Origin of the sequence: Flavobacterium aestuarii (assembly GCF_040049115.1) — a bacterium.
Lineage (GTDB): Bacteria > Bacteroidota > Bacteroidia > Flavobacteriales > Flavobacteriaceae > Flavobacterium > Flavobacterium aestuarii.
Genome location: NZ_JBDLZZ010000018.1, coordinates 1 through 92,446, shown reverse-complemented (window position 1 = coordinate 92,446; position 92,446 = coordinate 1). Strand labels below are relative to the sequence as shown.

At 33.1% G+C, this 92,446-nt stretch carries 89 protein-coding genes, 1 pseudogene and 1 CRISPR repeat array; of the genes and pseudogenes, 40 read left to right on the top strand and 50 right to left on the bottom strand.

All coding sequences use genetic code 11. The features are described 5' to 3' along the window. Nucleotides 1-78: 78 nt before the first annotated feature. Nucleotides 79-519 (top strand): annotated as a pseudogene (locus ABEG11_RS16525) (hypothetical protein); the annotation flags it as partial. 14 nt (nucleotides 520-533) lie between these two features. Here the strand turns inward: ABEG11_RS16525 and ABEG11_RS19135 are convergent. The 9 genes from ABEG11_RS19135 to ABEG11_RS16485 form a co-directional block, all read right to left on the bottom strand. Then, nucleotides 534-758 (bottom strand): DUF1660 family phage protein, encoded by a 225-nt coding sequence (locus tag ABEG11_RS19135; protein ID WP_492764713.1) that lies wholly within the window; start codon nucleotides 756-758, stop codon nucleotides 534-536. A 227-nt stretch (nucleotides 759-985) separates the two neighbouring features. After that, on the bottom strand, nucleotides 986-2,044 hold the full coding sequence (locus ABEG11_RS16520) for a nucleoid-associated protein (RefSeq protein ID WP_348825287.1): 1,059 nt from the start codon (nucleotides 2,042-2,044) through the stop codon (nucleotides 986-988). Nucleotides 2,045-2,133: 89 nt separating this feature from the next. Beyond that, entirely contained in the window at nucleotides 2,134-2,679 is a 546-nt protein-coding gene (locus ABEG11_RS16515; protein WP_348825286.1) for an IS1096 element passenger TnpR family protein, read from the bottom strand. A 97-nt stretch (nucleotides 2,680-2,776) separates the two neighbouring features. Then, nucleotides 2,777-4,420 (bottom strand): S41 family peptidase, encoded by a 1,644-nt coding sequence (locus tag ABEG11_RS16510; protein WP_348825285.1) that lies wholly within the window; start codon nucleotides 4,418-4,420, stop codon nucleotides 2,777-2,779. Nucleotides 4,421-4,578: 158 nt separating this feature from the next. Further along, nucleotides 4,579-5,175: an HPP family protein gene (locus ABEG11_RS16505; RefSeq protein ID WP_348825284.1), complete on the bottom strand. Its 597-nt coding sequence runs from the start codon at nucleotides 5,173-5,175 to the stop codon at nucleotides 4,579-4,581. Nucleotides 5,176-5,178: 3 nt separating this feature from the next. Then, on the bottom strand, nucleotides 5,179-6,459 hold the full coding sequence (locus ABEG11_RS16500) for a chloride channel protein (protein ID WP_348825283.1): 1,281 nt from the start codon (nucleotides 6,457-6,459) through the stop codon (nucleotides 5,179-5,181). Between the two features lie 159 nt (nucleotides 6,460-6,618). After that, nucleotides 6,619-7,008: an SMU1112c/YaeR family gloxylase I-like metalloprotein gene (gene gloA2, locus ABEG11_RS16495; protein ID WP_348825282.1), complete on the bottom strand. Its 390-nt coding sequence runs from the start codon at nucleotides 7,006-7,008 to the stop codon at nucleotides 6,619-6,621. 198 nt (nucleotides 7,009-7,206) lie between these two features. Then, nucleotides 7,207-7,665 carry a YciI family protein gene (locus tag ABEG11_RS16490; RefSeq protein WP_348825281.1) on the bottom strand — a complete coding sequence of 153 codons (459 nt, stop codon included), beginning with the start codon at nucleotides 7,663-7,665 and terminating at the stop codon, nucleotides 7,207-7,209. Between the two features lie 47 nt (nucleotides 7,666-7,712). Further along, the gene (locus tag ABEG11_RS16485) at nucleotides 7,713-8,171 is read right to left on the bottom strand and encodes a DinB family protein (protein WP_348825280.1); all 459 of its coding nucleotides are present in this window, start codon (nucleotides 8,169-8,171) and stop codon (nucleotides 7,713-7,715) included. 138 nt (nucleotides 8,172-8,309) lie between these two features. Here ABEG11_RS16485 and ABEG11_RS16480 point away from each other — a divergent pair, with 138 nt between their 5' ends. From ABEG11_RS16480 to ABEG11_RS16440, 9 genes are all read left to right on the top strand, one after another. Then, nucleotides 8,310-10,469 carry a TonB-dependent receptor gene (locus tag ABEG11_RS16480; protein ID WP_348825279.1) on the top strand — a complete coding sequence of 720 codons (2,160 nt, stop codon included), beginning with the start codon at nucleotides 8,310-8,312 and terminating at the stop codon, nucleotides 10,467-10,469. 286 nt (nucleotides 10,470-10,755) lie between these two features. Next, nucleotides 10,756-11,379, top strand: a complete 624-nt coding sequence (locus tag ABEG11_RS16475; protein ID WP_348825278.1) for a hypothetical protein — start codon at nucleotides 10,756-10,758, stop codon at nucleotides 11,377-11,379. A 26-nt stretch (nucleotides 11,380-11,405) separates the two neighbouring features. Next, the gene (locus ABEG11_RS16470) at nucleotides 11,406-11,828 is read left to right on the top strand and encodes a VOC family protein (protein ID WP_348825277.1); all 423 of its coding nucleotides are present in this window, start codon (nucleotides 11,406-11,408) and stop codon (nucleotides 11,826-11,828) included. 69 nt (nucleotides 11,829-11,897) lie between these two features. After that, a complete protein-coding gene (locus ABEG11_RS16465) occupies nucleotides 11,898-13,256 on the top strand; it encodes a 2TM domain-containing protein (protein WP_348825276.1) in 1,359 nt (452 codons plus the stop codon). Nucleotide 13,257: 1 nt separating this feature from the next. Then, the gene (locus ABEG11_RS16460; protein WP_348825275.1) at nucleotides 13,258-13,560 is read left to right on the top strand and encodes a 2TM domain-containing protein; all 303 of its coding nucleotides are present in this window, start codon (nucleotides 13,258-13,260) and stop codon (nucleotides 13,558-13,560) included. Between the two features lie 2 nt (nucleotides 13,561-13,562). Continuing rightward, nucleotides 13,563-13,868, top strand: coding sequence for a 2TM domain-containing protein (locus ABEG11_RS16455; protein ID WP_348825274.1), 306 nt, complete (start codon nucleotides 13,563-13,565; stop codon nucleotides 13,866-13,868). A 15-nt stretch (nucleotides 13,869-13,883) separates the two neighbouring features. Beyond that, entirely contained in the window at nucleotides 13,884-14,237 is a 354-nt protein-coding gene (locus ABEG11_RS16450) for a 2TM domain-containing protein (protein WP_348825273.1), read from the top strand. Between the two features lie 15 nt (nucleotides 14,238-14,252). Beyond that, a complete protein-coding gene (locus ABEG11_RS16445) occupies nucleotides 14,253-14,609 on the top strand; it encodes a 2TM domain-containing protein (RefSeq protein WP_348825272.1) in 357 nt (118 codons plus the stop codon). Between the two features lie 63 nt (nucleotides 14,610-14,672). Then, entirely contained in the window at nucleotides 14,673-15,443 is a 771-nt protein-coding gene (locus ABEG11_RS16440) for a LytR/AlgR family response regulator transcription factor (RefSeq protein WP_348825271.1), read from the top strand. Between the two features lie 93 nt (nucleotides 15,444-15,536). On the opposite strand, the gene ABEG11_RS16435 is transcribed toward ABEG11_RS16440, so the two are convergent. The 13 genes from ABEG11_RS16435 to ABEG11_RS16375 form a co-directional block, all read right to left on the bottom strand. Continuing rightward, nucleotides 15,537-16,310 carry a CDP-alcohol phosphatidyltransferase family protein gene (locus ABEG11_RS16435; RefSeq protein WP_348825270.1) on the bottom strand — a complete coding sequence of 258 codons (774 nt, stop codon included), beginning with the start codon at nucleotides 16,308-16,310 and terminating at the stop codon, nucleotides 15,537-15,539. Nucleotides 16,311-16,491: 181 nt separating this feature from the next. Further along, nucleotides 16,492-17,511: a COX15/CtaA family protein gene (locus ABEG11_RS16430; protein WP_348825269.1), complete on the bottom strand. Its 1,020-nt coding sequence runs from the start codon at nucleotides 17,509-17,511 to the stop codon at nucleotides 16,492-16,494. Between the two features lie 35 nt (nucleotides 17,512-17,546). Further along, a complete protein-coding gene (locus ABEG11_RS16425) occupies nucleotides 17,547-17,906 on the bottom strand; it encodes a four helix bundle protein (RefSeq protein ID WP_348825268.1) in 360 nt (119 codons plus the stop codon). Nucleotides 17,907-18,006: 100 nt separating this feature from the next. After that, on the bottom strand, nucleotides 18,007-19,428 hold the full coding sequence (locus tag ABEG11_RS16420; RefSeq protein WP_348825267.1) for a CCA tRNA nucleotidyltransferase: 1,422 nt from the start codon (nucleotides 19,426-19,428) through the stop codon (nucleotides 18,007-18,009). Nucleotides 19,429-19,493: 65 nt separating this feature from the next. Beyond that, nucleotides 19,494-20,060 (bottom strand): L-threonylcarbamoyladenylate synthase, encoded by a 567-nt coding sequence (locus tag ABEG11_RS16415; protein ID WP_348825266.1) that lies wholly within the window; start codon nucleotides 20,058-20,060, stop codon nucleotides 19,494-19,496. A gap of 140 nt (nucleotides 20,061-20,200) precedes the next feature. Next, nucleotides 20,201-21,187, bottom strand: a complete 987-nt coding sequence (locus tag ABEG11_RS16410; RefSeq protein ID WP_348825265.1) for a glycosyltransferase family 92 protein — start codon at nucleotides 21,185-21,187, stop codon at nucleotides 20,201-20,203. A 114-nt stretch (nucleotides 21,188-21,301) separates the two neighbouring features. Continuing rightward, nucleotides 21,302-22,294 carry a hypothetical protein gene (locus ABEG11_RS16405; protein WP_348825264.1) on the bottom strand — a complete coding sequence of 331 codons (993 nt, stop codon included), beginning with the start codon at nucleotides 22,292-22,294 and terminating at the stop codon, nucleotides 21,302-21,304. Further along, on the bottom strand, nucleotides 22,281-23,399 hold the full coding sequence (gene glf, locus ABEG11_RS16400) for a UDP-galactopyranose mutase (RefSeq protein ID WP_348825263.1): 1,119 nt from the start codon (nucleotides 23,397-23,399) through the stop codon (nucleotides 22,281-22,283). Before glf ends, ABEG11_RS16405 begins: the two co-directional genes overlap by 14 nt. Nucleotides 23,400-23,483: 84 nt before the next feature. Continuing rightward, nucleotides 23,484-24,461 (bottom strand): glycosyltransferase family 2 protein, encoded by a 978-nt coding sequence (locus ABEG11_RS16395; protein WP_348825262.1) that lies wholly within the window; start codon nucleotides 24,459-24,461, stop codon nucleotides 23,484-23,486. A gap of 87 nt (nucleotides 24,462-24,548) precedes the next feature. Next, nucleotides 24,549-26,135, bottom strand: a complete 1,587-nt coding sequence (locus tag ABEG11_RS16390; protein ID WP_348825261.1) for a capsule assembly Wzi family protein — start codon at nucleotides 26,133-26,135, stop codon at nucleotides 24,549-24,551. A gap of 123 nt (nucleotides 26,136-26,258) precedes the next feature. After that, a complete protein-coding gene (locus tag ABEG11_RS16385; RefSeq protein ID WP_348825260.1) occupies nucleotides 26,259-27,203 on the bottom strand; it encodes a WaaS/CpsH family glycosyltransferase in 945 nt (314 codons plus the stop codon). A 90-nt stretch (nucleotides 27,204-27,293) separates the two neighbouring features. Beyond that, on the bottom strand, nucleotides 27,294-28,379 hold the full coding sequence (locus tag ABEG11_RS16380; RefSeq protein ID WP_348825259.1) for a glycosyltransferase WbsX family protein: 1,086 nt from the start codon (nucleotides 28,377-28,379) through the stop codon (nucleotides 27,294-27,296). A 28-nt stretch (nucleotides 28,380-28,407) separates the two neighbouring features. Further along, nucleotides 28,408-29,415, bottom strand: coding sequence for a glycosyltransferase family 2 protein (locus tag ABEG11_RS16375; RefSeq protein ID WP_348825258.1), 1,008 nt, complete (start codon nucleotides 29,413-29,415; stop codon nucleotides 28,408-28,410). Between the two features lie 255 nt (nucleotides 29,416-29,670). Here ABEG11_RS16375 and ABEG11_RS16370 point away from each other — a divergent pair, with 255 nt between their 5' ends. The 5 genes from ABEG11_RS16370 to ABEG11_RS16350 all read left to right on the top strand — a co-directional run bounded on the left by ABEG11_RS16370 (nucleotide 29,671) and on the right by ABEG11_RS16350 (nucleotide 35,014). Then, nucleotides 29,671-30,828: a glycosyltransferase gene (locus ABEG11_RS16370; RefSeq protein WP_348825257.1), complete on the top strand. Its 1,158-nt coding sequence runs from the start codon at nucleotides 29,671-29,673 to the stop codon at nucleotides 30,826-30,828. Between the two features lie 146 nt (nucleotides 30,829-30,974). Further along, nucleotides 30,975-32,063, top strand: coding sequence for a GDP-mannose 4,6-dehydratase (gene gmd / locus ABEG11_RS16365; protein WP_348825256.1), 1,089 nt, complete (start codon nucleotides 30,975-30,977; stop codon nucleotides 32,061-32,063). A 6-nt stretch (nucleotides 32,064-32,069) separates the two neighbouring features. Beyond that, a complete protein-coding gene (locus ABEG11_RS16360) occupies nucleotides 32,070-32,996 on the top strand; it encodes a GDP-L-fucose synthase family protein (protein ID WP_348825255.1) in 927 nt (308 codons plus the stop codon). 265 nt (nucleotides 32,997-33,261) lie between these two features. Next, nucleotides 33,262-34,077, top strand: a complete 816-nt coding sequence (locus ABEG11_RS16355; RefSeq protein WP_348825254.1) for a glycosyltransferase family 2 protein — start codon at nucleotides 33,262-33,264, stop codon at nucleotides 34,075-34,077. A 40-nt stretch (nucleotides 34,078-34,117) separates the two neighbouring features. After that, the gene (locus ABEG11_RS16350) at nucleotides 34,118-35,014 is read left to right on the top strand and encodes a hypothetical protein (protein WP_348825253.1); all 897 of its coding nucleotides are present in this window, start codon (nucleotides 34,118-34,120) and stop codon (nucleotides 35,012-35,014) included. Between the two features lie 36 nt (nucleotides 35,015-35,050). Here the strand turns inward: ABEG11_RS16350 and ABEG11_RS16345 are convergent, their stop codons facing one another. Further along, nucleotides 35,051-36,124, bottom strand: coding sequence for a glycosyltransferase family 4 protein (locus ABEG11_RS16345; protein ID WP_348825252.1), 1,074 nt, complete (start codon nucleotides 36,122-36,124; stop codon nucleotides 35,051-35,053). 80 nt (nucleotides 36,125-36,204) lie between these two features. On the opposite strand from ABEG11_RS16345, the gene ABEG11_RS16340 reads away from it, so the two are divergent. Next, nucleotides 36,205-36,966: a lipopolysaccharide kinase InaA family protein gene (locus ABEG11_RS16340; protein WP_348825251.1), complete on the top strand. Its 762-nt coding sequence runs from the start codon at nucleotides 36,205-36,207 to the stop codon at nucleotides 36,964-36,966. On the opposite strand, the gene ABEG11_RS16335 is transcribed toward ABEG11_RS16340, so the two are convergent. From ABEG11_RS16335 to ABEG11_RS16325, 3 genes are all read right to left on the bottom strand, one after another. Further along, nucleotides 36,950-37,741: a glycosyltransferase family 2 protein gene (locus ABEG11_RS16335; protein ID WP_348825250.1), complete on the bottom strand. Its 792-nt coding sequence runs from the start codon at nucleotides 37,739-37,741 to the stop codon at nucleotides 36,950-36,952. The genes ABEG11_RS16340 and ABEG11_RS16335 overlap by 17 nt on opposite strands. Beyond that, a complete protein-coding gene (locus ABEG11_RS16330) occupies nucleotides 37,731-38,717 on the bottom strand; it encodes a glycosyltransferase family 2 protein (protein ID WP_348825249.1) in 987 nt (328 codons plus the stop codon). Before ABEG11_RS16330 ends, ABEG11_RS16335 begins: the two co-directional genes overlap by 11 nt. 70 nt (nucleotides 38,718-38,787) lie before the next feature. Beyond that, nucleotides 38,788-39,855, bottom strand: a complete 1,068-nt coding sequence (locus ABEG11_RS16325) for a glycosyltransferase family 9 protein (protein WP_348825248.1) — start codon at nucleotides 39,853-39,855, stop codon at nucleotides 38,788-38,790. A gap of 126 nt (nucleotides 39,856-39,981) precedes the next feature. Between ABEG11_RS16325 and ABEG11_RS16320 the strand changes: the two genes are divergently transcribed. Further along, nucleotides 39,982-40,734: a glycosyltransferase family 2 protein gene (locus tag ABEG11_RS16320; protein WP_348825247.1), complete on the top strand. Its 753-nt coding sequence runs from the start codon at nucleotides 39,982-39,984 to the stop codon at nucleotides 40,732-40,734. A gap of 98 nt (nucleotides 40,735-40,832) precedes the next feature. On the opposite strand, the gene ABEG11_RS16315 is transcribed toward ABEG11_RS16320, so the two are convergent. Together ABEG11_RS16315 and ABEG11_RS16310 are read right to left on the bottom strand one after the other, a co-directional pair. After that, nucleotides 40,833-42,701: an LTA synthase family protein gene (locus ABEG11_RS16315; protein WP_348825246.1), complete on the bottom strand. Its 1,869-nt coding sequence runs from the start codon at nucleotides 42,699-42,701 to the stop codon at nucleotides 40,833-40,835. Between the two features lie 184 nt (nucleotides 42,702-42,885). After that, nucleotides 42,886-43,701: a 2,3,4,5-tetrahydropyridine-2,6-dicarboxylate N-succinyltransferase gene (locus tag ABEG11_RS16310; protein WP_348825245.1), complete on the bottom strand. Its 816-nt coding sequence runs from the start codon at nucleotides 43,699-43,701 to the stop codon at nucleotides 42,886-42,888. 99 nt (nucleotides 43,702-43,800) lie between these two features. On the opposite strand from ABEG11_RS16310, the gene ABEG11_RS16305 reads away from it, so the two are divergent. The 4 genes from ABEG11_RS16305 to ABEG11_RS16290 all read left to right on the top strand — a co-directional run bounded on the left by ABEG11_RS16305 (nucleotide 43,801) and on the right by ABEG11_RS16290 (nucleotide 46,321). Beyond that, nucleotides 43,801-44,034, top strand: a complete 234-nt coding sequence (locus ABEG11_RS16305; protein WP_348825244.1) for a hypothetical protein — start codon at nucleotides 43,801-43,803, stop codon at nucleotides 44,032-44,034. Next, a complete protein-coding gene (locus tag ABEG11_RS16300; protein ID WP_348825243.1) occupies nucleotides 44,024-44,305 on the top strand; it encodes a type II toxin-antitoxin system RelE/ParE family toxin in 282 nt (93 codons plus the stop codon). The genes ABEG11_RS16305 and ABEG11_RS16300 overlap by 11 nt, the downstream gene beginning before the upstream one ends. Nucleotide 44,306: 1 nt before the next feature. Further along, on the top strand, nucleotides 44,307-44,717 hold the full coding sequence (gene ruvX / locus ABEG11_RS16295; protein WP_348825242.1) for a Holliday junction resolvase RuvX: 411 nt from the start codon (nucleotides 44,307-44,309) through the stop codon (nucleotides 44,715-44,717). A 110-nt stretch (nucleotides 44,718-44,827) separates the two neighbouring features. Next, entirely contained in the window at nucleotides 44,828-46,321 is a 1,494-nt protein-coding gene (locus ABEG11_RS16290; protein WP_348825241.1) for a malate:quinone oxidoreductase, read from the top strand. A gap of 83 nt (nucleotides 46,322-46,404) precedes the next feature. On the opposite strand, the gene ABEG11_RS16285 is transcribed toward ABEG11_RS16290, so the two are convergent. After that, entirely contained in the window at nucleotides 46,405-48,621 is a 2,217-nt protein-coding gene (locus ABEG11_RS16285) for an FUSC family protein (protein ID WP_348825240.1), read from the bottom strand. A 196-nt stretch (nucleotides 48,622-48,817) separates the two neighbouring features. Between ABEG11_RS16285 and def the strand changes: the two genes are divergently transcribed. The 3 genes from def (at nucleotide 48,818) to mazG (ending at nucleotide 50,867) form a co-directional block, all read left to right on the top strand. Further along, complete coding sequence (def, locus tag ABEG11_RS16280) at nucleotides 48,818-49,405, top strand: peptide deformylase (RefSeq protein ID WP_348825239.1); 588 nt, start codon at nucleotides 48,818-48,820, stop codon at nucleotides 49,403-49,405. A gap of 57 nt (nucleotides 49,406-49,462) precedes the next feature. Further along, complete coding sequence (locus ABEG11_RS16275; RefSeq protein WP_348825238.1) at nucleotides 49,463-49,963, top strand: DUF5606 family protein; 501 nt, start codon at nucleotides 49,463-49,465, stop codon at nucleotides 49,961-49,963. Nucleotides 49,964-50,093: 130 nt separating this feature from the next. Continuing rightward, nucleotides 50,094-50,867 carry a nucleoside triphosphate pyrophosphohydrolase gene (mazG, locus tag ABEG11_RS16270; protein WP_348825237.1) on the top strand — a complete coding sequence of 258 codons (774 nt, stop codon included), beginning with the start codon at nucleotides 50,094-50,096 and terminating at the stop codon, nucleotides 50,865-50,867. A 126-nt stretch (nucleotides 50,868-50,993) separates the two neighbouring features. Here mazG and ABEG11_RS16265 read toward each other — a convergent pair whose 3' ends face one another. Beyond that, on the bottom strand, nucleotides 50,994-51,674 hold the full coding sequence (locus tag ABEG11_RS16265; protein ID WP_348825236.1) for a Crp/Fnr family transcriptional regulator: 681 nt from the start codon (nucleotides 51,672-51,674) through the stop codon (nucleotides 50,994-50,996). A gap of 107 nt (nucleotides 51,675-51,781) precedes the next feature. Between ABEG11_RS16265 and ABEG11_RS16260 the strand changes: the two genes are divergently transcribed. The 8 genes from ABEG11_RS16260 to ABEG11_RS16225 all read left to right on the top strand — a co-directional run bounded on the left by ABEG11_RS16260 (nucleotide 51,782) and on the right by ABEG11_RS16225 (nucleotide 60,713). Continuing rightward, nucleotides 51,782-54,160 (top strand): heavy metal translocating P-type ATPase, encoded by a 2,379-nt coding sequence (locus tag ABEG11_RS16260; RefSeq protein ID WP_348825235.1) that lies wholly within the window; start codon nucleotides 51,782-51,784, stop codon nucleotides 54,158-54,160. A 120-nt stretch (nucleotides 54,161-54,280) separates the two neighbouring features. Beyond that, entirely contained in the window at nucleotides 54,281-54,460 is a 180-nt protein-coding gene (gene ccoS / locus ABEG11_RS16255; RefSeq protein WP_348825234.1) for a cbb3-type cytochrome oxidase assembly protein CcoS, read from the top strand. Nucleotides 54,461-54,526: 66 nt separating this feature from the next. After that, a complete protein-coding gene (ccoN, locus tag ABEG11_RS16250; protein WP_348825233.1) occupies nucleotides 54,527-56,704 on the top strand; it encodes a cytochrome-c oxidase, cbb3-type subunit I in 2,178 nt (725 codons plus the stop codon). 16 nt (nucleotides 56,705-56,720) lie between these two features. Then, the gene (locus ABEG11_RS16245) at nucleotides 56,721-56,888 is read left to right on the top strand and encodes a CcoQ/FixQ family Cbb3-type cytochrome c oxidase assembly chaperone (RefSeq protein ID WP_348825232.1); all 168 of its coding nucleotides are present in this window, start codon (nucleotides 56,721-56,723) and stop codon (nucleotides 56,886-56,888) included. Between the two features lie 111 nt (nucleotides 56,889-56,999). Further along, nucleotides 57,000-57,914 carry a cbb3-type cytochrome c oxidase N-terminal domain-containing protein gene (locus tag ABEG11_RS16240; RefSeq protein ID WP_348825231.1) on the top strand — a complete coding sequence of 305 codons (915 nt, stop codon included), beginning with the start codon at nucleotides 57,000-57,002 and terminating at the stop codon, nucleotides 57,912-57,914. Nucleotides 57,915-57,999: 85 nt separating this feature from the next. Continuing rightward, nucleotides 58,000-59,418, top strand: coding sequence for a cytochrome c oxidase accessory protein CcoG (gene ccoG / locus ABEG11_RS16235; protein ID WP_348825230.1), 1,419 nt, complete (start codon nucleotides 58,000-58,002; stop codon nucleotides 59,416-59,418). Between the two features lie 51 nt (nucleotides 59,419-59,469). Continuing rightward, nucleotides 59,470-59,922 carry a FixH family protein gene (locus ABEG11_RS16230; protein WP_348825229.1) on the top strand — a complete coding sequence of 151 codons (453 nt, stop codon included), beginning with the start codon at nucleotides 59,470-59,472 and terminating at the stop codon, nucleotides 59,920-59,922. Between the two features lie 89 nt (nucleotides 59,923-60,011). After that, nucleotides 60,012-60,713 carry a sulfite exporter TauE/SafE family protein gene (locus ABEG11_RS16225; protein ID WP_348825228.1) on the top strand — a complete coding sequence of 234 codons (702 nt, stop codon included), beginning with the start codon at nucleotides 60,012-60,014 and terminating at the stop codon, nucleotides 60,711-60,713. Between the two features lie 232 nt (nucleotides 60,714-60,945). Here the strand turns inward: ABEG11_RS16225 and hemN are convergent, their stop codons facing one another. The 4 genes from hemN to ABEG11_RS16205 form a co-directional block, all read right to left on the bottom strand. Further along, entirely contained in the window at nucleotides 60,946-62,310 is a 1,365-nt protein-coding gene (hemN, locus tag ABEG11_RS16220) for an oxygen-independent coproporphyrinogen III oxidase (protein ID WP_348825227.1), read from the bottom strand. 128 nt (nucleotides 62,311-62,438) lie between these two features. Then, nucleotides 62,439-62,915: a hypothetical protein gene (locus ABEG11_RS16215; RefSeq protein ID WP_348825226.1), complete on the bottom strand. Its 477-nt coding sequence runs from the start codon at nucleotides 62,913-62,915 to the stop codon at nucleotides 62,439-62,441. Between the two features lie 105 nt (nucleotides 62,916-63,020). After that, nucleotides 63,021-63,374, bottom strand: coding sequence for a hypothetical protein (locus ABEG11_RS16210; protein WP_348825225.1), 354 nt, complete (start codon nucleotides 63,372-63,374; stop codon nucleotides 63,021-63,023). Nucleotides 63,375-63,550: 176 nt separating this feature from the next. Then, nucleotides 63,551-65,560, bottom strand: a complete 2,010-nt coding sequence (locus ABEG11_RS16205) for a DUF349 domain-containing protein (RefSeq protein WP_348825224.1) — start codon at nucleotides 65,558-65,560, stop codon at nucleotides 63,551-63,553. Nucleotides 65,561-65,887: 327 nt separating this feature from the next. On the opposite strand from ABEG11_RS16205, the gene ABEG11_RS16200 reads away from it, so the two are divergent. From ABEG11_RS16200 to ABEG11_RS16180, 5 genes are all read left to right on the top strand, one after another. Continuing rightward, the gene (locus ABEG11_RS16200) at nucleotides 65,888-66,829 is read left to right on the top strand and encodes a hypothetical protein (protein WP_348825223.1); all 942 of its coding nucleotides are present in this window, start codon (nucleotides 65,888-65,890) and stop codon (nucleotides 66,827-66,829) included. A gap of 200 nt (nucleotides 66,830-67,029) precedes the next feature. Beyond that, nucleotides 67,030-71,646, top strand: a complete 4,617-nt coding sequence (gene cas9 / locus ABEG11_RS16195; RefSeq protein WP_348825222.1) for a type II CRISPR RNA-guided endonuclease Cas9 — start codon at nucleotides 67,030-67,032, stop codon at nucleotides 71,644-71,646. 12 nt (nucleotides 71,647-71,658) lie between these two features. Then, nucleotides 71,659-71,793: a hypothetical protein gene (locus ABEG11_RS16190; RefSeq protein ID WP_348825221.1), complete on the top strand. Its 135-nt coding sequence runs from the start codon at nucleotides 71,659-71,661 to the stop codon at nucleotides 71,791-71,793. A 122-nt stretch (nucleotides 71,794-71,915) separates the two neighbouring features. Further along, nucleotides 71,916-73,529: direct repeats of the CRISPR family, unit length 36 nt; unit sequence GTTGTGGTTTGATTAAAGATTAGAAAACACGATATT. 248 nt (nucleotides 73,530-73,777) lie between these two features. After that, the gene (locus tag ABEG11_RS16185; RefSeq protein ID WP_348825220.1) at nucleotides 73,778-74,143 is read left to right on the top strand and encodes a hypothetical protein; all 366 of its coding nucleotides are present in this window, start codon (nucleotides 73,778-73,780) and stop codon (nucleotides 74,141-74,143) included. 104 nt (nucleotides 74,144-74,247) lie between these two features. Further along, on the top strand, nucleotides 74,248-74,400 hold the full coding sequence (locus ABEG11_RS16180) for a hypothetical protein (RefSeq protein ID WP_348825219.1): 153 nt from the start codon (nucleotides 74,248-74,250) through the stop codon (nucleotides 74,398-74,400). Here ABEG11_RS16180 and cas2 read toward each other — a convergent pair. From cas2 to ABEG11_RS16145, 7 genes are all read right to left on the bottom strand, one after another. Beyond that, entirely contained in the window at nucleotides 74,397-74,726 is a 330-nt protein-coding gene (gene cas2 / locus ABEG11_RS16175) for a CRISPR-associated endonuclease Cas2 (RefSeq protein ID WP_194642201.1), read from the bottom strand. The two genes, ABEG11_RS16180 and cas2, sit on opposite strands and share 4 nt — an antisense overlap. Next, nucleotides 74,702-75,616, bottom strand: a complete 915-nt coding sequence (gene cas1 / locus ABEG11_RS16170) for a type II CRISPR-associated endonuclease Cas1 (RefSeq protein WP_348825218.1) — start codon at nucleotides 75,614-75,616, stop codon at nucleotides 74,702-74,704. The genes cas2 and cas1 overlap by 25 nt, the downstream gene beginning before the upstream one ends. A 181-nt stretch (nucleotides 75,617-75,797) precedes the next feature. After that, the gene (locus tag ABEG11_RS16165) at nucleotides 75,798-76,547 is read right to left on the bottom strand and encodes a shikimate dehydrogenase family protein (RefSeq protein ID WP_348825217.1); all 750 of its coding nucleotides are present in this window, start codon (nucleotides 76,545-76,547) and stop codon (nucleotides 75,798-75,800) included. Beyond that, nucleotides 76,547-77,944 (bottom strand): tetratricopeptide repeat protein, encoded by a 1,398-nt coding sequence (locus tag ABEG11_RS16160; RefSeq protein ID WP_348825216.1) that lies wholly within the window; start codon nucleotides 77,942-77,944, stop codon nucleotides 76,547-76,549. The genes ABEG11_RS16165 and ABEG11_RS16160 overlap by 1 nt, the downstream gene beginning before the upstream one ends. A gap of 226 nt (nucleotides 77,945-78,170) precedes the next feature. Further along, entirely contained in the window at nucleotides 78,171-79,352 is a 1,182-nt protein-coding gene (locus tag ABEG11_RS16155; protein WP_348825215.1) for an aspartate aminotransferase family protein, read from the bottom strand. A 24-nt stretch (nucleotides 79,353-79,376) separates the two neighbouring features. Further along, nucleotides 79,377-80,213, bottom strand: a complete 837-nt coding sequence (gene lgt / locus ABEG11_RS16150; RefSeq protein WP_348825214.1) for a prolipoprotein diacylglyceryl transferase — start codon at nucleotides 80,211-80,213, stop codon at nucleotides 79,377-79,379. Between the two features lie 58 nt (nucleotides 80,214-80,271). After that, the gene (locus tag ABEG11_RS16145) at nucleotides 80,272-81,924 is read right to left on the bottom strand and encodes an OstA-like protein (RefSeq protein ID WP_348825213.1); all 1,653 of its coding nucleotides are present in this window, start codon (nucleotides 81,922-81,924) and stop codon (nucleotides 80,272-80,274) included. A 287-nt stretch (nucleotides 81,925-82,211) separates the two neighbouring features. On the opposite strand from ABEG11_RS16145, the gene ABEG11_RS16140 reads away from it, so the two are divergent. Beyond that, nucleotides 82,212-84,080: an alpha-amylase family protein gene (locus ABEG11_RS16140; RefSeq protein WP_348825212.1), complete on the top strand. Its 1,869-nt coding sequence runs from the start codon at nucleotides 82,212-82,214 to the stop codon at nucleotides 84,078-84,080. Between the two features lie 59 nt (nucleotides 84,081-84,139). Here the strand turns inward: ABEG11_RS16140 and ABEG11_RS16135 are convergent, their stop codons facing one another. The 7 genes from ABEG11_RS16135 to rsfS form a co-directional block, all read right to left on the bottom strand. Beyond that, nucleotides 84,140-84,916, bottom strand: coding sequence for a superoxide dismutase (locus tag ABEG11_RS16135; protein WP_348825211.1), 777 nt, complete (start codon nucleotides 84,914-84,916; stop codon nucleotides 84,140-84,142). Nucleotides 84,917-85,027: 111 nt separating this feature from the next. Further along, nucleotides 85,028-85,294, bottom strand: a complete 267-nt coding sequence (locus ABEG11_RS16130; RefSeq protein WP_348825210.1) for an acyl-CoA-binding protein — start codon at nucleotides 85,292-85,294, stop codon at nucleotides 85,028-85,030. Next, nucleotides 85,294-85,947 carry a phosphatidylserine decarboxylase family protein gene (locus ABEG11_RS16125; RefSeq protein WP_348825209.1) on the bottom strand — a complete coding sequence of 218 codons (654 nt, stop codon included), beginning with the start codon at nucleotides 85,945-85,947 and terminating at the stop codon, nucleotides 85,294-85,296. The genes ABEG11_RS16130 and ABEG11_RS16125 overlap by 1 nt, the downstream gene beginning before the upstream one ends. After that, nucleotides 85,937-86,788, bottom strand: a complete 852-nt coding sequence (locus ABEG11_RS16120) for a phosphatidate cytidylyltransferase (RefSeq protein WP_348825208.1) — start codon at nucleotides 86,786-86,788, stop codon at nucleotides 85,937-85,939. The genes ABEG11_RS16125 and ABEG11_RS16120 overlap by 11 nt, the downstream gene beginning before the upstream one ends. A gap of 1 nt (nucleotide 86,789) precedes the next feature. Continuing rightward, a complete protein-coding gene (locus tag ABEG11_RS16115) occupies nucleotides 86,790-87,392 on the bottom strand; it encodes an LUD domain-containing protein (RefSeq protein WP_348825207.1) in 603 nt (200 codons plus the stop codon). A 109-nt stretch (nucleotides 87,393-87,501) separates the two neighbouring features. After that, on the bottom strand, nucleotides 87,502-89,427 hold the full coding sequence (gene ftsH / locus ABEG11_RS16110) for an ATP-dependent zinc metalloprotease FtsH (RefSeq protein WP_348825206.1): 1,926 nt from the start codon (nucleotides 89,425-89,427) through the stop codon (nucleotides 87,502-87,504). A 15-nt stretch (nucleotides 89,428-89,442) separates the two neighbouring features. Next, a complete protein-coding gene (rsfS, locus tag ABEG11_RS16105; RefSeq protein WP_348825205.1) occupies nucleotides 89,443-89,814 on the bottom strand; it encodes a ribosome silencing factor in 372 nt (123 codons plus the stop codon). 96 nt (nucleotides 89,815-89,910) lie between these two features. Between rsfS and ABEG11_RS16100 the strand changes: the two genes are divergently transcribed. Continuing rightward, entirely contained in the window at nucleotides 89,911-90,639 is a 729-nt protein-coding gene (locus tag ABEG11_RS16100; protein WP_348825204.1) for a biotin--[acetyl-CoA-carboxylase] ligase, read from the top strand. 55 nt (nucleotides 90,640-90,694) lie between these two features. Here ABEG11_RS16100 and ABEG11_RS16095 read toward each other — a convergent pair whose 3' ends face one another. Together ABEG11_RS16095 and pyrE are read right to left on the bottom strand one after the other, a co-directional pair. Continuing rightward, nucleotides 90,695-91,087 carry an SRPBCC family protein gene (locus tag ABEG11_RS16095; protein ID WP_348825203.1) on the bottom strand — a complete coding sequence of 131 codons (393 nt, stop codon included), beginning with the start codon at nucleotides 91,085-91,087 and terminating at the stop codon, nucleotides 90,695-90,697. A 36-nt stretch (nucleotides 91,088-91,123) separates the two neighbouring features. After that, the gene (pyrE, locus tag ABEG11_RS16090) at nucleotides 91,124-91,765 is read right to left on the bottom strand and encodes an orotate phosphoribosyltransferase (RefSeq protein ID WP_348825202.1); all 642 of its coding nucleotides are present in this window, start codon (nucleotides 91,763-91,765) and stop codon (nucleotides 91,124-91,126) included. A 7-nt stretch (nucleotides 91,766-91,772) separates the two neighbouring features. Between pyrE and ABEG11_RS16085 the strand changes: the two genes are divergently transcribed. Continuing rightward, entirely contained in the window at nucleotides 91,773-92,372 is a 600-nt protein-coding gene (locus ABEG11_RS16085) for an NUDIX hydrolase (RefSeq protein ID WP_348825201.1), read from the top strand. Nucleotides 92,373-92,446 lie beyond the last annotated feature (74 nt).

The window sequence follows — 92,446 nt, the reverse complement described above, 5'->3', positions numbered from 1 at the left end:
GGAGTCATATATAATTCTTAGACTACAAATTTCTGATTTTATTTTGACATTCCTCCCCAGGTTTTGTTCTTGATCCCGTATAATTATGTAGTAATCCCGATTCACGATTTTGATCAGGTGGTTTTTAAAATCAGGCCAATTGATTTTGACCAGCAGTGTTTTGAAGGTAATTTTAAAGTGTATCGTCCGCAGTTTTTCAAGGAAAATTATCCTATGATTAAAAATGTTAAGGAAAAGCTTCAGGACAGATCTATAGAGCAATATAAAAATGAAGAGCGGTCTGCTCTTGCCAAAAGAATCAATACGGCCGAAAACAGGATTAAGATTCTGATGAAAATTATGGGCAACGATTTTATTTCTAACGAAGAAAACCTTAGTCAGCTAAAGCAGGAATTGTACCGTTATACAAACGATGTCAATTTTAAAAATGCCAAATCTATGGGCAATGTGTTAAGTGCCGCATTTGAGTTTGTTACCAGGAACTTCAATAATGTCAATTTATTCAAGCCAGGATTTTAGCTGTTACTGAAAAATTAAAGAGATGAAAGATTTTTTCTGTGAAAATGACTAGACAAAGTCTCATTTATTTCTTTTAACTGTGGCGTTAAAAATGTTTTTTTATCCTGCAGATCGTTTGTTAATTCTACTTGGCAAACGGTGCATTTGTATTCTTTAAAGTGGTTTGTTACGTTTCTGACAGTCACTATTTTATGTCCAAAAATGGAACATGCGGTTTTTTTGTCAACAAATTTTGACATAAATTCTAATAAGCTCATAATGTGGGGGATATAAATTTTAACAAACATATATTAAAATTTATGTTTTTTCAAATAAAATCGATGAAATACACTTTTTTTGCATTAAAGAAGTTTAAATCTTACAAATTTGTTGTTTTTGCTGTTGCTGAATAATTTATTGTTATAAAAAAAATAATCCCCAACTGCCTAAGCTGTTGAGGATTGTAAAACTTATCATTTTATTGTTTTTAAGACTTTTGTTCTTTGTTGAAATAAACCAGATAATAGTACATCTGTTTTTCTTCGTCCCAGCCTTTTTCAACAAATTTCTCTGCACTTTCTGGATTGATAAAATCCATCTTGATCTGAATGTTGGTATCCAGATTGATTACATTTTTTATAGATTTCCTTGCATCACTTACAGCGGCATTGGCAATAGGGAATGAAGTTACATCTTCGATGCTGTATTTCTCTCCTTTATCCATTTTGTAATTTTTGAATTCGGGAATCAAATCCGGATTGTCAATTACTTCATTAAGGAAATTAGACTCTTCAAATTGATCGTTCTTAGCAAAATAATTTACAGAACGGTTCATGAACATTACTTCTTCTTTTTTGTCTTCGGCTGGGAAAACAACATCTTTGGCAAAGTTCTGACAAAATTTTAAGTATTTTTTGGTGATGAAATTTTCATCTTCAAAAGCATCTACAGATAAGAAATGTTCTAACCAGTATCTCGCGTCATAGCGGTTACTGTCCACAGACAGAATTTTGTAGCCTTCTTCTTTTTTGTAATTAAAAATCAGACAGCCTTTGTCCAGTTTGTTAAGGCTCACACCATGCTGTAAAATCATTTCCAATTGCGTTCCTTTTTCCTCAAACTGCAAAAAATCAGACTGGATTTCACTTTTGAAAATACCGATAGCATCAACCGCATTATTGTCGATACTTAAGTTGGTCAGATACGTCACATATACTTCTCCGTTTTTGATATGCGGATGATTGGACTGCTCAAAAAGATGTTTGGTTATCTTTTTGGAAACTTCATGGAGAGAACCTGGATTACTAAAGATTTCGGTGGCATACTTGAACATATCGTTGTAATCCAAATCAACTTCGTGCGCAAACTGGAAATAGTTCTCTTCTTTTTCCTTGAATGATTTAAAGAAAAACTCCTTCATCAAAGGCACAATTTCGTCATTCAGTTTAAATGGCTCTTCCGATAAAAAAAGAGGTTCGTTCCTGCTCATGTTACCCACACGGTGTATGGATAGGGTTTCTATGTGTGTGTTGTATAAGTTTATCATATTTTTTTAGTTTTATAGATGAAAGAGCCAAGAACAAAGATTGTATTTAAAGTCTTTACTCTTGGCTCTTGATTCTTATTTTCGCTATTTTAGTTCCAATTCTCCTCAAACCCGTAATCTTCAAAGCTGTCGTCTCCTTCGAACATGTCGAGGTCGTCTTCGTCTAAGTCATCTTCAAATTCACCGTAGATATCATTATGCATGTTGTCATCGGCTTCGAAGTTTTTTTCTAGAGCTTCGGCAGGCATTTCGCCATGTGAAAATAAAGTTTCCGGATAGGTCGCTCCCACATGTTCCTCTTCAATAGCAGCTAGTTCAACCAGAAAAGTCCACATATTGATAAAATCATAAACATATATAATCTTGGTGTTTTCCTTGTCTAATATGTCTGACAATTGATAATCACTCATGATTTTTTGCTCTCCCTGAACATCTCCTGTGTCAAAAAGCGAAATTTCATCTTCCTGATTCCAGGTTTCGTCGCAGGTATAGAAAGAAGCCACTTCCATTCCGTCAAAACCAAATGAATTGAAAATAGCATTGTGTAAATCTTCTAAAGTATCCTCTGCAAGTATTGCTATGTCTCTAAAAATGTCTTCCTCGGCATCTAGAATGACTCTGAATTTATAAACCATAATCGTTGTTTTTATTGAAAGAGCAAATGTAAAGTTTAATTTTAGATTTCAGATTTCTGAATTGGGATTTGTTGAAAAGATTTTTGCTTATGGTAATTTACTTTCCAGTTTCAATAAATTGCAAAGCCCTATCTAGAACCTCGTCTCTTCCTTCCTGAATTCCTTTTATAGTTGGTTTGATTTCAATGTCTGGGATAATGCCGATTCTTTGTGTTTCGCGCCTGTCTGGGTAATAAACACCAATTCCTGTAAATTGAGTGTAAAATTTTTCTATCAATTGAAAATCACTTGCATTTCCATCGGCGCCAGCGGTTTGGCTGCCGATAATTGTCGTATTGCCAGCTGTTTGGAAACTCATAGCTATCCACTCTGATTGGCTTATAGATTCTTCATTAAGCAATACAATAACTTTGCCTTTGTAATTAGTATTGTTCTCACTTCCTGTTGTGTATGGCTCACTCCATTTGAATCTTCCAGGATAAGTATAATCCGGAATAGTATAGATTACAAATTCTTTTTCTTTTGCGTTTAAGAAGCTTGAAATTACTTCCATAGTCCCTTGCGGATAATTTCGCATATCAAAAATTATGGCTTTGGTCGATTGTAAAGTTTCAATCATGTCAGGAACATTTTTTACTTGTAAAACTCCCATATTTACATAACCAATATTATTGTCTAAAAGTTTAAATTTTTCTTTTTTGACTTTAGCTCCTTTTTTATATTCATTTCTATGAGAATCATGATAATCATACAGGTTTATAGTTTTTGTTAAATATTTTCCATCTTGTAAAAATTCAAGTTTTACCGTTTCTGAACGTCCTGATAATACGGATGCAGGTAAATTGTTTAAATAAAAAGCTTTGTTTGAGGCGGGAATTAAATCTCTATTTTCGGCTATAATTTCTTTTACTGTTTTATCATTTACTTTTGTAATAACAGTTCCTATTTTTATATTTTGAGCTTCTGCCAGGCTGTCTGCTAAAATTTCTGTAACAACAATTTTTTCATCTATGATTTTGCAATTGGCAGGAAAATGGTTTGTGATTTTGTTTGGATAAAAATAAAAAACATGTGAGTCATTGAGTTTAACTGTCACTTTCCCCATTGCTGTGTAAAAATCATCTTCATTTTTGGCATCAATAAAGAGAGGAATCATTTTCTCTAAAGTAATATCCCATTTCTGATCCATAATATATTTATAAGGATAAAAATACTCTATTAGATTCCAATACATAAACAATGCTAGAATCCTGTTTTTTTTTTCATTGAAGTTCAGGCCTGAAAATTTTTCGTTTATTGGTTTAACATTTTCCGCGGCATAGCCTTCAACATAATATTGCTGTCCTTGAAATCTATTATTCTCAATAAACTTTAATTTCTCGGAAAGCTTTTTAGAAAATAATTTATTATTGAACCAGCTTAAATCAAAGTTTTTATCAAAATATTCGATGTCTTTTGGAGGCATGATTGGTGCGATCGTTTTTATTTCTCCTAAGGAAACAATCCAGTTTTCGAGAACCAGTGAAAATTCCTCTTTAGTTTGGGCTTTCTCAACTTCGGGTAAAATTGTAAAAAGCTGTTCGTCCCAGCTTTTACTGCCATCGGCGACATTTGGATGATAATACTTAAGGAATCCCCAGACTTTGCAGGTTGTGGCAAGTTTTTGGATTTCAGTTATTTTGGTGTGACAAAATGCAGTCTGTGCAAAAATTAATAGAAATAGCAGGCAGTTTTTTTTCATTTGGAGGTTTTTAAAAAAAGTGAGATTACTTTTATCAAAAATAGGATTATAATCGTCAAATGCAAACTATATTTCTAAGAAAACTGCCCAAAGATTTTACTATGTAATCAGTAAAACCTTTGGGCAGTTCTGTTTCGTGGACTTGGCAGTTTAGCCAATCAATTTTTTATAGCTTTTGCAATCCTCTTTCTTAGTTTGTGATACTTTTTATGGGTTGGGTAATACCTGTTTGGGGTCATGTTGTTAAAAACCAAAGCCGTGATAAGCAATATCAAAACACCAATAAATACTGGAGACAGGACATACATATATCCCAAAGCTTTTATTTTATCTGAACCAATAATTGCTATCAATGCAGTTGCTCCTCCGGGCGGATGGAGGGTTTTGGTAATCTGCATCAAAATGATGGCTAGTGAAACTGCCAGAGGCGCTGCAATCCAGATAATATCCGGGGCAAATTTATGAACGGTAACTCCTATTATAGCTGAAATTATGTGTCCTCCAACTAAGTTCCTTGGCTGCGAAAAAGGGCTCTGAATAATTCCGTAAATAAGTACGCTCGATGCTCCAAATGATCCAATTAAATAAACGGCATCGTTTCCTTTAAAATGGATGGACTGGATGTAAGCCAGAATTCCGATACCAACAAATGAACCAATAAACGACCAGAAATGTTCCTTATAATCGATTAGAGTTTCTTTATAAAGGATATATTTGGTTTTGCGATAGCCTCGCTTTATTTTTTGAATCGGCATTCTTTATTTTATTAAGCTTGTAGAATATGAGTAAACTGTAAAGGGATAAATCATTTTTGCTGTATATTTTGAAATCAAGCTGACCACTAAAATTGGCAAAAACAAAGTATAGTCGTTGACTAGTCCGCAAACTAAAAATATAGCGGTAAAAGGTGCGTGGATGCTGGCACTCAATACGGCAGCCATTCCGATAATCATAAAATTTAAAGGAATTACCTGTGTATCGAAATAGGTGTTTAGGATTGATGAAACCAATAATCCTAAAAAAGCACCAATAAAGAGACTAGGTGCAAAAACACCGCCATCACCGCCAGAAGCCAACGTAATTGAAGTCACGACTGGTTTCAGGATTAGTATTCCGAAGAATGTTAACGTCAAAGTTATGTTTAATGGAACCTGGCCTGAATTGCCAAAAATCATTTTTATAGAATGATAGCCTTCACCATATAATTGCGGAAATATAAATAATGAAATACTCAATATAACAGAACCTAATATGATTTTGTAATAATGAGTATCAATTTTTCCAAATTGTGATTTAAAAAATAAAACACAACGGGTAAGATAAACCGAATTCATTCCTGCCAAAATTCCTAAAAGAATAAAATACGGAATCGCTTTGATATGCCAAGTCGTAATTGCAACTGCAAATAATGGCTCTTCTTTTAATATCGAAAGCAATGCAAAGGCGATAGAAACTGCAATAAGATTTGAAACAACATACGCTCTGGTAATTTTTCTTGAAATTACTTCGATGGCAAATAAAATTCCGGCAATGGGACTGCTGAATAAAGCTGTGATTCCGGCAGCAACTCCAGCACAGATTAATTCGGTTTTGTATTTGCGGAAAATATTTTCTTTTTGCTGCGCTACCGATCCAATTGTAGCTGTAGCAACTACTGTTGAAATTTCGATTCCGGTTGAACCTCCAAAAATAACAGTTAATAATCCGTTTATAAAATGAGACGGAATTTTGTATGACGGCAAATTTTTTGAACTTGATTCAGTACTTTCAAAAACTTCCTTGATGCCTTTGTTTTCTTTCTTCTTAAAAAGATACTGCCTCAAAATATAAATAACAGATAATCCGAAAATTGGAAAGATTAAAAGATATATTGGATTTAGATGTGCTTCTCGAAGGAAAATTTCTTCATAATGTTCAGTTGCTTTTTTTAGTAAAATCCCTAAAAAGGCAGAAAGAAATCCGATTAAAGTAGAAACTATTATTAATTTCCGAAGGACAATAAATTGATGATTTTTTTTGATTTTCGCCGTTTTGTTCATCAGAGGTAATTTTGTAAAAGCTGTATTTTTTGCAAAATTATGAAAAATAAAAGCAAACCTGCGTTTTCGCAGTAAAATTTACAATTTTTTTCACTATTGAAACGTTCGAAAAAGTTGTTTTAGATTTAATATTGAATGTTAAAATTGTCAAAACAAGATTTATTGCTCGTAAAATTCGATAGGCAGTAAATCTGGATCAGCGATAAAAGTAAAGCGTTTTTGCGTTAACTCATCTACACGAATAGGTTCTGAATCTACATTTTTGGTATTCAAGTAAGCAATAGTTTCCTCCAGATTAATGACTTCAAAAGCCAAGTGTCTTAATCCTGCAGCTTCTGGTCTAGAGGGACGTTGTGGCGGATTTGGAAAAGAAAATAATTCGATGATATATTTGCCGTTGAGTGCTAAATCTAGTTTATACGATTCCCGTTCTTCACGATAGATTTCCTGTACAATAGTAAGTCCTAATATTTGAGTATAAAAATGCTTTGACTTTTCGTAATCAGAACAAAGAATAGCGATGTGATGTATTTTGTTTATGTTTATCATTGCAGAAAGAAATTTATTTTGTTTGGGCAGGTACAAGAGTCCTTTTTATCCTCCGCCCAGTAAAATAGGGAATCCGATGAGAAGATATTACCGTCAAACGAATTTCGGATTACGGTCAATACTCTTCGGACAAGCGACTGCCTGCTTCGGAAGAATTTTATGGTATTCGGAAAGGTTTTTTTGTATTTTGAAAAAAAACTACAACTGTTTTTTGGTTATTTTTTCATGAATCTTCAGTGTTTCCTGCAATGCTGCAGTGCCGTACCAAGGAGTCAATTCGGCTTCAAGTAAGTTGGATTGTATGGCGGGATCGGTAGCAACAAGTGCTTTTGCTTCTTCGACTGTTTCTACATTCAAAATATAAATACCTCTATAATCCCTGTCATTTTTCATAAAAGGTCCTGCTACGGACAGTTTTCCCTCTTTGGCTAATTTACCAATGTTTGCCATGTGGCCTTCAAATAATTTCTGGCTTTCTTCCTTTGTGGCGGTTGTGTTACTGCCGGTTTTTAAAAGACAAAATACATATTTCTTCATGCCACGCTCATCGGCATTTAGGGACTTGGCGAGGTTTTCATCATACTTTGATTCGGTTTTCTGCGAAAATCCAATGATGCTTACCAATAAAAAAGCGGCTGAAAGGATACTGTTTTTCATAAACTATATTTTTAGGTATAAATACTGCCATGCTGTTTTTGCAATGGTTAAAGCATTTTTTTCAAAATGACAATCTGCCCCAAATGATACACATCATGCTGAATGATTCCGTGTATATGCTCGTAAAAAGTGTGATTATTGGCTGGATATACTTTTGCCAGATCCAAGTCATCAAAATCTTCAAAAAAAGCATTCCATGATTCCTGCGATTTTGCAAGGGTTTGAAGTGATTGTGCCCAGGCAGCTTCTGATGGATCTATAACGGGAACAAAATAATTATGGTCGGGCGTTATAACCGTTTCACCTTGTACCCGGCTCAGGATATTTCTTCTCCATTGAATAAGATGATTGACAATTTCCCAAATCGTATTTAAATCGGGATTGATTTTCCTGTAAGCCTCTTCTGCACTTATATCTTTTAAGGTATTTGCCAAAGTGACCTCAAGCCACGGATTGCCATTGTATATGGACTGATATAAATTTGAAATTCTTCTGCTTTCTGACATGACAAAAAGATTTTAGGTTCAAAAGCTAAGATACAAATAAAGTGATTGACAATTCATCCTTGAATTTCTACAATTAGGTTTTTAAATATTTTTTAACAGAAACTGCCCAAGTACATTTGCCTCATCAAAATCAATATTATGAAAACCATTTTTTTAACAGCATCATTTTTATTTAGTATCGCGGTGTTTTCGCAAAATACTATTTCGGGCAAAGTTACCAACGAAAAGGGGAAGCCCGTTGCAGGAGCGAATATCTACATTGACGGAACATATGACGGAGCAACAAGTACAGAAACAGGAGAATTTTCTTTTGAAACAACAGCAGCAGGAAATCAGTTTTTGATTGTGAGCTTTTTGATTTATGATAATTATAAACAAGAGATTGATGTTACTAATTTTAAAAATCAGACTATAAAACTACGAGAAAACGTAAACGCCCTTGATGCCGTAGTTATAACCGCAGGGTCATTGGAGGCAGGAAGTAAAGCCAGAGTTTCGGTACTTAAGCCATTAGATATTGTAACAACAGCTGGTTCTGCAGGAAATATTGTTGCCGCTTTGCAAACCCTGCCTGGAACACAGACTGTGGGCGAAGATGGACGTTTGTTTGTCCGTGGGGGAGAAGCAAGCGAAACGCAGACTTTTGTAGATGGAATCAGAGTAGCACAGCCGTATGGGGCAACTACTAATAATGTTCCTACACGTGGCCGTTTTTCTCCTTTTCTGTTTAGCGGTATTGCTTTCTCTACTGGAGGATATTCAGCCGAATATGGCGAAGCTCTATCAAGTGTACTGCTTTTAAATACCCAGGATGAACCCGATCAAAACAAAACCGAAATTGCCTTGATGACGGTTGGCTTAGGAGTTGGCAATACGCAAAAATGGAAAAAAAGCTCGTTTAGCGTTAATACATATTACATGAATTTAGCGCCTTATCAGGCAGTGATTCCGCAGAATGTAGACTGGAACAATCCTTATCAGTCATTATCTGGTGAAACCGTTTACCGCTATCATTTTAACAGTGGTATCTTCAAATTGTATGCTGCGTTCGATTCATCTAAATTCGATCTGAATCAGGAAAACATAAACTTCGATCACAAAATCCGTACAGATTTGAATAATAATAACTTTTATCTAAATTCTTCTTACACAGGAACTATTGGGACTGGCTGGAATTTAACATCCGGAATAAGCTATGGTTACAACAGCAATAAAGTTAAATATGATAACAGCGATGTTGATAGTGATGAAAACGCTGCGCAGCTAAAGCTCAAGCTAAGAAAACATTTTTCCAATTATTTTAATTTGTCTTTTGGAGCAGATTATTTTATTACAAAATTTAATGAGGATTTTGATAATAATGCCACCATTAAAGTTTCGAATGGATATGACTCAAACATAGCGGCTTTTTATACCGAAGGCGATGTTTTGTTTTCTAAAAGCCTGGCATTAAAAGTAGGACTTCGGCTTTCTAACAATAGCCTGCTAAATGAAACGAACCTTGCCCCGAGAGCTTCGGTTGCCTATAAAGTTTCTAAAACCAGCCAGTTTTCATTCGCTTATGGAGATTTTAGCCAAACGCCAGTTGCTGATTATATCAAGTATTCAAAATATCATCAGTTTGAAAGCGAGAAAGCAAGACATTATATTTTGAATTATCAGTTTACAAAACCTGGCCAGACTTTTAGAGCCGAGGCATATTATAAAGATTACAGCAATTTAGTTCAATATGATACAAGGGATATTCAGTACAATTCATTTTTCAGTAATAACGGTTCTGGTTATGCAAAAGGACTGGATTTGTTCTGGAGAGACAGTAATTTATATAAAAATTTAGAATACTGGATTTCGTATTCGTACATTGATTCTGAAAGAGATTATAAAAACTTTCCAACTATGGCCACACCCAATTTTATTGCCGATCATAGTCTGTCTGTGGTAACTAAATATTTTATAACCGACTGGAAATCACAAATCGGATTCACAAACAGCTTCAGCACCGCAAGGCCATACAATAATCCAAATGAGACAAAATTCATGAACGGAAAAACAAAATCATACAACAGCTTGAGTTTTAACTGGGCTTATTTGCTGACAACGCAAAAGATTCTTTACTTCTCAGTTTCGAATGTTTTAGGAGCCAAAAATATTTACGGATATGATTACGCAAGGGTTCCAGATGCCAATGGAGTTTATAACCGACAAGCTGTAACACCAACCGCCGATAGATTTTTCTTTGTTGGTTTTTTCTGGACCATCAGCCAGAATAAAAATGATAATCAGCTGAAGAATTTATGATTTTATCCGTGGAGACGTTGCAGTGCAACGTCTCGGCAAAGTGACCGCAACGCCTCCGCAATATTTGACGCAAAATAATTAAAAATATTCTTTGTGTTAGACGTTGCACTGCAACGTCTCTACCGCAATTCATCCTCAAAAATCTACAATTGGGTACTTTAAAATTTTAAAAACGTTATAACTGAAATACATTTGGACTATAAATTAATAATCGTTTCAATCATCAAAAATCTTAGAGATTAGTATCTCAAAATTTAATAACTAATTAAAAAAAAAACTAGAAATTATGACAAAAATTATCACTACAATCGCTTTTTTTATCTGCAGTTTATTGTCTGCGCAAACACAGTTTGAACAAGGAATGGGCAAAGCCTTTGCGCTTTGGGGAGAAGGCAAAAACACAGAAGCTTCGGCAATGTTTGAAAGAATTGCAGCTGCTGAAAAAAACAGTTATCTGCCAAATTATTATGTAGCCTTGATAAATACGACTTCGGCTTTTACCGAAAAAGACAAAACAAAACTCGATTTGATGCTGACAAAAGCACAGGATGCATTAGATGCTGAAATGATAAAAGACCAGAATAATGCTGAGCTGTATGTAATGCAGGCTTTGATTTACACGGCTTATGTAGTAGCTGACCCAATGACCAACGGACAGAAATATTCGGCTAAGGTAATGGAAGCTTACGCAAAAGCCAAGGCTATAGATCCTAATAATCCGAGAGCCGTTTTTGGTGAAGCAGATTATCAGCTGGGAGGTGCAAAATGGACAGGCGTTGATACTAAACCTTTATGTGCTCAGGTTGATAAAGCTGTCGAACTTTTTGGTACTTTTAAACCCGAAACAGTTTTCTCTCCAAAATGGGGAATAGAAAGAGCTTTGGAAGCTCAGAAAAACTGCAAACAATAAAAACTGATTTTAAGTACGCATAATTTATGATAACAATAAATCCTTACCTGTATTTTAATGGCAACTGCGAAGAAGCTTTTGAATTTTACAAGTCTGTTTTTGAAGCCGAATTTAAGTATATAGGAAGATATAAAGATGTGCAGCAATCAGATAAGCACATTTTTCGGGAACAGGGCGATAAAATTATGCATGTTTCACTTCCAATCAGCAAGGAAACAATATTGATGGGAGCAGATAATACCCAATTATATCATGAAGCTGTCTCGAATAACACTTTTTCTTTATCAATTAATACCGATGAAAAAGAACTTGCCGAAAAACTGTTTCAAAAACTTGCTAAAGGAGGCAGAATCAAATTAGCCATGAAAGAGACATTCTGGGGATCGTATTATGGAATTGTTCATGATAAATTTGGGATTAACTGGAAGATCAGCTTTGAAGCAAGTTAATAAGCGGAGATGGAATTATGGAACCAAAAAGGTTTTAAATATCACAATAACAGAAAAAAGACAAACTGAATGAAAGACCATGTAAATACATTTGGAAGTTTAAAAAACGGGACAATTATGTGTTTTAAGATTTCTATGGTCTTCACCATAATATTCTCTGCATTTTTAGGAGCTGATCTAAATGTGAAAAATGTATTATTAACGTTCTTATTAAGCTGTCTTTATTCTTTTGGGCTTGGTTTTGGCAATGGCTATCTGAATATTCTTCTGGATAGAAAATGGGACTGGCTCGAGCAGACTAACTTGCGGGTGTATTATGGGATTCTGGTTACGGTTTTATATACTGTTCCGGCTGTTCTTGGGATAAACTATATCATTTTTGTGATCATGCAGGATTTGCCATTAGATAAGTTTTTTAGCGAAAGAATGATTTGGATACATCTTTTCTACATCATTTTATCATTAGGAGTTTCTACTTTTATGCAGGCCCGAAGCTTTATGGTAAAATGGAAACTGGCATCCAAATTTGAAATAACACAGCAGAAGATTATAGCCGGAACGGCAAATGCACAATTCGAGAGCTTAAAAAATCAGATTGATCCGCACTTCCTTTTTAACAGCTTAAATGTGCTTAGTTCTTTGATTGAGGAAAATCCAGATAATGCACAGCGTTTTACGACTTCATTGTCTAAAATCTATCGCTATGTGCTGGAGCAGAAAGATAAAGAACTGGTTTCTGTCGAAGATGAATTGTCATTTGCAAAAACTTATATGAATCTGCTGAAAATGCGTTTTGAAAACAGTCTGTTCTACGAATTGCCAGCAGCAGACAGTATTCCTGATGCCAAAGTCGTTCCATTGTCACTGCAGCTTCTGCTCGAAAATACAGTAAAGCACAATGTAGTAAGCGAACAGAAACCATTGCACATCCGAATCTTTGTTGATGGAGATTATTTAGCTATCCAAAATGATTTACAGAAAAAAGAGGTGCTGCAGGATAGGCAGGGAGTGGGTTTGCAGAACATTGTAAATCGATACGGAATTGTAACCAACAGAAAAGTGGTAATCGAACAAAATGAACAAAATTTTACCGTAAAAATTCCAATTTTAACTAAACAGATTTCAGTTATGGAAACAAATGCAGAATATAGCGATGAAAATAGAGCGTATTTCAGAGCTAAAAAAAGAGTGGAAGAATTAAAAGGATTTTATGGAAATATAATTTCTTATTGCTGTGTGATTCCTTTTTTGGTTTTTATAAATTTAAAATATTCACCTGGTTTTCAGTGGTTCTGGTTTTCGGCTATAGGCTGGGGGTTTGGGATTATAATGCATGCTTTCAAAGTTTTTGGCTACAGTAGTGATTGGGAAGAGCGAAAAATAAAAGAATACATGGAAAAAGACAGCAATAAACAATCCTGGAAATAATATGGAAACAAATTATAAGGAAGCAGAACGTTATTATCGGGCTCATAAAAAAGTTGAAGAAATAAAGAAGTTTTACCAGCACTTAACGGTGTATCTTCTTTGCAATCCAATTGTAATAGTTGTAAATCTTATGACTTCACCTGAGTTTTTGTATTTCTGGTGGTGTATACTTGGCTGGGGAATTCCAATTGTTTTACATGGATTGAAAGCTTTTGAGTGTGCTCCTCTTTTTAATAAAAAATGGGAGGATCAAAAAATAAAAGAGATTCTGAAAAAAGAAAATAACATACAAAAATGGGAGTAATCATGGAAATTAAATATAACGAAGAGGATAAATACAACATGGCCAAAAAGAAAGTCGAGAATATTAAAGGTTTTTACGGAAATCTTACGGCTTTTATCATTGTAAATATAATTTTGATCATTATAAATCTGTTGACATCGCCAAACAGCTTATGGTTCTATTGGCCAATGATGTGGTGGGGATTGGGAGTTCTTTTTCATGGATTGAAAGTTTTTGATGTATTCCCGACACTAGGAAAAGATTGGGAAGAACGAAAAATTAAAGAGTTGATGGAAAAGGAAAAAGAGAATAAAAACAAGTGGCAATAATTAATTCAATATAAAATGGATCATTTTACAAAAAACATGTTCGGGTTCGGAGAAGATAAAAAGTATAATGAAGATGAAAACTACAATATAGCATACAAAAGAGTACAGGCAATAAAAGGATTTTATACACATCTTTTTGTTTATGTCCTGGTTAATATTGTTTTGACTCTTTTCAGTTTAAACTGGCCAGCTTTTGGAACTGCAGATTTTTATGAATTTTGGATTTTTTATCGACCTTTTTTTTGGGGAATTGGGTTGTTGTTTCATTGGTTTTCGGTCTTTGGGCGTAATCTTATATTCAGTAAACATTGGGAACAGCAAAAAATAAAACAGTTTCTGGAAAAAGAAAATAAAAACAAGTGGCAATAATTAATTCAATATAAAATGGGACGATTTACAAGACGCATGTTCGATGAAGATACAAAAGAATATAGTGCAGATGAAAACTATAATATAGCATACAAAAAAGTAAAAAGGATAAAAGCATTTTATTCTCATTTAATAGTTTATATGATTGTAAACGTGATTATTATCATATCCAGTTATAACAGGGATTTTATTGGTGACTCAGGATTCTGGAATTGGCAGACTTTTTCAACAGCTCTGTTTTGGGGAATTGGATTAATGATTCATGGAATATCAGTTTTTGGACCCGATTTGTTTTTCAATAGCAATTGGGAGCAAAAGAAAATTCAGAAATATTTGGATAAAGAAAAAGCTAAAGCCAATAAATGGGAATGAGTTCTGGTGTTTGCTGAATCCTTCAACAAGTTATATTTAATCTCTAATTTTTAACCTCAAAAAATGACCACATTAATCATTGAAGACGAAAAACCTGCAGCGAGACTGTTACAAAGAAAACTTGAAAAATTAGATATTTCGGTTGAGACAATGCTGCATTCTGTTGAAGAGTCTATTGAATGGTTTTCTAGAAATGAGCATCCGGATCTGATATTTCTGGATATACAACTATCAGATGGATTATCGTTTGAAATCTTCGAAAAAGTAAACATAAAAAGTGCTGTAATTTTTACAACTGCTTATGATGAATATGCATTAAAAGCATTCAAATTAAACAGCATTGATTACCTGTTGAAACCCATTGATGAGGATGAATTAGAAATGGCTGTTTTGAAATTTAAAGACCGATTTGGCTCAACAGGTTTTGTAGGAAATAAATCGATGCAATTGGATTTTGAACAAATCAGAAAAATGTTTTCAAACCCTTTTGAAAAAACATTTAAAAAAAGATTTACCGTAAAAATAGGGCAGCATCTCAAAGTGATTTCTACCGATGAGATTGAATGTTTTTTTAGCGAAAACAAAGGCACATATATTCATACTTTTGATAACAGAAATTATTTACTAGACTCCACATTGGAAGTTTTGGAGCAGGAAATTGATACGTCAGAATTTTATAGAATCAGCCGGAAGTTTATAATTTCGCTCAAGTCAATAAAGGAAATAGTGGTGTACAGTAACTCGAGATTGAAAATAATTTTGCCTAGTTATAAAGACGATGAGGTAATTGTCAGCAGGGAAAAGGTTTCAGATTTCAAAAACTGGATAGGCTGAAAATTACATGTATTTATTGTTTAGGTGTTTTTAGTTAAAAAACTGAATTACTGCAATTTAAACAACTACTATAGATTTTTATTATGATAGTTTTTAAACTCGAATTAATGTTTTTCTAACGGCTATTAATACCAAAATCAGCAGAGTATAAATGATAAAAAAGGGAATTATGTATTCTATCCAATGCATGGACAGCATCACTGCAATTATTAACAATTGAAAACCCAATCCGTAGATTGAAAGTAAAGTCATGAACCAATTTGGAAATGCTTTTACCTTATATGCATCTCTATCCAGTGTGTGGACAATTTTGTCAAAAATACCATAAGCAACCGTGTATACTGCGAACAAGATATCTACCGTTTTTTGGCTTTCCCCCGCCAATGCCCGAGGTGATTTATCTTCAAAAATTTTACTGGTTGTATCTCCCCCTTCTAATTTGTGCCTTAAAATTACATAATAATAATTGTACAAAGTGCCTTGCAGCTGGATTCCAATAAAGGCTAAAATTGTAGTCCATAATGCAGTTTGGGATACGTAACAGATAGCCATTAAAAGAAGAAAATTCAGGACAATATCGAATAGGCTGTCCAGGTATCTGCCAGTATAAGAGGGCTTTTTTTTTGCGCGAGCAAGTTCTCCGTCGACGGCATCAATTATTGATTTCAGAATGATGAAAAACGAGGCTAAAAAGTTATGATTTTGTACTATACAATAAACTGCAACAAGACCCGAAACACCAAAAAGAAGGGTTACGTGAATGGGGGTAAAACGAGTGCTTTTTAATTGATTTGCAAAATATCTTGCAAACGGTCTACCATAATCGGATAAATCAAGAAATTGGTTTTGAGCGGCAAGTTTTGGCATTTGTAGCGTTGAAACAATAAGATGTGACAATATAGTCGGACTACAAAAATAAAGCTATTTTAACTATTTGTTTACTAAATGATGATTTAAAAATAACAAAAAAGCTTTTGGAATAATTTTCTCATTGATGGGATGGCTATTCCAGAAGCTTTTTTAATTAGCCCTTAATGGGTATAAAAACTTATTTGCTCAATCGGTGTAAGGTATAAGTCATCGCGGTTAATAAAAAGAAAGCGACAACTTGATGTGTAAGCCCCAGCCAAAGCGGTACACTATACAAGAGTGTGAAAACACCTAACGCAAATTGTAAAAAGACTATGATGACCAATGCATTTAGCCCTTTTTGTTGTTGTGTGTCAATATTGTATTTTTTGCTTTTGAAATGAAGAAATAAAATGAGCCCGACTACAACATAGGCCAATGTTCTGTGAACTAATTGAACACCGCTCTTTCCTTCGGTAAGATTAAGAAGCAGTGTTTTTTGTTCGATAAATACACTGTCGTGAATGAGCTGTCCATCGCTCATTAAGGGCCAGTGATTGTGGATTAAGCCGGCATTTAATCCAGCAACAAAACCTCCGTAGATAATTTGCAGAAGCAAAAAGGCCAAAGCGTATCGTGCTATTTTTCGGAGTGGAATGATGGCATCTTTTTTGTCTTGATAGATTAAATCCAATGCGACCCAAAGGGTATATGCGAATGTCACAAAAGCAAAGGTAAGGTGCAGTGAAAGACGGAAATGACTCACGTCTGGATTATCAACCAAACCGCTTTTTACCATGAACCAGCCGAAAAATCCCTGTAAAGCTCCCATTCCAAGAAGCACAAAACATTTGTTTAAAGTGGCTCTGTCAATTTTTTTCTTCCACAGAAAATAAAAGAAAGGAACGATAAATACAAGGCCGATTATTCTTCCGATGAAACGGTGGAACCACTCCCAGAAATAGATGAACTTATAGTCGGATAGGGTAAAATCGTTGTGGATGTTGATTTTTTGGTACTCGGGAAACTGTTTGTATCGGTCGAAAGCTTCCTGCCATTTGGCTTCAGTAAGGGGAGGGAGTGTATCGGTAACCAAATGCCAGTCGGTCATGGATAAACCGGAATTTGTTAATCGGGTGATACCACCCACGACAACCATTACAAACACTAAAAAGCATCCAGAAAGGAGCCAGATAATTACGGATTTGTTATTTTTCATTTTATATTAAGTTTCAAAGTAGCTAAGTTGCAGAGTTACAAAGTTGATTTAACTTTGTTCATAAAGGAACTTAACATTCGTTCCAATTCTCTACTGTCTTCGTAAAGTATGTTAAAATCAGATTCAGGAATATATTTCAAGTTAAAGGCAATCTCAATTTGAGTTTGAAATTCAAACAACGAACCAAGTGCAATTGTTAAAAATTGATGGTAATCTTTATTTGTTCCTCTTCCAAATCCTTCAGCGATATTACTTGGAATTGAAATGGAACATCTTCTAATTTGAGAAGTTAAACCAAATAGTTCATCTTTTGGGAAGTTTGAAGATGCAGAATAACAATTTGTTACTAAAGCCATTGCTTTTTGCCAAATTAATAAATCTCTAAATGTTTTCATACTTCTTTTTTTGGTTAAAAAGATTTAAATTTAATATTTTGAGACAGAAAGCAAAGACTTTTTTTTGAAAGCCCTCTTACTTTGTAACTCTGCAACTTAGCTACTTTGCAACTTTCTTTAATCCCATTTTTTCTCCTTTTTTCAATACAAAAGCATAAGCAGATTCATAATCATTGGGGATTTCTCCTTCCAAAATAGCTTCTTTCACGGCATCTTTAAGCTGTCCGATTTCACGAGAAGGTTTTAAGTTGAAAATCTCCATGATTTCCTCCCCCGAAATAGGCGGTTGGAAGTTGCGTACATGGTCTCGTTCTTCGACTTCCACGATTTTTTGACGGACGATTTCAAAATTTTTATGGTATTTTTTGAATTTATTCGGGTTTTTGGTTGTGATATCCGCTTCGCAGAGAGTCATTAAATTTTCTACGTCTTCACCGGCATCAAAAACCAAACGGCGTACGGCCGAGTCAGTTACTATATCCTGCGCCAAAACGATTGGACGGGAACTCATTATAACCATTTTTTGAACAAATTTCATTTTGTGATTCAATGGCATGTGTAGGCGTTCGAATATCTTTTTTGCCATTTTTCCGCCAAGGAATTCATGTCCGTGAAATGTCCAGCCTTGTTTTTTGTTGAAACGTTTGGTAGGCGCTTTCCCGATATCGTGAAGCAAAGCTGACCAGCGCAGCCAAACATCGTCAGTATTTGGGCAAATATTGTCGACTACCTCAAGGGTATGGTAAAAGTTGTTTTTGTGAGTGTGACCTTCTATTTCTTCAACTTGGTTCAAAGCAGTTAATTCGGGAAGGATAATGTCCAAAAGTCCGGTTTTATACAATAGTAAAAAACCAACCGAAGGTTTGTCTGTTGAAAGAATTTTATTCAATTCCTCAACGATTCGTTCACCGGAGATTATTTTGATTCGCTCGGCATTTTTGGTAATCGAGTCCAATGAATTTTGTTCTATTTCGAATCCCAATTGAGTGGCAAATCGTATTCCTCTAAGCATCCGCAAAGGGTCATCTGAAAAAGTGATATCAGGGTCTAGTGGGGTTTTTATGATTTTGTTTTCCAAATCGGCAATACCACCGAAAGGATCGGAAAGATCTCCGAAAGTATTTGGATTTAAGGATAAAGCCAAAGCATTTATGGTAAAATCGCGTCTGTTTTGGTCGTCTTCCAGCGTTCCGTTTTCTACAATAGGATTTCGGCTGTCTAGATTATAGGATTCTTTTCGTGCGCCTACGAATTCAATTTCGGTATCTTCAAAACGCAGCATTGCGGTTCCATACGTTTTGAAAATTTGAACTTTAGGTTTTTTAGGTAGTAATTCGGATACTTTTAAAGCTAGTTCGATTCCGCTTCCAACGGCGACTACATCAATATCTTTTTTGAAATCCCTCTTTAAAAGTAAGTCACGTACAAATCCTCCAATGACATAACTTTCTACGTTAAGTTCTTGGGAAGCCTGTGAAATGACTTCGAATATATTATTATTAAGTGCTTTTTTGTAATTCATTATTTTTGTTTAGAGTTTAAAGTTTAAAGTTGTTTAACTGAAAACTGAAAACTGAATACTGCAAACTATTTGCGAATCACTTTTACCTGTGAATCATTAGTCAGTTTAATGATTGTAGATGCTTTTTCGGTGATTTTATCGTGGTGCAAATTTACAACATAGTCCACGCCATTTATAATTTCAGGGCTAATTTCTTTGAAACTTTTTGGGGTTGGCTGACCTGAAATATTAGCCGAAGTGGAAACTAATGGTTTCTTCATGCGTTCCATCAGTTTGTAGCAAAAAGGTTCTTTAACAATGCGCATTCCCAGTGTATTATCAGGGGCAATAATATTTGGTGCCACGTTTCTCGGCTGATCAAGTATTAATGTAGTTGGTTTTTCGGATAAATCGATAATCTGCCAAGCAACTTCCGGAATTTCCTTGAAAACATTATAGATCATTTTTTCGCCATTCATAAGGCAGATCATGCTTTGCGTTTCAGCGCGTTGTTTGAGTTTGTATATTTTAGCAATCGCTTCAGGGTTAGTTGCGTCACAGCCAATTCCCCAAACAGTATCGGTAGGGTAGAGTATGATTCCGCCTTCTTTTATGACTTCAAATGCGTTGTGTACTTCTTTATTGATATCCATTTTTTGTTTTTAATAAGTTGCAAAGATATTTATTTGAAGTTATTAAAATGGTTGTTTTAGGTAAAATGAGGGTTTTTTAGGGATTTGATCTGAAAGCTTTTTTTGAACCTAATACTATTAATCTTGATGTCGAAATACTGTTACACTTCATTTTTTAATTTTGTCAATAATAAAAAACGCTGGATTGTATAATCCCGATCCGTACACATTGCCTCATGGGATTTTAGCAGATTTTTGCGTTTTTGTCCCATTTCAATATTATTTTCATGATACACATCGCTTTTGTTGATTTTATTTTCAACAAAAGAATCGTATGCTTTTCCCCAATAATGATTTATTTGAATTGCCGAATTGCCGAAAATAGAACTGCGATGTATTCCTAATGTTATGATTTTTTTATATTGGTTAACAGGAGGCACTTTTATTCCATATATTTTTGAGTTAAAAATATGTGGGTTCTTAAATTTTGCAATTGGAAAATCCATGTTGCAAAACATTTTTGAGTAGGTACTAGGTTTAGGCCAGCATTGTGTATACTGTTCAATTACGAACTTGTCATTATCATGATACAATTTACCGCTTGATCCAAATTGCTTCCAATAAACTGCTACTCCGGGATAATTTTTATAAGACGCTAACCATGATTTTATGTCATTAGTTGCAATAGGACAAATAAATTCGTCAATATCAATAAATGTCAGCCAGTTTGTATCATTCCGATGTTTATTATAGCAGTCCTGATAGGCATCCATTTGGGAATGATTAAATGGCCAGTCAATCAAATCAACAATTCCTTTTTCAATATAAGGTTTCAGGATTTCAAGATAATTGTCATTCGAATTGTTATTGTACAGATAGAAATGGTCAATACCAATAACGATATGAAACTGAATCCATTCATCAAGAAATCTGGCTTCATCTTTAAATATGCCACAAAGACTTATGGTATGTTTGTAATTTTTTGTATTTCTGTTAAATAATCTATTTGCAAAAATTAAAAGAGGGATGAAAAGTGATATGAAAAAATACTGTATGCTGTTAATTATATCATTCTTCAAAAGTGTTTGTTTGAGGTGTCCCCGTTTTATAAAATCTCCTTTTACATAATAATTTTGATTATCCTTCATAATAATTATTCTTTGTGATTTTTGTCTAGTAAAATGCAAAAAGATACAAATCGTAATTTTATTAGAATTTGTATCTTTTTAAAAAAGAAATTGAAAGGTAATGAAATTAGCTGATTAAAAATCTTTTAAGATTTCTTTCAAATCATTGTCAAACTTTAATTCTTCGTTAATAATTTTGTTTTTATAAAATTCAAAATCCTTTAATTTATTATCAAAATCGGAAAGACTTGTTTCTAATAAAGTTATAATTTCTTTTTCTTTTTTGGGAGAATAGTCAATTTTATATTGCTCTGGTATTGAAACATCTTCAAAAAACTTAGCGCTTCCTTCTTTATTTGTAATTACGATACATCCACATATAGCGGCTTCTCTTGGTATTCTGTCTTTTCCTGGGTGATGGCCAAAATCGATATAGATTTTAGATTTCAACAGAAGTTCTTTTACTTCTGAGGGTGTCATATTTTCTATAGCTGCCCATTTTAGATGAGGAGTTTTTTCAATTAATTTTTTTGTTATTTCGTAACCCTTTTTTGGGTTATATGCAATAATATCTTCTTTGTTTGTTGAGTCGAATTGAATGTTTTTTACTTCATCAATAAAAATATCATTCAGGTAGTCTGATAGATATTTTATGTTAATTACTCCTTTGGATTTTAAAAAGTGCTCCGCATACAAGCTTTGAACCCAATGAAAATGTAGTGGATTCTTTTGAAATTTATAGTAATAACGTTTTTCTTTTAATCCTAAAAATCTTTTGATTGAAAAACTTGGCTTTTTATTTTCAGATGTAAAAAAACTGTCAACACTCAGCCACCAGATTACTTTTTTAATAGTATCATATTTAAATATTAAATTTGTATGAATTTCTGGCATAATAAAAAGATTCTCGGAATTATTTTCGATTTCTGATGAATACGGAATTTTCATATTCTCATAAAATTCATGTACAGGTTTTTTGCCTATAGTTTCATACGTATAAAACATTTTGGCATTATACCCCATCTGGATTAATTTTTGAGCTAACTGATGTAATAAAAAGGGACCTCCTGTTGCAAGGTTTGCTGGACATGCGATGTAAATAATACTATTGTTTTTATCTATTTTCATTATATTTTTTAAAACTTGTTAATGCAGAAGCTATTATTTGATGCATATCATAATACTTGTATTCTGTTAATCTTCCGCCAAAAATCACTTTTGTTTTATCGGCTTTCTTTTTATAGTTTTCGTACTTGTTTTGATTTTCTGCATTATTTATGGGGTAAAAAGCTTCTTTTTCTGAAGTCCAGTTGTCTGGATATTCTTTAGTTATAACAGTCTTTTTTTGTTTTCCAAATTCAAAATGTTTGTGCTCAATTATTCTTGTAAAAGGAACTTTTGTATCATTATAGTTTACCACTGCATTTCCCTGAAAGTTTTCCTTGTCTATGATTTCGTTTTCAAACCGTAAGGAACGGTATTCAAGCTGACCAAATTCATAATTAAAATATTCATCGATTTTACCGGTATAGACAATATCCGCTGCTAAAGATTCAAAATAAGGGCGGTTTTCAAAAAAGTCTGTGTTTAAAAGAATATCAGTATCTTTTAATAATCCATCAATAATTTTATTATAACCGCCTATAGGAATGCCCTGATATTTATCATTGAAATAATTGTTGTCATAGGTAAATCGAACAGGAAGCCTTTTTATAATAAATGCGGGGAGTTCTGATGCTTTTCTTCCCCATTGTTTTTCAGTATATTCTTTTATTAAAGTTTCGTATATATCTTTTCCTACCAGTGAAATTGCCTGCTCTTCTAAGTTTTTTGGGTCTTTTGCTCCATATAGTTTAATTTGTGCATCAATCTTTTCTTTGGCTTCATCAGGTGTAATACATCCCCAAATTTGATAAAAAGTATTCATATTAAAAGGGAGATTATATAATTTTCCTTTTGAAATAGCAATTGGTGAATTGATATAATTGTTAAAAGGTGTAAATTGATTGACGTAATCCCATATTTTTTTATCATTAGTATGAAAAATATGAGCACCGTATTTATGAACATTTATGCCTTCAATTTCTTCGCAATATACGTTTCCTCCTTGATGTTTACGTTTATCAATGACCAGGCATTTTTTGCCCGACTTAGTAGCTTCATGTGCAAAAACAGCACCAAATAGGCCAGATCCGACAATTAGGATGTCATATTTTTTATTTAATTCTAACATTTTGTTATTTATGGTTTTGTTGTCAGATAAAAAAGATAATCATACTCTGATTTGATTTATCAAATCTTCCTTCATATTGACAGATTAATTTAATTGCCTTTTTCCTCTTATTTTATCGGTTAAAGTTCTAAAAAAATAAAATACTGGATTGGATTTTTTTAGAGATTTATTACTTTTTTTGAATAAATCTAAATTAGATTCCGCTATTTCTTTAAAATCAACAGATGAATTATCTTTTATGCTGTTATACACCTTTTTAAATTTTAAATAATTACGATAATATATTCTAGTCAATCGTGCATAATCCAGATATTTTTCGGGAGCAGTATGATTAAAAATATGCTGGGCAGTGGTTAGATGATTTTTTAATCTGTTTTTATTTAGATTTCCTTTAGCACCAATCTGTTGTTCTTCGTGTATTCTATAGGATATTAATTCGTCGGTCAGATATTCTAATTTTTTTCTTGATGCAGTAATAATGGCTATCCACTCATCATGATGAAATTTGTGAATATCTGGAATAGGTAATATTAAAGATTTGATTTCCTTTTTTATACACAGCGTTGCTCCAGTAACCGTATTGGATTTAAATTTGATATGATGGTATAAATCAATGGGTTTTGGTAATTTATTTTCTATAAAACCTATAGAATTCCAAAGATTATTATCTGTAAATTTTTTATTATTGTCATTAATTAATTCGGCGTTTGAAAATACTGCTTCTGCTGTTTCATTTTCTGAAAAAAACTGAATTATTTTCTCGGCTTTATTCTTTTTCCAAATATCATCCTGATCACTTAAAAAAATATAATCACCCTTACAGATAGAAATGGCTTTTTCAAAATTTTTATTGCTTCCTAAATTTATTGGGTTTTGGTGCAAAAAGATTTTATTAGGATAGTCTACTTGAAACTGCTGTATAATTTCAATTGTTTTATCATTGGATCCATCGTCACAAATAACTATTTCATCAATTGGCAATGATTGCTGTAAGATACTTTCGATCTGGTATTTAATGAATTTTTCACCGTTATGGGTACACATCGCAACAGATGTTTTCATATTGTGTAGTGTTATATTTTGTGAATTATTTTAAATTATAATGTCAAATGGAAAAATTAAATACTATCAAAAGTATTTGGTAAGAGTTTATAAGTGATATTGTAAACTAAGCTGAAACTGCATATTTATATTTCTGTCCTCGTATTGATATTGGTAATTATTGGTTACGGCGGTGTTTAATTTGGCCTGAACATCAAGTTTTCCAAATTTTTGATATGCGTATGCATTAAACATCAAATCAACCCATTTGTTATTGTAGTCTTTATATGCATCATAAAAGAAGTCCATGTTATGTGCATATCGTTCTATTTGAATCCCCCATACTTTGTCTTTTTGCCATAGGCTAAAATCGATAGTCTGCAAGTTACTTCCAGAGCCAATACCTGCTCCAAGAACCTCTCCTTTATTGGTATAGCCATGTAAAATTGTATAATGTCGATACCATGAACCGCCAGATCTTACAATTCGATCAGCACTTTGTTCTAAATGTGTGGTTTCAAAACTTGCTTTCAAATAATTATTTTTGGTCTTGTTTAGTACAAAAAGCTTATTAAAACCAAATAGATAGGCCTTAGAATGTTCAGGCGAATGAAATAAATCAGTAATATCTTGGGAATGATCATTCCAGCCGGTTTCTCCATAAAACTCAAATTTAGATTCCTTCATTACCCATCTAAAAAAAAGGGAAGCCAATTGATCCCTGTTTTTGGCATCTTCGCCATTCAGCTTTTTTTTCTGGAAAGGTGCAAAAATAGGCATATAGTCAGAGAACCCATGCCCTAAATCATCATGATAGACCTGAATGGTTCGGTTCAATCCTAAAAATAAACCGGGAATCCATTTAGGATTATAATTTATGGATAACCCATTGATATAGCGCCAATCATTGCTTTTAGGAATTTCATAATCTTCCCCATCAATTATAAATTGTGATTTTGGACTTGTTAAACCAGAGCCTTCTAATTTGCCAGATATAATTTGTCCTTCAAAACTCCCTATAAAAGTTTCTACAGGTTGTCTGGTATTTAAGGTGAAATGAATGAAGCCAGCAGCATTATTACTCATTAACAGAGAATTTCTGGTTCCAGGACCCCACCACAAGTTTTCCGTAGATAAGCCAATGGAAAATTTATTGATATTAAGTTTGATATTACTTTGTCCCCAATTTAATTTACTATAAGATTTATTTCCAAAAAGCAACGGCAAGTCTGTATGATTTAAATTTAAGATATTGAATTCTCGAGCACGATCAGTTTCCGTTGTTGGAAAAATATCATATTCGGGATTGGAAGCATAAACATTTTCTGGTTTCAGCTGAATGCTTAAGATTCCATATTCGGCAAAAACGCCGGCACTGAGAAGCGATTGATACCCTTTGGCAGGAATCATAGCACCGTCATTCCAGCCATAAGGTGCGAAAGTATTATATTGTTGAGTCAGTGTTATTGGAAGTATTTTTATATTTAGTTTTTCATTGGTTTTTGTTTGAGTTGTGTCTACTAGATTTAAAGCCAATGGGCGCAGAGTATAAGACACAAGTGGATTTGCATTGCCTAATAATTGTTCATTTCTGCTTCTTTGTTCTATCATGTCGATAGATCCTACAGTTATATTTTGTGCTTTTAAAGATAAAAACGTCAGGATTGTGACCAATAATGAGAAATATATTTTCATAAATTTATTGTTAATATGCATGATTTCTTATAAAACATTTTAAAAATGATTTATTATAAAAAACGCAAAGATACTTTATTATTGTAGGTTTTGTTAGTTATATTTTGATATAACTGGAGAAAATCAATAAAAAACATCATTAATCCATTGATCCAAAGTATATTTTTGGAATATCACTTCTGGAATTTTTTTATATGCAGTGCTGAAAAAATCTAAAGTGATTTCAGGTTTTTTTTCATCTATGATCAAGATATTATTCGGATTATAGAAATCATAATTTTTGATGTCAGTATTTGTTGTGATAAGTTTTTTTTCTAAAAAAATACTTTCAAATACCCTGAAACTAAGCCCGTTCTGGCCTTTTCGGTTAATGTCTAATAAAATTTGAGAATTATATAAATTGTCGTTGACTTCTGATAATGGAATTGGTACCGACGTAAATTCAAGGTTAGAATCTTTGATTTTGTTCTTTTTGTGAAAAATAATGATTCTATAGTTGATTTTTTTTTCTTTTAAGTGGATTGCTATTTTTGAAAGGACTGCAGTACGCTTATCTTTGGAGCTGATGTTGTATACTTGGTACTTTTCAGGACTGGTATTATTTGCCTGCATGGGATAAATCCAATTGGTTATAAATTTTAAGTTGTTTTTTCTGCAGTCATTTTTCTCAAAAGAATATACTTCATCAAAGCAATGTAATACCTCTTTTATTTTTGGATAACGAGAGATGCTGTCATTAAAATAAGCTATTGATTTTTTTGTGTATTTCTTAAACTTGCGAATAGCCCTTGGATCGATAAAATCTCCTTTCAGAGTTAGAATTGCATCTTGCATTTCAGGATTCTCTCCCAGTTTTTTAAGTACTTGATTACCGTAATAAATATTTTTGATGTTTTTATTAAAAAATGTTTTTAAAATGAAATTATAAAGCTTAGTTCTAAAATTGGGATACTTATACTTGAATTCATAGAAATTTATATGACGAACGATATGGCCTTTTTGTTCTAAGGAGTTTTTGAGATGTTCATTAAGACCCCAATTGTCGTAACTTACTATTGTTATTTTCATTTGAAAATGATTTTAAATATACCGTGTAAAACCATGACAGATATAATTTGTAATGATTTAGTTTATTTTTGAAACTAATAAAATTGTTTTTTATTTTTGTATTTGCCTTTTTAAGGCTTCAAGAAATTTAGTACCCCAGCGTAAATCGGGTTCCATATAATTGCCTTCAGCCCATTCATTCCATGACTTTATAAAAATAATTTTATGTTCGTCGCTTTTGTTTTTAATAATTTCAACAGCTTCTTTAACATGTTCTTCAAATAATTCAGGATTAGAGCCGGTTAGGATTAGACCTTCTCGACCGCTGCGCGGGCTGTGATCCCACCCGGGAATAATACTTGGGTAGACATTCTCTTTTTTATCAATTGTATGATTAATAAAACTTTTTGAAGCTATTTCATAAGGGTATATTTTTATATTTTTTCGAAAAAACTTATTGTATCTTTTATAAAATTTTCTGTAGAATGATTTTTTTTCTGATAAAAAGTCATTTAACCGAACTGTATTTATCGCATCAATTCCGGTTTTCAGCAGTTCCTGGTCACTAATCCTAAAATCCATATTGTGGCCAATGAAATAAATACCCTCTAAACCGTTTTCTTCAGCAAGTCTGCGCCAGGTTTTTATAAATATTGGAATTTCAGAATCAGCCAATGCTTTGTAAATCATAAAAACCGGCTTGTTTTCGATTGTAATATATCTTTTGTCTTTGAAAGCTGGCAATACTTCATGAAAGTGCGCAGTATAATCTTCTATGCCAGGATATAGCTGTTCAATTAGAATGTTTCGATTTTGCAATCCATGATCAAAACCTTTCCATGTTTCGTTTGCCCACGCTAAGCAAAATGGAAAATCAGGTTCGCCAGAAGCAACGACTTCATTAAAAGGTCTTTCAATTAATCTTTTGCCATTGCCAAACCAATAATGCCAATAGCAGAATCCTTCAATTCCATACTCTCTGGCCATATCTGCTTGTGCTTTTCTGGTTTCAGGCACACGTAAATCATAGTAGCCTAAATCAGCAGGAATTCTGGGCTGGTAATGTTTTTTGAATAAAGCTTTTGCTTTGCCTACATTTGTCCACTCAGTAAATCCTTTGCCCCACCAGCTATCGTTTTCTGGAATTGGATGGAATTGTGGTAAATAAAATGCTATTATTCGGGCTTTTGTGTCCATTATTGTTTTTTGTTGGGTTGAAATAGATTTATAGGTTTTGTCTAGGTAATTGATCTTCGATGTCAATTTGCATTCTGTTTTTCTTTTTATTTTTTCTTTTCCTGAAAAAATACCGAACAGGATGTTTTTGTTTCATTTCGTGTTCGAAATTGTAATATAATTGGATAACAATATCTATCAATTCATCTATGATGGGCGTATTCGGATTGTGAACTTTCAGATTTTTAAATCTTTCATATTGCGAAAAATACCGGCAAGTTAAAAATTTGAAATCTCTGAATGATTTTGCTTCTTCAAATTTTAAAATTAGATTTTGCTCTCTGATTGATTTTTTGTCTGGATTAATAATTTTGCTGATATTCTCAATCCCTAACTGCTGTGAATTGTGCAGGCGGTAAGAAATCAGTTTATCTTTTGAGTAATATAGTGTTTTTCTTTTGGATAAAATTAAAGCAAACCATTCGTCGTGTAAAAAGTTATTGGCTGTCCTGAATGGAAAACAAAAATCTTTGACTTCTTTTTTTAGGCATAATGTGGCACCAGTCAAAAAATTGCCATTGGATATCAGGAAATCAAATAAATCAATGGGTTTGTTCATTTTAGATTCATAAAACAAAAATGAATCCCATAACGAGATGTTTTCGAAAGCAGCATTTCCTTCATTGTTTATCAATACAGCATCCGAAAAAACACCTTCAGCTTCTGGATTTTGTTCGAAAACTAATAATGTTTTTTCAGCCTTGTCATTTCGCCATATATCATCTTGGTCTGATAAAAAAATATAGTCCCCAGTGCAAAGCGCAATTGTTTTTTCGAAATTCCTATTGCTTCTTATATTGACTTCGTTTTTATAGATCTGAAAAATTTCAGGATTGTTTTTTTTATAACCTTCTAATATTGACCAAGTGCTATCTGTTGAACAGTCATCACAAACTACTATTTCATCAACTTTTAATGTTTGGTTCAGTATTGAATCAATCTGTTCTGGAAGAAATTTTTCACCATTAAAAGTGCATAGCGCAACTGATATTTTCATTTTTTGTATTGAGTATTAATGTCAAAGTTATTTTGGGCTTTGTGGTTTTTCTTATTTTTTTACAAAATTAGCTTTTTAATATAATTTTTTACAGTTTTTGATACAAAATGAAGGTTAAATTGTCTGTTTTAGTTCTTTGTAATACAATATTTTATTACGAATTATTTTGGTAAAAAATCTGTTAATTTTATTGGATCATTTTTTTTTGACGCATTAATCAATTAATAAATATACTTTTGTAAAAAATATATTTTAATGCGAGTGCTATACTTTTACCCCGAAAATCCTCTGCTTTTGACACAAGGCAGTAATACAAGAGCTAATGCGCTGTTACATTATTTTAAAAGCCGCTCTATTGAAGTTGATTTTGTGGGAGTAGAGTCTGATTCTTTTTCAGCAGATTCTATAAAGGAGCTTGAATCTAGTAACTTAATTCAAAAAGGTTATTTGTTGAAAGAATTTAAAAGAAAGAAGAATAAAATAAAATATTTTTTTTGTTATTCTCTTCCTAATTTAATTTTTGGAAGAATAAAGCATTTCAATAGAATCCGGTTTACGCACCAGTCTCAGTTTAATAATATTTTAAAATCAAGAGAATATGATTATATCATAATTTCTTATGCATATTGGTCTGGATTGGTTATAAATAATCAATATGTTAAAAATGCAAAACTTTGTATTGACACTCACGATTTTTTGACTTCACAGTTCCAAAATGTAAAAAATTTTAATCTTGGCAGATATTTTCAAAAAGAAATAGAATTGCTTAATGAATTTGATAAAATATTAGTCATTTCTTCCGAAGAGAATTACCTTTTTTCCCAATTTGTCAAAAAAGAAGTGATTGCACTTTCGCATATAATAGAGAATAATTTCGATAAAACTACTGATAAAAAAGAATATGATTTAATTTATGTTGCGGGTAGTAATCCTCATAATATCATAGGTGCTGATTGGTTTTTTAATAAGGTTTATCCTTTGTTGAAGGAAGAGATAAGCATTCTTGTAATAGGTAAAATATCGGGGTATATTGCAGATTTTGAAAATGTCGAAAAGTTGTTTTTTGTGGATAATATCGAGAATTATTATTCAAAAGCAAAGGTTGCTATTTGTCCCATGTTTTCGGGCACTGGTTTAAAAATTAAAGTTATTGAAGCTATGTCATTTGGTTTGCCGATTGTGTGTAATCATAGAGGGGTAGATGGATTATACAATAAAATTAATAATGGATGTCTAGTGACAAATACACCTCAAAAATTTGCTGATAATATAGAATTATTGCTTAATGACAAAGAAAAATACGCAGAAATATCCAATTATAGCAAAGAATATTTTGTTGGAAATAACGATAAACAAAGCTGTTATGAAAAAATTGATGTCATTTTTGAAAGTATTGCTTTTAACAGTAAATAATTACTGAATTTAAGTTAATTACGTTCGATTTATCCATCATTTTAACCGACAGGATGTGATATAAACTTAAAATTTTTGGAAGAGATATATTAGTCATATAGAATTTATATCTCAAAACTTAATGTAAAATATACAGTCAAATAAAAATGAAAGTAGCGTTAGTAACGGGAATTACGGGACAAGACGGAGCTTATTTAGCCGAATTATTATTGTCCAAAGGATATATGGTTCATGGAATCAAAAGAAGAAGCTCTTTGTTTAACACGGAGCGTATCGATCATATTTATGAAGATCCGCATGTCAATAACCAGCATTTTAGATTGCATTATGGTGATTTAAGTGATTCGACTAACCTGATCAGGATTATCCAGGAAACACAGCCAGATGAAATCTATAATCTTGGAGCAATGAGCCACGTGAAGGTAAGTTTTGATATTCCGGAATATACTGCAAATGCTGATGGAATTGGAACTCTACGAATTCTTGATGCCGTGCGGTTATTGGGACTGACTAAAAAAACTAAAATTTATCAGGCATCAACTTCAGAATTGTATGGTTTAGTGCAAGAGGTTCCCCAAAAGGAAACAACACCTTTTTATCCCCGTTCACCTTATGCAGTTGCAAAAATGTATGCATATTGGATTACAGTAAATTATCGCGAGGCATACGATATGTTTGCTTGTAATGGTATTTTATTTAACCATGAAAGCCCAAGAAGAGGAGAAACGTTTGTTACCAGAAAGATAACGCGTGCAGTTGCACAAATGGCTTTAGGAATGCAGGATATCCTGTTTATGGGAAATATTGATTCCCAAAGAGATTGGGGACATGCAAAAGATTATGTCGAAGCGATGTGGTTAATCCTGCAGCAGGATGTTCCAGAAGATTTTGTAATATCCACAGGGGTAACAACTTCGGTCAGGGATTTTATCAGGCTGTCATTTAGAGAAGCTGGTGTTGAGTTAGAATTTAAAGGAGAAGGAATAGAAGAAAAGGCTATTGTCGTTTCAACTTCGAATCCTGATTTTGCTTTTAAAGCTGGCCAGACCGTCGTTAGAATTGATCCAGCTTATTTCAGGCCAACTGAAGTAGACCTTTTGATTGGTGATAACACAAAAGCAAAAACGAAATTAGGCTGGAGCCCTAAATATACTTTAGAAATGTTAGTTAAGGAAATGGTGGAAGCGGACATAGAAATTTTCAGAAAAGAAAAATATTTTAAGAATAATCAATAGTAGAATATGGAATTTAATTCAAAAATATTTGTTGCAGGCCATCGAGGTATGGTGGGCAGTGCTATACTGAAAGACCTTGAGAAAAGTGGATTTAAGAATATAGTTGTAAGGACTTCAAGTGAATTAAATTTGATTGATCAATTAGCTGTGGCTGAATTTTTTGAATCTGAGAAACCAGAATATGTTTTTCTCGCTGCTGCAAAAGTTGGTGGTATCGTAGCAAATAATAGAGACAGAGCTGATTTTTTATATGAAAATATCCTGATTCAAAGTAATGTAATTCATCAATCCTATAAAACAGGTGTGAAGAAATTACTTTTTTTAGGCTCCACATGTATTTATCCTAAATTAGCCCCGCAGCCCTTAAAAGAAGAATATCTTTTGACAGGATTGCTTGAAGAAACTAACGAACCGTATGCTATTGCAAAAATTGCAGGCATTAAAATGTGCGATGCTTATAGAAAGCAGTATAATTGCAATTTTATATCAGTGATGCCAACCAATTTATATGGACTTAACGATAATTATGATTTAGAAAATTCACATGTTCTTCCTGCTTTGCTGCGAAAATTTCATGAAGCAAAATTGAATCAGGATGAAGAGGTTGTGGTTTGGGGTTCTGGAACTCCGCTGAGAGAATTTTTACATGCGACCGATATGGCAAATGCATGTGTTTATTTAATGCAGAATTATAATGAGGAAGGTTTTGTTAACATTGGTACTGGCAAGGAAATTTCGATAGCAGCGTTAGCTTTACTTGTTAAAGAAATTGTTGGTTTTGAGGGTAATATTGTTTTTGATACAACAAAACCAGATGGTACACCACGTAAACTAACAGATACTGCTAAATTAAATAATCTGGGCTGGAAATATTCCATAGAACTAGAAGATGGAATTAAAGAAGTGTATCAACGAAAGTTTTTGTCACTTTAAGGCAGCACTTTTGAAAAACAATTGAAATTGGCATAGGTTTCAATATTTGATATGAAAATTTAAAGAAATTAAGCAATATAAAGAGTATGTTAGATGTTATAGGTTAATATAACAGATCAGTAGCGCCATAAATTATAAATTAATTTTTGCTGGGATATAGCATCAATTGTTTTCATTCAAAAATGGGTACGATTTAAGTAAAATTTAATAGGATTTCTATTTTTAATATTAGTAGGTTTGTATTTTGAAATTTAATACAATTAAGATGCCGAAAATATCTGTTATTACAGTTAACTATAATGACAAAAAAGGCCTTTCTAAAACATTAGAGAGTGTTGTAAACCAGACTGACAAAAAATTTGAATATATTATAATTGATGGTGGCAGTTCTGATGGAAGTAAAGAGCTGATTGAACAATATTCAAAGCACATTGATTATTGGGTTAGTGAGCCGGATAAAGGCGTTTTTAATGCAATGAACAAAGGCATAAAAGCTGCAACAGGAGACTTTGTTATTTTTATGAATGGAGGAGACTGTTTTTGTAATAATACAGTCCTGCAGGAAATAGAACCGTTATTAGATGAAAATTTTGATATTTATTATGGAAACAATTATAAACAGACACCTAATTCTAAAAGATTAAAAACGTATTCTGAAAAACTGAATTTTTCTTTTTTTTATACTAGTTCAATAAATCACCAATCTACATTTATCAGAAAATCACTTTTTGAGAAGTATTTTTATTATAACGAAGAGTATAAAATTGCTTCTGACTGGGAATTTTTTATTTATACAATATGCCATGTAAATGTTCCATATAAGTATATTAACAAAACGATAGCTGTTTATGATTTTACTGGAATTTCGTCAAATCCAAAATTTTCCAGTATATATAAGGAAGAAAAGAACATAACTTATAAAAAATACTTTCCAGCATTTTATGAAGATTATGAAGATGTAAGTGAGTTGAATTCAAAAAGATTTTTGCAGTTTCAGCATATTAAAAAGTATAAAATTGCATGGAAAATTCAAAAAGGATTTATGAATCTGTTATTACTCTTTTTACCAAAAAGATATTAAAGAGCGTTATAAATCAATTGTAAAAACATTATATAATAAAATGAAAAAAATACATGTTGGGTTTTTATTGTCTTATGATTATGAAAAATTGAAGCTCTCAATACCTTCAGTATATCGCTCAGCAGATAGAATTTTTATTGCAGAGGATATAAATAAAAACACATGGACAGGCAATAAATTTAGTGTAGATGAGGAATTTTATAAATGGTTAGAAAAATTCGATACTGATAATAAGATTGAAATATATAGAGATAATTTTTATATACCTCATTTGACAGGTATTCAGAACGATACAAGAGAACGGCACTTATTGTCTCAAAAAATGGGTATTGGGAATTGGCTGATACAAGTTGATAGTGACGAGTATTTTTTAGATTTCGACAGCTTTGTAACTCAGCTTCGAAAGTATGATTCATACTTAGATAATCCGAAAAAAACACCGATTCAGATTTCTGGTTTTCATGTTGATATATATAAATATTTAGACGAAGGACTGCTTTATGTAAAAGATACCTGCAAAGTTCTGGTTGCAACCAATTATCCAAATTATAAATTGGCAAGACAATCAAGAGAAAGAGTTATTTATGTGAATTCATTGATATTTCATGAATCATTAGCGAGAACCGAAAAAGAACTTGAGTTTAAGTTAAAAAATTGGGGGCATAGTCATGAGCTAAATGATGAGTTTATGAGTAAATGGAAAAAAGCTAATAAAGATAATTATAATGAAATAAAGGATGTTTTCTATTTAAATCCAAAACAATGGAGCAGTATTGGATATATTAAAACAAAAAACATCGATGAGTTAAAAAATCATCTTAACGAAATTGAAATACAAAAAATAACAGCATTTTTTATTTTTTCAAAAAACTTTGGGCAATGGTTTAAGCATTTGTTTAAAAAGAAAAAATCGGCTGAATTTGAAAAATATTTTTAAATATTGCTTTTATAAAATAGATTCAAAATTCTGTATTTAAAACAATAGTGATCTGTATATTTCCAGATATTCCTTGGAGGATTTATCCCAATTAAAGTAATCCGCTCTATCGTATAACTTTGATTCCATTAAGCTTTTATTATTTTCAAAATGGTTTAATCCTTCGATTAATGTATTTTTCATGTAATCTGGGTCAAAATTGTCCCAATAGTATGCAGCATCAGAACCTATTTCGGGCAAAGAGCTGAGAGTCGATAAAAATACAGGTTTTTTAAATTTCATTGCCTCAATAGGAGGCAGCCCAAAACCTTCTCGTATGGAAGGAAACAGAAAAGCTGAACAGTTTTTCAGATAATATTGTTTCTGCTCATTGCTTACTTTTCCAGTTAAAAAAACCTGATTTTCCAGTTTAAGAGAAACAATTAATTTTTTGATTTTTTCACCGTATGCTTTATTATTGTTTCCAGAAATAATCAGGTTGAAATCTTTTAAATTTACCATCATTGCTATAATGGCTTCAAAGTTTTTTCTTTCAATAAAATCGCCAATTGAATAAAAGAAAGGCTTGTCTGTATGAAACGGATTTGTACAGGACGAGATATCTAAGAAATTAAATATTGGATTGCCATTATAAATTACCCTTTCTTCAATATCGGGGATGTCAAAATACTGGTGTGTCTGTTTTTTTGCATACTCCGAAATATAAGTGATTTTATCCGCACGTTTCAGTTTTTCTGTAAACAGTTTGTTTCTTTTGTGGTTATATTCAGACGATATTTCTTCAAAAAAATTAACATCGTGAATGGTTAAAACGTATTTTGATGGATAATATGGCTCAATTTTGGTGTTTTGATTCAAAGAATGCCATAAGTCATATTTATTTCGGGTATAAAATGTTTTATATCTTTGAATGGAAAGATATTGTTTGTATTTGAACTTTTCTCCAAATATTTTTTTAAACTTTAAAACATTTCCAGCTAGTAAATTTATTTCTAAATCATCTGTATTTTGATGTGATAATGCACTTATTAAATCAAAATTGAATGTGCCTAAACCCGTTGCAAGATTATTGAGATTATGTGATTCCAGAAAAATTTTTTTTGCTTGCATGTTTTATTATTTAGGTGTAAAGTTAAATCATTTTTTAACCTTAAAAAGTATATTTTTGTAGAAATATAAATTTAAAATATATGATTTCAAAATTTGAAGCTTCTTTTTTGAATAAACCGCAAGAAATTAAAAATCTTATAAATAAATTCTCTAATTCAGGTTCCATTTTTATAGAGGGCAAAAGAAATGTCATCAAATTATTTGAGTTTGAGGGGATGACCATAAATGTAAAATCATTCAAGATTCCAAATTTGATTAATAAGATTGCATATAGATATTTTAGAAAGTCTAAAGCAAGGCGTTCTTTTGAATATGCAACTCGTTTATTGGAAAATGGAATAGGAACCCCACAGCCCATTGCATATCTTGAAAATTACAGCTGGCTGGGATTAAATGACAGTTATTATGCCTGTGAGCATCTTCAGTGTGATTTAACTTTCAGGGAATTATTAGAAAGGGCAGATTATCCAGATCATGAAAATATATTGAGACAGTTTACCCGTTTTTCGTATGGACTGCATCAAAAAGGAATTGAATTTAAGGATCATTCTCCAGGAAATACATTAATTAAAAAGAATGCTGACGGTCATTATGATTTCTTTTTGGTTGATTTAAACAGAATGAATTTTCATGAAAAAATGTCATTTGATTTGAGGATGAAAAATCTCTGCAGATTAACACCTGTAAAAGATATGGTAAAAGTAATGAGTAATGAATATGCAAAAATATCAGGTGAGCCAGAGGATTTGATATTTGAAACTCTTTGGGAAAAAACTGCTAAATTTCAAGAAAAATTCTATAGAAAGAAAAGATTGAAAAAGAAACTTAAGTTTTGGAAATAAGATCCTGATCTTGTTTCCATAGTTTTTTTAATTCTCTGTAACGGATTACAATACAATAAGCATTCAGATAGCAAATAAAGATTCCTTTTTTGCCATCAAGAAACCCCAGCCTGATAAAATAATTGTATAAAAAATTATAGCTTGGATGCAGTAATTGAAGTATAAAACTGGGTTTTGCTTTTTTTAGAAATTTTTCCTGAGCTTTAAATTTGCCATAGAAAATAATTTTTTCTTTATAATCATGGTAACTGGAATAGGAGTAGTGAATCAGTTTGTTTTTTAATGAACCAATTTTGCCATCGACGATTAGTTTCTCGTGTACCAGTCTTTTTTCATCATATCGCGCTGATTTTTTGTCAAAAAGCCGAAATATTTTGTCTGTCTGGTTACCACTGTATTTTAAAACAGAATTCTCAAACATAAAAATTCTTTCAAAGAAATAGGCTGAATAGGTTTTGTTATTTTGTAAAGTTTCAATGATTTCCTGTTTTAATTCAGGTGTCAGAACTTCATCTGCATCCAGAAAAAGTATCCAGTCATTTTTTGCCTGCGAAATGGCGAAATTTCTTTGTACTGAAAAATTTTCGAATTTGTTTTGTATAAACTTTACTTTCGGGAAAGATTTTGCAATAATTTCTGTTCGATCAGTACTAAACGAATCTACAATCACTATTTCATCAGCAAAACTCAAATCGGATAATAAGGCTTTTAAATGTTTTTCTTCATTTAAAGTTATAATCAATACTGACAATTTTTGGGCATTGCTATTTGTCATAAGTTAATCTTTGATAGTTTGCAGCTCTTCGGCTTAGCCAGGTTTGTTCTTTTATAGCGTTAAAATAATAGAAACAAAGATTTTTGAGGATGTATCTGTTTGTTCTTAATTTTAAACTAGAAAACAAAAATAAACTTAAAAGCGATAGAAATGTTTTTTCTGCAATGATAAAGATTATCAAAAGTATATGCGCAAATGTTTTTGATAATGGTTTAAAATTATTGTTTACGTATACATGTTTTGAAATGATAACTTCAGTTTTACTGATATGTTCTGTTTCAAAATCGTGTCTTGAGGAACCACCATGTTCATGTAAAATAGTTGTGTTTCTAGTCACGGCAATTTTGCCTTTTTTCTGGCTTATTTTTCTGCAGATTTCGACATCTTCAAAGTAGAGCCAATAGTCTTCGTTCCAGCCATTCACTCTATTGAACCAATCTTTGCTTATAAAAATCACGGCTCCTGTTACCCAGTCAGGATAAAATAATTCTTCTTTGGCGTTGAAAATTATCTCTATTCTTTTTTTTATTATTTTCCTGTGAAAGAACCGGCTTGTTCCAAAAATCTGTACAAGTGATGGGAAAATATTTTTTTGATTAAAGAAACGGTTTTTTTTATCAACCTGTAAGCAGGATAATATCCCGATATCGGAATGATTATGATATGTTGTATAAAGTGTGTTAAGCGTTTCGGGCGAAATTATAGTGTCAGGATTCAGAAATAAAAAATAATTCCCTTTTGCTTCTTTAGCACCTAAATTACATCCATTTGCAAAACCGGAATTAGTTGTGTTTCTGATGAAAATAAAATCTTTAAATTCATTTTGAAACAAATCGAATTTTCCGTCATTCGAAAAATTATCGACAATGATTACTTCAAAATTTATTTTTGTTTTATCTATTGATAATAAGGATTCGAGACAGTTATGTAATGGCTTCCAACTTCGGTAGTTGACTATTATAATTGAAACGTCCATTAATATAATGAGATAAGTTTTTGATGAATTTGATTATGTAAATTACAATGCTGATATGCTGACGGTATTGTTAATTGTTATTTATGAAAAAGTCAATTTTGTCCTTGAACAATTCAGGCGGAAGCAGCTGATACAAGGAGGCTGAATTTTTCTTTATTTCGCTATGATTAATTTCGTCACTAAAGAGCTCAGGCCTGAAATCTTTTAAATGTACTGATATATATCTTAATCCATCTTCAAAAGTTGCCCAGATTTTCTTTTCAACAAAAGGTGAAAAAATGGTGAATGCAGGCTTGTTTAATGCTTTTGCCATATTGATTGCTCCTCCATCATTTCCAATAATCAAATCGCATTGATTCATTATGGCTATGAATGATCTTAAATCTTTGCCAAATAAATCAAAATGTATTTTTTCCTGAGTTTCTTTGGAGCAGGAGTTATAAATTATTTTAGCGTCTTCAATTTGACTTTCAAAGTAATTAAAAAGTATGTTTACGTCTTTATGGCTGGCAGCATATTCAACAATTTTTGTCATGTATTCCAAGGGATATGTTTTGTTTTTTTCACTTCCCAGCAAACTGATCATTATTGTTTTTCTGTCCCTGTTTATATTGTGTTTTTCAAAAAGAGAAATGGTTTTTTCATTTTCTTCAGCACTTATGAATAATTTAGGATAGGGATCTATTTTGTTTTTATCTAATTTTAATGGTTCCAGTAATAAAAGCCTATTGTCAATAGCAAATCCATATTTTGGAGTTTCGGTATTTTCAAAGCGCTTTAAATTGTGGGTGTAAAATAATGAGGTGTACCATTTGTGATATGCTATTTTGATATTGGAACCTGCAAACATTGTAATTAAATTTGTTTCTAATTTATTGTAAACATCAATTACAACATCGTATTTTTTTGCTCTGATTTTAAAAATAAACTTAAAAAGAGAAAAATAATTTTTTCTGGTTTTATGAGATAATGGAATTACGTTATCAATATATGGATTTCCTATCAGTACATCAACACTATTGGTATAACACATGTAATCAATTGTATACAGCGGAAATTGTTTTTTTAAATTATTACATATTATTGTGCTTGTAAGTACGTCACCAATTCTTTTTTGTTGAATAACTAAAATTCTCATATTTAATAAACTTAATTTGAGTGCTAAAATACAAAGTATTTATAGATATTTGCGGAAGCTGGATTATAAATGGAGCAATCTAGCAGAAAAAACTATATTTTTGTGTAAGCAAAATAAAAGATTACAATGGCAATAAGTGGTTTAGTTATTACTTTCAATGAGGAAAAAATGATAGGAAAGTGTATTGATGCACTTTTCAGGGTTTGTGATGAAGTAATTATAGTCGATTCATTAAGTAAAGACCGAACGGTTGAAATAGCTAAAGCAAAAGGAGCTATTGTCATTGAACAGCCTTTTCTGGGCGATGGTCCACAGCGCTCTCATGGATTGCCTTTCTGTAAAAATGACTGGATTCTCAATTTGGATGCCGATGAATTTTTAGACAAGGATGCTGAGGATTATATTTTAAAAAAAGAATATTTAAAAGGTAATTTTGACGGATTAAGTTTTAGGGTCAAGAATTTTCTGGGAGATAAATTAATAGACTTTTCGGGCTGGTATCCAGATCATAAAGTGCGTTTTTTTAATAAAAAAACAGCCAGGCCATCAGATTCTATGGTGCATCAGACTATTGTAACTACCAATGAAAAAAATGTTCCAGTTCATATTCTGCATTATGGCTGGGATTCATTTGATCAGATTATAGCAAAGAAAAATCAATACTCAGGCTGGCATGCACAACAGCTTTTTGATGAAGGAGTAAGGATAAGTGCCTATAAGCCATTGCTTAATGGAACTGTAGCATTTGTTCGCTGTTATTTCTTCAAAAAAGGTTTTTTAAATGGATTGGACGGATTGACAATTGCTATGATTCAAGCTTTTTTTTCGTATATGAAATATGCCAAGCTGATTAAAATACAAAAGAAAAACCGTTCTTGATTATTCGAAGATTCTCACCAGCATTAATCGAAATAAAAAAGCCATTTAAATTGAATGAAATCAATCTAAATGGCTTTTTTGTTTATTATTCTGTGTGTTTAAAGAGTTAAAGCATTATTTGTTACTCTTTCATAGAAAGTCTGTATGTATGCTTTTATAAAGTTTGACATTTGATCCGTTCTTTTGGGATCTTTGTTTAACAGATTGTCTTTTAGATAAACATCTTTTTTCCAGTTGTATAAACCAATTGGCTGATTATTGGCAAAAGCCAGATAATAATCATCCCGAATATAATGGTAAGTACCTTGAAGATAATAGACCACAAAATTTTCTTTTGATTTATAACTTTTGCCAAAACTTACCATCTCTGTTTTGATGTTCAGGTAGTCCAAAATACTTGGCATAATATCAATCTGCTGGAAATTATTTTCATTAACGCCAACAAATTTAGGATCCGACGGGTCAAAAAATAAGATTGGAATACTGAATAACCCAATGTTTGTTCTGTCGAGCTCTCGGTCTCCTTCAGAAGAGGTGTGATCTGAGGATATAACAAAAAGTGTATTCTTGTACCAGCTTTGTCTGGAAGCTGTTTTAAAAAATTGACGCAGCGAAAAATCAGTATAGCCAATGCATTCCTGTATAACTGTAGTGCCTTTAGGAAATTTTCCAGTATATTTTTCTGGTATTTTATAAGGGTTATGAGAGGAGATTGTAAATATTGAACTGAAAAAAGGCTGTTTGAAACTGGTTAGTTTATTGCAGAAAAACTGCATAAAATCTTCGTCATAAATGCCCCATTTCCCATCAAAAGCTTCCTTTCCTACATATTCATCTTTGCCATAATAATTGTCAAAACCAGCTATTTTTGCATATTGGTCAAAATTTTGACTGCCGTTAAAAGCGCCATGAAAAAATGATGTATTGTAACCTTCCTTTTTTAAAATTACTGGAAGACCATGTATTTTGTTTAAAGAAAAACTAGAAGAAATAAAAGAGTTATTCATTAAGCTTGGTATACTTGACAGTATCGAAGGAACTGCATCTATAGAAGCTTTTCCGTTAGCAAATCCATTTTTAAAATAATACGATTTTGTTATCAATGAGTCCAAAAAAGGAGTACAGCCTCTGCCAACATTTTCGTCACCAAAACTTTCTAAAATGATAACCACTACATTTTTTTTTATTTTTGGCTGACTTGGATTCAAGCTTATTTTCGGAGAATATATTGAGGCAAGTTCATTTTCTTTAAAATAATTTACTTTGTCGATATCTTCTTTTTTTGCAATTGTTTTCAGGATACAGAATGGTGTATTTAGTATCAATGCCGAATTTCCTAGTTCTCCATAAACGACTGCATCAACAATTTTGATTGGTTTTTTTCGGAATCCTCCTCGAGATGTAAGCAGTCCAGCGGCAATTGCAAGAATGAGTATAGTGTATTGTTTTATTAAAATATTTTTTGTCAGATTTTCAATTGGGCTTTTTTGTTTAAAATCAGCAAGCAATTTCCAAAACAGGAAGCTAAATATTAGAAATGCCACGCCAATGTACCAGAACTCTCTCAGAAAAGAAGGAATCAGCCCTATGGCTTCCCGTTCCATTCCCTTGGCAGTAATCATGCTGAAAGTACTTCTTTTGCCTGTAAACTTATAATAGATTGTATCAATAAAATTGGTTGCAATGAATAGAAGGTTTACTGTGTAAAAAGATATTTTTAGCCATTTTTGATAGCTGTCTTTGTATTTGAAATTACCAGGGAGCAAATGAGCAATTACAAATATGATATTCAAATAGGCAATTGCTGCAAAATCAAATAAAAGACCGCCTTTAAAAGTTTTTAGATTAAAAGTATGGAAAGCAGAAGTGTTCATGTAGAAAAAGAATACTCTGGATGCCTGGTATATTAATACAACTAATAATAAGCGTTTTAGCAGAACGATGCTAATGTTTTTGTAATTGTTCATTTATAATTGTCTTTAGATTTAGAGCTGGGCTAAGGCTTTGTGTCTGGCAGTAAATGACCAGTGGAAATGGTTTTGTAAATTAATGTCAGATCTGGATGATTTTTGTATTATAACAGATAATATTTAACGACAAATTCCAATTGACAATTCAATTGGAATTTGGTTTTATTTATTTTTTTAAAATTTAAACCGCTACATCATATTCGCGAAGAGCATTGTTTAATGATGTTTTCAAATCAGTTGAAGGTTTACGCGTACCAATGATTAAGGCACAAGGAACTTGAAATTCGCCAGCAGCAAACTTTTTAGTATAACTTCCAGGAATTACCACCGAGCGAGCAGGTACAAAACCTTTCATTTCAACAGGAGTTTCTCCGGTAACATCAATGATTTTAGTTGAAGCAGTCAAACATACATTCGCTCCAAGAACAGCTTCTTTGCCTACGTGAACGCCTTCAACAACGATACATCTAGATCCAACGAATACACCGTCTTCAATGATAACCGGTGCAGCCTGCAATGGCTCTAAAACACCGCCGATTCCAACACCGCCGCTCAAGTGAACGTCTTTACCAATCTGAGCACAGCTTCCAACAGTTGCCCAAGTATCAACCATTGTTCCAGCATCAACATAAGCACCAATGTTTACATAACTTGGCATCATAATTACACCGCTTGAAATGTAAGCGCCGTAACGGGCAGAAGCTCCAGGAACTACACGAACTCCTTTTGCAGCATAGTCTCTTTTCAATAACATTTTGTCATTGTATTCGAAGATTCCAGCTTCCCACGTTTCCATTTTTTGAATAGGGAAGTACATTACAACAGCTTTCTTAACCCATTCGTTTACCTGCCATCCGTTACCTTTTGGTTCGGCAACACGTAATTTTCCTGAGTCCAATAATTCAATAACTTCTCTGATAGCATCAGTAGTTTTTGTTTCCTGAAGTAAAGCACGGTTTTCCCAAGCTTGTTCTATAATTGATTGTAATTCGTTCATTTTTGATAAAATTTTTGGCAAATATACCATTTTTAACCAATAGCAAAAAAGGGAAATGGAGTGAAAATGTTATATATTTGTAGTTCAAATAATAGTATTATGGAAACGATTCGATTAGAATTTCAGCCCAAAATTAAAGCGAAAATCTTGGAGTTATTGAGTTCATTCTCTTCTGATGAATTGAACATAATTCAGGAAGATGAAAATTTTGATGAAAACAAGAAAAAACTTAATACTGCTTACGCTAAACTCAAAAGCGGTACAACAAAATTTTATTCTATAGATGAAGTAGATGCAATACTTGAAGAAACAATTTCTAAGTATGAGGATTAGACTTCAAGAAGATTTTTTGTTTGAATTAAATAACCAAGTTCATTATATTTCTAAAGATAAGCCGATTGCTGCGAGAAAGTTTAAAACTGACTTGTTGAAAAATATCAAGAAAGATTTAGTAAGACCATTTCATTTTAAAAAATCAATTTATTTTGACGATGAAAATATAAGAGATTATATTTTTAAAGGTTATGTAGTTGTTTATGAGGTGGATATTGAGAAGAAGATAGTTTCTGTTTTCGGTTTCATAAAATACAAAGAGACATTATAAAATGCCAAGAATACTATCCATAGATTACGGACAAAAACGAACAGGAATCGCTGTTACCGATGAATTTCAGATTATTGCGTCTGGACTTACAACCATTCCTTCTGAAACTGCAATTGCTTTTTTGAAAGACTATTTTTCCAAGGAAAAGGTAGAAGCAGTTCTTATCGGTGAGCCCAAGCAGATGAACGGTGACCCTTCGCAGAGTGCTTCAATAATAAAGGGGTTTGTAACTCATTTTACCAATCATTTTCCTGATATGAAAGTCATCCGGGTTGATGAGCGTTTTACTTCAAAAATGGCTTTTCAGACAATGATAGACAGCGGACTTAATAAAAAACAGCGCCAAAATAAGGCACTTATTGATGAGATTTCGGCAACTATTATGCTTCAGGATTATTTAAACCAAAAATAATACAATTAATATAACAAACGGCTGTTTCGTTTTGGTGTTTTGTAACTGAAAAATAATTTTTTTTTGTGATTTTTAGAGCTAATTTTGCAACTTCTTAAAAAAATACAAAAATGTCCGATACAACAATACGATCCAATTCAGATGTAGTTTTAATTGGAGCAGGAATTATGAGTGCTACACTAGGTGTGATTTTAAAAGAGCTGCAGCCTGATTTAAAGATTGATATTTACGAAAGATTGGATGTCGCAGCAGCCGAAAGTTCGGATGCATGGAATAATGCAGGAACTGGCCATTCGGCTTTTTGTGAACTCAATTATACTCCAGAAGGTCCTGACGGAAAAATAAATCCCAACAAAGCAATCAGTATTGCTGAACAATATGAAGTTTCCAGACAGTTTTGGTCTTATTTAGTTCAGAAAGGAAAATTGACTGCTCCAGAAGACTTTATAAAAAGTATTCCTCATATCAGTTTTGTCTGGGGTGATGCTAATGTTGCTTTTCTAAAAAATAGATTTGAAGTTTTGCAGTCCAATCCTCTTTTTGCCGAAATGATTTTTAGTACTGATGCTTCCGAATTGCAAAAATGGATGCCTTTAGTAATGGAGGGCAGAAATCCAGATGAAAAAGTAGCTGCAACTTCAATGAAAATTGGTACCGATGTAAATTTTGGAACTTTGACACGCAACATGCTGGCTTATTTGACAAAACTCGATAATGTTACGATACATTATAGTCATGAGGTTAAGAAGCTAAAGCAGAGAGATGACAAAACCTGGAGAATAAAAATTACAGATCTGGTTTCTAATGAAAAGAAAAAAGTATATACTAAATTCGTATTTATTGGCGCTGGCGGAGGTTCATTGCCTTTGTTAGAAAAAGCAAATGTACCCGAAGGAAAAGGATATGGAGGTTTCCCAGTCAGCGGTCAATGGCTAAAATGTACCAATCCCGAAGTAATAGCAAAACATCAGGCAAAAGTATATGGAAAAGCGAGTGTTGGTGCACCGCCAATGTCTGTTCCTCATGTTGATACCCGAATGATTGATGGAGAAAGAGCATTGCTTTTTGGTCCGTTTGCAGGATTTTCAACCCGATTTTTAAAAAATGGATCCTACTCTGACTTGCCGTTGTCTATAAAACCAGATAATGTAATCCCTATGATTGTTGCTGGGTATAAAAATATTCCGCTTACTAAATATCTGATTGAACAGGTTCGTCAGTCTCCAAAAGACCGAATTAAGGCACTGCGTGAATATGTTCCTGGTGCAAGAACCAAAGACTGGAAACTGGAAAGAGCCGGACAGCGCGTTCAGGTTATCAAAAGAGACGAGGAGTTAATTGGGAAATTAGAATTTGGTACCGAAATTATCAATACAAATGATGGAACTCTAGCAGTTTTATTAGGAGCTTCGCCTGGAGCTTCTACAGCAGTTTCTATTATGGTTGAGCTGGTAAGCAAATGTTTCCCGGAGCAGTTTAATTCTCCAGAATGGCAGGAAAAAGTGAAAGCGATGATTCCTTCTTTTGGGCAGGCTTTAAATGAAAACCCGGAATTATTGGCAAGCCTAAGAAATAAAACGGCAGAAGTTTTAAAATTGAATTAAAATCTGCGGGCTTTTTATAGTACATTGCATAAAACAATCAATGACAGCTGTTGGATTCAAATGAAACTAAAGCTGTCATTTCTTTATAGATCCTCCATTAGTTTTTTGGTATTTTTTAGAATTCCTTCGGATAAATTGGTGAGCCAGATTAATTGTTCTATAACCAATTGGGCTTCCTGCATTTTTAACGCAAAAGCTTTTTCGTCTATTTCATTTCTTTCTTTTAATTCATTCTTGCGGATATTTTTCAATTCGGTAAATCGATTGGCCAGTTCTTCTTTGGTAATTTCATTGGGGTCAACAACTGTTTCTTTTTTTAAATAAGTAATTGACTGATCTAGATTTTTAAGGACTTTTTCTACCACAATTGTCAATGCTCGTGAGGATGGAGTAGTTTTGTGTGATTGGGTATAAGTTCCTAATGAAGCTGTCGATGAAAGCAGGGAATGATTAAGTTCGGTCAATTTATAAAGCAATAGCATATTCTTTTGTTTTGACTTCGGTTCCTGCGACATCCTTTGGAATGAAGCCATAAGATTGCCAATTTCGATAAAAGCATTTTTTCTTGCCAGCCGATAGGAAGTAGGAACTTCGCCTTTTTTGGTGTAATAAGTAAAAATTTCTTTTAAATAATCTCTATTTGCAATAATCGATTTTTCCAAGTATTGCGGTGCTTTAATATATTCCCAAGACGGCCATAAAAAATGATTGGCAAAATAAGCAATAGAGGCTCCCGTTAATGTGTCAATTACCCTGAACTGAATTACATAAAGGTAATCTGTTGTTAATATACCGTAGATGCATACAATATACATGGTTACAAAAGTGGCACTCACTGTATAATTGGTCTGAGCAAACGCAAAACCAAGAAACATGCAAAGGATTGCTAAGATACTTAATAACAGATGGTTTGGTAATAGTGATAAAATACTGAATGCTATTATACCACCCACGACCGTTCCTATAGCTCGCTGTATGGATCGCTGTTTAGTAAGTCCATAACCAGGTCTCATAATAATGATGATTGTCATCAAAATCCAATACACATTTTGAAAAGGAAGAATTTTGCCTGCTATTCCTCCCAGAATAATCGCAACAGTCAATCGGAGGGAATGCCTGAAAATTGTCGATGAAAAACTGATATTCTGAATCAGGGTACTTATTGGATAGTATTGGGGAGTCAAAAATTTCTCTAAATCCTTGTCTTTTCCTTTAAAGTCATAATTATTTGCTACTGATGTAAAAGCGCGCTCAATGATTTTGATTTTTTCGATCTGTTTCTCGGCATATTCCAGCATAGTCTTTAGCATTAAAACACCTTCCGAAGCTTCAGCTTTTCCCAATTCATTTTCATATACAGTTATAGCATTTTCCAAAGCCGATAAATGTTCACGCAATGTGTGTTCAGGAATATAGTTTGTTCTTTTTACAATGTTTTTGGATAACTGTTTTAATGTTGAAGCCAAATTATAAGCAAGGCTTTGATAAGTAGCAAGGGTTTTTGGATGTTTTTCAAATTTCTGATGTAATTTATTGTGGTCAAAAGAGGTCGATAGTGCAAGCTCTAATATTTCTAACAATGAAATAAATACAATCAGCATTTTTCTATTTTGATGGGAAGAAACGGCGCTGATTTGTTTCCCAATAAGCACTCTTCGGATGTTATGATGTATGTCGTTGAGCTCCACCTGAAGATGCAGTTGTTTTTCGAGGATTGCTTTTCTGTTGGCTGTGCTATTCCATAAATCTCCCCTCAATTTAAGATATTTGGCTGTTAATTTGATGCAATCTGCGACTTGCAATTCGGCATAGCGATACGGTTTTATATAGTGAAACAATAATGAAATAAGCAGATAAAACAATCCGCCCGCAAGTATTAAGCCAGAGTATTGGATCATTTCCCATCCGGTATGCATGTGTGCAAAAGATAATGATGCCGATAGTAATGCCGAAAACGAAGTGAATGTAGCCCTTTGGCCATATACTGAAAGCATTGCCAAAATGAATATCAGCATAGGGAAAAGAGGATAAAAAACAAAAGGCAGCGGATAAGTCAGATTGATTAATAAATTGACCCCGGCAACCAAAAACGCAGTGACAATGATTCCGTTTATTTTATGTTTTAAACTGCTTGGAATATCAGATGGATAAGTCAGGAAAGTTCCCAGTGCAATAGTGAAACCTATTTCAAAATGATTGAGATAAGTACAGATTAATACTGGAATCACTGCCGATATAGTTGCTTTTAGAGCATTGGTAAAATAAGTGCTGTCAGTGAATTTTTCTATTTTGTCAATCATCTAATTTGATTTTATACAAAGCTGAGCGGCAAAGGCTTTGTACTGTTTTATTTAATCTATCTAATGTGATAATACAAAAATATGCTAATTATTATAGAGAGATAAGTCATTATCTATTTTTTTACTACTTTTGCGACCTTAATTATATGGTTTTTTTCCCTTTATTTAAGCTAGACATTAACAAAAAACAAATCAAATGATATTACCAATTATAGGATATGGTGATCCTGTTTTACGAAAAGTAGGAGAGGAATTGACTCCAGATTATCCAAATTTGAAAGAGATAATTGCAAACATGTACGAAACCATGTATAATGCAAGTGGTGTTGGCCTCGCAGCTGAGCAAGTTGGTTTGTCATTGCGATTGTTTGTTATCGATACGACTCCGTTTAGTGATGATGATGACCTGGAAGATAAGGAGCAAAAAAAGTTAAATGGATTCAAAAAGACTTTTATCAATGCCAAAATAATAAAAGAAGAAGGTGAAGAATGGGCTTTTAATGAAGGCTGTTTGAGTATTCCTGATGTTCGCGAAGATGTTTACAGAAAGCCAACCGTTACTATTGAATACTGCGAAGAAGATTTTGTTATGAAGACAGAAGTTTTTGATGGTTTAATTGCAAGGGTTATTCAGCACGAATACGATCATATAGAGGGAATTTTATTTACCGATAAAATTTCATCTTTGAAGAAACGTTTGATTCAAAAGAAATTAAAAAATATTACCGAAGGGAAAACATTTCAGGATTACAGAATGAAGTTTTTTGCCAAAAAAGGGAGATAATTTTAGGTAAGCAGTGTTCAGTTTTTAGTATTCAGTTAAAAAATAAATAAAATAAAAATGAGTTTAGAGAAAATATTATCGATTTCAGGAAAGCCGGGTTTATATGTTTTAAAAATACAGACACGTACAGGCTTTGTTGCTGAATCATTATTGGACGGAAAAAAAATCACGGTAAGTTTAAAAAGCAATGTAAGTTTATTGTCTGAAATTTCTATTTATACTTACGATGCCGAAAAACCTTTGGCAGAAATCATGCAGAATATTGCTAAAAAAGAAAACGGTGGACAGACAATTTCTCATAAAGAAGACAATGCAGCCTTGTTGGCTTATTTTAGAGAAGTATTACCAGAGTATGATGAAGAAAGAGTGTACGCATCTGATGTAAAAAAAATCGTAAGCTGGTACAATACACTTCAGGCAAAAGGATTATTGGTTGATGAAGCTCCAGCTGCGGCAGCCGAAGAAACTCCTCCAGCAGCTGCAGAAGCAGTTGAGGAAAAACCAAAAACTCCCGCCAAAAAAGCCCCAGCAAAGAAAGCTTCAGCTAAGAAGGAATAATAAAAGTCCTTGGTAAATAGCAATTGGCTTTTAGTCAATGCTAATTGTAAATTACTAATCACTAAAATATAATCCTGTCAAGATGATTTCCTGACAGGATTTCTTATTTTTACAAAAAAACAAAAGCCTGATGAATACTAGACAAAAGCAGCTGCAAGCCTTCGAACGATTATTAGATATTATGGATGATCTGCGTGAAAAATGTCCTTGGGACAAGAAACAGACCATGCAGACCCTTCGTCATTTGACTATCGAAGAAACTTACGAATTGGGTGATGCAATCTTGGATAATGATTTAGGTGAAGTAAAAAAGGAACTTGGAGATTTATTGCTGCATATTGTTTTTTATGCCAAAATAGGCAGTGAAACAAACGATTTTGATATGGCTGATGTGTGTAATGATATCTGCGAAAAACTCATTCACAGACATCCGCATATTTACAGTGATGCTGTGGTTAAAGATGAGGAAGAAGTAAAGCAGAATTGGGAAAAATTAAAGCTGAAAGAAGGCAAAAAATCAGTTCTTGAAGGTGTTCCAAGAAGCTTGCCGGCACTTGTAAAAGCCAGCCGGATTCAGGATAAAGTAAAAGGTGTGGGGTTTGATTGGGATGAACCGCATCAGGTTTGGGACAAGGTACAGGAGGAATTACAAGAATTGCAAGACGAGGTTGCTGTTGGAGATCAAGATAAAATGGAATCCGAGTTTGGAGATGTTTTATTCTCGATGATCAATTATGCACGATTTTTAAAGATAAATCCCGAAGATGCCCTGGAACGAACCAATAAAAAATTCATCAAGCGTTTTCAATATTTAGAAAGCAAAGCTGATGAATCAGGAAAACCTTTAATGGATATGTCACTTGCCGAAATGGATGTTTTCTGGAATGAAGCGAAGAAGCTTTAATATAATATTCAGTATTCAGATTGCAGATTTTGTAATTGGAAAGCAGAATTTTCAGATGTTCAGTCATATCTGCATCGCACAATCTTTGTCAGCTGAACACTGAAATCTGACTACTGTTAACTTTCTTTAATCGGCAATTTTTTTCAGCTTATTGATGTCTTTCAGAACAATTTTTTTCCCAACAAGTTCAATTAAATCCAATTTTTTAAAATCAGATAATAATCGGATACAGCTTTCGGTTGCGGTGCCGATCATGCTGGCTAATTCATCTCTGGAGAGTTGAATTTTCAAGGTTTTGTCGGTATTGGTTCCAAAAGTTTCATGCAGATAAATCAGGGTTTCGGCTAATCTTTCCTTTACCGATTTCTGAGCCATATTGACCATATGATCATCTGCTGATCTTAAATCGCCACAAATTGTTTTCATAACATTCATTGAAAACTGATTGTTTTTGTCGAAGAAATTCAATATTTCATTTTTGGGGATGAAACAAACCTGCATATCTTCTAATGCTATGGCACTCAAATTAGCGGGTTCATCACTAATCATAGAACGCTGACCTAGTAATTCTCCTTTTGCAACTAATTTTACAATATGATCTTTTCCGTTGGGACTTAATTTTGTTAGTTTACAAACTCCGTCTTTAATACAGAATATACCATTTACATTATCTCCTTCTTCAAAAATATTTTCTCCTTTTTTGATGGTTTTAGAGGTTTTACATTCAGAGATTCTTATAAGCTCATCTTTGTTTAGCGCTTTCAAAGAACTAAATTCCCTAACGATACATTGTTCACATTTACTCATAATGAAATAGGATTTTCGTTTGCAAAGTTATACATTTATATGATAATTATCATTGTTTTTAACATAATGAATTGACTATTTTTGCATGCTCAAATTAAAGCCTGTTTATGAGTAATAATAACTGTTTCCATTGTGGTTTAGATATCGTAAAAGAGGATAAAATTGTCTTCGATCAAAAAGATTTTTGCTGCAATGGATGTAAAACTGTTTACGAAATTTTCAGCCTTAATGACATGACCTGTTATTATGATTTCGAAAAATCTCCTGGTGCCACTCCACAGGATATTAATGGCAAGTATGATTTTTTAGACAATGAAAGTATAGTTTCAAAACTATTGGAATTTCAGGAAGATTCAACTGCAATTATTTCGCTTAGTATTCCGCATATACATTGCAGTTCCTGTATTTGGATTTTAGAAAATTTACAGCGTCTTCAAAAAGGAATAAATACTTCTCAGGTCAATTTTCCCGAAAAGAAAGTCCGAATCAATTACAATCCAGAGATTGTTACACTAAAAAGTATCGTTCATTTATTAAGTTCTATCGGGTATGAACCTTATATCAGTTTAGAAAATTATGAAACCGGCAAGAACAATGTTGATAGAAGCCTGACCTATAAACTGGGTGTTGCATTCTTTTGTTTTGGAAATATAATGCTGCTTTCTTTCCCTGAATATTTTGAGGTAAAGGAATATTGGCTGGATAATTACAAGCCATTTTTCCGATGGTTAATTTTTGCTTTATCGCTGCCATCTTTCTTCTATTCGGCAAGCGGTTATTATGTTTCGGCATATAAAAGCATAAAATCCAAAATGCTGAATATTGATATTCCAATTGCCTTGGGTATTGTCGTGATGTTTATCCGTAGTACATTTGATATAGTAATGGATTACGGTTCGGGTTTTTTCGACAGTCTTACAAGTTTGATATTTTTTATGTTATTGGGGAAAATGTTTCAAATCAAAACCTACAGTTTTTTGAGTTTTGAAAGAGATTTTAAATCTTATTTTCCAATTGCCATTACCAAAATAAATAGTGACAGCAGCGAGGAAAGCATTCCTGTTTATGAAATTGAAAAAGGAAATCGTTTACTGATTCGCAATCAGGAGTTAATCCCTGTGGATGGAATTTTAATATCGGATAAAGCCGAAATTGATTATAGTTTTGTAACAGGCGAAGCCATTCCGATCACCAAAAAATCGGGTGATAAGGTTTTTGCCGGAGGAAAGCAAATTGGGAAAGTGATCGAAATGGAAGTTTTGCACACTGTTTCTCAAAGTTACCTGACCCAATTGTGGAGCAACGATGTTTTTCAGAAAAGAGTGGAGCAAAAACATAAAACTATTACCGACAGTATCAGCCGTTATTTTACGCCAATTCTTTTATTGATTGCATTTGCTGGATTTGGTTATTGGATATTTATTGATGCCAATACTGCTTTCAATGTTTTTACAGCTGTTTTAATAGTGGCGTGTCCCTGTGCATTGGCACTGACCGCTCCTTTTACCATGGGCAACATGTTGCGGATTTTTGGCAATAAATATTTTTATCTCAAAAATGCTTTGGTAATTGAACAATTGGCCAAAGTAGATACAATTGTTTTTGATAAAACAGGAACAATAACTACCAATATGAAATCGAATATTTCGTACCAAGGCAAAGAGTTTAATGAAGATAATGCTATGATTATTAAAAGTGTTCTTCGTGCTTCCAACCATCCTTTGAGCCGTATGCTGTATGATTTTTTGCCTGAAACCAAGAGATTAAAGCTGGATTCATTCGAAGAAATTACAGGAAAAGGTATTCTGGCAGAAATAAACGGAGTTTCTGTACAAATGGGTTCAGCAGATTTTGTTAATGAGGCTGTGAAGGATCAGGCCCAGCAGACAGCTATTCATATAAAAATAGGTGGGAAATATTTTGGAAAATATATTTTCAATAATGAGTACAGAGAAGGCCTTTCTGAATTATTCGGCAAATTGAGTACTCAATATCAGGTAAAAGTTTTATCTGGAGATAATGAAGGTGAACGTAGTTTATTGGAATCTATTTTACCAAGTGGTACCGAAATGATTTTCAATCAAAAACCCGAACAGAAACTTGAATTTATAAAAGCTTTGCAAGTGCAGGGAAAAAATGTAATGATGGTAGGTGATGGACTTAATGATGCTGGTGCTTTGGCGCAAAGCAACGTTGGGATATCTATTTCTGAGAATGTAAATGTTTTTTCGCCAGCATGTGATGCGATTTTGGATGCAAGAGAATTTAAAAAACTGCACTATTTTTTAAAATTGTCCAAAAAAGCTATTACTACAATAAAAATCAGCTTTGGTCTGTCGCTTTTATATAATGTCGTAGGATTGTCTTTTGCAGTTACAGGAAACCTTTTGCCATTAGTAGCGGCCATCATTATGCCTTTGAGTACAATTACGATAGTTAGTTTTGTGACTGTAATGAGTAATTTTTACGCTAAAAAAATTGTATAGCACGTTACATAAATTATTTATTTTTTTTTCATAATTTTAACATATTAGATTAAATATGATAATTGTCATTTTTTGTAAAAAGTGATACATATAAATTTGTTCAACTAAATATTTAGGATTATGAGCGTTATCTATTTATTGATTGCCATCAGCATTTTTGTAGCCATCGGATTTTTTATAGCATTTGTTTTTGCTGTAAAATCGGGGCAGTATGATGACGATTATACTCCATCGGTCAGAATTCTCTTTGATGATGAATTAATTAAGTCTTCCTCAAATAAATCTAAAATTAAGAGCTAAATTACTCTTTAATCTTTTGTTCATCACTAATACTTTTTTTAAACAATTTTAAAAACAATTATAAATATGGAAATGGAACAATTTTATTATGACAACAAAATTGTAAAGAAGTTCATTTATGCTACCATACTATTTGGAGTAGTCGGAATGCTGGTTGGCCTTATACTGGCCGTTATGTTTCTTTTTCCAAACATGACCGATGGTATTTCGTGGCTTAGTTTTGGCAGGTTGAGACCTTTGCATACCAATGCTGTTATTTTTGCGTTTGTAGGTAATGCAATGTTTGCGGGTGTTTATTACTCGCTGCAGCGTTTGCTGAAAGCCAGAATGTACAGTGATTTTTTAAGTAATCTGAATTTTTGGGGTTGGCAGTTAATAATTGTTGCGGCAGCTGTTTCACTTCCATTGGGATATACTTCTTCAAAAGAGTATGCCGAATTGGAATGGCCTATAGATATTGCCATTGCCTTGATATGGGTCGCTTTCGGAATCAATATGATTGGTACGATGCTAAAAAGAAGAGAGCGCCACTTGTATGTTGCCATCTGGTTTTATTTAGCCACATTTATAACTGTTGCGGTATTGCATATTTTCAATAGTCTGGAATTACCAATTTCTGGAATGAAAAGTTATTCTGTTTATGCAGGAGTTCAGGATGCATTGGTGCAATGGTGGTATGGTCACAATGCGGTAGCTTTTTTCCTGACCACACCTTATTTGGGATTAATGTATTATTTTGTGCCTAAAGTGGCAAACCGTCCTGTATATTCTTATAGATTGTCTATTATTCACTTCTGGTCACTAATATTTTTATACATCTGGGCAGGTCCACACCATTTATTATATTCTGCTTTGCCAAACTGGGCTCAAAATTTAGGAGTTGTATTCTCTGTAATGCTGATCGCTCCATCTTGGGGAGGTATGATTAACGGACTATTGACTTTAAGAGGTGTTTGGGACAAAGTACGTGTAGAACCAGTATTGAAGTTTTTTGTCGTTGCTATGACAGGTTATGGTATGGCAACTTTTGAAGGGCCGATGCTTTCTCTTAAAAATGTAAATGCTATTGCGCATTATACTGACTGGATTATTGCACACGTACACGTTGGAGCGTTGGCGTGGAATGGTTTTATGGCTTTTGGTATTATTTATTGGTTAGTTCCAAGAATGACTAAGACTACCTTATTTTCAACCAAATTGGCTAATTTCCATTTCTGGGTTGGAACTTTAGGAATTATATTATATGCCTTGCCTTTATATTTAGCAGGTTTTCTTCAGGCTTCAATGTGGAAACAATTTAATCCAGACGGTACTTTAACGTATGGTAATTTCCTTGAAACCGTTACACAGATTATGCCAATGTATTGGATGAGAGCTATAGGAGGTTCTCTTTACCTAATTGGAATGCTGACATTAGTTTACAATATCATCCAAACAGTAAGAGCTGGACAGGAAGTAGAAGATGAACTGGCAGAAGCTCCTGCATTGCAGACTATTAAATCTGGAAGATTAAAAGGCGAAAAATACCATTCCTGGTTAGAAAGAAAACCAATCAAAATGGCTTTGTTTGCTACAGTTGCAATATTGATTGGTGGAATTATTCAGATTGTTCCAACCATTATGGTGAAATCGAATATCCCTACAATTACAAGTGTTAAGCCATATTCTCCATTGGAATTAGAAGGCCGCGATTTATACATCCGCGAAGGCTGTGTAGGATGCCATTCACAATCTGTTCGTCCATTTAGAAGTGAAGTGGAACGTTACGGGCCACAGTCCAAAGCTGGAGAATTTGTGTACGATCACCCATTTTTATGGGGTTCAAAACGAACTGGTCCTGATTTGTTAAGAGTTGGTGGAAAATACAATGACAACTGGCATTTTAATCACTTCTGGAGTCCTCAAAGTATTTCTGCAGGTTCAATTATGCCGGCTTATAAATGGCTGTTTGACAATAAAGCGATGGATACTTCCATGACTGAAAAGAAGATGAAAGCGATGGTAACTCTAGGTGTTCCTTATACAGATGCTCAGATTGCTAATGGACTGAAAGATTTAAGAACTCAGGCAATTGCTATTGAAGAGAGTCTTAAAAATGATCCTGACTTCGTAAAAAGTTATGAGGACAGCAAGAAAAAAGCTCTAGCAAAAGGCGAAAAATTTGTTCCTATGAACGAAAGAGAAATTGTAGCATTAATTGCTTATATGCAAAGACTTGGTACTGACATTAAAGTAAAAGAATAACTATAAAGATAATGTTATGTTTGAACAGATAAAACACAATATGGAAACGATTTCAGGTGTTGCCATATTTCCAATACTATCGCTGTTAATTTTCTTTTTCTTTTTTCTCGGTTTGGGAATTTGGGTATATTCATATAAAAAGGAAACAATAGACGAGATTAGTCAAATTCCTTTGGAAGATTAAATTGTACAATTTCAAAATATATAGATAATGAAATCGCCATGATTCAAAAAAAAACATAAATGAAGAATGGCGATAACATATTCCTTTAAAAAAATCAAATATTAACTACGTATGAAAAAAATTCCGTCTTACATAAGAGTTCTAGTTCTGTTTTTCCTCATTTTTGGAGCAATGGAATATTTTATCGATTCAGGAAACCAGCCGGCTTTCATAAAATATCCAATGGTTTCAGTTTTTTTATTTGTATTTCTTTTCCTTTTGATAGCAATCGAAATAACATTATCAGCAGTCGATAAAATAAATTTCCTATTATTGACAGAAGAGGAGAAAGAAAAAATAGCGCAACAAGAAGCTTTAGGATTACAAGGGGATAACTGGTTCCAAAAGCTGAAACAGAGTTTCACTCAATCTACTTCTGCCGAAGACGAAAAACAATTATTGATGGATCATGATTATGATGGAATCAAGGAATTGGATAATAATTTACCGCCTTGGTGGGTATATTTATTCTATGCCTGTATAGTTTTTTCCGCGATATACCTCGTTCGTTATGAAATTATGGGAGCTCCAGATCAAGAGGCTGAATTGAAAGCTGAAGTGGATCAGGCCAAAATTGAAGTAGCCGAATATATGAAAACTGCTCCAGACTTAATGGACGAAAAGACAGTTACCTTATTAACAGAACCAGCCGATTTAGATGCTGGAAAAGCAATTTTCACCACGAATTGCGTTGCTTGCCACAGAGCCGATGCCGGTGGGCAGATTGGTCCAAATTTAACTGACGATCACTGGATTTTGGGTGGCGGCATCAAGAATTTATTTCACACCATTACTAATGGAGGTCGTGATGGTAAAGGAATGATTGCATGGAAAGGAACTTTGAAACCAAAAGAAATTCAGGCGGTTGCAAGTTATATTATATCATTGAAAGGAAGCAACCCTAAAGATCCAAAAGCGCCAGAAGGCGATATATGGACAGAAGACGGTGCTTCGGTAACAGCTACAGCACCTGCAACAGCTGAATAGTAATAATTTATAAAAAAATAAAGAGCTTTGTCAAAATTCATTACTTTTGAGAAAGCTCTTTTTTAGTACTTAAAAAACACAAAAAATGTCAAGCAATCTAGACGAATCTTTTAGAGATACCATAGGAACTATTGATAAAGAAGGTCGCAGAAAATACATTTACCCCAAAAGGCCTTCCGGTAAGTTTTATGATTATAGAAAATGGCTCAGCTATTTTTTATTAGCTATTCTTATTGCTAATCCTTTTATAAAAATAAACGGAAATCAGTTTATGATGTTCAATGTTTTGGAACGCCGTTTTAATATTTTCAGTTTCCCGTTCTGGCCACAGGATTTTTACATTTTTGTATTGTTTATGGTTATTGGGGTCGTATTTGTTATTTTATTTACGGTTATTTTTGGAAGGATATTTTGTGGCTGGATCTGCCCACAGACTATTTTTATGGAAATGGTTTTCCGCAGGATTGAATATTGGATTGAAGGTGACAGGGGAGCACAGATCCGATTGGAAAAACAGGAATGGAACGCAGAGAAAATCAGGAAAAAATCGATAAAATGGTTTTTATTTCTAATGATTTCATTAATAATTGCCAATGTTTTTCTGGCTTATCTTATTGGAAGTGATGAATTGTTCCGTTTGATTGAAGAAGGTCCTATGGCACATTCAAGCAGTTTTGTGTCATTGCTTATTTTTACAGGTGTTTTCTATTTTGTTTTTGCGTGGTTCAGGGAACAGGTCTGTATAATTGCATGTCCTTACGGAAGATTGCAAGGTGTTTTATTGGATAAAAAATCCATCAATGTGGCCTATGATTTTGTTCGAGGAGAGAAAGAGCTGGGAAGAGCCAAATTCAATAAAAAAGAAGACAGAGAAGCATCGGGAAAAGGGGATTGTATCGATTGCAAACAATGCGTAAACGTATGTCCAACAGGGATTGATATCCGGAACGGAGTTCAGCTGGAGTGTGTGAATTGCACGGCTTGTATCGATGAGTGCGATACCATAATGGAAAGTGTAGGATTGCCTAAAGGTCTTATTCGGTACGCATCTGAAGATGAAATTGAAACCAAGGCCAAGTTTAAATTCACCGCCAGAATGAAAGGCTACACGGCAATTTTGGTTATATTAATTGGAATTCTTACTGGTTTACTATTTTTAAGATCAGAGGTTGAAGCCACGATTTTGAGATTGCCCGGACAATTATTTCAGCACAAGGGAGAAAATATCAGCAATATTTATACGTTTAAAATTATTAATAAGACGAATCACGATATCAATAATCTGCATTTTAAATTGGTTGGTATCAAAGGTACCTTAAAGGTGGTTGGTGTTCAGGAATTGAAGGTTCTCAAACGTGATATGTCCAGTGGAACGATGTTTATCGAAATCAATAGATTTTTGCTCGAAAGCGACAGAACCAAATTAGAGATTGATCTTTACGAAGGAGATAAAAAAATTGAGACAACCTACACTAATTTTTTAAGCCCGCGTAGTTTTGACTAGTCCATAGCTTGTAAAGTTCAGTAATCGGAATAATAATATAAAATTGATAAAATGAAAATTAGTTGGGGAACTTATATAGTGATTGCTTTTGCGTTGTTCATTAGCTTTATTATGTATTTTGTGATAAAAGTGCAGTCAGATAGTAAATATGATAATGATTTGGTTGTTGAAGAATATTACAAGCACGATGTTCACTTTCAGGATGAAATGGCTCGCATACAAAATGCACACGATTTAAAAGCAAAACCAGAAATTACAGTTGATGCCAATGGTGTGACGATTGCTTTCCCTGCTGATTTTACTCCAAAAGACATTAAGGGAACTGTGGCTTTATACAGAGCGTCCAATAAGAAATTTGATTTTCAGCTGCCTTTGTCATTTACAGATTCGGCTTCATTGTTTATTCCTAAAGATAAGTTTGTTGGCGGTGAATGGTACATCAACATGGAATGGAAATATTTGGACAAACCTTATTTGACCAAGGAAAAGATTTATATAAAATAAGTTTATAGTTTTTGGTTTATTGTTAGTTGTTAAAACAATAAACCAAAAACAATAAACCAAAAACAATAAACCAAAAACAATAAACAACAATGCTTTACACCGCTTTTTTATTTGGTTTAATCAGTAGTTTTCATTGTGTGGGAATGTGTGGTCCTATTGCCATAATGTTGCCTGTGGAGCGAGATAATCCTGCTAAAAAAATAATTCAGATCTGTACGTATCATTTGGGAAGATTAATAGCTTACGGGAGTATTGGACTGCTTTTTGGATTGCTGGGAAAAGGCTTGTTTTTGGCTGGAATTCAACAGCAATTGTCTATTTTTATAGGTGTTGCAATGATTTTGGTAATCCTGATTCCCGAAAAGGTTTTTGCCCAGTATAATTTTTCTAAACCGGTTTATAAATGGATTTCAAAAATGAAGCAGAATCTTGGCAGTCATTTTAAAAACAAAAGTTTTAAATCGCTTTTCGTTATTGGGTTACTGAATGGTTTTTTGCCTTGCGGAATGGTTTATGTTGCCTTGTTTGGTGCCATAGCTATGCAAAGTGCTGGTTTTGGACTTTTGTATATGGTGCTTTTTGGCTTAGGAACTGTGCCATTGATGAGTTTAGTAGTTTATATCAATTCGTTTCTTACCGTTTCTTTTCGGAATAAGATTCAAAAAGTGATTCCGTATGTGGGAGTTGCAATTGGAGTATTGTTTATTTTGAGAGGTCTTGGATTAGGGATTCCTTATGTTTCTCCCTCGAATATGAGTTTGTTTGTAAAAGAAAAAGCCAATTGTCATTAATTGGTTTTTTTTTTGAAATATTCTGAAAACACGAAAAATTGGTGATAGCAGTTTGCGTGAGGGATGGCAGTGGAGCTCTTTTTTTGATCCCGTTTTTTCGGGATCAAAAAAAGCGGGAGCGTACAGCCCGACCCGTAGTTTTTACGGAGGGACACGCCCAAAAGAGCTTAAAAAAAGATGAATTTAATAATTAAAATGATGTTTTAAAAGACTAATGTATCCTTTGGCTTTTTTAAATTGTCATTGAAAATAATGCCGTTTCAGGTGCTTTTCTTTTTAATCTCAAATCGAAAGCCATGCAGATATTGCGAACATACGGTTTTCCTTTTTCGGTAACCAGAATTTTGTTTTCACCAATAACTAATAAACCATCATTTTCCATTTCTTCAAGCTGAGTTAAAATTCCAGGAATTTCAGGTACATAATTCGAGGAATTTTCCCAACTGGTTTCAAAATGACACATTAAATTGAGAATGTGCTTTCTGATAATAAGATCTTCATCGTTTAAAAGATGCCCTCTATAAACGGGTAATTTGTCCAATTTTAATATTTCATAATATTCCTCGAGGCTTTTTACGTTTTGGGCAAAACTATACCAGCTGTCGCTTATGGATGAAACCCCCAAACCAATCATCAGCTGGGTTTTGGATGAGCTGTAGCCCATAAAGTTTCGGTGCAATTTTTTATCTTCAAACGAATGGTATAAACTATCCGATTTTAAGGCAAAATGATCCATTCCGATTTCATAATATTCATTTTCGAAAAGCAGTTCTTTTCCAACTTCATACAATTTTCTCTTGGCATCATCCTTTGGGATGTCTTCGTCATGAAATCCGCGCTGGCCATTACCTTTTATCCACGGCACGTGAGCATAGCTGTAAAACGCCAGACGATCAGGCTGTAATGAGTTTGTTTTTTCGATGGTATCAACGATATTTTCAATTTCCTGAAATGGTAATCCGAATATAATGTCATGACCTATTGATGTATACCCAATTTGTTTTGCCCAAAAAGTGACTTTGGCAACATTGTGAAAAGGCTGTATTCTATGAATGGCTTTTTGCACTTTTTCGGCATAATCCTGAACACCAAAACTGACTCTTCTAAATCCCAAATCGTATAATTTTTGTAAATGGGCATGAGTAGTATTGTTTGGATGACCTTCAAAACTAAATTCGTGTCCCTCGGCTTTTTCGGCACGAGCGAATATTCCGTTTATTAAGTATTCAAGGTTTTCAATAGAGAAAAAGGTTGGTGTTCCTCCCCCCAAATGAATTTCCTTGATTTTTGGTTTTTCGCCCAAAATATCGCAATACAGTGACCATTCTTTCAGTACAGCTTCGATATATGGATTTTCAACCGTGTGATTTTTGGTAATTCGTTTGTTGCAACCGCAAAAAGTACATAAACTTTCGCAAAATGGTAAGTGAATATATAAACTGATACCCTCCTTGCTATTACTTTCAACGAAAGATTTTTTGAGTGTTTCTATCCAAGCTTCATTTGTAAATCCTGACTCATCCCAATAAGGAACCGTAGGATAGCTTGTGTAACGTGGCCCAGGTACATTGTATTTTTGAATAAGAGAGGTTTTCATAAATATACATTTTATGTTAAGGGTCAAAATTAAGGTGACTTTTTAAAGAATAAAATGACATTTGTCATAATTGGTTAATAATCATATACAAACAAAGAGGCTCGTATGGAACCTCTTTGCTAAGTTTTTTATATTAAACAATCATTGATTATGGCTGTCCATTTTTCGGCTAGTTTATGATCTTCGTATAGGCAATTATGATCTATATAAAAATTCTCGGAATTGTAAACGGGAATTATTTCTTTTTGCATTGTGTCTTTGTGAACCAGTTCTATGTCGACTTTTGAAACAGTATTTGATTTGTTTTCGGTAGTTTTTACCGTGTTGCACAAGATAATGTCTTTTAGGTTTACAAAATAAATAGATTCCTTTTCCTTATAGCTGAAATCAATAAACAGAAAGCCTTTGTTTTTTTGATCTATGGATATAATTTTCTTGTTCTGCGTTTCGGTCAGGTCAAAATTATAATGACCATTTTGGCTAAACTGTTTTTTTATCTGGGCAATTTTTTTCTTTTTCAAAAGATTGGATCGAAAAACAAAAATTAAAGGAATACCCATTAATAATATAAATGCAAGCCCCATGATTGTTGCGTAAGTGTCCATGTTTTATTTTTTTTGAGAATGATATAATGATTTGTCCTCTCAATTCGGCTGAATCAAGAAGGGTTAAAAGCTGTTAGCTTTTATGTGCTAAAAATCAATATGATATCACCAAAAATAATGGAATGGAAAGAGCAGGATAGAGACACTATTGTATCTGTCAACATCCTGATTTGATAAAACAATTTTTGAATTATTGTCGTTTAAAGCATGCAAAGACTGAAACTCGGCAGGGAAATAGTTGCCAAAGCCAACTGGAATACGATTATTGTTTTTTAAATCGGATGTTCCTCTTTCAATGCTGAATTGCACAAAGTTAGGTATGCCTAAATTTTCTTTGTCAAAAATGGTTCTGTTGTCTTTCTTTTGGAGCGAAGATTCAGAATACTGAATTGCATCAAATGCATAGCTAGACTGTAGGAACAGACACGCAAATACAATAAGTTTCCAAAAGTTTTTCATCTGCCAAATGTAGCGTATAGGTTTTAGATTAACGAGTTTATTATGGTAAATGAAAGTTAAAATAAAAAAACCAGCCTCAAACAAATAAGTTTGAGGCTGGTTTTTTCAAGTCTCTAAGATGCTAAGTTGCTAAGAATTTAAAGACTTAGCAACTCAGTAGCTTTTTTAAAGAAAATCTATTCCTGACCTAAATTTCTCAGTTGTCTTAGTTTTTCTTTCCAGACATCGAGGCTTTCCTTGTGTATGGCAATGTTTTTTCGAACTTCCAATACGATTGAATTCTCTTTTTTCGCATTTTTGGTATTGGCAAAAAACTGAATGTTATTTTCTAATTGGAAAATTTCGTTTTGCACTTCTTCAATTTTACGCATCAGGAAAATTTTCTCGTTATCGAGTTTTCTGGTATCGTTATTTTCAGAAAGATTCTCCATTCTGTTGGAGAAACGCATCATTTCTGTATCTTTTTTGCTCAGGCTTAATTTTTCGAATAAAGCATCAAGGATTTTATTGAATTTTCCTTCGATATGTCTTCTTGGGAAGGGAACTTTACCAAAGCCTTTCCAAGTTTCGATATGTGCTTTGATAGCGTCCAGATCGGTTTTGTGATCACCTGTCAATTGGAATTCTCTCAACGTTTCCAAATAGGCTTTCTTTTTGTCAAAAGCTTCTACTTCTTCAACGTTTTCTACACTTTTGTGTTCTTTTAGCTTGTCAAAATAGTGATTGCACGCTTCCCTGAATTCATTCCAGATTTTATCCGAATATTTTCTAGGAACGTGACCAATCTTTTTCCAGTCTTCCTGAATTTGTTTCATTATTGGAGTAGTACTGGCAAAATCTACGCTTTCCTGCAATTCTTTGGCTTTTTTAACCAAAGCTATTTTTTTGTTGAGGTTTTCGTTTTGATCTTTTTTGATGTCTTTGTAAAAAGAATTTTTAAAGCTGTTAAAATTTCTAACGGCAGTTTTGAAAGCAGACCAAGTAGCCTCATTTACATCAGATGGGACTTTACCGGCAGAGAAAAATTCAGAACGCAATGCTTCCACTTTTTCAATTTGGGTTAGCCATTGTGAATGGGCGTTTACTTTTTCGGTTGCCAGAACCTCAATTTTGGCAATAATTTCTTTTTTCTTTTCAAGATTCTCAAGCTCGGTGCCTCGCAAGGCTTCAAACAAAAGTTCGCGCTTGTCGTGCATCTTTTTTGTCAGTTCACTAAATTGATTCCAGATTTCATCTCGGTATTCTCTGGAAACAGGACCAATATCTTCTTTCCAGATACGGTGCAGATCCTGAAGTTCCCTGAACGCTTTGTTGACATCAGCCTCTTTTAGCAGTTCTTCAACACGCGCAACGATTTTTTGCTTTTGTTCCAGATTGTATTTGAAATCAATATCTCTCGCTTCTCTGTCCAAATGCAGATAATCATAGAAATTCTCAACATGAAAATGATAATTATTCCAAACGTGATTGTATTTGTCTTTTGGAATAGCACCGGCATTTTTCCATCTTTCTCTTAGTTCATTAAAATGATGCAGAGTGTCCTTGATGTTGGCCTGCGGATTAATCAATTCTTTCAGTTCTTCTACAATAGCCAGTCGGGTATCCAGATTGGTTTTTAAATTGGACTGCAGACTTTTAAAGTGTGCATTTTTGTTGTCTTTGTAGATTGTATAATATTGATCAAACTTCGATTTTAAAGGAAAATGATATTGGAATTCCTCATTTGGATCCTGATTTACCTGATTGAATTCTTCTCTTTTCTCTTCAATAAGGTGATTGTATTTAGCTAAAAATGCTTTGCGAATTTCTTCAACGTGCTCTTTAATGGACATTACTTTTTCATTTGTAACCAAATTTTTCAATTCATCTACAAGTTTGTCCATAGGTAATGCTTCATAATCCAATAACGGAATATCGTGACGTTCTTTCAAGGTCTCATCTTCACTTTCCTCGGCATTGGTCTCGGCAATTGCGTCGATTACAGTCTGCTTTTCATCGGCTGTATTTTCGGTTATTGGAGCAGTTTCCACTTGCGGAGTCACTGTGTTTTCCTCTGCAACCGTATCGCCGGTTTCATTTTCATCCAGTAATGTTTCAGATTGAATTGCTTCTTGCAATTCATTCACTGTATTTCCGTCTGTCTCATTTTCTTGAAGAGACAGGTTATCGTTCTTTTCTTCTAACATTTTGTAAATGTTTAAGGTTTGTATTTTTCGAATGCGAAAGATACTAAAGGTGCGTCAAAATACAAAATAAAACTTTTGATTATAGTAGTTTTTTAAAGGGAATTCTTTCTTTTTTAACCTTGTTTGAACTCTTTCTATTTAGTTAGCCCTTTTTTTTAAATTGAAATGAAAAATGTTAGTTCATAAACGAACGCTGGTAATAGGTTTTAAAGCTGTAAAAATGTATTTATGTGCAATTGTAATTGTTTTGGTTTTTTTATATTAGCTTTTGATTCCCAAGTCGCTAGTCCTATTATAAATCAATTTAAAAGATAATTCTAAAAAGAAATGTATTCATTAATAAAAAAATGTTCTGTGGCTATCGTGCTTCTTTGTTTAATCGCTTGTGGCGGAGGGAAATCAGTTTCTTCCTCTGAGTCCAACGCTTATTCAGGCAAGGAGCATGTACAAAATCTCATGAATTACAAGGATTATTCAGTTGCTACTATTGTCGATTGTGGGCAAGGCATAGCTCCTGATGCTAAAATTTTCAGTCTTTTTGCTGATTACGACGGTAAAGTGCAAGACCAAAATCTTTCCAGTCTGAATTTCAGCGGTTGGAATCACACAACCAATGGCAATGCCACCGAATGGATGAATTTGAAATTAGCAGGAGATAATTATAATTTCAACAATATTGCAAAGGCAAACAGCAGTTGTAATAATGTGAGTACTCTTGATATAGTACTCTTGAAAAAAATTGCCGATTGGAATCGTCAGCACTCCAATGGTTTTGAGTGTAATATTCTTGCGAAGGGTTACAAATTTGGAGATATCAAAAGTTTGGTATTCGACTTGAAAATTAATACTGACAAAACCCGTATACCCACTGTTGAAAATATAAAGAAAACGTATTCAAATTATATAAATGAATCTATTGTTGGTGCCATGGATAATGGCAAGGTCAATATTGGTATTACATTAGGCGATAATACCAATTTGAATGCCTCCATTATTTTTCAATTGGATCAGGATATTGTTGGTGATAAATGGGTACGAGTGACCATCCCGATGGATAAATTGTCCTACTATCAGGAAATTAATTACAAGCAAACCTCCAAAACACAAGCGGATTTTAGCAATGTTGTAATCAATCGTATGCTGATAGTAGGTGAAACCAAAAGTGGTGCGGTATTGCGTAGAAACATTAACTCTTGGAATGCCAACATTCCGGAAACTTTCAAGGAAATGGATGTGAGTTTCAAGAAAATTGAATTGCAGTTGAAGTAATCTTAAATGAAAAGTCCCACCGAAGCAGGACTAAAGATTTTCATCTACGGCATATAGCCTTATTGTGATAAGATTAAAGATTAGAATTGTTTTAATCTGATGCGAATATATGTTAAAAATAATTACAATGCAATGAGGAAAACCGTAAAAAATGTATTTTTTTTCTTAATATATTTAAGCCTGATTAAACTGTAAATAGCATGGCAAAAATATTAGGATTAGATTTAGGAACGAATTCAATTGGGTGGGCGATTGTTGAGAAAGATGGGAATGATTTTTCTCTTGTTGATAAAGGTGTTAGAATATTTTCTGAAGGAGTAAAGTCTGAAAAAGGAATTGAAAGTTCCCGTGCTGCGGAACGGACTGGTTATAGAAGTGCAAGAAAAATTAAATACCGTAGAAAATTAAGAAAGTACGAAACCTTAAAGATTCTTTCTATAAACGGTATGTGTCCTTTATCGGTTGAAGAAGTGGAAGAATGGAAAAAATCCGGTTTTAAAAAATATCCTCTTAATCCTGAATTTTTAAAATGGTTACGAACGGATGAAGACCAAAATATAAACCCATACTATTTTAGAGATAGAGCAAGTAAGCAAAAAGTTGCTTTATTTGAATTAGGGCGTGCTTTTTATCATATTGCCCAAAGAAGAGGTTTTTTGAGTAATCGTTTAGATCAGTCAGCTGAAGGAGTTTTTGAAGAACATAATCCTCAAATCCAAAGTTTGATTGAAGATTTGGATGATTCGAAATTAATTCTTGATGAATTAAAAAATTATTATGTTGATAAAGGAATAATTGAAGAAGCTGAAAAAGGAGTTTTTAAAAAAGATTTAGATGAAGGAGAAAAAAAATTAAAATCACTTTACAATTCTCTAGTTGGGATAATTAAGAAAAACGAAAATGATATTATAAAATGTAAAGAAGAGCTTATTGCAAGGCTTAATAAAAAAGAAGATTTAGGAAAAGTAAAAGGAAAAATCAAAGACATTTCGCAGGCTATGCTTGATGGAAATTTTAAAACTTTAGGGCAATACTTTTTCAGTCTTTACAATAAAGGGAAAATAAGAAATCAATATACTTCCAGAGAAGAACATTATTTGGAAGAGTTTATTACAATTTGTAAAGTTCAGGGAATTAACGGAATTGATGATGACGAAAAATTGCCAGAGAAGAAGTTTACAGGTTTAACCAAAGATTTGTACAAAGCCATTTTCTTTCAGCGTCCCTTAAAATCTCAAAAAGGACTGATTGGAAAATGTTCCTTCGAAAAAAGCAAATCACGTTGTGCTGTCTCGCATCCCGATTTTGAGGAATACAGAATGTGGACTTACTTAAACACTATCAAAATTGGAACACAAAGTGAAAAAAAAATGCGTTTCCTTACACAAGAAGAGAAGCTAAAATTAGTTCCAAAATTCTATAGAAAAAATGATTTTAATTTTGAAGTTTTAGCTAAAGAGTTAGTTGAAAAGGGAGCTAGTTTCGGGTTTTATAAGTCTTCCAAAAAGAACGAGTATTTTTATTGGTTTAACTACAAACCGACCGATACAGTTTCGGCTTGTCAGGTTTCAGCATCATTAAAAAATACTGTCGGCGATGATTGGAGAAATAAAACATTTACTTATGAAACATTAAACGCAAAAAAAGAAAAAGCAACAAAAACTGTTGATTATAAGGATTTGTGGCATTTGATTTCTGTTTCGACATCGGATGTTTATTTATATGAATACGCTAAAGATAAGCTTAAGTTGGACGATAAGAATTCCAAAGCTTTCAGTAAAATTAAACTCAAAAAAGATTTTGCGAGTTTGAGTTTATCAGCTATCACTAAAATTTTGCCTTATGTAAAAGAAGGTCTTTTGTATTCTCACGCAGTTTTTATGGCAAATATTGAAAACATTGTAGATGCAGATATTTGGAAAAACCTTGATCAAAGAAATTATATTCAGACTAAAATTGGAGAAATTATTAAAAATTACACTTTTGAAAAAACACGTTTGGAAGTAGTCAATGGTCTTATTAAAGAATATAAAACTGAAAATGAAGACGGCAAAAAAGTATACTATTCAAAAGAAGCGGAACCAGAATTTGAAAAAGATTTAAAGCAAAAATTAGTAGCTTTTTATAAATCAAATGACATTGAAGATGAAAATATAAAACAAGCAGTTTTTGATGATTTATATCCAGTTTTAATCGACCAGCTCAAAAAGTATGAATACATCAAAATACAACGATTGGATGAGAAAGTCTTAGAGTTCTTAAAAGGTGAAAATGAAGACGGAGAAGTTTTTTGCAACAATTCAAAGCAATTAAAAAAGCTGTATCATCCATCGGATATTGAGGTTTTCAAAAAGAAAATTATTAAGGATGAATTTGGAAACGAAAGGTTAGTTTTAGGAAGCCCTTTAACTTCATCAATCAAAAACCCGATGGCAATGCGTGCTTTACATCAATTACGAAAAGTTTTGAATGCACTAATTCTTGAGGGAGAAATTGATGAAAACACAAGAATTCATATTGAAATGGCTCGTGAGTTAAACGATGCCAACAAAAGAAAAGGAATTCAGGATTATCAAAATGAAAATAAAAAGTTTAGAGAGGACGCTATTAAAGAAATCAAAAAACTATATTTCGAAGAATGCAAAAAAGAAGTAGAACCAACAGAAGATGATATTTTAAGATACCAATTGTGGGTTGAACAAAATCGAATGGAAATTTATGAGCCAACAATAAATGGAGGAGTAAGCAAAAATATAAAAATCAGTCAGATTATTGGAAGTAATCCCGATTATGATATTGAACATACGGTACCAAGAAGTCGTTCCCAAGATAATTCTCAAATGAATAAAACTCTATGTAGTCAAAAATTTAATAGAGATAACAAAGGAAATAAAATGCCAATTGAACTTTCTAATTATGAAATGATAGAACCTTTTATTTCTCATTGGAAAGAAGAAGCTGATAATTTATCAAGGGATATTGAGATAACAAGCCGTGCTATAAAAACAGCATCTACTAAAGAAGTAAAAGATAAAAAAATAAGAAGAAGACATTACCTGACTTTAAAACGGGATTATCTTCAGGGCAAATACGACCGATTTATTTGGAAAGAGCCAAAGGTTGGGTTCAAAAACAGCCAAATTCCGGATACAGGAATTATTACTAAATATGCACAGGCTTATTTAAAATCGTATTTCAATAGAGTAGAAAGCGTAAAGGGTGGAATGGTTGCCGAGTTCAGAAAACAATGGGGCATTCAGGAATCGTATATTGATGAAAACGGTCATAAACACTATAAAGAGAAAGACAGAAGCAAGCATACCCATCATACTATTGATGCCATAACGATTGCTTGTATGACTAAAGATAAGTATGATGTTTTGGCTAAAGCTTGGACTTCTGAAGATGAACAAGATAAGCCAAAAGCAAAAGCTCTAATGGCAGATGCCAAGCCGTGGAGAACATTTAAAGAAGATTTACTCAAAATAGAAGATGAAATTTTAGTTTCACATTACACGCCCGATAATGTAAAAAAACAATCTAAAAGGATTATTAGGGTTCGTGGCAAAAAACAGTTTATTGCAGAAATTGAGAGAGATGTCAAAAGTAAAGCAATACCAAAAAAAGATGCTAATGGAAAAGTAATTTACAAGTTAAACGATAAAGGAGAAAAAATCCCAAGATTTCATCAAGGAGATACAATTCGAGGTTCATTACATCAGGATAGTATTTATGGAGCAATTAAAAATCCATTAAATACTGATGAAATACGTTATGTGATTCGCAAAGACTTAGAAAGTTTAAAAGCAAATGATATAGAAAATATTGTTGATGAAGCTGTAAAAGAGAAAGTAAAAGAAGCAGTTGCAAATAAAGTTTTGTTGCTTTCTTCCAATGCTCAACAAAAAAACAAAATTGCCGAGAATGAAAAGGTTTGGATGAATAAAGAAAAACAAATTTCCATTAACAAAGTTAGAATTTATGCCAATTCAGTTAAAAACCCACTGGAAATAAAAGAGCATAGTTTATTGTCAAAATCTCGTCACGAACACAAGCAAAAAGTATATGGTCAGAATGATGAAAATTTTGCAATGGCAATTTATGAAGGGTTGGATGAAAAAGGAAAGATAGAAAGAACTTTTGAACTAATTAATTATATGGACGCTGGCTATTATTATAAATTGAAAAATAAGAATGAAAGAAGAAAAGATATAATTTCTTTAGTACCCGAAAGGCATTTAGAAACAGGATTTAATTTGTTAAGGTCAAATAAAATACCTGTAATTTTAAAAAAAGGGCTGAATGTAATTTTATACAAAAATGGAAAGGACGAAATTGACTTTAATAATCCTGATAGTATTATTAAAAGATTGTATAAGATTTCAGGATTAGATAAGGATGGAATAAAGTTAACATATTGTGTTTCAGCAAAAGGTTCAACAGAAAATATAGCTTATATGAACGATGTAATTAATAAGCAAAAATTATTTGAATTAAAAAGTGAAATTGAAGAATTAGGTTTGTGGGATAAAGTTTTTTCAGATTTTAAAAACGATAGTTTAAAAAAGTCTGACTTTTTTAAGAAACTTAATGATTTATTAAATAAGCATTATTTAGAAAATAATGTTTGCGATTCAAAAGGAACAATTAAAAAAGTAAAGATTAAAGAAAGTGGTTTGACAACGCCAAAAGGTGGAGATGTTATTGATAATTTTAAAGATTTCCCATATATAAAGTTTAAGGTTAGTAATTTCAGTGCTTTTATTGAAGGGATTGATTTTAAAGTTTTGCCAACGGGTAAGTTTGTCAAAATTTAATAAAAAAACATTATGGATGAATCAAAATTAACAAAAGAACAAATCGCAAAAATCCAAGCAAAAATTGATAAAGCGGAGAAAAGTGGTTTTAGTACCAAAACAAAGGAAGAGCTATTAGCTGATATCAAGAAAAAATATAATGTTTAGTTTGTCAGGAATCACAAACAAACGCAGAATGTTCTTTGACATAAAGTTTTTCAAACTCTTAAACATCTCAAACCACAACTGAAAATTCTGGCGTCCGCCCGACAGGGGCGCGAGAACTTACAGTTGTGGTTTGATTAAAGATTAGAAAACACGATATTCTAATTCCGAAATGCTGAACAAATTAAGCGTTGTGGTTTGATTAAAGATTAGAAAACACGATATTTATACCAAAGTCTAAAGCCCTCAAATTGAGTTGTGGTTTGATTAAAGATTAGAAAACACGATATTCCCGAATGAATCGGAACTTTTTTCGATAAGTTGTGGTTTGATTAAAGATTAGAAAACACGATATTTGATGTAAAAAAAGATATTCAGCCACTTATGTTGTGGTTTGATTAAAGATTAGAAAACACGATATTCGTTAGTTTCAACCATAAGCTCATGTACTGGTTGTGGTTTGATTAAAGATTAGAAAACACGATATTGTTTGGAAGAAAAGCCACTGCAGTTGCGGTGTTGTGGTTTGATTAAAGATTAGAAAACACGATATTAATTCAAAGATTTCAAATACTGCTTGCGGGTTGTGGTTTGATTAAAGATTAGAAAACACGATATTCGTTTCGCATCGCTTCTTTTATCAGTTCAGGTTGTGGTTTGATTAAAGATTAGAAAACACGATATTGTCATCAGGCGAGGTATATCATTCGATAGGGTTGTGGTTTGATTAAAGATTAGAAAACACGATATTCTTGAAAGTTAACACCGTCATCGCCATACAGTTGTGGTTTGATTAAAGATTAGAAAACACGATATTATAAGAACTTTAGGCTTACAATACTCATAGTTGTGGTTTGATTAAAGATTAGAAAACACGATATTCTTCAGGAGCTTTGTTTGTCAAAAACTCCAGTTGTGGTTTGATTAAAGATTAGAAAACACGATATTTGGTTTGAACGCAGATAACGAACAATTAGAGTTGTGGTTTGATTAAAGATTAGAAAACACGATATTCTTGAATCCTTTAGACTTAATGAGTTGACAGTTGTGGTTTGATTAAAGATTAGAAAACACGATATTTGTCAACTTTATCTTTTAGAAACTCAATAGGTTGTGGTTTGATTAAAGATTAGAAAACACGATATTTAAAAAGTAAATCTTGATAAATACGCTCTGGTTGTGGTTTGATTAAAGATTAGAAAACACGATATTTATTTCATTTTATTAACTTTTATTTTAGCAGTTGTGGTTTGATTAAAGATTAGAAAACACGATATTTTTAATGCTCCGATAGATCTTTTCATTGAGGTTGTGGTTTGATTAAAGATTAGAAAACACGATATTAGAACAATTAACAGTAAAAACAATATTAGGTTGTGGTTTGATTAAAGATTAGAAAACACGATATTTTACATCATGTGTCCAATTGACTTTAATAGGTTGTGGTTTGATTAAAGATTAGAAAACACGATATTAATAATTAATAGCTCGTATACTAATACGGAGTTGTGGTTTGATTAAAGATTAGAAAACACGATATTTGGAAGCGGTGGATTTGCTACTGTTTATGAGTTGTGGTTTGATTAAAGATTAGAAAACACGATATTATTTTCTTTATTTACAACAAAAGGTTTATAGTTGTGGTTTGATTAAAGATTAGAAAACACGATATTAAGCAATCGGGTTAGTAATAGTGGGGATCGGTTGTGGTTTGATTAAAGATTAGAAAACACGATATTAGTTGACCTGTTACCTTCTAATAATCAAAAGATTAAATTAAAATATCGTATAAAAAAATGCTTCTTTTTTGGATTGATAACCCAGGATTGAAGCATTTTTTTATTTGTAATAATTTGGATTTCAATATTTTTATAATGAGAATTATAGTTGGATTCGGTGAGGGGACAGGTCGCGACCTGTCCGTACAAGTGGTCTGTCCGTATTTGTGGTGGCATGAAGATTGTTGTAATGTATAAATAGATTGTTTATGATAAAGAGAAAAAGAAATAGAATGCAAGGATTTGATTATTCCAGTGATAATTTATATTTCGTTACGATTTGTGTTAAGGATAGGGTCTGTTGTTTGGGGGTGGTGGTTGATGTAGTGACAGGTCGCGACCTGTCCGTACGGGATATCGATGAATCAAATATCGATGAATTGAATATTATAATGAATTCGGATGAATTTATAAATAAGATAGAATTGAATGAATTTGGGAAAATTGTAAAGAATCAAATAGAATGGCTGGCCGGGCAATATAAATATGTTGATGTTCATAATTTTGTGATAATGCCCAATCATGTTCATATGATTATTGAAATTGATAAGAAGAAATTGATAAGAAGAAATTGACGGTAGGGACAGCTCGCGAGCTGTCCGTACAGGTACAGGATAAAGAAATAAAAATAAAATCATTGTCAAGTTTGATTGGTGCCTTTAAAACAACATCGTCAAAAATGATTCATCAAGTTGGTTTTGCAGATTTTGCCTGGCAAAGATCTTTTCATGATCACATTATTCGAAATGAGAAATCTTATCAAAACATAAGTAATTACATTGACTTGAATCCTGAAAAATGGATGACTGATACTTTTTTTGAGAATCATTAAAACAATTCCAATTGCGTGGGCTGAGGCTCTTTGGGAATTTCGGCTTTGCCCCAAAAATTCTGGATATTGCCAAATTGTTTATCCGTTATCCGTAAAACGCTCACTTTTCCTAATGGAGGCAAAAGTTTATGGATGCGTTTTTCGTGTACATCGGCACTTTCACTGCTGGCACAATGACGTACATACACAGAATATTGCATCATAGAAAACCCATCCTTAAGCAGATTATTCCGAAAGCCCGATGCATTCCTACGGTCTTTTTTGGTTTCGGTAGGCAAATCAAAAAATACGAACAGCCACATTATTCGGTACCCGTTGAGTTCCATAATTTAGGATATTTTATTTTTTTTCTGTTTCCCGTAAAACATTGCTGTAAGGAACTGGCCGTTTTTTGTAAACCAACCATTAAAGGGCTTTTTTCGTCTTTAAAATAGACCGTTCTAGTAAGGATTTGTAATAATTCTGATTTCAGTAAGGTGTTCAATTCCTGTTCGTCATAACGTTGCATAATTTGGAATACTTTTTCGTCCACAATTGGTCTAAAAGGCTCCATAATATCATCTGCCAGGGCAAAAGCATTGTATTTGCTTTTATGGTGAATGCCGAGCGTATTAAGCAGACCGCTTCCTGAAATCGCTCTTGCAGTGGCCGCTCTCAATATGGCATAACCATAATTTAGAAAATTGTTGGGGTAATCACCAAAGCGTTCTCTTTTGATGCCTTCTTTTTCCTGATTTGGAAATGGAAAATATTTCCAATAATGCTGTGCAGCAACTCCTTCCATATTACTGGTGTCGCCACTCAGGACTTTTGTGGATAAATAATCAAATTGATTTTTACTTTTGGTCAGTCTTTCTAGTAATTCTCCTTGATTTTTTATTTTTTCGATTATAGTCTGCTGCCATAATTGTTTTTTTAGAGGAATAGTAGCTTCGATTTGATTTTTGAATATTTCCTGCTGTATATGATGACTGTTGAGGTTCAGGAACATGCCATTGGGCAAGTGATTATTGGAACAGATAATGACGGCTGTATTGTTTTCTATCATCAGGTTCATGGCTGGAATACTCAAATAAATCTCAGGATTGTCAAGAACTAGAAACCCTATATCTTCTATTGGAACGGAACTTTCTCTTACTTCAGATTTAATAATTAGCTGTAGATTTTTGGTGCTGATTGAAGATTTGTTTTCGACAAGAATAGTTCTTTTTAGCATGATTTTAATTTTTTAAATTAAATGCCTCTGAATATCCACATAAATTAACGGAGTTTTTAAATGACTGTATTACGGTAAACCGTAAATGAAAAGATTGAGAAGTAATGTTTTTACGCAGAAAACCCTCAGAAGGAAAATCCTTCTGAGGGCTTTGAGGTATTGTGTTTAAAAAGTATTTTTTCTATTTATTCCATATCTTCCAGGCTTTCTCCGCCTGAAAAATAAGCATGTCCAAACCATTTTTGATCTGAGTACCCTGAGCTTTGGCTTTACTTAGAAATTGTGTTTCAGCCGGGTTGTAAATCAAATCGTAGGCAATATGTTTCTCTGTGAAGTATTCGTAGGGAATAAGCGGGAATAAATCCACATTTGGACTTGTGCCTACAGGTGTGCAGTTGATGATAATCTGGTAGTTGTCAAACGTAGTGGCGTTGATAAGGCTGTAATCGATACAGTTTTCTTTGTCCCCGCGGGAAACAAATGTATAAGTAATATCTAATTGATCTAAAGCGAAAGCAACTCCTTTGGAAGCACCGCCAGTTCCTAAAATCAATGCTTTTTTGTGATGTGGCTGTAATAATGGTTCAAGAGATTTTTGAAAACCATAATAATCTGTGTTGTAGCCTTTTAGTTTTCCTTTTTTGGTGAATTTTATGGTGTTTACAGCTCCAATTTCGGCTGCATTTTTAGATAGTTTGTCTAAAAAAGGAATTACTGCTTCTTTATACGGAATGGTGACATTCAGTCCGTTAAGATCATTGTTGTTTTTTATTAATTCGGTAAACTCATTGATTTCCTGAATGTCGAAATTTTCATAGGTACAGCCTTCAAAATGCTCCTTGCTGAATTTTTCTGTAAAATATCCTTTTGAAAAGGAATAGCTGATATTACGGCCTAATAAACCAAAACGTCTCCTTAAAACTTCAATCATTATTGTTTTTTATGTTTGTCAATATAATTTCGTACCATTTTTTTCTCCCAAACGACAGGGAATAAATCTTCTAACAGGATATAATTGTCATAATTCAGCCGTAAAGCATTGCTTAAGTGAAATTTAGCTTTGATGTTATCTGAAAGCATAAAATACAAACCCGCTAAACGGTATTCAACTTCGTTTTCTTCAGGAAAATATTCTGAAGCCTGCAGTAATGTTTGAATAGCACTTTCGAATTCACCTAAAAACATAAGAATATCTACCCAGAATAACCAAGTGTCCAGCTGATAATCTCCAAATTCTACTGCTTTTCTATAGCCAAATTCAGCTTCTTCAAACAAATTCATCTGTTTGTTGATTGCAGCAAATCGTTTCCAGTACATTTTGTTCTGATTGTCTATAGCTAATGCTTTATTGACAAAAAACAGTGCTTTTTGGAAATTTTTCTGACGGACATAAAAGTCGGTAATTGCAATCCAGCCTTTGTCCAGCAATGGATCTTCATGAACAGTTTTGTTATAATATTTTAGGGCTAGCACTTTGTTGCCTAATCTTTCATAGCATTTGCCTATGCGGAGCAATGCATATGAAGTAGCATCGTCCAGTTCCAATGTTCTGTTATAGCTTTCAATCGCTTCTTCATATTTTTTTAGACGTTCCAGAGCTTTTGCTTTTTCCATAAAAGCACCAAGAAATTCTTCATCAATAAGAGTTGCGTATTCAAATGCATGAATAGCACTTTCGTATTCCTTCACGCCATAAAACAAGCGGCCTAATTGATGCCAGGCAATCTCGCTGTAAGGATTTTTGTTGATGTATTTATTCAAATAGGCAATTGCTTCTTGATTTTGATCTAAAAATTCAAAACAATATACCACATTATATAATGCCGATTGATCTTCAAAATCTTCCTCAAGACATTTAATGAAGCTATCTTTGGCTAGTTCAAGATTATCCATAAAAAGATATTCCATTCCCATTAAGTTGTACACATCGGCATAGTCATCAGTATATTTCAATGCTATTTTGAGCATTTCTACTGCTTTCTCATGCTGATCTCTTTTGGAACAGATATTAGCTTTCTGGATGTAAATTTCTTCATTTGCAGGTTCGATAGCATACAGCTCATTCAATAGCTTTTCGGCCATTTCGAGTTTGTCATCATAAATCAGCATTTCTACTTGTACTAATTTAAGGCCACTGGATCTTGGGTGCTGTTCTAATGCTAATTTTAAAGCTTTTTTGGCCAATGCAGACTTGCCCATATCAAGATAATGAAGGATGATTTCTTCAAATTCTTCGGAGTCAAAAAAGAGCACTTTGTTGGTTTTCAACATGGACTCAAATTTGGATAGGGATAAGTTATAATCTTCTTCTTCGTTGCTTAATTGCATACTGTGTGTTTTTAAATTATCCTAAATTAAAATTAAGGAAACGTATTGTTGAAAAGAGGAAGAATTCTATTTGTTGTGAACAATTTAATTAACAGATTTTTCAATGGCAATATCAAAAATCAAATTCAAAAATCAATGTCAATATCAAAAATCAATATCAAAAATCAATATCAAAAATCAATGTCTAACTTTAAATGTTTATTTATTTAATCTGAATTCTGCAATCTTAAATCATCATTTCGTCCATCACTTCAAGAATAATTGCGCATCCTTCCCTGATTTCTTCTTCGGAAATGGTCAGAGGTGGTGTTATTCTAATTGCGCATCCTTCAAAAAGTAACCAAAACAGAATTAAACCTCTGTCCTGACATTTTAGAATTACTTCATTTGTGATGTCTGCACTCGCCGTCATGGCTGCAAGCATCAATCCTCTTCCTCTTATTTCTTGTATCAAAGGATGTACCAAAAGCGATCTGAAGAGTTTTTCTTTCTCTAAAGTATCTGTAATAATTGAGGTTTCAGTTAATTCTTTCAAAGTAGCCAGACAAGCTGACGCAATGACAGGGTGACCTCCAAAGGTTGTAATATGTCCTAATTTTGGATTTTCAGTCAATAAGTCCATCATTGCCGAAGAGGCAGTAAAAGCACCTACCGGCATTCCGCCTCCCATTCCTTTTCCCATGACTACAATATCTGGGACTACATCATAGTTTTGAAATCCAAACAGTGCTCCCGTTCTTCCAAACCCCGGCTGAATTTCGTCCAATATCATCAGAGCGCCTACTTCGCTGCAGCGTGCTCTTACTTTCTTTAAAAAATCATTATGAGGCTCAATAAAACCTGCGCCGCCCTGAATCGTTTCCAGTAAGATTCCAGCTGTTTTGGAAGTGATTTTTTGTAAATCGTCTTCGTTGTTGAATGTTATAAAATCAATGTCTGGAAGCAGGGGGCGAAAGGCTTGTTTGCGTTCCTCAAAACCCATCACACTCATAGAACCCATGGTGTTGCCATGATAGGCATTGTGACATGATATGAGCTGGCTTCTTCCAGTTACTCTTTTGGCTAGTTTCAATGCGCCTTCGATTGCCTCGGTTCCTGAGTTGACCAGATAGGTTTTGTCTAATGGAGCGGGCAGGAGCGAAGCCATTAATTTACAATATTCGACGGCTGGGCTTTGGGAATATTCACCGTAAACCATTACGTGCGAATATTTATCGAGTTGATTTTTTATAGCATCATTCACCCTTTTATTCTGATGGCCAAGAGTACAGGCTGAAACACCAGCTACAAAATCTAAATATTTTTTGTTACTAGTGTCATAAATATAAGAACCAATAGCGTGGGAAACTTCCATTCCCAAAGGATAAGGTGAAGTCTGCGCTTGATATTTTATAAAATCAGGATTCATAATTTTGTTTAAAAAAGGTATTGTTTAAGCGAATTGGTTTTCGGTGTGTTTTTTTAATCTCCAGATAACTAAAAGGATTCCAGCAAATACAAAAGGAATACTTAGAATTTGCCCCATATTTATAGGCATTTGATTTTCGAACGTTTCTTGGTTTTCTTTGAAAAATTCAATTATGAAACGGGCAGAAAATAATAATATCAAAAAGATACCAAATATGAAGCCATTTCTTTTTTTTATTTGATCTGATTGATATAAAAAGAATGCAATTAAGAAAATAAGAAAATAGGAAAATGCTTCGTATAATTGTGTTGGGTGTCTTGGAATTAAATCATCTTTTTGAAAAACTACTCCCCAGTTTCCGTTAGTTGGCTTTCCATAAATCTCAGAATTCATAAAATTACCCAATCGGATAAAAGCGGCTGTTACGGGAACTGCAATTGCTATTCGATCTAAAAGCCATAATAGATTTACTCTGTTTTTTCTGTAGAATAATAAAACAGCGATAAATACTCCGATTGTTCCGCCGTGGCTTGCTAATCCCTGAAAACCAGTAAATTTATAAATACCGCCAATTTTTTTTATTGGCAAAAGAATTTCTATTGGATGCTGCAAAAAATAATCAGGTTCATAAAAAAGACAATGACCTAATCTTGCGCCGAGAATTGTTCCTGCTATTATATAAATCAAAAGATTATCAAGTATTTCTACTCGGATATCTTCTTTGATAAATATTTTTTTAACAATGTTGTATCCCAGTAAAATACCGATTGCAAAAAATAGTCCATAATATTTTAAAGGAAAGCTGTCAGTTATCCAATAAATGGCTGGATCAGTATTCCAGTAAACAATTTTATTTATCATAAATATTTTTTAGGGTTACACTTGTGAAATTGAAACTTAAAAACTAAAACATTTTTGGCTATTTCTTTTCTCCTTCTTTACGTGTTGAAGATTTTTTCTTATCATAGTTCAAAGTTTCCTTCCGCACTTTCATTGGCACACTTTCTTTTGCTTTGTCTTTTTTGGTAGCTTCAATGACTTTGAGTTCTTCTGCATTTTCTTCTTGGCTGAAAACATCTTCTTTAGATTTTATTCTTTCATCTCCACGCCAATTCAGCCCACGAAGCGTTCTTGCATTTTCGGGCAATTCGGCTTCGGGATAAATGATCCCATCCACTTGCTTAAAAAATGTAATTGTTTCAATTGTGTTTTTATCAAAAACAATATTGATTTTACTGCTGACATTTTTGTTGATTCCGATAAGCTCTTTTGCATCATTTCTCATATAATAAATAACTTCAGCATTTTTTATAATATCTGCCTCATGGAGTTTTCCGTCTATAAATTTTCCAAATAAATTTTGTCCTTTAGTTTGATTGTATCCAGTTCCAAGAGTGTCTTTTGAGACGAGAAAAGTATTGTTGAGTACTTTTAGTGAATCTAATTTTTGAGTTTTCTGATCTGCAATAAGATGCATTACATCACCAGTAATTTGACTTTCGCCATTCCAGAGTATTGGATTTCTTATCAATTTTGTCAATCCTATTTTGGAACTGGAGTGGATTGAATCACATTTGCCGCTCATATCGGTTTTATAAAATCGGACATTGTTGAAAGCGCGAATAATCCGGTTCCCTTCTTTACCGGTAACCATCAGTTTTTTTCCATGAATATAAACCGAGTCATTGTCTACGAAGTTAACCGCCAAAGCCCTTTTGGTTACAAACATGGAGTCTTTCTTTTTGAATAATTCTGCATAATGTCCACGCACCACGCCACGATTGACAGAATCAGTTATTTTTACATTTCGTGTTGCCGAAGCAAATTCCTTATTCCGGTCATAATACAAACTGTCTCCTTTTATTTTCCGGTCATCATACCTGATATAGGAATTGTCCAAAAAATGAGCGAGATTTTTTTTGGTATCATAAAATCCCTTTTCAGTATAAATATAATTAGCTTTACTGGTGATTGTAGATGGTCCAAATAAATAAGAATGGCCTGAATTGCTATAATAATCCAGATGATTTGATTTGATTTCGTATGTTTTATTGGTAAGCGTCACCGCTGTCAGAAACTGAAATTTCTTCTGCTTGACATAATATCTGCCGGATTTGCTTTTTAGGGTATTGTCTTTATTGACAATTGTTCCATTTGTGTTATAAAAAACTTCTTGACTGTTTCTGTCAAAATTTATGGTATCGGTAGCTAAAGTAGCATCTGGCGAAGTCATAACAGCGTTGCCTGTTGCAAATGCTTTTTTTAATTCGCCACTGTATTCTGCATAATTGCTATTTAAATACAATGTATCTCCTTGTACCAGTTGAACATTTCCAAAAGCTTTCAGATAATTTTCTTTTTGAAAAAAATAAGCCTTATTGCAAGTCAGGATCACGCCATCATGACTTACTCGTACGTTTCGGGTAAGCAATACAGCATCAGGATACTTTTCTTTGTCTACATCGACAAAGTCAGACTGTTCAATTATAATTTTTTTTGAAGCTTGAGCCAAAATTTGATTCGCACTAAGCAATATAAGGCTGCAGATAATGAAATATAAAGATTTCTTCAAGGGTCTCAATTTTTTTGTAAATTTATGAAAATTGAGACAAACCCTATGGATATTAAGATTTATTTATAAAAGGGTATGATGATATGTCAAAATCATTTCTCGATATAATCAAATAGTTATAAACAATAAGATTGGCTATTACGTTGTAGTCCTTTTTTGAGTTGCCAAATGGCGGAATAGACAGGATGAACCCGTTGTGTTTTTTTGAAAAAACAGTAAATTTATTGATTGATATGATACTAAATAAGTGTCAAATTTTATATTTTTAATTTTTATGATTTAAAAAAATGAGCGCAAAAAAAATAGTAGTGGCAGGAATAGGTCTTATGCTTATGACTGTAGCATGTAAAACTAAAGATGTAAAAATGAGTGTACAAAAGAGTGAAACCGTTTCTGAGAATAAAGCTGTAGTTTATCAAGTTTTTACCCGATTATTTGGAAATAAAAACACGACAAACAAACCCTGGGGAACTATTGAAGAAAATGGCGTTGGAAAATTTAACGATTTTACAGATAAAGCCCTTCATGAAATAAAAGATCTTGGAGCTACTCATATCTGGTACACTGGAGTTCCTCATCATGCTGTTATAAGGGATTATACGGCAATAGGAATTTCAAATGATGATCCAGAAGTGGTAAAAGGAAGAGCTGGTTCTCCTTACGCTGTCAAAGATTACTACAATGTCAATCCAGACTTGGCTGTAAATCCAGAGAAACGTCTAGAAGAATTTGAAGCGTTGATAAAACGTACTCACAAAGCAGATCTGAAAGTGATTATTGATATTGTTCCTAATCATATTGCCCGTAAATATGAGGGTAAAAATAATCCGGTAGGGGTAAGGGATTTTGGTGCCGATGATGATGTAACTGTTGAATACAAACGAGACAATAACTTTTATTACATTCCAAACACTCCATTTCAATTGCCTGATGGAGATAAACCTTTAAACGGTGAAAACAATCCTCTGATTGATGGCAAGTTTGATGAAAATCCAGCCAAATGGACAGGAAACGGATCCCGGATGGCAAAGCCTGATAAAAATGACTGGTACGAAACTGTTAAAGTAAATTATGGAATCAGGCCAGATGGTACAAAGGATTTTCCTGAATTGCCAGCTGGTTTTGATAAGCTTTCCTGTAAAGAGCATTTTGAGTTCTGGAAAGATAAAAGTGTTCCAAGTTCTTGGGTAAAATTTAGAGATATTGCTCTGTATTGGACAGCCAAAGGTGTGGATGGTTTTCGATACGATATGGCCGAAATGGTTCCATATGAATTTTGGAGCTATATGAACTCGGCGATAAAGAATGTAAATCCAGATGCTTTTTTGATGGCAGAGGTTTACAATCCAAAAGAATACCGCAATTATATTTATTTGGGCAAAATGGATTATCTGTATGATAAAGTAGAGACTTATGATAAACTGAAAGATATTATTCAAGGGAAAACTCCTCCAGATGGATTATCGTATATTCAGAGTGGATTGGCTGATATTGATGTTCATATGCTGAAATTTTTAGATAATCATGATGAGCAGCGATTGGCAAGCCCTGAATTTGCAGGTTCTGCCGAGAAGGGAAAGCCAATGATGGTGGTTTCTGCAATGATAACTTCGGCACCAATTATGATTTATTTTGGTCAGGAAGTAGGGGAGGCTGGAAATGAAAACGGAGGATTCGGCTCACATTCCAGAACATCCATTTTTGATTATGTAGGTGTTCCCAATCATCAAAGATGGATGAACGATGGCGCTTTTGATGGAGGAAAACTTTCGCAAAGCGAAAAAGAGCTGCGTGATTTTTATAAAAGATTGCTGAATTTCTCTGCTAAAAGTTCGGCGGTAATGGGGCAATTTCAAGATCTTCAGGAAATAAACCGTCATGCAGGTCTTGGATATGATCCGAATCATCTGTATTCATTTGTTCGCTGGTCAAATACCGAAAAGTTAATTGTACTTACCAATTTTTCGGCAGAAGCCTCACACAGTTTTGAGTTAAAAATTCCTGCTGATATCATTAGCAAATGGAATTTAAAAGATGGCAGTTATACTTTAAAAGACCAATTGTATAGTAATTCTGTTCAGTTGATAGTTGCAAATGGCGAAGGAAAAGCTTCGATTGCCATAAAACCTTTAGAATCATTTATTTTTCAGTTATAATACAGTTTTAGATGATAAAAAAAAGCTGATATTTTTTAGATATCAGCTTTTTTTATTCCTTACTTTTTAAAAGTGGCTTTGTAATTTTCGTTCACCTTTTCCCAATTTACAATATTAAAAAAAGCATCAACATAATTTTTCTTTTTGTATTGATAATCCAGGAAATAGGCATGTTCCCAAAGATCAATCCCTAAAATTGGTGTTCCGTGGAAACCTGTCACAGGAGCATAAGTCATTAATGGATTGTCTTGATCCTGAGTAGTTGTTAATTGAAGTACTCCTGTCTTATCTACAACGAGCCAGACCCAGCCAGATCCAAATTGTTTCGTAGCTGTTTCTTTAAATAAAGTTTTAAAATTAGAAAAAGAACCAAAGTCCTTATTGATACTTGATGCCAATGTGTCTTTTGGCTCTCCTCCGGCTTTTGGAGAAATGGTCTTAAAATATAGGCTATGGTTGTAATACCCGCCAGCATTGTTGCGTATTACAGGATCATTTATATCTAATGTTTTAAGTAAATCCTCAATAGTGAGATTTTCAAATTTCGTTCCTAAAACTGCCTTATTTAGAGTGTTTGTATAATAAAGGTAATTTTTATAATGGGACTCCAGTGTCAAGGCCGAAAGTTCGGGTGTTAACGCATCGTAACCAAAAGCGATTTTTTCCATCTGGAATGAGCCTTCATCAGCTTTTATATCATTTGGGTTTCCTATTTTTATTTTTTCCTGTACTGTTGGCAAAGGAACCTCTACAACCTCCGTCATTTTTTTTTCATTACAAGAAACTAAAACTGAAATAAATAGCAGGCTTGTTAAAATAAAAGTTTGTCTTTTCATATGTAGATATTTATCGAAATCCTTGATATTTAATCAGGAGAATTTATATAATTGTTTTTGCTGTTTGTAATAAACTTGCAATCACGCTTGTTTTGATAAAAAATAATACAATTACTTTACTAAGGAGTGAATTAATTTGATGTAATTTTTTTTAGCTTCGTCTTGTGTAAGGTGGCTGATTTGGATCCATGCATTGGTTTTAAAAGCATTTCTTAAATCTGAGTTATCAGTAACTGTAAAGTTGCTTTTGTCAAATGTAGCCTGTTTGTAAAATGCATAAAGGCGTAATTGTACATCTTGTGGCAAAGATGCTTGCGTCATTAATGAAGCAATTTCTACAGCTTCCTGAAATTTTTTATCTAAATCTTCGCCAGTCATTAAGCTTTAGTTGCAATTATAGTTTTTCCTCCAATTGCTTTTTGATTTAGAACCACGTTTATTGGAGTACCCAAAGGCAGAAAAATATCAACTCTTGAGCCAAATTTAATAAAACCTGCATCGGTACCTTGTACGACTTGCATGCCTTCTTTTGCATAATTGACAATACGTTTGGCTAAAGCACCCGCAATCTGACGGTACAAAATCGCGCCAAAAGTTTCATTTTCTACAACAATAGTTGTTCTTTCATTTTCTTCACTGGCTTTTGGATGCCAGGCTACAAGAAATTTGCCAGGATGGTATTTGCTGAATTTTACTAATCCGCTTATTGCATAACGAGTTACGTGAACATTTATTGGCGACATAAATATTGAAACCTGAATTCTTTTGTCTTTAAAATATTCACTTTCAAAAACTTCTTCTATAACAACCACTTTTCCGTCAACAGGAGCTATAACATGATTTTCATTAATTTCTACAGATCTCTTTGGATTTCTGAAAAACTGCAGAATGATAATCAATAATAAGAGGGTGATAATTTCAATAGTGATTTTGAGCCATTCTATTTGGATAAAATAATCCGCCACTAAAAAAATCACCGCTGTAAAAATGGTGCCTAATAAAATACTTTGATTTCCTTCTTTATGAAACATAATTTAAAATTTGATAGAATAAAAATATAATTGGTGCGACAAAGATAACACTATCTAATCGATCTAGAATGCCCCCATGTCCAGGCATGATGTTTCCACTGTCTTTTTTTTCTGAAATCCGTTTGAATTTAGATTCGACTAAATCTCCAACAGTTCCAAAAATACCAACAATTACTGCTATTATGAGCCAAATGTAGGTGTTTTTTTCTGGGAGCATTAAAAAATATTTTGAAATAAAATAACTTGCAATTACTGCAAATCCAATACCGCCAAGAAACCCTTCTATGGTTTTTTTAGGTGAAATCCTCTCAAATAATTTATGTTTCCCAATGGATTTGCCAACTAAATAGGCAAATGTATCATTAGTCCATATCAAAATAAATATACTGATAAGGATATTAGGATTGTAGCCTTTAATCCCAAAAGGTATTTTTGTAATGATAATAAAAGGAAGAACAATATAGCCTACCAGATAGGCAAATTTTGAAAAGGAATCTACCTTCAAATTTTTATTATCAAATAAAAAGACAATACATTTTAGGGAAACAATTAGAGACGAAAATAATACTGCTAAATCAAAATTCCTGCTATATCTTAATATGTATAAAATCCCGTCACTCTTTTCGGCAACGGCAATTCTATAAAAAAAATAATAGAATAAGCCGGCAATTATAATTGGGGCTATTTTGTTTAAATGTACTAAGTTGCAAAATTCGGATACAGCAATAAGTAAAAAAACTCCAAATAGAATAAAGAATGTTTCTATAGAGTATTGTATTGAGGCGATTAACAATAAAATATAAACAGCCCCAGATATTGATCTTTTTAGTGTTTCATTCATTTTAAAGATCTTCTAAGAGCAAAAGGTATAAATTTTTAGCAGAGCTTCCGTACTGTGTAAAATCTTCTTCTTTTGCTTTTTCAAAATATTTGATAGTAGTAATATTGGTAGGGTATTCTGTTAAATATTTTCTTCGGATAGCACTAAGACCATCACTTTTGCCTTCCACAATTTGACTCGTTTTTGCCAAAATCACTATGTTGGCTGGCAAGTCATTTGGTTTTTTTTGTTTTATCTGATTAGATGAAAATAAAATAGATCCTTCCTCGGCAACTAAGTTTTCACAGCTGGATAATAAAAATTTGGGATTTATATTTTGCCCATATGCAAGCTTGTTTTCATCTAACAGAAAGAATAAATTAGACTCATAGCATAAGGCTTCGCATTCAAACCAATCATTTTCTTCAAGTATATTTTCAAATTGTTCTTTTACTTCCTCTAAATTTTCGCAGTATAAAAATTTCCCTCCATTTTTTTTAAAATTATAGATGAATTGTTCATCCAAAGGGGAGTTAATATCTGGATTTGGCCTATTGGAATTATCACTTCCGCCTTCATCTGATGAAGGAGAATTAGCACCAAATAATTTTTTAAAAAGATTCATAATTTGTTAATAATCGTTTTGTGTGACTTGAAAACGTTCAAAGATAAAAAAATCTTAATTCAAAAATGTGGTTTTGAATTAAGATTTTAAATATTTGTTAATTTTTAAATTATGAAACTACTTCGCCCAAATTTTTGTCGAAAGTTCTTTGCCCGAATATAGCTTCCAAATCATCTTTGAAGATCACTTCTTTTTCAATCAGGATATCGGCAAGCTGATTTAGTTTGTCTTTATTTTCTTCTAGAATTTTAATAGCTCTTTCGTATTGGCTTTCAATTAATTCTGAAATTTCAGCATCTATTATTTTGGCAGTGTCATCAGAATAAGGTTTTGAAAAATTATACTCTCCTTGCCCTGATGAATCATAATAAGTTACATTTCCTATTTTATCATTTAAGCCATATATAGTTACCATTGCGCGGGCTTGACGGGTTACTTTTTCCAGATCGCTTAATGCTCCAGTTGAAATTCTGTCGAAAGTAACTTTTTCAGCAGCTCTTCCTCCCATTGTAGCACACATTTCGTCTAACATCTGATCTGTTCTCACGATTTGTCTTTCCTCAGGAAGATACCAAGCGGCTCCTAGACTTTGTCCTCGTGGCACAATCGTAACTTTAATAAGCGGTGCAGCATGTTCAAGCATCCAGCTTACCGTTGCATGACCAGCTTCGTGTATGGCAATTGCTCTTTTTTCTTCTGGAGTAATGATTTTGTTTTTCTTTTCAAGTCCACCAATAATTCTGTCTACGGCATCAAGAAAATCTTGTTTGTCTACAGCGGTTTTGTTGTTTCTTGCGGCGATTAATGCAGCTTCGTTACAAACATTGGCAATATCGGCACCTGAAAAGCCAGGAGTCTGTTTTGCAAGAAAATCAAGATCTAGCCCCTCTACTTTTTTAATTGGTCCTAAATGAACTTGGAAAATTTCAGCTCTCTCACGAATATCTGGCAAGTCAACAAAAATTTGTCTGTCAAAACGTCCAGCACGCATTAAGGCTTTGTCGAGAACATCTGCCCTGTTGGTAGCGGCTAAAACAATTACATTCGAATTAGTTCCAAAACCATCCATCTCAGTCAGTAATTGATTCAGAGTATTTTCTCTTTCATCATTTCCGCCAGACATGTTGCTTTTTCCTCTGGCGCGGCCAACAGCATCAATTTCGTCAATGAAAATAATTGCTGGAGATTTTTCTTTGGCTTGTTTGAAAAGGTCTCGCACACGTGAAGCACCAACTCCTACAAACATTTCGACAAAATCAGAACCAGATAAAGAGAAGAATGGTACTTGCGCTTCACCGGCAACAGCTTTTGCCAATAAAGTTTTACCTGTTCCTGGAGGTCCAACTAATAGTGCTCCTTTAGGAATCTTTCCTCCTAGATTGGTGTATTTTTCAGGGTTTTTCAGGAATTCTACAATTTCCTGTATCTCTTCTTTAGCGCCTTCTAAGCCAGCAACATCTTTAAATGTAGTTTTAATATCTGTTTTTTCGTCAAAAAGCTTAGCTTTTGATTTACCGATGTTAAAAATCTGGCCACCTCCGCCACCAGGGCCTCCAGACATTTTTCGCATGATAAAAATCCAGACACCTATAATAATTATAATAGGTAACAGGCTTATAAATATATCACTCCAGTTGCTTGAATCTTTGAAGTCATAGTCGGCTAATTTTTTTTCAGCCTTTGCTTTGTCAAGTTTTTCCTGAAATGATTTTAGATCCCCAAATTTGGTTACATAATGAGGTCCCTTATTCGGCTGATCTAAAACATTTTTAGCTACTTTTTTGTTAACAGGATCTTTTAATGCAGCATCCGAAAGATAAATTTCAGCATCTTTATTATTGAAAATGACAACATTTTTAATTTGTCCTTTAGCCAGCATGTTATCAATCTCAGATGATTTTAACTGCCCAGGTTCTTGAAAATTAGATCCGCCAGTTGCAAAGCTTATTGCTAAAAAAATTAATATTATTGCAGTATATACTAGCCACGGGCTGACCTTAAATTTATTTGGGTTCGGGTTATTTTCTTTAGCCATTAGAAGATTATTTCTTTAATATTTATTTTCGATTTTAGTGATTTTGGCATCACCCCAAAGACTTTCGATGTTGTAATATTCACGAATGTGTTTTTGAAATACATGCACCACTATGTGAACATAATCCATTAATACCCATTCGGCTACATCTGAACCTTCAACATGCCAAGGTTTGTCTTTTAAATCTTTAGAAACTGTTTTTTGGATTGAATTAACAATGGCATTCACTTGAGTATTTGAGTTTCCATTGCATATTACAAAATAGTCACAAACTGCGGTGTCTATTTCTCTTAAATCTAAAATATCGATATCATTTCCTTTTACTTCTTCTATTCCTTTTATGATGTTTGCCAATAGAGCATCATTGTTTATAGTCTTTTTCGCCATTTATTTTTTTGTATGAATTTGTAAAGTTACCATTTTTTGTGATTAATTTTGAACCGTTAACATAATATTAAATTATGTTTCTCAAAATAAATATAGATGAAGCTAATCAAACTCGATGCCATAGATTCTACAAATGAGTTTCTCAAAGGTTTATCGAACAGGCAAGAGGTTCAAAATTTTACAGTTGTTACAGCTGAGACTCAGTACAAAGGAAAGGGTCAGATGGGAGCAAAATGGGATTCTGAACCTGGTAAGAATCTTATAATGAGTGTTTTGATTAAAGGTTTTTTGTTTAATTATGAAGACGTTTTTAATCTTAATGTTGTTGTATCGCTTGCAGTTATCCGGGCTTTAAAAAAGTATAATATTCCGGCATTAAGCGTCAAATGGCCAAACGACATTATGTCAGCAAATAAAAAAATTGGTGGCATATTAATAGAAAATAGCATGAAAGGGGATGGTACTATTGCTTCTATCGTAGGGATTGGACTAAATGTAAATCAGACTGAATTTGTGAATCTGCCCCGCGCTTCTTCATTATCTATAATCTGCCATGCTAATTTTGATAAAGAGGAAATCCTTTTTAAAATTATATCAGAAATAAAAAAAATAATAACAGATTTCAGTGCCAGATTTTCCTTTTTATGGGAAGAATATACTAATGGATTATTTAAAATTGGCATTCCTGCTGCTTTTTCAGATGAGTATGACAACAATTTTATGGGTATTATAAAAGGTGTATCAGAAAATGGAAAGCTTCTGATTCAATTAGAAGATGACAGTATTTGCGAATATAATCTGAAGGAAGTACAAATGCTGTACTAAAAAAAAGCCTTTTAGCGAGAAACTAAAAGGCTTTAATTTTTTACGAAAAACTTATTTACAGCTTCGTCATGTTATTAGCTAATGTTTCGATAAATTTTGAAATAGGCCCTTTTACCATCATAGCCATCATTGCGTTAAATTCTCCCTCAAAATCTAGTTTTACGGCACTTGACTGTTCTGATACACTATCTATATTTGCGGTTAATGTAAATGGAAGCTTGTCACTTGCTGCGCCTAAAATAACTTTATTTGGAGCAGTTTTATCTTTCATCTTCAATTTGATTTCAGGCATTCCCTTTAAACCAAAAATAAAAGCATCTTCGCCTGTAATCTCAAATTTTGCAATATTATCAGGCATTAATTTTTCGAAGTTTTTTACATCAGTTAATAAATTGAATAATTCCTCAGCAGATTTTTCAACTTTAACCCTTGGGCTTTCTAAATTCATAATAATATTTTATTTGTATTCTGATTGTGCAGTATATTATACATTCCAGGTTGATGGGCTAATATTCCACTCTCGCAGTGTCTGCTCTTCTTTTTCGGTAATATAGCTCTTTGCAACTGCCAAATTCAATAAATTTTGATAATTACTCAGTGTATATAAATCGATTTCTGCATTTTTAAAGTTTTGATCTGCAATGTCAAATCCATAAGTAAAAATGGCGGCCATCCCTTTTATTACTGCTCCTGCTTCTCGTAAGCCTTCAACGGCAAGCAGGCTGCTGTTTCCAGTGCTTATTAAATCTTCAATAATTACTACGCTTTGTCCTTTTTGCAGAAAACCTTCTACTTGATTTTGTCGGCCATGTTTTTTTGGTTCTGGGCGCACATATACAAAAGGCAATCCCATACTCTCTGCAACAAGCATTCCAATGCCTATTGCGCCAGTGGCTACACCAGCAATAACATCTGGTTTTCCAAACTGTTTTTCGATGTTTTTAGAAAATTCGTCTCTAACATAATTTCTTATGGCTGGAAACGAGAGGATTAAACGATTATCGCAATATATTGGCGATTTCCATCCAGAAGCCCATGTAAAAGGATTTCCTGGATTCAATTTAATTGCATTTATTTGCAAAAGCAATTCGGCTGTTTTTTCGGCTGTATCTTTATTAAAAATCATAATACAAATGTATAAAGTTTTTGTTAACGACAAACCACTTTTTTTGACAAATCAAATTTCGAAGGAAACTGATTTTCAGCTTTTTTTATTGGATAGTATTGATGTTGAGCAGGTTATAATAAAAATGTTCCAGAATAAAATTAAGAAAGCGTATCTCTATCATCCAGACGAAAGCGTGATCATGAAAACTTTGAAGGCAAAAATTCCCGTAAATAAAGCTGGCGGCGGATTAGTATATAATAAAAAAGGGGAGGTTTTATTTATTTTTAGAAATGGAAAGTGGGACTTGCCAAAAGGTGGCTCACAAAAAGGAGAATTGATTGAAGATGCTGCAACACGTGAGGTCGAGGAGGAAACGGGAGTGAGCGGTCTTAAAATTAAAGAAAAGCTTCAAAAAACCTACCATGTTTTTAAGCGAAATGGTAAATACAAATTAAAAATTACTCATTGGTTTGTGATGTATACTGATTATGAAGGAACTCCAATTGGTCAAATTGAAGAGGGTATCGAAAAAGTTGCCTGGCTGAATCCAGAACAAATAAAAGAAGCTTTGCAGAATTCCTACGAAAATATAAAATTGCTATTTGAAGACGATATGAATAAATAATTAATTCAAGTTGCTAGTTAATTGATTTGTTTAATTGTAATCCAAATACAAACAATGTAAGCTTTATTAGAAAC

Coding starts and splice junctions, on each gene's coding strand:
- ABEG11_RS16485 (WP_348825280.1), bottom strand. CDS start 8,171: ATGTCAGAAAGCAGAAGAATTTCAAATTTATATCAGTCCATATACAAT.
- ABEG11_RS16450 (WP_348825273.1), top strand. CDS start 13,884: ATGGATCATTTTACAAAAAACATGTTCGGGTTCGGAGAAGATAAAAAG.
- ABEG11_RS16380 (WP_348825259.1), bottom strand. CDS start 28,379: ATGGACACAAAAGCCCGAATAATAGCATTTTATTTACCACAATTCCAT.
- ccoN (WP_348825233.1), top strand. CDS start 54,527: ATGGAAATGGAACAATTTTATTATGACAACAAAATTGTAAAGAAGTTC.
- ABEG11_RS16415 (WP_348825266.1), bottom strand. CDS start 20,060: ATGGATATCAATAAAGAAGTACACAACGCATTTGAAGTCATAAAAGAA.
- ABEG11_RS16320 (WP_348825247.1), top strand. CDS start 39,982: ATGGCAATAAGTGGTTTAGTTATTACTTTCAATGAGGAAAAAATGATA.
- ABEG11_RS16405 (WP_348825264.1), bottom strand. CDS start 22,294: ATGAAAATAGATAAAAACAATAGTATTATTTACATCGCATGTCCAGCA.
- ABEG11_RS16085 (WP_348825201.1), top strand. CDS start 91,773: ATGTATAAAGTTTTTGTTAACGACAAACCACTTTTTTTGACAAATCAA.
- ABEG11_RS16190 (WP_348825221.1), top strand. CDS start 71,659: ATGGATGAATCAAAATTAACAAAAGAACAAATCGCAAAAATCCAAGCA.
- ABEG11_RS16185 (WP_348825220.1), top strand. CDS start 73,778: ATGATAAAGAGAAAAAGAAATAGAATGCAAGGATTTGATTATTCCAGT.
- ABEG11_RS16135 (WP_348825211.1), bottom strand. CDS start 84,916: ATGAAAAGACAAACTTTTATTTTAACAAGCCTGCTATTTATTTCAGTT.
- ABEG11_RS16385 (WP_348825260.1), bottom strand. CDS start 27,203: ATGAAAATAACAATAGTAAGTTACGACAATTGGGGTCTTAATGAACAT.
- ABEG11_RS16240 (WP_348825231.1), top strand. CDS start 57,000: ATGAAAAAAATTCCGTCTTACATAAGAGTTCTAGTTCTGTTTTTCCTC.
- ftsH (WP_348825206.1), bottom strand. CDS start 89,427: ATGGCTAAAGAAAATAACCCGAACCCAAATAAATTTAAGGTCAGCCCG.
- ABEG11_RS16440 (WP_348825271.1), top strand. CDS start 14,673: ATGACCACATTAATCATTGAAGACGAAAAACCTGCAGCGAGACTGTTA.
- ABEG11_RS16505 (WP_348825284.1), bottom strand. CDS start 5,175: ATGCCGATTCAAAAAATAAAGCGAGGCTATCGCAAAACCAAATATATC.
- ABEG11_RS16445 (WP_348825272.1), top strand. CDS start 14,253: ATGGGACGATTTACAAGACGCATGTTCGATGAAGATACAAAAGAATAT.
- ABEG11_RS16260 (WP_348825235.1), top strand. CDS start 51,782: ATGAGTAATAATAACTGTTTCCATTGTGGTTTAGATATCGTAAAAGAG.
- ABEG11_RS16285 (WP_348825240.1), bottom strand. CDS start 48,621: ATGATTGACAAAATAGAAAAATTCACTGACAGCACTTATTTTACCAAT.
- ccoS (WP_348825234.1), top strand. CDS start 54,281: ATGAGCGTTATCTATTTATTGATTGCCATCAGCATTTTTGTAGCCATC.
- ABEG11_RS19135 (WP_492764713.1), bottom strand. CDS start 758: ATGTCAAAATTTGTTGACAAAAAAACCGCATGTTCCATTTTTGGACAT.
- ABEG11_RS16520 (WP_348825287.1), bottom strand. CDS start 2,044: ATGATAAACTTATACAACACACACATAGAAACCCTATCCATACACCGT.
- ABEG11_RS16315 (WP_348825246.1), bottom strand. CDS start 42,701: ATGAACAATTACAAAAACATTAGCATCGTTCTGCTAAAACGCTTATTA.
- ABEG11_RS16330 (WP_348825249.1), bottom strand. CDS start 38,717: ATGGACGTTTCAATTATAATAGTCAACTACCGAAGTTGGAAGCCATTA.
- ABEG11_RS16155 (WP_348825215.1), bottom strand. CDS start 79,352: ATGAATCCTGATTTTATAAAATATCAAGCGCAGACTTCACCTTATCCT.
- ABEG11_RS16160 (WP_348825216.1), bottom strand. CDS start 77,944: ATGCAATTAAGCAACGAAGAAGAAGATTATAACTTATCCCTATCCAAA.
- ABEG11_RS16465 (WP_348825276.1), top strand. CDS start 11,898: ATGAAAGACCATGTAAATACATTTGGAAGTTTAAAAAACGGGACAATT.
- ABEG11_RS16515 (WP_348825286.1), bottom strand. CDS start 2,679: ATGGTTTATAAATTCAGAGTCATTCTAGATGCCGAGGAAGACATTTTT.
- ruvX (WP_348825242.1), top strand. CDS start 44,307: ATGCCAAGAATACTATCCATAGATTACGGACAAAAACGAACAGGAATC.
- ABEG11_RS16210 (WP_348825225.1), bottom strand. CDS start 63,374: ATGAAAAACTTTTGGAAACTTATTGTATTTGCGTGTCTGTTCCTACAG.
- pyrE (WP_348825202.1), bottom strand. CDS start 91,765: ATGATTTTTAATAAAGATACAGCCGAAAAAACAGCCGAATTGCTTTTG.
- ABEG11_RS16200 (WP_348825223.1), top strand. CDS start 65,888: ATGTATTCATTAATAAAAAAATGTTCTGTGGCTATCGTGCTTCTTTGT.
- ABEG11_RS16180 (WP_348825219.1), top strand. CDS start 74,248: ATGATTCATCAAGTTGGTTTTGCAGATTTTGCCTGGCAAAGATCTTTT.
- ABEG11_RS16265 (WP_348825236.1), bottom strand. CDS start 51,674: ATGAGTAAATGTGAACAATGTATCGTTAGGGAATTTAGTTCTTTGAAA.
- ABEG11_RS16355 (WP_348825254.1), top strand. CDS start 33,262: ATGCCGAAAATATCTGTTATTACAGTTAACTATAATGACAAAAAAGGC.
- ABEG11_RS16095 (WP_348825203.1), bottom strand. CDS start 91,087: ATGAATTTAGAAAGCCCAAGGGTTAAAGTTGAAAAATCTGCTGAGGAA.
- ABEG11_RS16420 (WP_348825267.1), bottom strand. CDS start 19,428: ATGAATTACAAAAAAGCACTTAATAATAATATATTCGAAGTCATTTCA.
- ABEG11_RS16120 (WP_348825208.1), bottom strand. CDS start 86,788: ATGAATGAAACACTAAAAAGATCAATATCTGGGGCTGTTTATATTTTA.
- ABEG11_RS16425 (WP_348825268.1), bottom strand. CDS start 17,906: ATGAAAACATTTAGAGATTTATTAATTTGGCAAAAAGCAATGGCTTTA.
- ABEG11_RS16275 (WP_348825238.1), top strand. CDS start 49,463: ATGAGTTTAGAGAAAATATTATCGATTTCAGGAAAGCCGGGTTTATAT.
- ABEG11_RS16480 (WP_348825279.1), top strand. CDS start 8,310: ATGAAAACCATTTTTTTAACAGCATCATTTTTATTTAGTATCGCGGTG.
- ABEG11_RS16350 (WP_348825253.1), top strand. CDS start 34,118: ATGAAAAAAATACATGTTGGGTTTTTATTGTCTTATGATTATGAAAAA.
- ABEG11_RS16290 (WP_348825241.1), top strand. CDS start 44,828: ATGTCCGATACAACAATACGATCCAATTCAGATGTAGTTTTAATTGGA.
- ABEG11_RS16165 (WP_348825217.1), bottom strand. CDS start 76,547: ATGATTGAAGTTTTAAGGAGACGTTTTGGTTTATTAGGCCGTAATATC.
- ABEG11_RS16435 (WP_348825270.1), bottom strand. CDS start 16,310: ATGCCAAAACTTGCCGCTCAAAACCAATTTCTTGATTTATCCGATTAT.
- ABEG11_RS16340 (WP_348825251.1), top strand. CDS start 36,205: ATGATTTCAAAATTTGAAGCTTCTTTTTTGAATAAACCGCAAGAAATT.
- ABEG11_RS16395 (WP_348825262.1), bottom strand. CDS start 24,461: ATGAAAACATCTGTTGCGATGTGTACCCATAACGGTGAAAAATTCATT.
- ABEG11_RS16475 (WP_348825278.1), top strand. CDS start 10,756: ATGACAAAAATTATCACTACAATCGCTTTTTTTATCTGCAGTTTATTG.
- ABEG11_RS16115 (WP_348825207.1), bottom strand. CDS start 87,392: ATGAATCTTTTTAAAAAATTATTTGGTGCTAATTCTCCTTCATCAGAT.
- ABEG11_RS16230 (WP_348825229.1), top strand. CDS start 59,470: ATGAAAATTAGTTGGGGAACTTATATAGTGATTGCTTTTGCGTTGTTC.
- ABEG11_RS16370 (WP_348825257.1), top strand. CDS start 29,671: ATGCGAGTGCTATACTTTTACCCCGAAAATCCTCTGCTTTTGACACAA.
- ABEG11_RS16490 (WP_348825281.1), bottom strand. CDS start 7,665: ATGAAAAACAGTATCCTTTCAGCCGCTTTTTTATTGGTAAGCATCATT.
- ABEG11_RS16335 (WP_348825250.1), bottom strand. CDS start 37,741: ATGACAAATAGCAATGCCCAAAAATTGTCAGTATTGATTATAACTTTA.
- ABEG11_RS16470 (WP_348825277.1), top strand. CDS start 11,406: ATGATAACAATAAATCCTTACCTGTATTTTAATGGCAACTGCGAAGAA.
- ABEG11_RS16455 (WP_348825274.1), top strand. CDS start 13,563: ATGGAAATTAAATATAACGAAGAGGATAAATACAACATGGCCAAAAAG.
- ABEG11_RS16430 (WP_348825269.1), bottom strand. CDS start 17,511: ATGAAAAATAACAAATCCGTAATTATCTGGCTCCTTTCTGGATGCTTT.
- ABEG11_RS16460 (WP_348825275.1), top strand. CDS start 13,258: ATGGAAACAAATTATAAGGAAGCAGAACGTTATTATCGGGCTCATAAA.
- ABEG11_RS16130 (WP_348825210.1), bottom strand. CDS start 85,294: ATGACTGGCGAAGATTTAGATAAAAAATTTCAGGAAGCTGTAGAAATT.
- ABEG11_RS16140 (WP_348825212.1), top strand. CDS start 82,212: ATGAGCGCAAAAAAAATAGTAGTGGCAGGAATAGGTCTTATGCTTATG.
- ABEG11_RS16325 (WP_348825248.1), bottom strand. CDS start 39,855: ATGAGAATTTTAGTTATTCAACAAAAAAGAATTGGTGACGTACTTACA.
- ccoG (WP_348825230.1), top strand. CDS start 58,000: ATGTCAAGCAATCTAGACGAATCTTTTAGAGATACCATAGGAACTATT.
- ABEG11_RS16310 (WP_348825245.1), bottom strand. CDS start 43,701: ATGAACGAATTACAATCAATTATAGAACAAGCTTGGGAAAACCGTGCT.
- ABEG11_RS16205 (WP_348825224.1), bottom strand. CDS start 65,560: ATGTTAGAAGAAAAGAACGATAACCTGTCTCTTCAAGAAAATGAGACA.
- ABEG11_RS16390 (WP_348825261.1), bottom strand. CDS start 26,135: ATGAAAATATATTTCTCATTATTGGTCACAATCCTGACGTTTTTATCT.
- ABEG11_RS16125 (WP_348825209.1), bottom strand. CDS start 85,947: ATGTTTCATAAAGAAGGAAATCAAAGTATTTTATTAGGCACCATTTTT.
- mazG (WP_348825237.1), top strand. CDS start 50,094: ATGAATACTAGACAAAAGCAGCTGCAAGCCTTCGAACGATTATTAGAT.
- glf (WP_348825263.1), bottom strand. CDS start 23,399: ATGTTAGAATTAAATAAAAAATATGACATCCTAATTGTCGGATCTGGC.
- lgt (WP_348825214.1), bottom strand. CDS start 80,213: ATGATAAATAAAATTGTTTACTGGAATACTGATCCAGCCATTTATTGG.
- gmd (WP_348825256.1), top strand. CDS start 30,975: ATGAAAGTAGCGTTAGTAACGGGAATTACGGGACAAGACGGAGCTTAT.
- gloA2 (WP_348825282.1), bottom strand. CDS start 7,008: ATGATAAACATAAACAAAATACATCACATCGCTATTCTTTGTTCTGAT.
- ABEG11_RS16410 (WP_348825265.1), bottom strand. CDS start 21,187: ATGAAGGATAATCAAAATTATTATGTAAAAGGAGATTTTATAAAACGG.
- hemN (WP_348825227.1), bottom strand. CDS start 62,310: ATGAAAACCTCTCTTATTCAAAAATACAATGTACCTGGGCCACGTTAC.
- ABEG11_RS16215 (WP_348825226.1), bottom strand. CDS start 62,915: ATGGACACTTACGCAACAATCATGGGGCTTGCATTTATATTATTAATG.
- ABEG11_RS16510 (WP_348825285.1), bottom strand. CDS start 4,420: ATGAAAAAAAACTGCCTGCTATTTCTATTAATTTTTGCACAGACTGCA.
- cas1 (WP_348825218.1), bottom strand. CDS start 75,616: ATGCTAAAAAGAACTATTCTTGTCGAAAACAAATCTTCAATCAGCACC.
- ABEG11_RS16345 (WP_348825252.1), bottom strand. CDS start 36,124: ATGCAAGCAAAAAAAATTTTTCTGGAATCACATAATCTCAATAATCTT.
- ABEG11_RS16245 (WP_348825232.1), top strand. CDS start 56,721: ATGTTTGAACAGATAAAACACAATATGGAAACGATTTCAGGTGTTGCC.
- rsfS (WP_348825205.1), bottom strand. CDS start 89,814: ATGGCGAAAAAGACTATAAACAATGATGCTCTATTGGCAAACATCATA.
- def (WP_348825239.1), top strand. CDS start 48,818: ATGATATTACCAATTATAGGATATGGTGATCCTGTTTTACGAAAAGTA.
- ABEG11_RS16225 (WP_348825228.1), top strand. CDS start 60,012: ATGCTTTACACCGCTTTTTTATTTGGTTTAATCAGTAGTTTTCATTGT.
- ABEG11_RS16360 (WP_348825255.1), top strand. CDS start 32,070: ATGGAATTTAATTCAAAAATATTTGTTGCAGGCCATCGAGGTATGGTG.
- ABEG11_RS16375 (WP_348825258.1), bottom strand. CDS start 29,415: ATGAAAATATCAGTTGCGCTATGCACTTTTAATGGTGAAAAATTTCTT.
- cas2 (WP_194642201.1), bottom strand. CDS start 74,726: ATGGAACTCAACGGGTACCGAATAATGTGGCTGTTCGTATTTTTTGAT.
- ABEG11_RS16305 (WP_348825244.1), top strand. CDS start 43,801: ATGGAAACGATTCGATTAGAATTTCAGCCCAAAATTAAAGCGAAAATC.
- ABEG11_RS16300 (WP_348825243.1), top strand. CDS start 44,024: ATGAGGATTAGACTTCAAGAAGATTTTTTGTTTGAATTAAATAACCAA.
- ABEG11_RS16100 (WP_348825204.1), top strand. CDS start 89,911: ATGAAGCTAATCAAACTCGATGCCATAGATTCTACAAATGAGTTTCTC.
- ABEG11_RS16500 (WP_348825283.1), bottom strand. CDS start 6,459: ATGAACAAAACGGCGAAAATCAAAAAAAATCATCAATTTATTGTCCTT.
- cas9 (WP_348825222.1), top strand. CDS start 67,030: ATGGCAAAAATATTAGGATTAGATTTAGGAACGAATTCAATTGGGTGG.